The 112,082-nt window shown below is 60.9% G+C and carries 117 protein-coding genes and 1 tRNA gene (1 of these 118 running past the window's edge); 70 read left to right on the top strand and 48 right to left on the bottom strand.

Features of this window, described 5'->3' with window-relative positions; genetic code table 11:
* From AC13F2_RS06765 to AC13F2_RS06745, 5 genes are all read right to left on the bottom strand, one after another.
* Positions 1 to 1,484 carry the 5' portion of a sensor domain-containing diguanylate cyclase gene (locus AC13F2_RS06765; RefSeq protein WP_482964714.1) on the bottom strand. Its footprint begins 250 nt before the window's first position, so only the first 1,484 of its 1,734 coding nucleotides appear in the window; it begins with the start codon at positions 1,482 to 1,484; its stop codon lies beyond the left edge, outside the window.
* Between the two features lie 84 nt (positions 1,485 to 1,568).
* Positions 1,569 to 2,684 carry an alanine dehydrogenase gene (gene ald / locus AC13F2_RS06760; RefSeq protein WP_103024006.1) on the bottom strand — a complete coding sequence of 372 codons (1,116 nt, stop codon included), beginning with the start codon at positions 2,682 to 2,684 and terminating at the stop codon, positions 1,569 to 1,571.
* Between the two features lie 71 nt (positions 2,685 to 2,755).
* Entirely contained in the window at positions 2,756 to 4,333 is a 1,578-nt protein-coding gene (locus tag AC13F2_RS06755; RefSeq protein ID WP_482964713.1) for a DUF389 domain-containing protein, read from the bottom strand.
* Between the two features lie 63 nt (positions 4,334 to 4,396).
* Entirely contained in the window at positions 4,397 to 6,730 is a 2,334-nt protein-coding gene (locus AC13F2_RS06750; protein ID WP_103024008.1) for an FtsK/SpoIIIE family DNA translocase, read from the bottom strand.
* A 56-nt stretch (positions 6,731 to 6,786) separates the two neighbouring features.
* Positions 6,787 to 7,338, bottom strand: a complete 552-nt coding sequence (locus tag AC13F2_RS06745) for a thiamine phosphate synthase (protein WP_482964712.1) — start codon at positions 7,336 to 7,338, stop codon at positions 6,787 to 6,789.
* A 22-nt stretch (positions 7,339 to 7,360) separates the two neighbouring features.
* Between AC13F2_RS06745 and AC13F2_RS06740 the strand changes: the two genes are divergently transcribed.
* Positions 7,361 to 8,032 carry a YggS family pyridoxal phosphate-dependent enzyme gene (locus tag AC13F2_RS06740; RefSeq protein ID WP_482964711.1) on the top strand — a complete coding sequence of 224 codons (672 nt, stop codon included), beginning with the start codon at positions 7,361 to 7,363 and terminating at the stop codon, positions 8,030 to 8,032.
* Between the two features lie 19 nt (positions 8,033 to 8,051).
* On the opposite strand, the gene AC13F2_RS06735 is transcribed toward AC13F2_RS06740, so the two are convergent.
* Together AC13F2_RS06735 and AC13F2_RS06730 are read right to left on the bottom strand one after the other, a co-directional pair.
* Positions 8,052 to 10,811 (bottom strand): [protein-PII] uridylyltransferase, encoded by a 2,760-nt coding sequence (locus tag AC13F2_RS06735; RefSeq protein ID WP_482964710.1) that lies wholly within the window; start codon positions 10,809 to 10,811, stop codon positions 8,052 to 8,054.
* The gene (locus AC13F2_RS06730) at positions 10,808 to 12,502 is read right to left on the bottom strand and encodes a class I adenylate-forming enzyme family protein (RefSeq protein WP_482964709.1); all 1,695 of its coding nucleotides are present in this window, start codon (positions 12,500 to 12,502) and stop codon (positions 10,808 to 10,810) included. The genes AC13F2_RS06735 and AC13F2_RS06730 overlap by 4 nt, the downstream gene beginning before the upstream one ends.
* A 163-nt stretch (positions 12,503 to 12,665) precedes the next feature.
* Between AC13F2_RS06730 and lgt the strand changes: the two genes are divergently transcribed.
* Together lgt and AC13F2_RS06720 are read left to right on the top strand one after the other, a co-directional pair.
* Positions 12,666 to 13,532, top strand: coding sequence for a prolipoprotein diacylglyceryl transferase (lgt, locus tag AC13F2_RS06725; protein WP_221596503.1), 867 nt, complete (start codon positions 12,666 to 12,668; stop codon positions 13,530 to 13,532).
* Positions 13,533 to 13,537: 5 nt separating this feature from the next.
* Positions 13,538 to 14,623 (top strand): class I SAM-dependent methyltransferase, encoded by a 1,086-nt coding sequence (locus tag AC13F2_RS06720; protein WP_482964708.1) that lies wholly within the window; start codon positions 13,538 to 13,540, stop codon positions 14,621 to 14,623.
* Here the strand turns inward: AC13F2_RS06720 and AC13F2_RS06715 are convergent.
* The 4 genes from AC13F2_RS06715 to AC13F2_RS06700 all read right to left on the bottom strand — a co-directional run bounded on the left by AC13F2_RS06715 (position 14,620) and on the right by AC13F2_RS06700 (position 18,979).
* The gene (locus AC13F2_RS06715; RefSeq protein WP_482964707.1) at positions 14,620 to 16,164 is read right to left on the bottom strand and encodes an ABC transporter permease/substrate-binding protein; all 1,545 of its coding nucleotides are present in this window, start codon (positions 16,162 to 16,164) and stop codon (positions 14,620 to 14,622) included. The two genes, AC13F2_RS06720 and AC13F2_RS06715, sit on opposite strands and share 4 nt — an antisense overlap.
* Positions 16,161 to 16,928, bottom strand: a complete 768-nt coding sequence (locus AC13F2_RS06710; RefSeq protein ID WP_482964706.1) for an ATP-binding cassette domain-containing protein — start codon at positions 16,926 to 16,928, stop codon at positions 16,161 to 16,163. The genes AC13F2_RS06715 and AC13F2_RS06710 overlap by 4 nt, the downstream gene beginning before the upstream one ends.
* A complete protein-coding gene (locus AC13F2_RS06705; RefSeq protein ID WP_482964705.1) occupies positions 16,925 to 17,383 on the bottom strand; it encodes a hypothetical protein in 459 nt (152 codons plus the stop codon). Before AC13F2_RS06705 ends, AC13F2_RS06710 begins: the two co-directional genes overlap by 4 nt.
* 69 nt (positions 17,384 to 17,452) lie before the next feature.
* Positions 17,453 to 18,979 carry a sensor histidine kinase gene (locus AC13F2_RS06700; RefSeq protein WP_221596495.1) on the bottom strand — a complete coding sequence of 509 codons (1,527 nt, stop codon included), beginning with the start codon at positions 18,977 to 18,979 and terminating at the stop codon, positions 17,453 to 17,455.
* A 165-nt stretch (positions 18,980 to 19,144) separates the two neighbouring features.
* On the opposite strand from AC13F2_RS06700, the gene AC13F2_RS06695 reads away from it, so the two are divergent.
* The 8 genes from AC13F2_RS06695 (at position 19,145) to AC13F2_RS06660 (ending at position 25,370) form a co-directional block, all read left to right on the top strand.
* Positions 19,145 to 20,308: an isovaleryl-CoA dehydrogenase gene (locus AC13F2_RS06695; protein ID WP_196847096.1), complete on the top strand. Its 1,164-nt coding sequence runs from the start codon at positions 19,145 to 19,147 to the stop codon at positions 20,306 to 20,308.
* A gap of 3 nt (positions 20,309 to 20,311) precedes the next feature.
* Positions 20,312 to 20,596, top strand: a complete 285-nt coding sequence (locus AC13F2_RS06690) for a hypothetical protein (RefSeq protein ID WP_103024018.1) — start codon at positions 20,312 to 20,314, stop codon at positions 20,594 to 20,596.
* Positions 20,597 to 20,669: 73 nt separating this feature from the next.
* Complete coding sequence (locus AC13F2_RS06685; RefSeq protein ID WP_482964704.1) at positions 20,670 to 20,837, top strand: hypothetical protein; 168 nt, start codon at positions 20,670 to 20,672, stop codon at positions 20,835 to 20,837.
* The gene (locus tag AC13F2_RS06680; protein WP_482964703.1) at positions 20,834 to 22,444 is read left to right on the top strand and encodes a carboxyl transferase domain-containing protein; all 1,611 of its coding nucleotides are present in this window, start codon (positions 20,834 to 20,836) and stop codon (positions 22,442 to 22,444) included. Before AC13F2_RS06685 ends, AC13F2_RS06680 begins: the two co-directional genes overlap by 4 nt.
* Positions 22,445 to 22,523: 79 nt before the next feature.
* Complete coding sequence (locus tag AC13F2_RS06675) at positions 22,524 to 23,162, top strand: hypothetical protein (RefSeq protein WP_196847092.1); 639 nt, start codon at positions 22,524 to 22,526, stop codon at positions 23,160 to 23,162.
* Between the two features lie 88 nt (positions 23,163 to 23,250).
* Complete coding sequence (locus tag AC13F2_RS06670; protein WP_375245168.1) at positions 23,251 to 23,877, top strand: lysophospholipid acyltransferase family protein; 627 nt, start codon at positions 23,251 to 23,253, stop codon at positions 23,875 to 23,877.
* Entirely contained in the window at positions 23,867 to 24,688 is an 822-nt protein-coding gene (locus tag AC13F2_RS06665) for a DUF1295 domain-containing protein (protein WP_345725333.1), read from the top strand. Before AC13F2_RS06670 ends, AC13F2_RS06665 begins: the two co-directional genes overlap by 11 nt.
* Positions 24,689 to 24,743: 55 nt before the next feature.
* A complete protein-coding gene (locus AC13F2_RS06660) occupies positions 24,744 to 25,370 on the top strand; it encodes a hypothetical protein (RefSeq protein WP_482964702.1) in 627 nt (208 codons plus the stop codon).
* Here the strand turns inward: AC13F2_RS06660 and AC13F2_RS06655 are convergent.
* The 3 genes from AC13F2_RS06655 to AC13F2_RS06645 all read right to left on the bottom strand — a co-directional run bounded on the left by AC13F2_RS06655 (position 25,349) and on the right by AC13F2_RS06645 (position 28,200).
* Entirely contained in the window at positions 25,349 to 26,503 is a 1,155-nt protein-coding gene (locus tag AC13F2_RS06655) for an AI-2E family transporter (protein WP_482964701.1), read from the bottom strand. The two genes, AC13F2_RS06660 and AC13F2_RS06655, sit on opposite strands and share 22 nt — an antisense overlap.
* 133 nt (positions 26,504 to 26,636) lie before the next feature.
* Entirely contained in the window at positions 26,637 to 27,215 is a 579-nt protein-coding gene (locus tag AC13F2_RS06650; protein ID WP_482964700.1) for a PilZ domain-containing protein, read from the bottom strand.
* A gap of 160 nt (positions 27,216 to 27,375) precedes the next feature.
* The gene (locus tag AC13F2_RS06645) at positions 27,376 to 28,200 is read right to left on the bottom strand and encodes a flagellin N-terminal helical domain-containing protein (RefSeq protein ID WP_482598877.1); all 825 of its coding nucleotides are present in this window, start codon (positions 28,198 to 28,200) and stop codon (positions 27,376 to 27,378) included.
* Positions 28,201 to 28,436: 236 nt separating this feature from the next.
* Between AC13F2_RS06645 and AC13F2_RS06640 the strand changes: the two genes are divergently transcribed.
* From AC13F2_RS06640 to AC13F2_RS06550, 19 genes are all read left to right on the top strand, one after another.
* On the top strand, positions 28,437 to 29,690 hold the full coding sequence (locus AC13F2_RS06640; protein WP_103024024.1) for a sigma-54 interaction domain-containing protein: 1,254 nt from the start codon (positions 28,437 to 28,439) through the stop codon (positions 29,688 to 29,690).
* A complete protein-coding gene (gene fliE, locus AC13F2_RS06635; RefSeq protein WP_103024025.1) occupies positions 29,687 to 30,049 on the top strand; it encodes a flagellar hook-basal body complex protein FliE in 363 nt (120 codons plus the stop codon). Before AC13F2_RS06640 ends, fliE begins: the two co-directional genes overlap by 4 nt.
* Before the next feature lie 3 nt (positions 30,050 to 30,052).
* Positions 30,053 to 31,678, top strand: coding sequence for a flagellar basal-body MS-ring/collar protein FliF (gene fliF / locus AC13F2_RS06630; RefSeq protein ID WP_482964699.1), 1,626 nt, complete (start codon positions 30,053 to 30,055; stop codon positions 31,676 to 31,678).
* Positions 31,675 to 32,694 (top strand): flagellar motor switch protein FliG, encoded by a 1,020-nt coding sequence (fliG, locus tag AC13F2_RS06625; protein WP_397489352.1) that lies wholly within the window; start codon positions 31,675 to 31,677, stop codon positions 32,692 to 32,694. The genes fliF and fliG overlap by 4 nt, the downstream gene beginning before the upstream one ends.
* On the top strand, positions 32,687 to 33,262 hold the full coding sequence (locus AC13F2_RS06620; RefSeq protein WP_103024027.1) for a FliH/SctL family protein: 576 nt from the start codon (positions 32,687 to 32,689) through the stop codon (positions 33,260 to 33,262). The genes fliG and AC13F2_RS06620 overlap by 8 nt, the downstream gene beginning before the upstream one ends.
* Positions 33,250 to 34,581: a FliI/YscN family ATPase gene (locus tag AC13F2_RS06615; RefSeq protein WP_482964698.1), complete on the top strand. Its 1,332-nt coding sequence runs from the start codon at positions 33,250 to 33,252 to the stop codon at positions 34,579 to 34,581. The genes AC13F2_RS06620 and AC13F2_RS06615 overlap by 13 nt, the downstream gene beginning before the upstream one ends.
* A 55-nt stretch (positions 34,582 to 34,636) precedes the next feature.
* A complete protein-coding gene (locus AC13F2_RS06610; RefSeq protein ID WP_146029844.1) occupies positions 34,637 to 34,957 on the top strand; it encodes a hypothetical protein in 321 nt (106 codons plus the stop codon).
* Between the two features lie 60 nt (positions 34,958 to 35,017).
* A complete protein-coding gene (locus tag AC13F2_RS06605; protein WP_482964697.1) occupies positions 35,018 to 36,349 on the top strand; it encodes a hypothetical protein in 1,332 nt (443 codons plus the stop codon).
* Between the two features lie 32 nt (positions 36,350 to 36,381).
* Positions 36,382 to 36,969, top strand: a complete 588-nt coding sequence (locus tag AC13F2_RS06600) for a flagellar basal body-associated FliL family protein (RefSeq protein ID WP_221596468.1) — start codon at positions 36,382 to 36,384, stop codon at positions 36,967 to 36,969.
* Positions 36,966 to 37,862, top strand: coding sequence for a FliM/FliN family flagellar motor C-terminal domain-containing protein (locus tag AC13F2_RS06595; protein WP_103024032.1), 897 nt, complete (start codon positions 36,966 to 36,968; stop codon positions 37,860 to 37,862). The genes AC13F2_RS06600 and AC13F2_RS06595 overlap by 4 nt, the downstream gene beginning before the upstream one ends.
* A gap of 5 nt (positions 37,863 to 37,867) precedes the next feature.
* A complete protein-coding gene (fliN, locus tag AC13F2_RS06590; protein WP_234003182.1) occupies positions 37,868 to 38,191 on the top strand; it encodes a flagellar motor switch protein FliN in 324 nt (107 codons plus the stop codon).
* Complete coding sequence (locus AC13F2_RS06585; RefSeq protein WP_103024033.1) at positions 38,191 to 38,472, top strand: flagellar biosynthetic protein FliO; 282 nt, start codon at positions 38,191 to 38,193, stop codon at positions 38,470 to 38,472. The genes fliN and AC13F2_RS06585 overlap by 1 nt, the downstream gene beginning before the upstream one ends.
* Positions 38,469 to 39,236 carry a flagellar type III secretion system pore protein FliP gene (gene fliP / locus AC13F2_RS06580; protein ID WP_475210145.1) on the top strand — a complete coding sequence of 256 codons (768 nt, stop codon included), beginning with the start codon at positions 38,469 to 38,471 and terminating at the stop codon, positions 39,234 to 39,236. Before AC13F2_RS06585 ends, fliP begins: the two co-directional genes overlap by 4 nt.
* A 4-nt stretch (positions 39,237 to 39,240) precedes the next feature.
* Positions 39,241 to 39,513, top strand: coding sequence for a flagellar biosynthetic protein FliQ (locus AC13F2_RS06575; RefSeq protein ID WP_103024035.1), 273 nt, complete (start codon positions 39,241 to 39,243; stop codon positions 39,511 to 39,513).
* Between the two features lie 10 nt (positions 39,514 to 39,523).
* Positions 39,524 to 40,309 (top strand): flagellar biosynthetic protein FliR, encoded by a 786-nt coding sequence (fliR, locus tag AC13F2_RS06570; protein WP_482964696.1) that lies wholly within the window; start codon positions 39,524 to 39,526, stop codon positions 40,307 to 40,309.
* Complete coding sequence (locus AC13F2_RS06565) at positions 40,306 to 41,463, top strand: EscU/YscU/HrcU family type III secretion system export apparatus switch protein (protein WP_482964695.1); 1,158 nt, start codon at positions 40,306 to 40,308, stop codon at positions 41,461 to 41,463. The genes fliR and AC13F2_RS06565 overlap by 4 nt, the downstream gene beginning before the upstream one ends.
* A 2-nt stretch (positions 41,464 to 41,465) precedes the next feature.
* The gene (gene fliD / locus AC13F2_RS06560) at positions 41,466 to 42,884 is read left to right on the top strand and encodes a flagellar filament capping protein FliD (RefSeq protein WP_482964694.1); all 1,419 of its coding nucleotides are present in this window, start codon (positions 41,466 to 41,468) and stop codon (positions 42,882 to 42,884) included.
* Between the two features lies 1 nt (position 42,885).
* Positions 42,886 to 43,266: a flagellar protein FliS gene (locus tag AC13F2_RS06555; RefSeq protein WP_482964693.1), complete on the top strand. Its 381-nt coding sequence runs from the start codon at positions 42,886 to 42,888 to the stop codon at positions 43,264 to 43,266.
* Positions 43,267 to 43,361: 95 nt separating this feature from the next.
* Complete coding sequence (locus AC13F2_RS06550) at positions 43,362 to 43,958, top strand: LuxR C-terminal-related transcriptional regulator (RefSeq protein WP_196847079.1); 597 nt, start codon at positions 43,362 to 43,364, stop codon at positions 43,956 to 43,958.
* Positions 43,959 to 43,973: 15 nt separating this feature from the next.
* Here the strand turns inward: AC13F2_RS06550 and AC13F2_RS06545 are convergent, their stop codons facing one another.
* The 9 genes from AC13F2_RS06545 to AC13F2_RS06505 all read right to left on the bottom strand — a co-directional run bounded on the left by AC13F2_RS06545 (position 43,974) and on the right by AC13F2_RS06505 (position 50,606).
* Positions 43,974 to 44,408 carry a hypothetical protein gene (locus AC13F2_RS06545; protein ID WP_475210150.1) on the bottom strand — a complete coding sequence of 145 codons (435 nt, stop codon included), beginning with the start codon at positions 44,406 to 44,408 and terminating at the stop codon, positions 43,974 to 43,976.
* Between the two features lie 104 nt (positions 44,409 to 44,512).
* The gene (locus tag AC13F2_RS06540) at positions 44,513 to 45,238 is read right to left on the bottom strand and encodes a sigma-70 family RNA polymerase sigma factor (RefSeq protein WP_482964692.1); all 726 of its coding nucleotides are present in this window, start codon (positions 45,236 to 45,238) and stop codon (positions 44,513 to 44,515) included.
* Positions 45,235 to 47,337: a flagellar biosynthesis protein FlhA gene (locus tag AC13F2_RS06535; RefSeq protein WP_103024043.1), complete on the bottom strand. Its 2,103-nt coding sequence runs from the start codon at positions 47,335 to 47,337 to the stop codon at positions 45,235 to 45,237. The genes AC13F2_RS06540 and AC13F2_RS06535 overlap by 4 nt, the downstream gene beginning before the upstream one ends.
* Positions 47,334 to 48,185, bottom strand: coding sequence for a transglycosylase SLT domain-containing protein (locus AC13F2_RS06530; protein ID WP_482964691.1), 852 nt, complete (start codon positions 48,183 to 48,185; stop codon positions 47,334 to 47,336). Before AC13F2_RS06530 ends, AC13F2_RS06535 begins: the two co-directional genes overlap by 4 nt.
* Positions 48,186 to 48,261: 76 nt before the next feature.
* Complete coding sequence (locus AC13F2_RS06525; RefSeq protein ID WP_482964690.1) at positions 48,262 to 48,597, bottom strand: hypothetical protein; 336 nt, start codon at positions 48,595 to 48,597, stop codon at positions 48,262 to 48,264.
* Positions 48,594 to 48,881, bottom strand: a complete 288-nt coding sequence (locus tag AC13F2_RS06520) for a flagellar biosynthesis anti-sigma factor FlgM (RefSeq protein WP_103024045.1) — start codon at positions 48,879 to 48,881, stop codon at positions 48,594 to 48,596. The genes AC13F2_RS06525 and AC13F2_RS06520 overlap by 4 nt, the downstream gene beginning before the upstream one ends.
* An 80-nt stretch (positions 48,882 to 48,961) precedes the next feature.
* Positions 48,962 to 49,480 (bottom strand): flagella basal body P-ring formation protein FlgA, encoded by a 519-nt coding sequence (locus AC13F2_RS06515; protein WP_482964689.1) that lies wholly within the window; start codon positions 49,478 to 49,480, stop codon positions 48,962 to 48,964.
* A gap of 77 nt (positions 49,481 to 49,557) precedes the next feature.
* Complete coding sequence (locus tag AC13F2_RS06510; RefSeq protein WP_482964688.1) at positions 49,558 to 49,953, bottom strand: hypothetical protein; 396 nt, start codon at positions 49,951 to 49,953, stop codon at positions 49,558 to 49,560.
* Positions 49,950 to 50,606, bottom strand: a complete 657-nt coding sequence (locus AC13F2_RS06505; protein WP_222827086.1) for a MotA/TolQ/ExbB proton channel family protein — start codon at positions 50,604 to 50,606, stop codon at positions 49,950 to 49,952. The genes AC13F2_RS06510 and AC13F2_RS06505 overlap by 4 nt, the downstream gene beginning before the upstream one ends.
* 183 nt (positions 50,607 to 50,789) lie before the next feature.
* Between AC13F2_RS06505 and AC13F2_RS06500 the strand changes: the two genes are divergently transcribed.
* From AC13F2_RS06500 to AC13F2_RS06440, 13 genes are read left to right on the top strand one after another with little or no spacing between them, the layout of a single operon-like run.
* The gene (locus AC13F2_RS06500) at positions 50,790 to 51,137 is read left to right on the top strand and encodes a flagellar basal body rod protein FlgB (RefSeq protein WP_103024049.1); all 348 of its coding nucleotides are present in this window, start codon (positions 50,790 to 50,792) and stop codon (positions 51,135 to 51,137) included.
* A gap of 2 nt (positions 51,138 to 51,139) precedes the next feature.
* On the top strand, positions 51,140 to 51,544 hold the full coding sequence (gene flgC / locus AC13F2_RS06495; protein ID WP_103024050.1) for a flagellar basal body rod protein FlgC: 405 nt from the start codon (positions 51,140 to 51,142) through the stop codon (positions 51,542 to 51,544).
* A complete protein-coding gene (locus tag AC13F2_RS06490; RefSeq protein WP_482964687.1) occupies positions 51,541 to 51,822 on the top strand; it encodes a flagellar hook assembly protein FlgD in 282 nt (93 codons plus the stop codon). Before flgC ends, AC13F2_RS06490 begins: the two co-directional genes overlap by 4 nt.
* A 15-nt stretch (positions 51,823 to 51,837) precedes the next feature.
* Positions 51,838 to 52,650, top strand: a complete 813-nt coding sequence (locus tag AC13F2_RS06485; RefSeq protein ID WP_103024052.1) for a flagellar hook-basal body complex protein — start codon at positions 51,838 to 51,840, stop codon at positions 52,648 to 52,650.
* A gap of 5 nt (positions 52,651 to 52,655) precedes the next feature.
* Positions 52,656 to 53,396: a flagellar basal body rod protein FlgF gene (locus tag AC13F2_RS06480; RefSeq protein WP_103024053.1), complete on the top strand. Its 741-nt coding sequence runs from the start codon at positions 52,656 to 52,658 to the stop codon at positions 53,394 to 53,396.
* Positions 53,397 to 53,418: 22 nt separating this feature from the next.
* Positions 53,419 to 54,207: a flagellar basal-body rod protein FlgG gene (gene flgG, locus AC13F2_RS06475; protein ID WP_482964686.1), complete on the top strand. Its 789-nt coding sequence runs from the start codon at positions 53,419 to 53,421 to the stop codon at positions 54,205 to 54,207.
* An 11-nt stretch (positions 54,208 to 54,218) separates the two neighbouring features.
* A complete protein-coding gene (locus AC13F2_RS06470) occupies positions 54,219 to 54,872 on the top strand; it encodes a flagellar basal body L-ring protein FlgH (protein WP_482964685.1) in 654 nt (217 codons plus the stop codon).
* 11 nt (positions 54,873 to 54,883) lie between these two features.
* On the top strand, positions 54,884 to 55,981 hold the full coding sequence (locus AC13F2_RS06465; protein ID WP_375246386.1) for a flagellar basal body P-ring protein FlgI: 1,098 nt from the start codon (positions 54,884 to 54,886) through the stop codon (positions 55,979 to 55,981).
* The gene (locus tag AC13F2_RS06460; RefSeq protein ID WP_482964684.1) at positions 55,978 to 56,283 is read left to right on the top strand and encodes a rod-binding protein; all 306 of its coding nucleotides are present in this window, start codon (positions 55,978 to 55,980) and stop codon (positions 56,281 to 56,283) included. The genes AC13F2_RS06465 and AC13F2_RS06460 overlap by 4 nt, the downstream gene beginning before the upstream one ends.
* Positions 56,283 to 57,623, top strand: a complete 1,341-nt coding sequence (gene flgK / locus AC13F2_RS06455; RefSeq protein WP_482964683.1) for a flagellar hook-associated protein FlgK — start codon at positions 56,283 to 56,285, stop codon at positions 57,621 to 57,623. The genes AC13F2_RS06460 and flgK overlap by 1 nt, the downstream gene beginning before the upstream one ends.
* Entirely contained in the window at positions 57,620 to 58,531 is a 912-nt protein-coding gene (gene flgL, locus AC13F2_RS06450; protein WP_482964682.1) for a flagellar hook-associated protein FlgL, read from the top strand. The genes flgK and flgL overlap by 4 nt, the downstream gene beginning before the upstream one ends.
* Positions 58,532 to 58,559: 28 nt before the next feature.
* A complete protein-coding gene (gene motA / locus AC13F2_RS06445; protein ID WP_103024058.1) occupies positions 58,560 to 59,423 on the top strand; it encodes a flagellar motor stator protein MotA in 864 nt (287 codons plus the stop codon).
* 1 nt (position 59,424) lies between these two features.
* Positions 59,425 to 60,252: a flagellar motor protein MotB gene (locus AC13F2_RS06440; RefSeq protein WP_103024059.1), complete on the top strand. Its 828-nt coding sequence runs from the start codon at positions 59,425 to 59,427 to the stop codon at positions 60,250 to 60,252.
* 67 nt (positions 60,253 to 60,319) lie between these two features.
* Here the strand turns inward: AC13F2_RS06440 and AC13F2_RS06435 are convergent, their stop codons facing one another.
* The 3 genes from AC13F2_RS06435 to gyrB form a co-directional block, all read right to left on the bottom strand.
* The gene (locus AC13F2_RS06435) at positions 60,320 to 61,975 is read right to left on the bottom strand and encodes an alkaline phosphatase D family protein (RefSeq protein WP_482964681.1); all 1,656 of its coding nucleotides are present in this window, start codon (positions 61,973 to 61,975) and stop codon (positions 60,320 to 60,322) included.
* On the bottom strand, positions 61,972 to 64,338 hold the full coding sequence (locus tag AC13F2_RS06430) for a TonB-dependent receptor (RefSeq protein WP_482964680.1): 2,367 nt from the start codon (positions 64,336 to 64,338) through the stop codon (positions 61,972 to 61,974). The genes AC13F2_RS06435 and AC13F2_RS06430 overlap by 4 nt, the downstream gene beginning before the upstream one ends.
* A 241-nt stretch (positions 64,339 to 64,579) precedes the next feature.
* Entirely contained in the window at positions 64,580 to 67,111 is a 2,532-nt protein-coding gene (gene gyrB, locus AC13F2_RS06425) for a DNA topoisomerase (ATP-hydrolyzing) subunit B (protein ID WP_482964679.1), read from the bottom strand.
* Between the two features lie 120 nt (positions 67,112 to 67,231).
* On the opposite strand from gyrB, the gene AC13F2_RS06420 reads away from it, so the two are divergent.
* The 6 genes from AC13F2_RS06420 (at position 67,232) to AC13F2_RS06395 (ending at position 75,042) form a co-directional block, all read left to right on the top strand.
* Positions 67,232 to 68,617 carry an L-serine ammonia-lyase gene (locus AC13F2_RS06420; RefSeq protein ID WP_482964678.1) on the top strand — a complete coding sequence of 462 codons (1,386 nt, stop codon included), beginning with the start codon at positions 67,232 to 67,234 and terminating at the stop codon, positions 68,615 to 68,617.
* Positions 68,611 to 69,315: a ZIP family metal transporter gene (locus AC13F2_RS06415; protein ID WP_482964677.1), complete on the top strand. Its 705-nt coding sequence runs from the start codon at positions 68,611 to 68,613 to the stop codon at positions 69,313 to 69,315. The genes AC13F2_RS06420 and AC13F2_RS06415 overlap by 7 nt, the downstream gene beginning before the upstream one ends.
* A gap of 32 nt (positions 69,316 to 69,347) precedes the next feature.
* Positions 69,348 to 70,904: a class I adenylate-forming enzyme family protein gene (locus tag AC13F2_RS06410; RefSeq protein WP_482964676.1), complete on the top strand. Its 1,557-nt coding sequence runs from the start codon at positions 69,348 to 69,350 to the stop codon at positions 70,902 to 70,904.
* A 509-nt stretch (positions 70,905 to 71,413) separates the two neighbouring features.
* Complete coding sequence (gene guaA, locus AC13F2_RS06405; protein WP_482964796.1) at positions 71,414 to 72,988, top strand: glutamine-hydrolyzing GMP synthase; 1,575 nt, start codon at positions 71,414 to 71,416, stop codon at positions 72,986 to 72,988.
* A gap of 1 nt (position 72,989) precedes the next feature.
* Entirely contained in the window at positions 72,990 to 73,694 is a 705-nt protein-coding gene (locus tag AC13F2_RS06400; protein WP_375246380.1) for an endonuclease III domain-containing protein, read from the top strand.
* A 37-nt stretch (positions 73,695 to 73,731) separates the two neighbouring features.
* Complete coding sequence (locus AC13F2_RS06395) at positions 73,732 to 75,042, top strand: NRAMP family divalent metal transporter (RefSeq protein WP_482964675.1); 1,311 nt, start codon at positions 73,732 to 73,734, stop codon at positions 75,040 to 75,042.
* Positions 75,043 to 75,050: 8 nt separating this feature from the next.
* On the opposite strand, the gene AC13F2_RS06390 is transcribed toward AC13F2_RS06395, so the two are convergent.
* From AC13F2_RS06390 to AC13F2_RS06380, 3 genes are all read right to left on the bottom strand, one after another.
* Positions 75,051 to 75,461, bottom strand: a complete 411-nt coding sequence (locus tag AC13F2_RS06390; protein ID WP_103024067.1) for a hypothetical protein — start codon at positions 75,459 to 75,461, stop codon at positions 75,051 to 75,053.
* A gap of 75 nt (positions 75,462 to 75,536) precedes the next feature.
* Complete coding sequence (tldD, locus tag AC13F2_RS06385; protein WP_482964674.1) at positions 75,537 to 76,958, bottom strand: metalloprotease TldD; 1,422 nt, start codon at positions 76,956 to 76,958, stop codon at positions 75,537 to 75,539.
* 52 nt (positions 76,959 to 77,010) lie between these two features.
* Positions 77,011 to 77,271: a zinc-finger domain-containing protein gene (locus tag AC13F2_RS06380; protein ID WP_103024069.1), complete on the bottom strand. Its 261-nt coding sequence runs from the start codon at positions 77,269 to 77,271 to the stop codon at positions 77,011 to 77,013.
* Between the two features lie 83 nt (positions 77,272 to 77,354).
* On the opposite strand from AC13F2_RS06380, the gene AC13F2_RS06375 reads away from it, so the two are divergent.
* Together AC13F2_RS06375 and nadB are read left to right on the top strand one after the other, a co-directional pair.
* Positions 77,355 to 78,293 (top strand): ABC transporter ATP-binding protein, encoded by a 939-nt coding sequence (locus AC13F2_RS06375; RefSeq protein ID WP_196847048.1) that lies wholly within the window; start codon positions 77,355 to 77,357, stop codon positions 78,291 to 78,293.
* Between the two features lie 401 nt (positions 78,294 to 78,694).
* A complete protein-coding gene (gene nadB / locus AC13F2_RS06370) occupies positions 78,695 to 80,281 on the top strand; it encodes an L-aspartate oxidase (protein ID WP_482964673.1) in 1,587 nt (528 codons plus the stop codon).
* Between the two features lie 9 nt (positions 80,282 to 80,290).
* Here nadB and AC13F2_RS06365 read toward each other — a convergent pair whose 3' ends face one another.
* Positions 80,291 to 80,656 (bottom strand): PilZ domain-containing protein, encoded by a 366-nt coding sequence (locus AC13F2_RS06365; protein ID WP_482964672.1) that lies wholly within the window; start codon positions 80,654 to 80,656, stop codon positions 80,291 to 80,293.
* A gap of 228 nt (positions 80,657 to 80,884) precedes the next feature.
* On the opposite strand from AC13F2_RS06365, the gene AC13F2_RS06360 reads away from it, so the two are divergent.
* The 4 genes from AC13F2_RS06360 (at position 80,885) to ligD (ending at position 87,788) form a co-directional block, all read left to right on the top strand.
* A complete protein-coding gene (locus AC13F2_RS06360; RefSeq protein WP_482964671.1) occupies positions 80,885 to 81,775 on the top strand; it encodes an alpha/beta fold hydrolase in 891 nt (296 codons plus the stop codon).
* Positions 81,776 to 82,299: 524 nt separating this feature from the next.
* The gene (locus AC13F2_RS06355) at positions 82,300 to 84,321 is read left to right on the top strand and encodes a ribonucleoside-diphosphate reductase subunit alpha (protein ID WP_103024073.1); all 2,022 of its coding nucleotides are present in this window, start codon (positions 82,300 to 82,302) and stop codon (positions 84,319 to 84,321) included.
* A gap of 116 nt (positions 84,322 to 84,437) precedes the next feature.
* Complete coding sequence (ku, locus tag AC13F2_RS06350) at positions 84,438 to 85,268, top strand: non-homologous end joining protein Ku (RefSeq protein ID WP_196847041.1); 831 nt, start codon at positions 84,438 to 84,440, stop codon at positions 85,266 to 85,268.
* 3 nt (positions 85,269 to 85,271) lie between these two features.
* A complete protein-coding gene (gene ligD / locus AC13F2_RS06345) occupies positions 85,272 to 87,788 on the top strand; it encodes a DNA ligase D (RefSeq protein ID WP_482964670.1) in 2,517 nt (838 codons plus the stop codon).
* Positions 87,789 to 87,803: 15 nt separating this feature from the next.
* Here ligD and AC13F2_RS06340 read toward each other — a convergent pair whose 3' ends face one another.
* Positions 87,804 to 89,000, bottom strand: a complete 1,197-nt coding sequence (locus AC13F2_RS06340) for a GGDEF domain-containing protein (RefSeq protein WP_221596407.1) — start codon at positions 88,998 to 89,000, stop codon at positions 87,804 to 87,806.
* A 142-nt stretch (positions 89,001 to 89,142) separates the two neighbouring features.
* Positions 89,143 to 89,385, bottom strand: a complete 243-nt coding sequence (locus AC13F2_RS06335; protein WP_196847038.1) for a DUF2171 domain-containing protein — start codon at positions 89,383 to 89,385, stop codon at positions 89,143 to 89,145.
* Positions 89,386 to 89,562: 177 nt separating this feature from the next.
* Between AC13F2_RS06335 and AC13F2_RS06330 the strand changes: the two genes are divergently transcribed.
* From AC13F2_RS06330 to AC13F2_RS06320, 3 genes are all read left to right on the top strand, one after another.
* Positions 89,563 to 89,934 (top strand): DUF4440 domain-containing protein, encoded by a 372-nt coding sequence (locus tag AC13F2_RS06330; RefSeq protein WP_482964669.1) that lies wholly within the window; start codon positions 89,563 to 89,565, stop codon positions 89,932 to 89,934.
* A 337-nt stretch (positions 89,935 to 90,271) separates the two neighbouring features.
* Positions 90,272 to 91,330: a ribonucleotide-diphosphate reductase subunit beta gene (locus AC13F2_RS06325; RefSeq protein ID WP_482964668.1), complete on the top strand. Its 1,059-nt coding sequence runs from the start codon at positions 90,272 to 90,274 to the stop codon at positions 91,328 to 91,330.
* Positions 91,331 to 91,641: 311 nt separating this feature from the next.
* Positions 91,642 to 92,055 carry a DUF4145 domain-containing protein gene (locus AC13F2_RS06320; protein ID WP_482964667.1) on the top strand — a complete coding sequence of 138 codons (414 nt, stop codon included), beginning with the start codon at positions 91,642 to 91,644 and terminating at the stop codon, positions 92,053 to 92,055.
* Between the two features lie 258 nt (positions 92,056 to 92,313).
* Here AC13F2_RS06320 and AC13F2_RS06315 read toward each other — a convergent pair whose 3' ends face one another.
* Positions 92,314 to 92,898: a thermonuclease family protein gene (locus tag AC13F2_RS06315; RefSeq protein WP_482964666.1), complete on the bottom strand. Its 585-nt coding sequence runs from the start codon at positions 92,896 to 92,898 to the stop codon at positions 92,314 to 92,316.
* Between the two features lie 200 nt (positions 92,899 to 93,098).
* Between AC13F2_RS06315 and AC13F2_RS06310 the strand changes: the two genes are divergently transcribed.
* Positions 93,099 to 93,245, top strand: a complete 147-nt coding sequence (locus tag AC13F2_RS06310; RefSeq protein ID WP_158246638.1) for a hypothetical protein — start codon at positions 93,099 to 93,101, stop codon at positions 93,243 to 93,245.
* A 239-nt stretch (positions 93,246 to 93,484) separates the two neighbouring features.
* Here AC13F2_RS06310 and AC13F2_RS06305 read toward each other — a convergent pair whose 3' ends face one another.
* Positions 93,485 to 93,838, bottom strand: coding sequence for an endonuclease domain-containing protein (locus tag AC13F2_RS06305; protein ID WP_301643156.1), 354 nt, complete (start codon positions 93,836 to 93,838; stop codon positions 93,485 to 93,487).
* Between the two features lie 217 nt (positions 93,839 to 94,055).
* On the opposite strand from AC13F2_RS06305, the gene AC13F2_RS06300 reads away from it, so the two are divergent.
* Positions 94,056 to 94,514, top strand: a complete 459-nt coding sequence (locus AC13F2_RS06300; RefSeq protein WP_482964664.1) for a hypothetical protein — start codon at positions 94,056 to 94,058, stop codon at positions 94,512 to 94,514.
* Positions 94,515 to 94,597: 83 nt separating this feature from the next.
* Here AC13F2_RS06300 and AC13F2_RS06295 read toward each other — a convergent pair whose 3' ends face one another.
* Positions 94,598 to 95,245 (bottom strand): hypothetical protein, encoded by a 648-nt coding sequence (locus AC13F2_RS06295; protein ID WP_482964663.1) that lies wholly within the window; start codon positions 95,243 to 95,245, stop codon positions 94,598 to 94,600.
* Between the two features lie 126 nt (positions 95,246 to 95,371).
* Positions 95,372 to 95,761, bottom strand: a complete 390-nt coding sequence (locus AC13F2_RS06290; RefSeq protein WP_482964662.1) for a hypothetical protein — start codon at positions 95,759 to 95,761, stop codon at positions 95,372 to 95,374.
* A 201-nt stretch (positions 95,762 to 95,962) separates the two neighbouring features.
* On the opposite strand from AC13F2_RS06290, the gene argB reads away from it, so the two are divergent.
* The 5 genes from argB (at position 95,963) to AC13F2_RS06265 (ending at position 99,445) form a co-directional block, all read left to right on the top strand.
* Positions 95,963 to 96,859, top strand: a complete 897-nt coding sequence (argB, locus tag AC13F2_RS06285; RefSeq protein WP_103024089.1) for an acetylglutamate kinase — start codon at positions 95,963 to 95,965, stop codon at positions 96,857 to 96,859.
* Between the two features lie 82 nt (positions 96,860 to 96,941).
* Positions 96,942 to 97,232 (top strand): YggT family protein, encoded by a 291-nt coding sequence (locus tag AC13F2_RS06280; protein ID WP_103024090.1) that lies wholly within the window; start codon positions 96,942 to 96,944, stop codon positions 97,230 to 97,232.
* Complete coding sequence (gene folD, locus AC13F2_RS06275; protein WP_482964661.1) at positions 97,232 to 98,128, top strand: bifunctional methylenetetrahydrofolate dehydrogenase/methenyltetrahydrofolate cyclohydrolase FolD; 897 nt, start codon at positions 97,232 to 97,234, stop codon at positions 98,126 to 98,128. The genes AC13F2_RS06280 and folD overlap by 1 nt, the downstream gene beginning before the upstream one ends.
* Entirely contained in the window at positions 98,125 to 98,820 is a 696-nt protein-coding gene (locus AC13F2_RS06270; protein WP_482964660.1) for a Cif family virulence factor, read from the top strand. Before folD ends, AC13F2_RS06270 begins: the two co-directional genes overlap by 4 nt.
* A 1-nt stretch (position 98,821) precedes the next feature.
* Positions 98,822 to 99,445, top strand: a complete 624-nt coding sequence (locus AC13F2_RS06265; RefSeq protein WP_103024092.1) for a MarC family protein — start codon at positions 98,822 to 98,824, stop codon at positions 99,443 to 99,445.
* A gap of 4 nt (positions 99,446 to 99,449) precedes the next feature.
* On the opposite strand, the gene AC13F2_RS06260 is transcribed toward AC13F2_RS06265, so the two are convergent.
* Positions 99,450 to 100,058, bottom strand: coding sequence for an LON peptidase substrate-binding domain-containing protein (locus tag AC13F2_RS06260; RefSeq protein WP_173830050.1), 609 nt, complete (start codon positions 100,056 to 100,058; stop codon positions 99,450 to 99,452).
* Positions 100,059 to 100,065: 7 nt separating this feature from the next.
* Positions 100,066 to 100,977 (bottom strand): tetratricopeptide repeat protein, encoded by a 912-nt coding sequence (locus AC13F2_RS06255; RefSeq protein WP_196847954.1) that lies wholly within the window; start codon positions 100,975 to 100,977, stop codon positions 100,066 to 100,068.
* A 193-nt stretch (positions 100,978 to 101,170) separates the two neighbouring features.
* Between AC13F2_RS06255 and AC13F2_RS06250 the strand changes: the two genes are divergently transcribed.
* From AC13F2_RS06250 to AC13F2_RS06240, 3 genes are all read left to right on the top strand, one after another.
* Positions 101,171 to 101,245, top strand: a tRNA-Gly gene (locus AC13F2_RS06250).
* A gap of 458 nt (positions 101,246 to 101,703) precedes the next feature.
* Positions 101,704 to 101,973 (top strand): hypothetical protein, encoded by a 270-nt coding sequence (locus AC13F2_RS06245; protein ID WP_119512645.1) that lies wholly within the window; start codon positions 101,704 to 101,706, stop codon positions 101,971 to 101,973.
* 293 nt (positions 101,974 to 102,266) lie between these two features.
* Entirely contained in the window at positions 102,267 to 102,758 is a 492-nt protein-coding gene (locus tag AC13F2_RS06240; protein WP_482964659.1) for a GNAT family N-acetyltransferase, read from the top strand.
* 22 nt (positions 102,759 to 102,780) lie between these two features.
* Here the strand turns inward: AC13F2_RS06240 and AC13F2_RS06235 are convergent, their stop codons facing one another.
* The 9 genes from AC13F2_RS06235 to AC13F2_RS06195 all read right to left on the bottom strand — a co-directional run bounded on the left by AC13F2_RS06235 (position 102,781) and on the right by AC13F2_RS06195 (position 109,345).
* Positions 102,781 to 103,197: a holo-ACP synthase gene (locus AC13F2_RS06235; protein ID WP_482964658.1), complete on the bottom strand. Its 417-nt coding sequence runs from the start codon at positions 103,195 to 103,197 to the stop codon at positions 102,781 to 102,783.
* Between the two features lie 407 nt (positions 103,198 to 103,604).
* Positions 103,605 to 104,609, bottom strand: a complete 1,005-nt coding sequence (locus AC13F2_RS06230; RefSeq protein WP_482964657.1) for a nucleotide kinase domain-containing protein — start codon at positions 104,607 to 104,609, stop codon at positions 103,605 to 103,607.
* Between the two features lie 126 nt (positions 104,610 to 104,735).
* Positions 104,736 to 105,542 (bottom strand): dCTP deaminase domain-containing protein, encoded by an 807-nt coding sequence (locus AC13F2_RS06225; protein WP_482964656.1) that lies wholly within the window; start codon positions 105,540 to 105,542, stop codon positions 104,736 to 104,738.
* Positions 105,542 to 106,132 carry a hypothetical protein gene (locus AC13F2_RS06220; RefSeq protein ID WP_482964655.1) on the bottom strand — a complete coding sequence of 197 codons (591 nt, stop codon included), beginning with the start codon at positions 106,130 to 106,132 and terminating at the stop codon, positions 105,542 to 105,544. The genes AC13F2_RS06225 and AC13F2_RS06220 overlap by 1 nt, the downstream gene beginning before the upstream one ends.
* Before the next feature lie 11 nt (positions 106,133 to 106,143).
* A complete protein-coding gene (locus tag AC13F2_RS06215) occupies positions 106,144 to 106,953 on the bottom strand; it encodes a hypothetical protein (RefSeq protein ID WP_482964654.1) in 810 nt (269 codons plus the stop codon).
* Between the two features lie 9 nt (positions 106,954 to 106,962).
* On the bottom strand, positions 106,963 to 107,598 hold the full coding sequence (locus AC13F2_RS06210; RefSeq protein ID WP_482964653.1) for a C1 family peptidase: 636 nt from the start codon (positions 107,596 to 107,598) through the stop codon (positions 106,963 to 106,965).
* The gene (locus AC13F2_RS06205; RefSeq protein ID WP_482964652.1) at positions 107,595 to 108,527 is read right to left on the bottom strand and encodes an ImmA/IrrE family metallo-endopeptidase; all 933 of its coding nucleotides are present in this window, start codon (positions 108,525 to 108,527) and stop codon (positions 107,595 to 107,597) included. The genes AC13F2_RS06210 and AC13F2_RS06205 overlap by 4 nt, the downstream gene beginning before the upstream one ends.
* A gap of 79 nt (positions 108,528 to 108,606) precedes the next feature.
* Positions 108,607 to 108,963, bottom strand: a complete 357-nt coding sequence (locus AC13F2_RS06200) for a helix-turn-helix domain-containing protein (protein WP_482964651.1) — start codon at positions 108,961 to 108,963, stop codon at positions 108,607 to 108,609.
* Between the two features lie 10 nt (positions 108,964 to 108,973).
* Entirely contained in the window at positions 108,974 to 109,345 is a 372-nt protein-coding gene (locus AC13F2_RS06195; RefSeq protein ID WP_482964650.1) for a hypothetical protein, read from the bottom strand.
* A 451-nt stretch (positions 109,346 to 109,796) separates the two neighbouring features.
* On the opposite strand from AC13F2_RS06195, the gene AC13F2_RS06190 reads away from it, so the two are divergent.
* Both AC13F2_RS06190 and AC13F2_RS06185 read left to right on the top strand, forming a co-directional pair.
* A protein-coding gene (locus AC13F2_RS06190; protein WP_482964649.1) for an IS630 family transposase occupies positions 109,797 to 110,857 on the top strand; the annotation gives its coding sequence in 2 pieces (ribosomal slippage) (positions 109,797 to 110,289 and positions 110,289 to 110,857; 1,062 coding nt in all).
* An 80-nt stretch (positions 110,858 to 110,937) separates the two neighbouring features.
* Complete coding sequence (locus AC13F2_RS06185) at positions 110,938 to 111,426, top strand: hypothetical protein (protein WP_482964648.1); 489 nt, start codon at positions 110,938 to 110,940, stop codon at positions 111,424 to 111,426.
* 445 nt (positions 111,427 to 111,871) lie between these two features.
* Here the strand turns inward: AC13F2_RS06185 and AC13F2_RS06180 are convergent.
* Positions 111,872 to 112,082: helix-turn-helix domain-containing protein (locus tag AC13F2_RS06180; protein WP_482964647.1), on the bottom strand; the 211-nt coding region annotated here is incomplete at its 5' end.

Genomic DNA, 112,082 nt, shown 5'->3' with positions numbered 1-112,082 from the left:
GCCTCGGCCCGCTCCGCCGCGTCCCTGCCTCGCAGCATCAGGAGAAATTCCTCACCGCCGATGCGAAAGGCGATCAGATCCTTGTCGTCGCTCGCCCGCAGCGCCGCAGCCACGCACACCAGCACGCTATCCCCATACGGATGCCCGAATATGTCGTTAATGGGCTTGAAGTGGTCGATGTCGATGACGGCAATCGTGTGAAAGCCCGCCGCAACGAGCGAATCAAAGCGCGTGTCGAGCGAACGCCGGTTTCGCAGCCCGGTCAGCTCATCCCGTTCACTCAGCTTCTCGAGCGAGCGCGCCTCGTCTCGCGCCTGGTCACGCTCATGCTTGATCGAAATGAAGCGGTCGGCCACGCCGAGCGCAGTGGCGACGACTTCGAACAACAGTGCGAAATTCTGTGGCCAGGTTTCGTCGAATGTCCCGATCTGCGGCAGCAGCGTGACCGAGGCGAACTGGATGACGACTATCGCACTGAACGGCGCAAAACCGAGAATGAGATAGGACGCCATACGGCTTCCGCTTTCCCTGGCGCGCCAGAGGACGGCAAAATAAGTAGCTAGTATCGCCAGATAGGCGCCGAAATAGAAATGATCGATCCACGCGCCGAACCATTCGGGATAAAATGTAGTCGTCAGGCCGCTTGCAAGCGCCAGGGATGCAAGGGAGAGCAGAATCGCTCGGGCCCGCCGGGAAACGAAGTCGGTCTCGATAAAATTGCTCGCAAAGAGCAAGGTAGCAGCGACCATTACGTCGAGACTGAGATAGGTGATGTCGAGTTCGCTGGCGAAGTTGATTGCAGTCACCAGGGGAATGAGGCCCGAAACCGCGGCCGTCTGCACAGCGGCCATGGCACAGAAGAGTGCATGCCACAGCGGAAACGGTTCGCGTAGCGCCCGGAAATAGCCGAAGTCGAATATGATCGGGGCCAATAGCAAACCGCAGATCAGGGCGGCCAGCAAATGTGCGAGGCCGGCGACCGGCGGGACCGATGGTTTAGCCAGCAGATCCGCTTCGGCCAGCGCTTCCGGCCACTGGCTGCCGTCCAAGGTGAATATCACCGCAATGGGCTGACCGTCGAATTCAGGCAGATCGATCATCGAGCGCAGGCTGGAAGCCCCAAGCCAGGTATCGCCGAAACCGTAAGTGCGACTGCGGCTTTCGCCGTTCTCGTCGATCAGCGTGGCGGTGAGCTTCTCAAATTCGTGTCGATCGAATTCGGCATGGCGTATCGTCGCAGGATCGGCGGCACGGCCGCGTAGATCGATACGAATGAGTTGCCGCGCAGCGTCCCAATCCCTGATCGACCCATCGCAGGTCCACGCATCTGCGCGCTGCGCCACATCGTTCAGCCGAAGGGTGTCGTCGCCAGAAATCCAGCAGATGGATTGCTGTGCGAAATTCGGGGCCGCAACGGCGGAAGCGGGCACAGCGAACTGGCCCGCAAAGATTGCGAGCAGAACCAGCCGCACGAAAAGCAGCACATCAAATGATGAAGCCCGTCCCACGCGCCCGCGGTAGGGCGAAGGGTTTAAAGGACGATTAAGGAATTAGCCGCGTAGCGCGTTTTAACGAAGCAGGTCCGCCACCGGTCGATAATCATAGCCGAGTTCGCTTGCGACGGCCTCGTACGTGACTTCGCCCTTGTGGACGTTGAGACCTTCGGCAAGATGCGGGTCGGCGGCGAGCGCGTCTTTCCATCCCATCCGGGCGATGCGTAGCGCATGCGGCAGGGTGACATTGTTCAGCGCATAGGTGCTGGTGCGGGCAACGGCCCCGGGCATATTCGCGACGCAGTAATGAACCACGTCGTCCACGACATATGTCGGATCGGCATGAGTGGTTGCACGGCTGGTTTCGAAACAGCCCCCTTGGTCGATCGCGACATCGACCAGCACGGCGCCTTTCTGCATGTCTTTCAGCGTTTCGCGCGTAACCAGCTTGGGCGCTGCCGCACCGGGGATGAGGACTGCCCCGATCACGAGATCGGCAGTGGTGACCGCGTCATAGAGGTTGGCGGCGTTGGAAAAACGCGTGCTGGCGCGCGCTTCGAAATGGGTGCCCACCTTTTCCAGAACTTCGGGATCGCGGTCGAGAATGGTGACATCAGCACCGAGGCCCACTGCCATTTGCGCTGCATTGAAGCCAACCACGCCGCCACCGATGACCACGACCTTGCCAGGCATGACGCCAGGTACGCCGCCGAGCAGCACACCGCGACCCCCATGAGCCTTCTCCAGTGCAGTTGCACCGGCCTGCACACTCATGCGGCCTGCCACCTGGCTCATTGGCTTGAGGAGCGGCAACTGACCGCGCGGGCCGGTGACCGTTTCATAGGCGATGGCAGTGACGCCGCTGTCCAGCAGATCCTTCGTCTGATCCGGGTCTGGTGCCAGATGGAGGTAGGTATAAAGGATCTGTCCTTCGCGCAGCTTCTTGCGCTCGACCGCCTGCGGTTCCTTGACCTTCACCACCATCTCGCACTCAGCGAAAATAGGATCGGGGCCGTCGACGATCTTCGCGCCCGCCGCCACATATTGCTCGTCGGTTGCGTCTATGCCGCAGCCGGCCTCGGTTTCGATCCACACCTCGTGACCCTGCATGACGAGCTCTTTCACGCTCTCCGGCGTCAGGCCGACGCGATATTCGTGGTTCTTGATTTCCTTGGGGCTGCCGATGAGCATTGGGGGGAACTCCTTATCTGCGGCAGCCCGTTACAACTGCAACCATGTGGGGGCAAGCCCGAGAGCCTATCTCAAGATGCGGGCGCCGTGGACCAAACCGCGGTCACCGAGTTTCCTTCTCCCGAAACCTGCGTGTCGAAATAACGCGCGGAATCGCCAAGTGCCTGGGTGACAGCCGTCAGAGCGTTTTCGCTACCGGTCAGGGCTATGCGAACGCCCGTGCGCCGGGCCGCCCATCCGAGCAACGCCACGCGTCCGGCATTGTTCGTGTCGAGTCCGTCTTCGCCAACATTAACGGTGGGTAGCGGCACCAGTGGGGGACGAAGTTCGACCGTCCAGCCCGGCGTAGTCTGTTCGAGCCGCCGTTCAAGTTCGCGATATCCCGAAAGGTCGAGCCCTTCGAGCGGCTGAGCAATTGCCTGTGCCCGTTGGTTCTCGCGATCCAGCAATACGTCCTTGCGCTCCACCCCGGCAATCAGAGCGAGGCTTTGGGCCAGTACGGCAATCTGCCTTTCGCTCGCTTCTGCAGCCTCGCGCGCTCTTGCCTGAGCAAGGGCTGCCTGTTCGGCAGCGCCCGGGTCGGTGCCGACCTGAAACTGGTCGATATTTACCACGACGGATCGGCCAAGACGTTCTTCCAGTCGCTTGGCCACTTCCGTATCTGCGTTGGAATTGAAGTCCGGGGTAAAGACGCTGGCCGACACGGTCAAAGGTTCGGAATCCCAGTTCACGATCGGCTGTTCGACCCTTGCCCTGTCGGTAAAGGCAGATGCGACCTCCTGATTGACAATGCGCTGGCCGTTGGCCTCCCAAGCGATGGTCCGTAGAGAGAAAGCGAGAGGGATCGCCAGCACTACGAAGACCATGGCGATCCCGAGCGACTGGAGACGGGACTGGCGATGGCTCAGGTCGGACTGGAAGCCGTAGAGGCGAGCCATGACGGCGGCGGTCAGTCCGATGGTCACGAGGTTGGTTACGAACAGACCCAGCGCACCTGCAAATACGGGCCAGTTGAAGGTTGCCAGACCGAAGCCCACCACTGCGATCGGCGGCATCAGGGCCGTAGCGATGGCGACCCCGACGATCGTGCCTTCGCGCCCGCGGATCACGGCATAGGAACCTGCGAGGGCGGAAAATAGCGCAACCAGCAGGTCGAACAGGTTTGGCCTGGTGCGGGCCGCGATTTCTTCCGTCACCGTTTGCAGCGGCGAAAGAAACACGATCACCGCGCAAAACAGTATGGCAAACAGGGATCCTGCAATCAGGGCCTTACCGCAGCGGCGCAACCAGTCCGCATCGCCGGTTGCAAGAGAAAACCCCGTTCCGATAATCGGGCTCATCAAAGGCGACAGCAGCATGGCCCCGATGACGACGGCCGGCGAAGAAAGCAGGAGGCCGAGGATCGCGATCCCCGCGCTCATCGCGATCATGAAGATATAGCGGCTGGTCAGGAGCGATTCGCCCCGCACCCTCTCGATCGTCGCGACATGATCCAGGTCGGCGATAACCCCTTCATTCCACCACAGGCGCATTTCCGCGATGGCGCGCAGAATGGTGAGACGACTGATCGGCCGTCGCTTGGCATAGTCTGGACCCGGCTTTTCGTCGTCGGACCAGTCGTCGGCGGGGTTTTCTTTCGTAGGTGCCATTGGATCGGGACTTAGCGAGCCATCCAGCGCAAGTCCCGCCCAAATTTCGAAACTTTTCAGCTTCTAAAGCGGATTTCCGTCCTGATCGCGGAAGATCTCGCGACGCCCCACATGATTGGCCGGCCCTACCAGCCCTTCGCCTTCCATGCGCTCGATCCATTTGGCAGCGGTGTTGTAACCGACCCCCATCTGGCGCTGAAGCCAGCTGCCAGACGCTTTCTGGTTCTCGATAACAATCTGACAGGCCTGGCGATATTTCCGTTCTTCCGGATTATCCGAAGCGGTGAATTCGTCTTCGAAATTGAAGCCGCCATCTTCCGGTTCTTCGGTAACCGCGTCGACATAGTCGGGCTTGCCCTGTCCACGCCAGTGATCGGCCACACGTTCAACTTCCTCGTCGGACACGAAGGGGCCATGCACGCGGATCATCGCGCCGGTATTGGGTTTATACAGCATGTCGCCCTTGCCGAGCAGCTGTTCGGCCCCCTGTTCCCCAAGGATGGTGCGGCTGTCGATACGGCTTGTCACCTTGAAGCTGATGCGGGTCGGGAGGTTGGCCTTGATGACGCCGGTGATGACATCGACCGAAGGGCGCTGTGTCGCCATGATCAGATGGATGCCGGCGGCGCGCGATTTCTGGCTGAGACGCTGGATCAGGACTTCGATTTCCTTGCCAACAGTGACCATGAGGTCGGCCAGTTCGTCGACAATAAGTACGATGAGGGGCAACGGCTCGTAATTGAGCTGCTCTTCCTCGTACAATTCTTCGCCCGTTTCGGGATCGAAGCCCGTCTGCACGCGGCGACCCAGTGGCGAACCCTTCTCGATCGCCTTCTTCACCTTTTCGTTGAAGCCCGCGATGTTGCGTGAATTCACGCTGCTCATCATGCGGTAGCGCTTCTCCATTTCCTCGACCGCCCATTTCAGCGCCCGGACCGATTTGTGGGGCTCGGTAACCACAGGGCTCAGGAGATGCGGAATGTCGTCGTAGGTCTTGAGCTCCAGCACCTTGGGATCGATGAGAATCAGTCGGCACTCATCCGGCGTGAAGCGATAGAGCAGCGAAAGCAGGATCGCGTTGAGGCCGACCGACTTACCCGAACCGGTGGTGCCAGCCACCAACAGGTGAGGCATGGCAGCAAGGTCTACGACGATCGGTTCGCCTGCAATGTCCTTACCCAGAATCATCGGCAGGCTGCCGTGATGGTCGATGAAGGCGGCCGAATTGGCGAGCTGCTTGTAACTGACCATCTGCCGGTCGGCGTTGGGCAGTTCGATCCCGATCACCGTCTTGCCCGGAATGGGAGAGACGCGCGCGGAAATTGCCGACATGTTGCGGGCAATATCTTCCGCAAGGCCGACCACGCGGCTGGCCTTGATACCCGGTGCCGGCTCCAGTTCGTACATGGTGACCACGGGTCCGGCGCGCACCGCGGTGATCTCACCCTTCACGTTGAAATCGTCGAGCACGTTTTCCAGCAGGCGCGCATTGCGTTCCAGCGCCATCTTGTCGAGCTTTGGCGCAGCATTTTCGGGCGCATCATCGAGCAGATCGTGGCTTGGCAATTCGTAATTGGCGAACATGTCGCGCTGCTTGGGCTTGGCGGCAACGGGCTGAGCAGGCATCGGCGCGGGATCGGCGATTTCGGGCGCGCGGCGCGGTTCGCGCAATGGCAGATCCTCGTCATCCTCAAGGCTTTCCATCGGCTTGGCACGGGTCTGCTTCTTGGGTGTCAACGGCAGGTCGAATTCGGGCAAGTGTGCCTTGCGTTTGACGAAATCGGGCAAGGTGAGGAATTGCGCCCAGTCGATCGCGAAGACCCGGGTGACGAGCGCCACCCCGCCGCCGAGCGTGACAAGAGCGAGCAGCAGCACGATCCAGCCTGAAAAGTCGCCACCGAAACGGTCTGCGACAGCTTCGATCCCCAGGCCACCCAACTGACCGAACAAACCGCCAAGCCCGGCCGGTAGGCTGCCGGTCGCCGGCTCGAACGCCAGCGCCAGCACCGTGCCCAGCAAGGCGATGGCGGCAAGCAGCATGGCGAAGGGACCCCACCAGCGGCCGGGGGTACTATCCTCGTCGTCCCGTTCCACCCCGGTCCACAGCCGGCGGGCTGAAATATAGAGCAGCGGCAAAAGCAGCGCCGCCGGAAGCCCCAGGTAGTTAAGCGCGCGTTCGCTGGCCCAGGCGCCGGTTGCCCCCATCCAGTTGCGGATGTCGTCGCCGCCCGCTGCAGTCGAGGGACTCGGATCGGTCTGCGTATAGCTGGCGAGCGCCAAGGTCAGGAAAACAAGGATCGCGAACAGCAAGCCCGCGCCTGCCATATGTGTGGCGCGGCGAAAGGAGCGGCGGAAAGCCGCGCGCCAATCGGGTGCTGCGCCTGCGCGCGTAGCCATTTCGTATCCCCTGATCCGTCGAGAGAGTGCAGTATGAGTCCTCCCGGACGGGGAGGTCAAGCGACGTTCGTCGAACCGAGTCCGTCGATGGCGCCCCAGCGGGACCACCCCAACTCGCGCGCGCGCTCATGGGTCATTCCGCCAAGAGCGATCACCGGCACGGGCGATTGCCGGGCCAGCGCGTGAAATGCATCGATCCCAAGTGTCTTGGCAGCTGGGTGCGAAGCTGTGGCAAACACCGGCGAGAGGAAGATGCCCTCCGCTCCCGCTGCGACCGCCGCTGCCAGTTCGTCCGCGTTATGGGCAGTAGCAAGAAAGAGGCCATCTCTTGGCCTGGTTGCAGACCCGTAGTGGCCGTCTGCGCCCCAATCCTCATCACCGGACAGGATGACCATGTGTCCACATTGGCGAGCGATCGCTGCAAGCTCGTCGAACCGCGCACGCCGCGTGTCGGGATCGAGGTGATAGTGGCGAAAGACGAAGCCCGAACCAGTTGGCAGGCTTCGAAGCGCCGTCTCAATTCCAGTGTCGTTTCGCCGATCGCTCAGCAACCACAACAACGGGAGGATGGGCCGATCGGCTCCGGGATGATGCTGGCGTCGTGTCACACACACGCTATAGCGCGACGCGATGGAAAAGGCAGACACCCCGCTACAGCAAGTACAGGCGAATATTGCCAAGGCTTGCACAATCGCCCGCCGCGAACCCGGCGATGTTACGCTTGTTACGGTCAGCAAGACCCATCCGGCCGAGGCGATCGAACTATTGCTTGTGCAAGGGCAGCGCCATTTCGGAGAGAACCGCGTTCAGGAAGCGCAGGACAAGTGGCCCGCACTGCGCGAAGTCTACCCTGCAGCCCAGTTGCACCTCATCGGCCAGCTTCAGTCGAACAAGGCCGATGACGCGGTGGCTTTGTTCGATGTCATTCACTCGCTCGATCGGCCAAGCTTGGTAAAGGCGCTTGCGAAGGCCATGGATAAGCTGGATCGGCGCATTCCGTGCTTCGTGCAGGTCGATGTGGGCGTTGAGGAGCAGAAGGGCGGGTGCCCGGTGGCCGATCTGCCCGGACTGCTCGAGCAGGCTCGCGCGGCCGATATTCCGGTGGCGGGGCTCATGTGCATTCCGCCTTTCGAGATCGAGCCTGCGCCATTCTTCGCATTCCTTGATCGGCTAGCCAGCGATCACGGACTCGACGGGCGTAGCATGGGCATGAGCGGGGATTACGAAACAGCAGTAAAGCTCGGCGCTACGCATGTGCGCGTGGGTACTGCGCTATTTGGCGAACGCGCGTCGCCCCGCTAACGATCTGCTGCCCGCGCGCTCAGGCGTTCTCCAGCCGATCTTGCGTTGCGTCACTTGCGGCCTCCATGAGCCGCGCCTCGATGCGGTTCATGCGGTCGCCGCGCTCCAGTTTGCCGCCGGTAAGGTCGGTGACGTAAAACGTATCGGCAGCCCGCTCCCCGTAATTGGTAATATGGGCGGAATGGACCACCAGTCGGCTTTCGAACAATGCACGGGCCAAACGGTTGAGCAATGCTGGCCGGTCGCGGGCGTTGACCTCGACCACGGTGAACTTGTTCGATGCCTTGTTGTCGAACAGAACCCGTGGCGCGACATCGAAAGCACGCGCACGGCTGTGCGCCAACGGACGCTGTGCCAGTCGGGGCGCCAGATCGACCTTGTTCGCTAGCGCATCGGCGATGCTGCTTTTCAGCCGTTCAAGCTGGCCTTCTTCGGCAAAGGGTTCACCGTGGGGATCCTGCACCAAGAAATTGTCGAGCGCCCAGCCCATCCGCGTGGTGTGGATGCGGGCATCAATGATGTTTCCGCCTGCGAGATGGATGCCGCCGGCAATTCTATAGAACATGCCCGGATGGTCGGCCGCGATTACCGTGACCAGCGTTGCACCGCGCGCTTCGTAATATTCGCAGTGAATGGAAAGCTGATGCTCCCGTTCGCGCGCGGCAGCGTAATGCACCAGGTTCAGCGCGATGATATCGATCGGTTCGGCGATCCAGTATGCGTCGCCCATGGTCTGGGCCAGATCTGCGACGAGATGGCCCTTTTCCCCGAGAACGTCCGCCACCTCCGCCTGCTTGTGCGCGATTGTCTGTTCGCGACCATGCCGCATGTGCCCCAGCCGCAAGCGCTCGCTCGATATGTCGTAGAGTTCGCCCAGCAGTTGGCCCTTCCAACTGTTCCAAGTCCCTGGGCCGACCGCGCGTATATCGACCGCGGTGAGTATTGCGAGATGGCGTAGCCTTTCCTGGCTTTGCACCTGGCCGACGAAATCTTCTATCGTTTTGGGGTCGGTAAGATCGCGCTTCTGCGCCGTGTGGCTCATCAGCAGGTGATTGAGAACCAGCCAGGCCACCATCTCTGTTTCGCTCTCGCTCAGGCCGAAACGCGGGCACAGATCTCGCGCAACTTCCGCCCCGAGCACGGAATGGTCGCCCCCGCGGCCCTTGGCGATATCGTGTAGCAACGCGGCGACATAGGCGACGCGGCGCGAATTCACCTTGTGGATCAAACGTGCGGCGCGTGGATGATCATCCGTTAGTTCGCCCTTTTCGATACGGTTCAACAGTCCGATCGCACGGATCGTATGTTCGTCCACCGTATAGTGGTGGTACATATCGAACTGCATCTGCGCGTTGACCTTGCCGAAATCCGGCACGAATTTCCCGAAAACGCCAGCTTCGTTCATCCAGCGAAGCACCATTTCGGGATCGTTGCGCCCGCACAATAGGTCGAGAAACAGCGCGTTGGCCCGTTCGTCGTTGCGGATCGCATGGTCGATGAGGCCCGTTTCACGGTTTGCCTGGCGCATGGTGTCGGGGTGGATTTCCAGTTCTTCGGATTCGGCCAGCTGGAATATCTCGATCAGTCGTACGGGGTCCTTGCGAAACCAGTCCTCCGACGGTGCGGCGATCTTGCCCCCGTAAACGCGGTAACCCTTCAGTTGCCGTGCCTTCTGTTTCCACCCAGCGAAGAAGCCGCGGCGCGCCGTTCTGGCCTCGAACTGCTCGTCGATATGGGCCAGGAAGATTCCGGTCAGGGAGCCGACCCGTTTGGCCTGCAGGAAGTAGAGTTGCATGAACCGCTCTACCGCGCTCTTGCCCGGGCGTTCGGCGAATTTCATCCTTTCCGCGATACGCCGCTGCAGGTCGAAGGTCAGGCGGTCTTCTGCACGGCCCGTCAGCACATGCATGTGGCTGCGTACGGCGAGGAGGAAGTTCTCCGCGCGCCGGAAACTGCGATATTCGGCCGGGGTGAACAGGCCGATCTCGACCAGTTCCGACGCCGTGCGCACGCGATGGATGAACTTGCCGATCCAGTACAGCGCATGCAGATCGCGCAGCCCGCCTTTGCCATCCTTCACATTGGGTTCGACGACGTATCTGCTGTCACCCATGCGTTTGTGACGCGCGTTGCGTTCGGCCAGCTTCTCGGTCACGAAGGTGCGTTCATTGCCCCGCACCACCTCGGCTGTATAGCGGCGCGAACCCTCGTCGTAGAGCTCCTGATCGCCCCAGACATACCGCCCTTCGAGGAGGGCTGTGCGAATGGTGAGGTCGCTCTTCGACAGCCGGATCGCTTCGTCCAGCGTGCGGGTCGAATGGCCTACTTTGAGACCCAGATCCCACAGCATATAGAGCATCGCTTCGACGACCTGCTCGCACCATGCCGTTTTCTTGCCGCCAACGAGGAACGCGATGTCGACGTCGGAATGCGGCGACATTTCCGACCGACCGTATCCGCCAACAGCCATGATCGCCAACCGCTCCGCCTTGGAACGATTGGCGCTGGGATAGAGATGGGCGGTCGCGTGATCGTGGATCACGCGGATCAGTTGGTCGATCATGAATGCGAAACCGCCCGCATTCTCATGCCCGGCGGACGGTTTCTCTTCCAGGCGGCGCTCGAGCTCGGCCCGGCCTTTGTCGAGCGCAGCCTTGAGCAGTTTCACGACATGCGGACGGGCTTTGTTGCCGTGCTCCCCCACCAGCGCGTCGATTTCGGAAGCAAGGGCGCGCCGGTCGATTATCGCACGCTGTCGGGGGACACGCAGGGCATTCAAGCGGCGAGGTGCTCCTTTGCAAAATTCGCCTTCACGCTACGCTTGTCGACCTTCTGGGTGCCGAGGCGAGGCAATTGCTCATCGCTCTTCCAGATGACCGAAGGCACCTTGAACGCAGCAATATGCTCGCGCAGGAATTCCTGCAGATCTTCGACCGAGAGATCCTTGCCGTCGTGGGTGTAGTAGACGGCAGCGGGAATCTCGCCGAAGCGTTCGTCGGGAAGGCCAAAGACCGAACATTCGGCGACTGCCGGATGCGCATAGATCGCTTCTTCCACTTCAATGCAGCTGATATTTTCGCCGCCACGAATGATGATGTCTTTCTTGCGGTCGACGATGAACAGGTAATCGTCCTCGTCGAGATAGCCGAGGTCGCCCGTGCGGAAATACCCGTCGGCGGAAAAAGCCGCCTTGGTCGCTTCCTCGTTCTTCCAGTAGCCGAGGAAGTTGCACACCGAGCGGATCGAAACCTCGCCAACCTTTCCGCGCTCCATGGGTTTGCCGTCGTCGTCGAGAATGGCCATGTCGACCAATGGCCGCGAAGGCATGCCGGTGCTGTTGGGTTTGGCGAGATAATTTTCGTTCAGATTACCTGCGCCCACGCCATTGGTTTCGGTCAGGCCGTAACCCAGAGCGGGAAAGCCGTCTTTGAACGCGTCCTTGATCTTCTTCACATGTTCGATCGGGCGCGCTGCGCCGCCGCCAGCGAAGGTCTTGCATTGCGACAGATCGTATTTTTCACGATCCGGATGCACGGCGATCTCGTAACTCATCAGGGGAACGCCAACGAAATAGGTGATCTGTTCGTCTGCCAACAGGCGCAGGGCCTCGGTTGCATCCCATTTTGGCATCAGCACCAGCTTGCGCCCCATCGCGAAGCTCTGGAGGAACAGCGGCACTTCGCCAGTGACGTGGAAGAGCGGCACGGCGACCAGTGCGGAAGGCTGGACGGTTGGGGCATCACCCTTTTCCGTGAGAAGCTGCAGGATCATCGCGGTCTGGCAGACATAGTTCATGGTGCCGGAAACGACGCCGAGATGATCCGAATACGCCCCCTTCGGGCGCCCGGTCGAACCGGATGTATAGAGGATGGTGGCAAGGTCATCCGGGCCGATCTGGCCGAGTATGGCCATGGCCGTGCCGCCTGCCGCCCATACCGGGGCCAGACCTTCCGAAGGCTTGCCGTGATCGAAGACCACAAGCTTCGAGGCATGCTTTACGCCATCGAGCCGGGCCGCACGCGGGGGATCGGCGAGGACGAGCTTGCATTCGCAAAGGTCGATTCCGTAAGCGAGTTCTTCCCCGGTCCACCAGCCATTGAGCAGTGTCGCACAGCCACCGGCCATGAGAATGCCCATGTAGGCGACGATCCAGTTCGTCGAATTGCGGGCCGCAAGACCAACGCGGTCACCCTTTTCAATTCCATGCAGCGTGGCAAGACCGTGGGCGACATGGCTGGCAGCATGCCATATCTCGCCGAAGGTCATACGGATGTCGCCATCGACGATGAACGTATCGTCTTTCTTTTCGTTACAGAAATGCGCGAAGTAATGGACGACGCTGGGAGGTGCGTTCTTGAACGCGGGCATCTGCACGCCGCGGCGTGTCACTTCTGTCAGTTCGAACATCTGGCCGGGCGCGGTGACGGCATCGGTGATGCGATGGATGTCCTTGTCGAGTTCTGTCGGCATCGGTCGTAAAATATCCTCTCCAAACGGCGCAGAACCTCCGGTTCGAGGCACGCGCAATAACTGCGGCTCGACGCAGGCTTCCCCCCAAACCCCTGCTATGCCAAAAGCCGCCCCGATGGGTCGCCGGTCGCGGCCTTGGATTCACCTCTAAGGGGATAAGCACTTGCTGTCACTACTGGCTGCATCGGGCGCGGCAGAACCGATCTACTGGGAAAATCTGGGCTTGCGGCCCTATCTGTTCGAGATCGGCGGTTTCCAATTGCGATTCTACTCGCTCGCCTACCTCTTCGGCATATTGCTGGCCTACTGGCATCTGTCGAAAATGATCAAGGCACCGGGATCGCCCATGGCCCAGCGCCACGCGGACGACCTCTTTTTCTATTGTACACTTGGGGTCATCCTCGGCGGCCGGCTCGGTTATGCCGCTTTCTACAAGCCGGAACTGTTCGGCGGTGTGGAACTGTTCAAGCTGTGGGAAGGGGGAATGAGCTTCCATGGCGGGGTTATCGGGGTGCTCATTGCAATCAGCTGGGTCGCATGGCGCAACGGACTGAACTGGCTGCGCATCTGCGATTACATCTCGGTGAATGTGCCCTTCGCCTACATGCTTGGCCGGCTGGCGAACTTCATCAACGGCGAATTGTATGGCCGCCCGGTAGAAAGCGATTTTCCTTTCGCCATGGTTTTCCCAACCGATCCGGATCAGCTCGCCCGCCATCCAAGCCAGCTATATCAGGCCGGATTCGAAGGGCTTTTGCTAGGTGTGCTGCTTTTTGCGCTCTTCTGGAAAACGCGTGCCCGCTATCGGGCCGGACTGCTGGTTGGCGTGTTCACCATCGGCATGGGTCTCGGCCGGTTCCTCATGGAATTTTTCCGCGAGCCGGACGCCTACCTCGCTTATGTCGTCGTGGAAACGGGCCTCTCCCGCGGGCAGTGGCTCAGTCTTCCGATGATCGCGGTAGGTATCGTCGTTGTGATCTATGCGATGATGAAGCCGCCCGTTGGCGGCCCGGCCAGGGCTAAACCGTAGTCCACATGAGGGTTCGACCAGAGACGGATCTGGCGCGCACCTTTCGCCGCCTGATCGACCAGCACGGGCCGATGCCCGTGCTGCGCTATATGGGTGAAAGCAACGCGGGTTATTATACGACGCGCGATCCGTTGGGTGCTGCTGGCGATTTCACCACTGCGCCGGAAATCAGCCAGATGTTCGGCGAAATGGCTGGGCTGTGGCTCGCGGACATCTGGGTGCGGGCGGGGCGACCGGAAAATCCGATCTATGCCGAACTTGGCCCGGGCCGTGGGACGTTAGCCAAGGATGCGCTGCGTGCCATGGCCAGTCAGGGGCTGCGCCCGGACGTGCATCTGGTCGAGGGTTCCGAGGCCTTGCGCAAAGTGCAGGGCGGTGTGCTGGCGGGAGCCCAATTTCACGATACGATCGATAGCGTCCCGGATGGTCGCCCCCTTCTTTTGCTGGCGAACGAATTCCTGGACGCCTTGCCCATCCGGCAACTGGTAATGACCGAAAAGGGCTGGCGCGAACGTATGGTCGGCATCGAAGGCGGAGAATTCGCCTTCGTGTCCGGACCCAATTCGATGGACGACGCTGTCCCGGAAGCCCAACGCGCAGCACCCGCGGGGACTGTGATCGAAACCTGCCCCGGAGCAGCAGCCCTGGTCGAAGCCGTCGCTCGCCGGATAGACGTGCAAGGCGGCGCCGCGCTGTTCATCGATTATGGGCACGTCGATGCCCGCAGCGGATCCACCTTGCAGGCGGTAAAATCGCACGAAAAGCTCGACGTGTTCGACGCGCCGGGAGAAATGGATCTCACGGCGCATGTCGATTTCGCGACACTAGATACTATTGCTCGCCGCGAGGGGCTGGCCAGTTCGCTGACGACCCAGGGTGCCTGGCTCGGCGCGATGGGCATCGCATTGCGGGCAAAGGCACTTGCAAAAGCATCCCCCTCTCGCGCCGATGAAATCGAAGTTGCAGTCGAACGGCTGGTGCAGCCGGACGCGATGGGCGAACTGTTCAAATGTCTCGCGATTACGGCGCGCGACTGGCCGCGCGGTGCGGCTTTCCCCGAAGGCGAGCGGCGCAAGCCCGAAGCGACTTAGGAGCCGCCGAGTCCCACACGCCGAGCCAATCTATTGGCTGCTTCGCCGAATGACAGTTTGTCATCGTCGCGATCGACAGACAGGTTCGCTGCCCGCATCGCCTCCACATCTATCGCCCCGACCAAGGGCATGAGCACCTCCAGCAGGCGGGCGTCCCGGCTTGCCTGAGGCGAGACGAGGAGGATGGCGTCGTAGTTCGGCAGTGCGCCTTCGGGATCATCCAGAACGACCAGATCGTCGGCAGCGATGCGTCCGTCCGAGGTGTAAGCACCAATCACGTCGGCTTCCCCTGATCGCAGCGCGTTGTACATGAACGTGGGTGAGAAGGTGCGCTGGTCAGCGAAACGCAGGCCGTACGCATTGCGCACTGAGACCCATTCGGGCCGCTCGAAAAACTCAGGGTCACCGCCAATCGTCAGGCTTTGCGCGCGGACCGCGAGATCTCCGATGGATCGAACTCCGCCTTGTGTAGCCTTTGCGCGTGGCATTGCGAGGCCATAAGCGTTTTCGAAACCAAGCCTTCCTACTACATTCGTACCGCTGGTGCGCTGTTCCCAATCCACGATTTCGGCGAGCATCGCGTCGCGGTCGGGATTGTCGCTGCGTTGCATCTCGTTGGCCCAGATCGTTCCCGTGTAATCCACCATGATGTCGATGGCGCCGGAGGAAACGGCGCGATGCGCGACCGCCGAACCCAGGCCGTCCCGATACGCGACCCGATATCCGTTCGCTTCCAGCCGCTGACCGATAAGACGAGCAAGGACATATTGTTCTGAGAAGCTCTTTGCCCCGATCACGATACGATCGTCGTCGCGGTTGCCGAAGGAAACAAACAGCGCTGCCAGAATGCCCAGAAGAACCGCTGCCAGTCCTCCCAAGCTTAGGACCCGGCGCCGTGTGCGAAGCCCCTTCTCAATGGTCCCGAGAAGCGCATCGGCGACCATCGCCAAGCCGGCGCTGGCGATACAGCCTGCGAGCACCAGCACCCAATTCTGCGTCTGCAATCCGGCAAATATAGGATCGCCGAGGCTGGGTTGGCCGATCGTGGTGGACAGTGTCGCAGCGCCAATGGTCCATACGGCCGCGGTACGGACGCCCGCCATAAAGTAAGGGGACGACAGGGGCGCTTCGACCAGTCGCAAGCGCTGCCAGAAGGTCATTCCTACACCGTCAGCAGCTTCGATTACCCCTGGGTCGAGATTGGCCTGCGCTGTCACCGCGTTGCGGAGGATCGGCAGGAGGGCGTAGAGCGAAAGGGCAAGAAATGCGGGCAGGAAGCCGAGCGTTGGCAATCCTTCGCCGAATATCCCGCGAAGGTTCAGCAGGATCGGGAAAAACAGGGCGAGCAGGGCGAGCGCGGGAATGGTCTGAACCAGGCTGGCGAAGCCAAGCGTGATCCGCGCGATCGGTGGCGAGCGGCTTGCCCAGATCGCCATCGGCAGTGCGACCGCGATACCCAGCATGATCGCCGCGGCCGAAAGCAGGACATGAGCTGCGAGCTTGTCGCCCAGGCCGAGAAGGGCCGTCCAGATATCGCTCATCGAGTAAGCTCAGCCAGCCGGTCCGCTTGCGTGCGCGGCACGGCAACGAGACTTTGTGCAATCTCGCCGCCACCCCCGTGGAGCAGGGACTGCGGGGTTTCATCGGCAACGATGGTTCCCGCTTCCATCACAAGAACCCGATCGGCCAGTAGCAGTGCTTCGGCCATGTCATGGGTGACCATGACCGTGGTCAAATCCAACTCGCGATGCAGGCTTCGCACACGCTCACCCAAGGCGTCGCGCGTGACGGGGTCGAGCGCACCGAACGGCTCGTCCATCAGCAGGAGTTGCGGCTCGTTGGCCAGCGCGCGGGCAACGCCGACCCGTTGGCGCTGCCCGCCGGACAGTTCGTTCGGCATGCGCGTGGCCATGGAGCGTTCGAGATCCACCAGGTCGAGCAGTTCGGCGATCCGTTCGCGCGTCAACTTCTGGCCACTGATGCGCGGGCCGATCGCGATATTCTCGCCCACGCTCATGTGGGGAAACAGCCCGACCGACTGGAAAACGTAGCCGATCCGCCGCCGCAGGGCGGCAAGCGGCAGGCTTCCTACCGGATCGCCATCAATCAATACCGTGCCGGACCTCGGATCGACCAATCGGTTGACCGTCTTGAGCAAGGTGGACTTGCCCGATCCGGATGCCCCGACAAGCGCAACGAATTCGCGCCGGGCGACGGTGACCGAGATGCTCGCTACCGCCTGGGTACGGTCATAGCTTTTACAGACGTCGCGAAATTCGAGCAGCGGTTGCGTCTGCTGGTTCACTCCGCCTGTTCCGATCCTTCGCCGGGCGGCGCGTATTCGACGCGCGTAAGTTCGATCTCGGTGTCGCCGCTTCTTGCGCGCATAGTATCCCCGTTCATCCGCTCGGGCCTCCAGCAGCGCTCCGCTCCGTTCTCGCTATCGGGTGTGAAGCAAAGGAGCTTGTCTCCCTCGTCCTTCGAATACGTCCAGCTGCCGGTCTGCCACGGATCGCCATTGCGCAGATCGCGATAAGTGCCGTCGGGATCGATCTCGGTAACATAGCGTGCCCCGTCTTCCGCGATCGCTCGCCAGGCGGTGGAACTGAATGCTTCGGGGACAGTCCGGGAAGAAGATGGTTCGGTCGTTGTGACAGTTTCGAGCCCGTCGGCCCCTATAGTTCCGCCCGCCGTGTTCCCGGTCGGAGAACAGGCGGCCAGCGCAAGTGCAGCAAACCCCGATGCAAATAGAAATCGCATATGTTCTGCTCCCCTTTGTATCGGCTTGTGGGAAAGCACAGCTATTGGGCTGGTGCAAGGCAGCTGGGGTCAGTTCCCTATCGACTGCCGCGGGAAAGCGATACGCACGCGTAGTCCGCCGTCGGCAAATTCGCGCTCGAACGACCCCTTGAGCTGCCCTTCAACCGCCATCCTCAACAGGCGCGAACCGAACCCTTCGCGTTCCTGCTCGTCCGGAACCTGATAGCTCGGGGCGCTCTCTTCCCAGATCACGCAAATGTCGTCGCTATCGTCGTTATCGCCTTCTACGGTGACAGTCACCTTTCCTTCCTCGCTGGAAAGGGCGCCATATTTGGCAGAGTTCGTAGCGAGCTCGTGGAAAATCAGGGCGAGTGGCGTGGCGGCGCGTTCGCCGACGGCAACGCCGGGGCCGACGATGCTGAAACGTGCGTTTCCAGCGGTATCGTAAGGTGCCAGCAAATCGGACAGAAGCCCGGACAGCGTGCCGCCCTTGTGCCCATGGCCCGGGCGGACATAATCGTGGGCTGCCCCTAGGGCGCGAATGGTTTCACTCAATTCAGATGCAAACTCCGTAACCTCCGGCTTGCCGCGCGAACGGATTGCCACGAGGCCCGAAATAACGGCGAAGATGTTCTTGATACGATGCGAAAGTTCATTCGCCAGCAAGTCGCGGGCTTCGGCCATTCGGCGCTGGCGGTCGACGTCGATGACTGTTCCGAACCAGCGCGGTTTTCCCGTTCCCGCAGACGTTCGAACGGCTCTCGAGAGCATCCAGCGATAATCGCCGTCTGCAAGTTTCAGGCGCCATTCGTATTCGAAGGGTTCCCCGCTCTTCAGCGATGTCCGGAAGGCATCGATCGCAGTTTCCCAATCTTCGGGGTGAATGGCAGTCTGCCAGTCATCCAAACTTTGCGGCTGGGAAAGACCAGTCAGTTCATCCCACTGCACATTGACGTAGTCGAAATTACCCGATGCATCAGCCGACCAAGCAATCCCGGGAACGCTGTCGATCATCCGTTTGAGATCGCTTTCCCGCTCGTTGACAGCTTCCTTTGCCGCATCGCCCAGGCGCTGCTGGGATATGCGCCGCATCGTAGCCTTCGCCAGAACCGACAGCGTGTTTTGCTGAAGCTGTGACAGCCCGTCTTCGTGAGGCTCGCTATCGATGAGGCAAAGGGCGCCCAGGGCCGCGCCTTCGGCAGAGATCAACGGCTGGCCGGCGTAAAAGCGGATATGCGGCTCACCCGTGACGAGCGGATTGTCCGCAAAGCGAGTGTCTTCCTTCGCGTCGCGAATGACCATAGGCTCCGTGCCCAGCATGGCATGCGCGCAGAAACTGGTCGAGCGCGGCGTTTCGCGCGCGTCTATTCCCGTTCGAGCGAGGAACATCTGACGGCCCTCTTCGACCATGGTGACCATAACCATGGGTACATCGCAAACCTTCGCTGCAAGATCGACGATCTCCTGCAGTTCGGGATCGTCGATCATGGCGTCCGTACCGTGCGCAGCAAGGATCGCGAGGCGCCGTTCCTCGTCGCAATAGGCTTCCGAAGGGGGTTTGCCTTCGGGCCAAAGGATGTTTTCCTTACGGTACATGCTCTCGTCCAGAGGCGCTTTAGACTCAAATTTAAACGAATACCTAACGCAAAAAGCAAGTTCGCAGCTTCAGTCTGCCGTGCAGTCCAATCGGTTTGCTCCGCAGCCTTGGCTCGGCTATCGGCCCTGACGATAGTTACTTTCGCGAGCCCTTGAGGAGAGACGATGCGCGCGACCCCCCAGTTCGATTTCCAGCTCGGCGAAAGTGTCGAGATGATCCGCGAGGCTACGGCCCGCTTCGCAGACGAGCAGATTGCCCCGCTCGCCGAAAAAATCGATCGCGAGGACTGGTTTCCGCGCGACGAGCTCTGGAAACAGATGGGCGAACTCGGTTTGCATGGCATTACCGTATCTCAGGAGGACGGCGGCCTGGGGCTCGGTTATCTGGAGCATGTCGTCGCCGTGGAAGAAGTGAGCCGCGCCAGTGCCTCGCTCGGCCTTTCCTACGGCGCCCATTCCAATCTGTGCGTCAACCAGATCCGGCGGTGGGGTAACGAAGAGCAGAAGGCCAAATATCTCCCGGGCCTGATCAGCGGCGAACATGTCGGCTCGCTCGCCATGTCCGAAGCCAGCGCCGGGTCCGACGTCGTTTCGATGAAACTGAAAGCGGAGGCGGTCGATGGCGGCTATGTGCTCAACGGCACCAAGTTCTGGATTACCAACGCGCCTTTCGCCGATACACTGGTGGTCTATGCCAAGACAGATGGCAGCGCGGGCAGCCGCGGTATCACCGCCTTCCTGATAGAAAAGGACGACCCGGGCTTTTCGATCGGGCAGAAGATCGAAAAGGTCGGCATGCGTGGCTCCCCCACATCGGAACTGGTTTTCGACGACTGCCGCATTTCCGAAGATCGGGTGATGGGGCCGGTTAACGGCGGTGTCGGGGTTCTGATGAGCGGGCTCGATTATGAACGCGTGGTGCTTGCCGGATTGCAGCTCGGTATCATGCAGGCATGCCTCGATACGGTCATTCCCTATCTGCGTGAAAGAACGCAATTTGGCAAACCCATCGGCAGCTTCCAGCTTATGCAGGCCAAGGTGGCCGACATGTATGTCGCGCTGCAGTCGGCCCGAGCCTACACCTATGCGGTGGCCAAGGCCTGCGACAGTGAACAGACGACCCGTTTCGATGCGGCAGGGGCCATCCTTCTTGCATCGGAGAACGCGTTCCGCGTTGCGGCAGAATCTGTTCAGGCGCTGGGCGGGGCTGGATATACGCTCGATTGGCCGGTGGAACGGTATATGCGGGATGCGAAACTGCTCGATATCGGAGCCGGAACGAATGAAATCCGTCGGATGTTGATCGGCCGTGAACTGATCGGGGCATGACTTATGAGCGACACCGTCCTTACGGCTCTACAATATTACGGTGCGGGGGCGGCGCTGGTGGCGGCTTTCGTCGTGTCTTTGAACATCAGTACACGCGTGACTGGCTGGGCGTTCGTCTTATTCGTCACCAGTTCGATCGCCTTGGTTGCATGGGGATTCCTGAAACAGGATGCAGAAGGAATCGGCTGGCAGAATATCGGTCTGCTCATCATCAACATCGTCGGCGTCTATCGCTATCTGATTGCAGCGGGCGGTAACGATGATGGATCCCAAGCAAGCCGCGGTTGATGTGCCGGACCTGCTGGGCGAATGCCCGTGCGGCAACCCAGCCCGCGCATTCTGCGGGCGTTGCGGATCACCCGTGTATTCTCGCCGTAACAGCGTCCCGGGAAAATTGCAGCCGCGCACCGAACTGATCCTCGATATCCCGCAACCCGAAGAACTGACTCGGCAATATGGCGAATTTGCCCTGCCGTGGATCGGCCCGCTAGCCCGCATGGCCGAAACGCCCCAGAAGGAAACCGCATGACCGCCCCCGTTCTTTTATCGACCCTCGATCGCGAAGCTCCCGAGGCCAAGGCGCGTTTTACACACAATGCGTCGCTCGCGGCCGACTTGCGGGCCAGCGTTGCCGCCGCTGCGCTGGGCGGTTCGGAAGGTAGCCGGGAACGGCATGTCGGGCGGGGCAAGCTTCTCCCGCGCGAGCGCGTGGAGCGCCTGCTCGATCCCGGCAGTTCCTTCCTCGAAATCGGCCAGCTTGCCGCCAATGGCATGTATGGCAAGGACGAGATCAATGGTGCGGGCCTGATTGCCGGGATCGGGCGTGTCTCCGGCCGCCAGGTCATGATCGTGTGCAACGATGCCACCGTTAAGGGCGGTACCTATTACCCGATGACGGTGAAGAAGCATTTGCGTGCGCAGGAGATCGCGCAGGAAAACCGTCTGCCCTGTATCTATCTGGTCGACAGCGGCGGGGCGAACCTTCCCCACCAGGCCGAGGTCTTTCCCGACCGCGACCATTTCGGTCGCATCTTCTTCAATCAGGCGAACATGTCGGCGCTCGGCATTCCGCAGATTGCCTGCGTCATGGGATCGTGCACTGCCGGTGGAGCCTATGTGCCCGCCATGTCCGACGAGACGGTAATCGTGCGCAATCAGGGCACGATCTTCCTCGCCGGGCCACCGCTGGTGAAGGCGGCCACGGGCGAGGAAATCAGCGCCGAGGATCTCGGCGGCGGCGACCTGCACGCGAAGAAATCCGGCGTGGTCGATCATCTGGCGGAGAATGACGAACACGCGCTCACGATCGTGCGCGATATCGTGAGCCACCTCGGCGACAACTACGCTCATGCAAAGGATGTCGAGCTGAAAGAGCCCCGCGCACCGAAATTCGACGCCGAGGATCTTTATGCGCTGGTCCCGGAAGATGTGCGCGCGCCTTACGACGTTCACGAAGTCATTGCGCGGCTGGTCGACGGCAGCGAATTCCACGAATTCAAGCAGCACTATGGCAGCACACTGGTCTGCGGCTTCGCCCACATCTGGGGCATGCCGGTAGCCATCCTGGCGAACAACGGCGTGCTATTCTCCGAAAGCGCGCAGAAGGGCGCGCATTTCATCGAACTTGCCTGCCAGCGACGCATCCCGCTCCTGTTCCTGCAGAACATCTCCGGTTTCATGGTTGGCGGCAAATACGAGGCCGAAGGCATCGCCAAGCATGGCGCGAAGCTGGTAACTGCAGTCGCAACCGCAACTGTGCCAAAGGTGACCGTGGTCATTGGCGGCAGCTTCGGCGCCGGCAACTATGGCATGTGCGGGCGCGCCTACTCCCCGCGCTTCCTCTTTACCTGGCCCAACGCGCGGATCAGCGTGATGGGGGGCGAACAGGCGGCATCGGTTCTGGCCACGGTGCACCGCGATGCCGACAGCTGGACGGCGGAACAGGCGGAAGAATTCAAGGCCCCGATCCGGCAAAAGTACGAAGACGAAGGCAATCCCTATTATGCCACCGCACGGCTCTGGGATGACGGCGTCATCGATCCGGTGCAGACGCGCGACGTGCTTGGCCTCGCTTTTGCCGCAGCACTCGAAGCGCCAATCCCCGAACGCCCGCAATTCGGGGTCTTCCGAATGTAGCGCCGCGGAACCGCATGGCCCTCACGCGCATTGCGGTTAGTACTCACGGGGATTGGGCGGGTATCTAGGAGAGATATCCATGTCGGGCCAGGAAATTACCCTTGCCGTCGTTATTGCTGCAGCAGTTGTCATCCTGTTGCTCGTCTGGCTCTTCATGCGTCAGCGTCGCACGCAGGCGCTGCGTGATGCCTTCGGCGAGGAATATGATCGTACGGTAGAGGCGCGAGGAAAGCGGAGCGCTGCCGAAGACGATCTGATCGAACGCAGGGAACGGGTAGCGAAACTCCAGATACGCCCGCTCACTGCTTCCGAGCGTGACGGCTATGCGAACGACTGGAATGAAACCAAGGCGTTGTTCGTCGACAGTCCCGTCGAGGCGGTAAGCCGCGCTGATCGATTGCTGACCGATGTTATGAACGCCCGCGGTTACCCGATGGGCGATTTCGAAAACCGGCACGCCGATCTGACCGTCGATCATGGTGAGGTCGCCAAACACTACTTCGCCGGCCACGAAATCGCTGCCCGTTCGAGCGACGCAACGACTGAAGAACTCCGCAGGGCCATCAACCACTACGAAGCGCTTTTCGCGGATATGACCAGCGAAATCGCCGACGAGACCGGCGCTTCTGGCGAGAGCGAAATCGATGCGGCCGACCGCCGGGAGGCTCCCACGAAGCCGGCGGCTTTCAGCACCACGACGCGCCGCCCCGGCGACTGAACTCCCGTTTCGACCTGTTCTGGATTCCTGACAGCTCGGCACTCGCTTTCGCCGCGTCTTGGTCTATGGGCGGGTTCAGGGAGAGAACATGCCTACTGATCCAAACCGTCGGCCAGCGCTGTCGAGCCGAATGGTACAGCGCATCCTGCTGGGCCTTTACCGCTGGAAGGGATGGAAAATCGAAGGCCGCAGGCCCGATTGCGACAAGTTCATAATTCTAGGCGCGCCCCATACTTCGAATTGGGACTTCGTTTTCTTTCTTGGCGCGGCAAACCAACTCGGCATCAAGCCAAGCTTCATGGGCAAGACCAGTCTGTTCAAATGGCCGATGACCAACTTCATGCTCGACATGGGCGGTGTGCCGGTCGACCGGACGAAGCGCGGAAAATATGTCGACCAGGTTGCGGCCGCCTTCGAGGCTTCCGATGAATTGGCGCTTGTGATCGCGCCGGAAGGCTCCCGCACCTTCAAGGGTGGCTGGCGAACGGGCTTCTACCATATCGCCGTGGCGGCGGGTGTACCCATCGTCCCTGCATGGGTTAACAATAAGACGATGCGCGGAGGTATGGGAGAAGCCATGATGCCAACCGGCGACTATCGGGCCGATCTTGCGCATCTTGCTGCATTCTACCGCGAGAAACGTCCCGATTGTGACCGCTTCGTCGCTCTTGAAAAGAGTGCGCAGACGCTGGAGGAGATGAAGGGTGATAGCTGAAGCGCTGCTGGCCAATGCGGCCATATTGCTCGGACTGGCCATGATCCTATGGGTGGTCGCGGTACAGATCGACGATGTCAGCTTCGTCGATGCTTATTGGGGTGGTGGGATGGCTGTGATGGCTGCGGTCAGCTGGTTACGGCTGTTCGACCCGGGCCCTCTCGCCAGCTTGCTGATGGCGATGACGGTAATCTGGGGAATGCGGCTATGCATCCATCTGCTTATCCGCTGGCGGCGTGAAGGCGAGGATAAACGCTATGCGCGCATACTCAGGAAAGATCGGGAGAAGGGCCGCTTCGCCTCAGCCGCGCTGACAAAGATATTCCTGAGCCAGTCGGTCCTGCTGTTTCTTGTTTCGAGCCCCGCGCAATATGGGATCCTGGAAGCCAGCAGCTTGACGCCGATCAGTGGCCTCGCGCTTTTCGGACTTGGCCTGTGGGCGATCGGCATAGCGTTCGAATGGCTTGGCGATTGGCAACTCGCGCGCTTCAAGGCTGACCCCGAGAACAAGGGCAAGGTCATGGATCGCGGGCTTTGGCGATACACCCGCCATCCCAATTATTTTGGTGATGCCTGTGTCTGGTGGGGCATCTGGATTGCAGCTGCCAGTGCAGGGTGGTGGGTGGCCGCTGTCACCGTGGTCGGCCCCCTGTTCCTTACATTCACGCTGACGAAATGGTCCGGCGCTCCACTCCTCGAACGCGGCATGAAAGCCTCGCGCCCGGGTTATGACGAATACAAGGCCCGTACGTCGGCGTTCTTCCCGCTCCCTCCGAGAAAAAGATCGTCGCGTTCGCGGGAAGGGGTTTAACCGCCGCGCCTCCCATCCTAATTGAACTGGCAGGACGAGACGGGAGCGCCTTGCCGTGAGTGACGACGACATCCAGGAACTGCGGAGCCGCTTTGCGCGCGAGGCCATGCGTCTGATGGAGCGCCGCGGCGAGGAAGTAACCCGTACCAAGCTGGCCGCCGAACTGGGTGTCGCACGCGCCCGGCTCGATGCCGTATTTCCCGAAGAAGGCGATCTGCTGGAAGCGGTGACCGGCGAATGGTTCGCCCCCAAACTTGCCGTCATGGACGAAGTCATGGCTTCGGGTCTGCCGCCGCGGCGCAAGATGTATGAATTTATCGCGCGCCGATTCCTCCTGCTGCGACAGAATTATCGCGACGATCCGGCGACCTTCAATCTCTATGTCGAAATGGGTGAACGATATTTCGAATATGCGCGCAGCTATATCGATCTCGCCGATCACTATCTGTGCGAGCTGATTGCGGAGGCACAGGCCGAAGGGTATTTGCAGGGTCTCGAGGTCGACTCCGCCTTGTCGCTCATCAACCAGATGGTGAACTGCTATCTTCAGCCCTACATGATCGCGATGATCGACGAACGGCTGAGCGAGGAAAAGCTGGCGCTGATCGTCGGTGCGATCTTCGATGGATTAAACGCGAAGGATGGCGGCGCTGGCGGTACTCAGGATATCCGCGCGGCCTGATCCGGCTGGTTCGTGGCCGCGGGCGAATTACCGCCTTCACGCTGCTCTGCGAAAATGCCCCAAGCGGCGAGGAACAATCCGCACACCAGCGGGCCAACGACGATGCCCGACAAGCCCATCGATGCGATCCCGCCAAGCGTAGTCACCAGCACCAGCCAGTCGGGGATACCCGTGTCGCGGCCCACCAGTATCGGACGCAATACGTTGTCGGCCATGCCGATGATCGCCACGCCTGAGATGATAACTACCACGCCCTGCCATACCGCTCCCGTCGCCAGCAGATAGATCGCTGCCGGCGCCCAGACGATGGCCGGTCCGACGGCCGGCAGCAGCGAAGCGATCGCCATGATCACTCCCAGCAGCAGGACCGATGGAATGCCCACTATCCAGAAGGTAATGGCCCCAAGCGCACCCTGCACCAGTCCGACGACTACCGACCCCTTGATGGTGGCGCGAACGATCGTCAGGAAACGCAGCGCCAATCTGTCGGCAATGATCCTGTCCATCGGCAGCGAGGCAAGGATTGCCTCCCCGATCGTGCGCCCGTCGCGTAACAGGAAGAAACCGACGTAAAGGGCAATTCCGAAGCTCAACACAAAGCCGACGACACTACCGCCTATCGCCAACGCTTGTGCGGCGATAATACCCAGAGAGGCCTGGATGAAGGTCTGCGCGCGTTCCTGTATATCGCCCAGATCGCCGAACCCTGCGCTATCGAGCGAAGATTGAATGTTGGCAGGCAAGGCCGCAAACACGCGCTCGAAATACATCGCTACATCGATCTGGCCATCCTGGAAGGCAAGGAACAGCCCCGCTGCCTCGTCGATCACCGCGCTGCCGATCCACAGCGCCGGCATCACCACTGCAAATAGAATGACGAGCATGCTGGCGAGCGCCGCCTGCGTCGTTTTCAGCGGGCGCTTTGCCAGAAACCAGCGGTAAAGCGGCTGGAAGAGGATCGCGGCGAGCGCTGCCCACAACATCGGCTGGAGAAAAGGCAGCACGATCGCCAGCAGCGCCAGCGATACGAGAGCGAGGAACAGCAGAAATCCGCCCTGTTCGACCTGCCTTGTTTTCGGATGATCGTGCAAGGTGTTCAGCGCCCTGCCATTGGGGCGGTCGTAAACGGCCACAAAGCCGCTCGGGTTAGGTTGGGGCTGGTCCTGAACATGTCGCGTGGTCCGGCTTCGCCGAACTCGATCCTCCCGGTAGTTGCGCTTTAGATAAGCGCGGCGAAGGATCGGCGCAAACCTGAAATTCGCTGTATTAGCTCGCAGTTGAACGCTCGAGCATGGCTGCCAGTTTCCGCAGCGTCTGGACCGAAATATCGAACGCCTGAAGCTTCGCCATGTAACCCGCCACTACCGCCGGGTCGTCGGCCAGTTCATCGCCCAGTATTTCGAGGGTGTCCGCGACCTTTGCGACATCGGCTGCGGTCAGCGCGGTCGAGATGAGGGGCGTGGCTGATCTGGCAATCGGGGCGTGGGTCAGTTCGGCTTTGGTCTGCGCCACGGCGCGGTCTACGTCGGTCTGGGTGTTCTGGCCGGAGGGCAGCCAATCGGCGACTTTTGCCCGGCCGTGGAACTGCAGTCCAACCCTGCTGGCCTGCAGCCAGACGATCTGCGCTTCGAGCGAGATATCTCCACGGATGAGCCGGCATGGCGTTCCTGGAGGGGGCAGGGCCGCGCCTTCCACCAGGGCGCCGCCGGATGAGATATTGCGAACCTTCACCGTGCATACGCTGCCGCCCGCCGCCAACTTGGCCATGACGAACAGATTGGTCCGCGCTTCGGCACGCATGCAGTTCATATGCGGCGAAAGCGTTTCGTATGCTGCCGAGATCATAGTTAACTCCCTCACTCCCTATTGACTTGGCGGAGCGAATTTTCGCTTTCCGGCGGGATCAGCGTTAACGCGTAGTCATTCTCTGGCCCGGCGGAAAAGCGTAAGGCCCGCCGCTCTTGCGAGCGACGGGCCTTGCTTCTCGTTGCTTGGGTTCAGGAGGTTAGCGGAGCAACGAGAGGACGTTCTGCTGGCTCTGGTTGGCCTGTGCGAGCATGGCGCTCGAAGCCTGGCTCAGGATCTGCGACTTGGCGAGCGCGGTCGTTTCAGCCGAATAATCGGTGTCTTCGATGCGCGAACGAGCGTCGGAGAGGTTGGTCGAGCCAGCTACCATGGTGTTGATCGCGGATTCGAGCTGGTTCTGGGACGCACCCAAACCCGCCCGTGCGGTGTTTATCGCATCGAGCTGCGTGTCGACAGTACCCATGGTAGTGGTTGCGGCCGTACCGTCAGCGCCTGCTACGCTATAAGTCGCACCCGAAACGGCGCTCAAGTCAGAAAAGGTCAGAGTGACCGTATCAGTGCTGTTGGCACCGGTCTGGATCTTTACTGCTCCAGCGGTGCCGGCCGAACCGTCAAACAGCTTAACGCCGTTAAATTCGGAATTGGTCAAGACGTTCGTCATCTGCGTCTGGAGAGCGTCAATTTCGCTTTGGAGATTGTCCCGGTCATCCGACGAATAGGTTTCCGAAGCAGCCTGAACCGCCAGCTCACGGACGCGTTGAAGCATGTTGCTTACTTCACCCAGAGCACCTTCGGCAGTTTGCGCCATCGAAATGCCATCGTTTGCGTTGCGGATACCTTGGTTCATGCCGCGCACTTGCGAGGTCATCGATGTGGCAATGGCGAGCCCGGCCGCGTCGTCTTTGGCGGAGTTGATGCGCTTCCCGGTCGAAAGGCGTTCCATCGCGGTGCCCAGAGCTTTGCCGGCAGCGTTCGCGGAGTTTGCGGCTTTCATCGCGCCGATATTGGTGTTGATCACGTTCATGGCTAAATTCCCTTTGGTCTACGATCACTTTGTCTACGATCACTGCCCCCCATCAGGATGCGGCAGCCGAGAACCAGACCGGCAGGAATTCAACCGGCTTAAGGGTCAAATTTTTCAAGGTCTTAACGAACGTTAACCATAATACGTGTTTTCACTAGGCCTAAAATTATCCAAAAGTTGGACGTCCAGGCCGCAAATCCCCCTTCGTCGCTAAGACTTGCCAAGTGGGGGCACTGATGGACGGGATTACGAAAACCCAAAATTTTTCGAAAATACATGGGACGATCGATGCACGGATGGCGGGAATTGCCTCGTCCTTGTTCATGGATCGACCTGTGACGTTGGCCGATCAGGGCGATCGTTCGTCGGACTGCGGTGGACGGACCATCCGTTTGGCGCGTGGGGACGCATCGGGGTTCGAACTGTCGGGCGCCGGTGGTACGATCACCTACAGCGATCCCATCGCCGAAAGTAGCATCGCCGCTCTGGTGGCAATGACATATGCCGGTGAAGGTCCTGTTGCTGCGGATCCCGCATCGCTTTCCATCATCGCACTGGCGGATCGTCTCGCACGCACGAACATCCCGGTGCTGATCAACGGGCCCACGGGTACGGGCAAGGAAGTGCTGTCGAATTTCATCCATCGCCGTAGCACGCGCGCCGCCAAGCCCTTCATCGCTGTCAACTGCGCCGCCATTCCCGAAACCATGCTGGAAGCGATGCTGTTCGGCCATGAAAAGGGCTCGTTCACAGGCGCCAATGCCGCGGGCGAAGGCTTTTTCCGCGCTGCCGACGGCGGCACCCTGCTGCTCGATGAAATCGCCGAAATGCCGTTGTCGCTTCAGGCGAAGCTGCTGCGTGCCCTTCAGGAAGGCGAAGTCGTCCCGATCGGTGCGACCCGGCCGATCAAGGTTGATGTGCGCATCATTGCCTGCGCCAACCGCGACCTCCCGCATGAAGTTCAGGAAGGCCGTTTTCGTGCCGACCTTTATTATCGCCTCAACGTGTTTCCCATCGAAATGCTGGCGCTTCGCGAACGTCGTGCTGATATCGCTCCGCTGGCATTTGCCATGCTGCTGCGCCATGTCGGCAAGGGCGAACGCATGCCCTGGATCAGCAATGCAGCGCTTGCCGCGCTGGCCAATTATCCATGGCCAGGCAATGTCCGCGAACTCGAAAACGTCATGCGCCGGGCACTCTTGCTGTCGCAGGGCCATGCGGAAATCGGTATCGAGCATATCGTCTTCGACATGACTGCCCGCGCCGTCGAAAAGCCGGTCGAAGCACCGGTTGCCGCTGAACCTGAAGCATCGGCAAAACTGTCGAAGATTGTCCAGATCTCCGAAGCGCGCGCCATCATGGAAGCGCTGGAATCGGTCGGCGGTCACCGCGCCAATGCCGCCCGCGCTCTGGGCATAAGCGAACGCACGCTGCGCTATCGCCTCGCGTCCTTCCGTGATGCCGGTATTGCCGTGGGAGCAGGTCGATGAACCCCGTAGGAGGCATTGGCGGTGGCGGATCGCTGGAGCAGATTATTGCACTGCGTCAGCAGATCATCGATCGCTCCAAAGTCCTGCAGGACGTTCATCAGCCCAAGTCTGCCGGACCGGCCGAAGCGACGGGCGGGGCGCCCAGTTTTGGCGATTCACTCCGCACAGCGCTGGATAACGTCAATTCTGTCCAGGCAGAATCCGGCCGCATGACCGCCGCATATGAACGCGGCGAGGAAACCGATATCGCCAAGGTGATGCTGGCCCGGCAGGAAGCCGGGGTCGCCTTCGAAGCAACTCTCCAGGTCCGCAACAAGCTGCTTGCCGCGTACCAGGAAACCATGCGGATGGGAATCTAATCCATGAACGGTCTGGTACCTGCCGAGAGCCAAGGCTCCGGCATGCTGACTCCGCTCACAGCCGGGGGTGGCTCGTTTGGCGACCGCCTTCGCGCCTTCACCGCGCAGCCTGCCGTGAAGCGGGCGCTGCCCTGGTTCGGCGGGATGGCCGGTCTGGGTCTGCTGGCACTGACGTGGGCGACATTGTCGCCCGCGCCGCAGCGCGTCTTGTATTCCTCCCTTGCCGATTCCGAACGCGCCAGCGTGGTAGAGACGCTCGACAAGGCCGGGATCGATTATACGATCGACAATGGCACCGGTGCGCTGACGGTCGGCGAAGACGACGTCTATCGCGCGCGGATGCTGGTGGCGTCCGACGGATCGCTCGCATCCCCACAAAGCGGTACCGACCTTATCGAAAGCCTCCCGATGGGGGCCAGTCGTACGCTGGAAGGCGATCGTCTGCGCGCGGCGCAGGAACGCGAACTGACCATGACCATCGCGGAAATCGACGGCGTCGAAGCGGTCCGCGTCCATATCGCCAAGGCCGAACGTTCGGTGTTTGTGCGCGAAGATGTCGCACCTTCCGCATCGGTGATGGTCCGTCTGGCGCGCGGTCGCCAGCTCACCGATGGGCAGGTCACGGCTATCACCAATCTCGTGGCAGCATCCGTACCCGGCCTCGGGATCGATGCGGTCAAGGTCGTGGACCAGCACGGCAAATTGCTGACTCAGGCTCGCGATCCGAACAGCGGCCGGCTCGATCTGCAGGCGCAGATGGAAGCAAAGCTTAATGCGCAGGTGGATCACCTGCTTGCACCGATGTTCGGCAGCGATGCCTTTACCTCGCAGGTTCAGGTAGAGCTGGACATGAACGAGGTCACCTCCGCGCGCGAAAGCTACGACAAGGATGGTACCGTCCGTCGCGAAACCACGCAGCAGTCGCAGAGCGGCAACGCACCTGCCGGCGGAATTCCCGGTGTGCTGGCGAATACGCCTCCTGCTGAAGGGGAAGCACGGCAAGGCGCGCCCCAAGATACACAGGGCGCCCAGGCTGCTGGCGGCGTGGGCGAAAGCAGTGCGACCCGGGTCTATGAAATGGGCCGCGAGGTCTCGGTTTCCAATCTCTCGCCCGGTTCGATCAAATATCTCTCGGTCGCCGTCGCAATCGATCAGGCTGCCTTAGCCAAGGCTAGCGCGGCGGACATCAACAAGGTCAAGGAACTGGTGACGGCAGCCGTCGGCGCACGTCAGGATCGCGGCGATCAGGTCACCGTGGTGATGCGGCCTTTCGAAAAGGTGGAAGGGGATGAACTGCCCTTCTACGAAACGAGCTGGTTCGGCATGGCCGTGCGCAACGGCGTCGCCATTCTCGCCGTGCTGCTCGTCCTGCTTTTGGCCGTGCGGCCTGCGATCAATGCGCTGCGCAGCAACGCCAAGGATGGCGGCACGCTCGGCCCGCAGGGCGCCGGTGGCGAGGTTGCCGCTCTGGGCGGTCCCGGCATGGGCGTCGTTACGCCCTACGACCGGGAAGCTCTCGACGAGCAGATCGAACTCGCCCAGCGCATCGCGCGCGAGAATCCCGATGATGCCGTTCTGGCACTACGTCGCCTGCTCGCCGAAGATATACGCCAGGGAGCATCGGCATGACGGCTCCTGCACAGCATTTGCTCGGCGGCACCGACAAGGCGGCGATCATGGTGATGCTGCTGGCCGAAGAAGACGCGTCGCGAATTCTCAGTCAGCTGACCCCTGACGAACTGCGTCAGCTTGCGGGCACGATGTGCGGCATAGGCGAAGTCGAGCCGCAGGCGATCTCCGACGCCATCGCCGGCTTTTCGCGCTCGACCGAGCATAGCGGCATTTCCGGACATGGCCGGGTGGACAATGTCCGCCGGTTGCTGAACGGCGCCGTCGGCGAAGTGAAGACCGACAATCTCATGCGCCAGGTGGCTCCGGAAGCGGAAGAGGAAGGCTTGCCTGCCCTCGGCCTCCTGCGCTGGCTTGATCCCAAGATCATCGGTGAAATCCTCGCCGACGAACACCCGCAGGCGATTGCCGTCTTGCTGCTGCAGCTCGATACCGACGTGGCCGCTGCCGCCCTGGCTGCGCTGCCCGAAGATCTGCACACGCCGGTGCTGCACCGCGTCGCGCGTCTCGGCCCGGTGTCGCGCCAGGCGATCGAAATTCTCGAACACACGCTCAATGCCAAGATCGAAAAGCTGCATGGTACGATCCCGCTTAGCATGGGCGGTATTCGTCACGCGGCGGACATCATCAACCGTTCGCATCGCAGCATCGAGAAGAACGTCATGCCGAAGATCGGCAAGATCGACAAGCAGCTCGCCAAGGAACTCGAGAACGAAATGTTCAAGTTCGAGCACCTGTTCGTGCTCGATACGAAGATGACCGGCGTGCTGCTGCGCGAAATCGAAAGCGATACGCTTATTCTCGCACTCAAGGGTCTGGAAGAGGAACAGCGCGAACAGTTCTTCGGCGCCATGTCCTCGCGTGCGGCAGACGGTTTGCGCGACGAAATCGAAGCGCGTGGCCGGGTCAAGAAAACCGAGGTCGAAGCCGCGCAGAAGGACATCGTCACCATCGCCAAGCGCCTGATCGCCGACGGCGAACTCATCATGGGCGAAGGCGACGAAGACTATGTCTAGGATCGCCTACGCCGCCCTCGGCCGGCCGGGCAGTTTCGCCCGCGACGGACGCTATGCGAAGCCGCAGGTTCCCGAAGAACCGGTCGAGACCGAAGACGTGGCCGAAAAGGCCTATCGCGCTGGCTATGAAGATGGCCAGCTGTCCGCCCGGGCCGATTTCGATGCCCAGCTGACCGCCGAACGGGCGGCGCGATCGGCCATCGAACTCGCCTTCGCCCGCTTCGATGCGGAAAGCGAGCGTCAGCTACGCGACCGTATGCTCGCGACTGTCCACGCGCTGTGCGAGGAAGCGGTCCTGCCGCTCGCCCTCGACAGCGAAGGGCTGGCCCGCCGGGTCGAAGCGGCTGCCGCCATGCTTCAGCGCAAGCACGACCAGCGGATCGTCCATATCCATCCCGAAGATCTCGAACTCGTCAAAGCCAGTGTCCCGGCGAGCCTGGAACTGGTTGCCGACGGCAGCGTCGAGCGGGGCGGATTGCGCGTCGAGACCGACGATGGCGGGGTCGAGGACGGGCCGCAGCAATGGCGCCGCGCGCTCGCCGAAATCTTCGATTCATGCACGCGCTGATCGATCGCACATTCTCGGCCGTCGCCTCGGCCTCGCTCGATCTGGCCCCGCGCCGGTTCGGGCGGGTGGTCGCCTGCGATGGCGGCCTGATCGAGGTCTCCGGCCTTGGCGTACCCATCGGTACGATCTGCGCGATCGCGCAGGGTGAATCTTCCGAACATCGCGCGGAAACCATCGGCTTTCGCAACGGGCACACCATGATGATGATGCTCGGCGATACGGTTCTGCTGCGTCCCGGTGCGATCGTACGTCCCGAAGGGCGACCGGGCATGCTCAGCGTCGGGCAGGAATTTCTCGGCCGTGCGGTCGACGGATCGGGCGAACCGATCGATGGCGGCGGCCCGGTCATGGCCACCACCAGCTGGCCGGCGGGCGGTTACCGTGTCGGTGCGCTCGACCGGTCGCGCGTGACCCAGGTGTTCGACAGCGGCATCCGCTCTTTGAACGCGCTGACCACCTTCGGCGTGGGCCAGCGCATCGGTATCATGGCCGGATCCGGCGTCGGCAAATCGGTACTGATGGACATGATCGTCGACAATGCGCAGGCCGATGCCGTCGTCGTCGGGCTGATCGGCGAACGGGCGCGCGAAGTCTCCGATTTCGTGACCCGGCACATGGCCGGCGAACGCGCGGCGAAAACCGCTATCGTCGCGGTTCCAGCGGATCACGCGGCCAATTTGCGACTGCGCGGCGCCATGCTCGCGACATCCATCGCCGAACATCTGCGCTCGCAAGGCAAGCGCGTTCTCCTGATCCTCGACAGTCTGACCCGTGTTGCGCATGCGGCGCGCGAGATCGGTATCCTGCTGGGCGAGCCGGGCGCGGCGCGCGGGTATCCGCCCTCGGCCCTGTCCGCCATTACCAAACTCATCGAACGCGCCGGCAATTCGGAAGAATCCGGCGGGGCCATCACCGGCATCTACACCGTGCTCGCCGATGGCGACGACCAGAACGATCCGGTCGTTGATACCGCCCGTGCGATCCTCGATGGTCACATCGTGCTTTCGCGGGAAATCGCCCAGCGCGGCCAGTATCCGGCAGTCGATGTCGGCGCCTCGCTCAGCCGCGTGATGAACGATATCGTTGCGCCCGAACATGCCGTGAATGCGCGGCGGTTCCGCGCGCTCAGTGCGACGTATGAGGCCAATCGCGATCTCGTGATGATGGGGGCATATCGGCAAGGGTCCGATCCCCTGCTCGACGAAGCCATCGCCCTTCATCCACACATGAGCCGGTTCCTGTCTCAGGGCCATGGCGAATGCGTGGATATCGCCGCCGCATCCGAACAATTGACGCAGCTCGTCAGCCGTGACGCCTGAACGCCGGAAGCTGAGGCGCGCCGAGCTCATCCAGCGCATCCGGTCGGTGGAGCGCATGCAGTCTGTCGCGGCCGCCAGCGAAGCGGAGGCCACCCGCGCGCGCCTGTTCGGCGTGGCAGAACGCACCCGCAGTCTCGCCGCGCACTATGCCCAGCGCGAAGGCGACATCGTCGGCGCCGATCTGCGCAGCGGCAAGGCCATGGGCGACCAGTTGCAGCGCCTTACCGAACTGAGTGAAAAACAGGCGGAAGAAGCCGAACTTCAGTCGCAGGCCAAGCGCGAAGTGCTCGCCCAGTCCGACATGCGTCTGCGCAAGGCCAAGGAAAGCAGGCGGGATCTGGTGCGCCAGATCGTTGCCAGCCTGGAAAAGGGGTAGTGGAGCGAGAGTTTGGCACGCTTCTTGATAGACTGTCCGTGAACCTAACACGGACTTGCCATGAACATCTCGTTTGCCCTTTCGAAAACGCCCGACACCCAATCCGTCGCCGCCGGTCTGGATGGCGAAAGCGGGCGTAAAAACGGTGCTTCGCAGGGCGTGGACGGCTTCGCCGACCTGCTGAACCAGCTCGCATCGGTCTTGCCGGTCCTGCCGGCCGGACTCGGTACGGCAGAGAGCGGCACCGACGAGCGGCAGGACGGTGAATTGCCGACCGGCAATATCTTGCCGCTTTTGCCGGTCGATCCGGTTGCCGATGCCGATGTCGAACTGGCCCTGGTGGCTTCGCCCCTCATGTCTCTCGTGCCTCCGCCGGCCCAGGCTCCGGTTGTCGCAGGCTCGTCCGACGCGTCGCTCGCGGCAGGCAAACCGATCAATAACACTTCGGGCATCGCGCCCCAGGCCATCGCTGCCGAACTCGTCGCTACCGGTGCCGAGGCACCGCCTTCCGAAAGTTCCGAGCCAACATCCTTCGTCGTGCGTATCGCCGCGGCCGACAAGCCTGTAGATGCCAAGGCGGCCGATCTGTTCGTCACGGCGCCCGAGGGCAAGGCGCAGTCCGCTTCGCCTGCTCCTGCCACGAACGACCGCCTTTCCCAGGCCGTCGCGGCTGGCACGGCACAGGCCACGCCGGTCGATGCGAAAGCCGCAACGGCTTCTGCCATGACCAGCCAGCCCGCCGTCCAGCCTACCCTCGATCCCGCCAGCGGCGACCAAAAGCAGGATGGTGACCGTCCCGCCAGCGACAGGCAGGCTCCCGCCAGCCAAACCAGCACGGCCGATCTCGCCAAGGTATCGCCGCAGCTCGTCTCGGCCCGTTTCGAAGATACGATGGTTGCCGCCCGGGCTGGCACTGTAACGCCGCGTACGGTGACCACCGACCAGTTCGCTCAGGTCGAACGCGTCGTCGAACATCTCACCGCAGCCCGGCAGATGGATCTGTCCAAACCTGCTGCCATCGCCGTGGCCCATAAGGAATTCGGCGCTCTGACCGTGACCTTCGATCAGTCCGCCGGCAAGATGAACGTCGAGATCGCAGCCGAAAATCAGGAAAGCCAGCGCGCGCTGGCGGCGGCGATGGCCAGCGATCGCGGAATGCCCCGCCAGCAGGATATGGGCGGTCATTCCCAATCCGCGCAGAACCAGAACAATCACGCTGCTGCCGACCGTCATGGCGGCAACGGCAATTCCAGCGCGGCATCCGGTCAGGGCAATGCGGGGGACAATGGCCGTTCGCAGCAATTCGACCAGCGTGGCCGCCACGATGAACGTGCACGGCCGGGCACCCAGACGCCTGCCAGAAACTCCGGCGACGACGCTCTCTACGCCTGATCTGTCAGCATTCCATTCAACAGGATTACCCAATGTCGAACGATAAAACTTCCGAAGAAACCGTGAAAAAGAAAAAGGGCGGCAAGCTCAAGCTGGTGCTTTTCTCGCTGGTTCTGCTGGGTGCAGGCGGCGGCGGTACCTATGCCGCATTCGCCAGCGGCATGCTCGGTGCGCACGGGGCGAAGGAAGAAGATCGCAATCCCAAGCTGGTGCTCAAGGGCGAAGAAGATCCCTATCCCTTCGTCGCAGAAGGCGGCGAGAAGGAAGCGGCGCCCGCCATCCACGGCGGCGGCGGGGGTAAATATCGCACGGCCTATTACAATTTTTCCGACGAGTTCACGTCCAACTTGGCGAATGGAACTGCGCTGATCCAGGTCAGCCTCGCTGCATCGACCCATTACGATGGGCGCGTGATGATGTGGCTGAACGAGCATGAAACCGCTCTGCGGTCGCGCATTCTGGCCGAGCTTGCCGCAACCAGCGAAGAAGATCTCGCCAGCATCCGCGGCAAGGAAGAACTGCAGAAGCGTCTGACCAAGGCGATCAACGAAACGCTTGAAGAACGCGAAGGCTTCGGCGGCGTCGACAGCGTCTATTTCCGGTCTTTCATCGTCCAATGATCACAACCGGTATCCCCGAGGCTGTGGCCCGGGCAGCATGTCACTGCGACGAGCTGCTCAGCCGCGCGGCAACTCCGCCCGAACTCGATATCGAGTTCGCGCGGTTTGCGCGCGGCATCGCCCAGCAGTCGCAGCATCAGCTGTCCCAACTGTGCGATGATCGCGGGCTTGCCGTGGACATTGCGGACGCCGAACTGCTGCCGGTGGGCGAATGGTTTGCAAAGGTCGGGGCGGCTCATCGCCACAGCTTCTATTCGATCGGGCAGGAAAGCCGCGGAATCCTGATTTCGGTCCGGATCGGCGAACTGGTTGGCCAGTTCGAACGGATCCTCGGCGGCACGGGCGAAGTGGACGAAAAATGCACCGTCCTGCCCGCCTCTGCCAACCGTTTCGCACAGCAGTTCGAAGACCGCATGGCCGAAGTCATTCAGGCAGCCAGCGATCGGCGCGGCATCGCGGCAAGCGCGAATGGCGAAGAAGTCGAACAGGTTGCACCCTATGCATCGGGCGATCGCGTCTGGACGGTAACGCTCACCATCACGTCTGCCAAAAGCGCGCGACCGTGGAAGGTCCGGCTTGCGGCGTGCAATTCGACGATCGCCGAAATCGTCGGCACGCGCGCCGTCTCGCCGGCTACCGGCCGGACGATCGGTGCACGCGGTCTAAACGGGTCGGCCATTGCCGAAGTCGATCTTCCGCTGCGCGCCGTACTGGTCGACGTTCCGATGTCGATCGCGCGGCTCGCCAGCCTTGAACCCGGCTCGGTCATCCCGGTCGCGGTCAACCGCAACGTCCCGCTGATGACCGGGAATCTCACCATCGCGCATGGCTGTGTCGGCGAACTCGACGACCGTGTCGCCCTCGAACTTACCCAAACATTCCTCTCGGAGTAGAACCCATGGTTTCGCACGCAGACGGCTTCGGCCTCATTCAGGACATCGACGTCCGCCTCACCGTTGAACTCGGCCGCAAATCCATGCGCCTGCGCGACGTGCTGGCTCTGGGCGAATCCAGCGTCATCGAACTAGACCGCCTGACCGACGAACCGCTCGACATGTTCGTCAACGGCAAGCTGATTGCGCGCGGCGAAGTCGTCGCCCAGGGGAGTCGCTTTGCCATCCGTGTCCTCGAAATCGTCGGTGCCAGTTCCAGCGAACCCGCGATCGACCGCCGCACTCCGCCGCTGACGGTCACGCCGACCGGCGCAGGCGAGCACGCCTGATGTTCTGGTACGTCCTCAAGCTCCTGATCCTGCTGCCGCTGATTGGCGCAATGATCTGGGGCAGCCTCAAGCTTGCCAAGAAGATGCAGGGCCAGTTCGGTGCCCCCGCTGGCGGCAGCAAGGCGGTTCGCATCGTGGAAACCACCATGCTTTCGCCCACCCTTCGTCTGGCCGTGATCGAATTCCATGGTCGCGAGATCCTCGTGTCCACGTCGCGCAACGGCCTCACCCGCCTGGCCGAAGCGCCGGCGCGCCCGCAGGCAGAGGAAACCGTTCAGTGATCGCCCGTTTCGCCAGGCTGACAGCCTTTCTGACTGCTCTCGCCTATCCGGCGTTGGTGCATGCGCAGACCTCGGACACCGCGGTTTCGGGCGCACTCGACCGCGCCTTCGGCCAGATGGCAGGTGCTGGCGGCGAACCGCTGAGCCTGTCGCTCCAGCTGCTGCTGGTGATGGGCCTGTTGACCATCCTGCCTGCGCTTCTTTTGATGATGACGAGTTTCACGCGCATCATCGTGGTGCTGGCGATCCTGCGTCAGGCACTTGGTCTGCAGCAGTCGCCGCCCAATCAGGTGTTGATCGGTATCAGCCTGTTCCTGTCCATGTTCATCATGGCGCCGACTCTGGAAAACGTGAACCAGAACGCCATCGCCCCCTATTCGGCGGGTGAAATCGGCGCAGAGGTCGCGATCGAGCGGGCAGGCGACCAGTTTCACGCCTTCATGATCCGCCAGACGCGCGAATACGATCTGCAGATGTTTGCCGATATCGCCGATGCCGGCCAGTTCGCCAGCCCGCAGGACGTGCCCTTCTCGATCCTGCTGCCTGCCTTCGTGACCAGCGAACTCAAGACCGCATTCCAGATCGGGTTCATGCTGTTCCTGCCGTTTCTCGTCATCGACCTCGTCGTCTCCAGCGTGCTGATGAGCCTTGGTATGATGATGATGAGCCCGATGATCGTTTCGCTACCCTTCAAGCTGCTGCTGTTCGTCCTCGTCGACGGGTGGGCACTGCTGATGGGTTCGCTCGCCTCAAGTTTCGGATAATATCATGGACGAAAGCGCCATCCTTCTTTCCATGGCCGACCGGATGCTGTGGATCGCCGCCCTCGTTGCGGCGCCGATCCTGATCGCCAGTCTCGCCATCGGTCTCGTCATCGGCCTCGTGCAGGCAGCGACCTCGGTCAACGAACAGACGCTGACCTTCGTGCCGAAACTCGGCGCGGTGGCCTTCGTGCTCGTAATTCTGGGGGCGTCGATGATGTCGGTCGTGGCCGATTTCACACAGGACATCTTCACCGAAATCGCGCGGATCGGCGACTGAGACTGACGCGGTGAACGGGCTCGATCTCGGCATTGGTGCGCTGGAGCAGGACATGTGGCGGGTCGTCTTTCTGATGACCCGGCTCGGTGCGGCCCTGCTTGCAGCCCCGTTCTTCGGGGCGACATCGGTACCCATGGCGGTGCGCATATCGATCACCGGCGCGCTTGCCATATTCGTGTCGATATGGATGCCCGCCATCGCCACGCCGCCGGCACTGCTCTCGCTCGACGGCGTTCTCACCATCGCCGGCGAGGTCATCGTCGGCCTGGCTCTGGGCTTCGTGTTGCAGCTCGCCTTCGCCGCGCCGACCGTTGCCGCCGAACTGATCGGTGGCGGGATGGGAATGAGCATGGCGGTGTCACAGGATGCGATGGGTGGGGGGACGACCACGTCCTTCGGTCAGTATTTCATGATCGTCCTGACGCTGATCTTCCTCGCGACCGGCGCGCATCTTCACTGGATCGCGCTGGTGACGGAAAGCTACAATGCGTTCCCACCCGGACAGACCTGGCTCGGCGCCGAACGGTTCGGCGCCATCGCCGGTTTCGCCAGTTTCATGTTCGAAACCGCCTTGCGGATTGCGCTGCCGGTAACGCTCATCCTGCTGCTGGTGCAGGTGCTCACAGGTATTCTCAGCCGTTCGGCTCCTTCGCTCAACCTCTTCGCGTTGGGATTGCCTGCAGGCGTCCTTGCCGGAATGGCCGCGCTGATCATTTCCGCCCCGCTCATCTACGACCAGTTCACCGGCCTTGTCGGCGACGCGCTGGACCAGACCGAAAGCGTGATAGCGCAATGAGCGAGGAAACCGCCGGCGAAAAAACTTACGCGCCTACTGAAAAGCGGCTCGTCGACGCCGCCAAGAAGGGGGACGTGCTGCGCTCCAAGGACGCCGGCACGGCCGCCGTCATGCTGCTCGGCGGCGCCTGGCTGGCCATCGCGGGCCCATGGCTCCTGGAAGGCCTCTCGCAGCTCGCCCGCGAAGCCTTCATGTTCGATATGCGCGATGTTAATGATTTCAGCGTCGACTCGCTCCTGCACCAGAGCCTGCTCCTTGCTCTCCCCGCTATTCTCACACTGGCCGTACCGGTCATCCTCGTGACCCTCCTGTCCCAGCTCGCATTCGGGCGGGGACGCTGGGTGGTCGACAATCTCAAGGCGAAGGGACAGCGTATCAATCCCCTGTCCGGCCTGAAACGCATGTTCGGCCCGCAAGGTCTCATCGAAATGGGCAAGGGTCTGCTCAAGATCGCTCTTCTTGGGAGCATCGCCGCCTGGTGGTGGTGGACCAGCATGGAGACGGTCGTCGGTCTGGGCAGAGGCAACCTATCCGCGCAATTGTCCGCGGCCTGGCATGCCATCATCTCGCTGATTTTCGCGCTGGCTGCCGGGCTCGTGGTAATCGCGTTCGTCGATCTTCCGATCCAGTGGATGCGCCAGCAAAAGCGCCTCAAGATGAGCCATCAGGAAATGCGGGACGAAAACAAGGAGTCCGAAGGCTCGCCCGAAATGAAGGCCGCCCGGCGCCAGCGTCAGCGTGACATCGCGACCGGTTCCGTAGCTGGCGCGATGCGCGAAGCGCAGTTCGTCATCACCAACCCGACCCATTTCGCCGTCGCCATGACATACGATCCGCTCAAGGCATCCGCACCGATCGTTCTGGCCAAGGGGCGCGGCGACAAGGCGATGGCCATGAAAGAACTGGCGCGCGAGCTCGATCTCCCGACACTCGAGATCCCGCAGCTTGCGCGTTCGGTCTATTATACGACCCGCGAACGGCAGATCATTTGCGAAGACCTGTACGGAGCGGTCGCATCGGTCCTTGCATATGTGTTCTCGTTGAAACGCGGCGAAACGCCGCCGCTGCCTGCCGTCGACGTGCCTGCAGCCTTGTGTTTCGATGCGGATGGTCGTTTGACGGTTAATCCGCAAGCCGAAGCGTCGTTATCATAGCGATGAGTATCTCAGCTTCCTCTATCGCCTCCTCTCTCGGGATCGGCAGCGGCGTCGACATGACCGGCCTGGCGGTGCAGTTGGCTGAAGCGCAGTTCGCAGGTCGCAACCAGCGGCTGACGACCCAGTCCGAGACGCTCGAACGGCGCATCTCGCTTGCCGGTTCCATCCGCAGCAGTTTCTCGACCTTCGCTACGGCATTGGGGGAGCGTTTGCGCACTGGCGACCTTGCACCTTTGCCGACCATCTCGAACCCCGCTGTTGCAGCAGTGTCGAGCCCGCTGGGCTCGATCGGGAAGGGTAGCTATTCGCTGGAAGTCACGAAACTTGCCAGTGGGCAGGTTCTGACCGGAGGCTCGTACGCGAGCGCGCAGGATACTGTCGGTGCCGGTACGCTGACGATCCGTTTCGGCGAAACGAACTCCGCCTCGTTCGCCGAGAATGCCGGCAAAGCTCCGCTGACGCTGGACATCGCTGCCGGTGCGACGTTGGCCGATGTCGCGCAAGCCATAAACGGCAAGAATGCCGGTCTCAGCGCCTATGTCGCCCAGACAGCTACGGGTGCGCAACTTGTCATAAAGGGTGCTGACGGGGCGAAGAACGGTTTCGTAATCGAAGCGACGGAGGATCCTACCAGCCCCGGCTTGTCGGCAATGGCATGGCAGCCTGGGAGCGATCCTGCACGATTGGTAAAGACTTCGGCCGACGCCGAGTTCACACTCGATGGGATCGCGCGCACGAGCTCGTCCAATAAGATAGACGGTATCGCGCCCGGTTTGTCGCTGGCGCTGACAGGTACCAATGTTGGTGCGCCAGCGGTCATCAACTTCAACAACCCCTCCAGCGCGCTGTCGTCTGTGATGCAAGACATCACCGGTGCTCTCAACGAAATTTCCGGTGAACTTCGCAGCGCCACCGATCCGAAGACGGGCGAACTTGCGCGGGACACCGGCGCGCGAGCGCTGAGGACCCAGCTGGCCGCGCTCGGGTCCACGGTGATCATGCCCAACGCCCCCGAAGGATCGCCACGGACCTTGGCCGAGCTCGGCCTTGCAATTCAGCGAGACGGTAGTTTCACATTCGACAGTTCCAAACTGACTGCTGCCATGGCCCGCGACCCCGCAGGCGTGGCCGCGATGTTCACCACTGGCCTAAATGGCGTTTATTCGACCATCGATCGGATGGCCCGGTCAAACAGCGTTTCCAGCAACCCGGGGACACTGGCGGGATCCGTCGCGCGCTATCAATCGCAGTCGCAACAGATCAACCGTGATCTGGAAAAGCTCGCCGACCAGCAGGAAGCCTTACGAGCCAACATGGTCGCGCGCTTCGCAAAGGCGGACAGCCGCATCGCTGCATCAAATTCGACGCTTACCTTCCTTCAGTCGCAAATCGACGTATGGAACTCTCAGCGGGATTGAGATGCTTAGCCGGTCCAAACCCAATGAAGCCTATCGTCAGGCGAGTTTTGAGGCCCGTCTTCTTGGCAGCTCGAAAGAGGATCTCGTCATCTTCTGCCTCGAAGATTTCATCGAGAACCTAGGGCGGCTCGAAATGGCGGATAGCCGCTTCGATGCAGCCGGGCGAAGCCAGGCCATTACCCGCTGTGTCACTGCTTTGACCGCTCTGGAACTCGGCATCGACCGAACGGCCGAATTGGGAGCCAGCCTCGCGCATCTTTACGGATCTGCCAAAGGCGTCTTGCTCAATTCGATCCGGCAGACCGATGTCCCTGCCATCACGGCCATCAAGGACGATTTCAACGAAATCGCTGCTGCGTTTCGCGGCGCAATGCACAGATAGACTGACGTGGGCATAGGTATTTTCACCTATGCGCCTGGCAATCGGGTATGAACCATAATCCAGCAAAAGTACCCCTACACCAATCGGGGGCTGTTATGGATATCGCTGACTTTACCTTTTACGTCATCGACCAAAACCTGCAGAGGCGAAATGCTCTGGCGCGCCTGCTGAGCAAATATGCGCGCGCTGTTCCACTGGACAATGTCTCGGAAGTTGGTTCTGTGAGCGCCGGTAAACCCTGCTTTCTCGTTTATGACGAAGAAAGGCAGCTGCAGGCGTGTCTGGGCGAAAAGAACGTCCAGGAGGCACTGGCTGCGGTTCTGGCCTATTCCGAAAAGCCCGAGCTCGAGAGAGTATTCGAAATACTTGATCAGGGCGCGGGCGGATATTTCGATTACGATGGCGGGGAGGCAGATCCCACCCAATCGATCATGCGTCTGCTGCGTCGGAACGCAAAGTTCGAAGGTATGCGACGGCGCCGCCAGGCCGCAGCTCAGAGGCTGCAGGCCCTGAGCCAACGTGAACAGGAAGTGCTTCGTGCCGTTTCCGAAGGGCAGTCGAACAAGGCTATCGCACGGCACCTGTCGGTCAGCCCCAGAACGATCGAAGTTCACCGGCGCAATATGATTGCCAAGCTCGACGTACCATGTTCGATTTCGGCGGTCCGGCTCGCTCTCGAAGCCGAACTCTGACCTAATCCGGCCTCGTCATTCAGGCCGGATCTTCTCGATCGACGCGCCTCCCAGAAGGAGAAGTGCGCGCGCACAAGCTGCGACGAGCGCGATTGCCGGATCGTCTCCGAAGAAGTTGCCTTCTTCTATTTCTCCGGAAAAAGAAACCAACGCCGAAGATGGGCCACTGGCCGCACGGGTAACAAGAATTCCGCAATATGGTCCCACGAGTTCCATCGCCGCGCAAACAAACGCGCGCGCATTGCACAGTTCTGCCAGACGTTCTTCAGTGACGGGTTGATCGAATAGCGCCGCGTATTTCGCCGGCGCTATTAAACGCAATTCAGCGAAAGCTTTAAGCGCAGCATGGGGATCATGCAAACGGCCTTCAACGCAATCATCGACAAATTGCTGAACACTAATTTCCCACGGCGACATTCGCCCATAGCTCCACTTTGTCTGGGGGATCATTGAAAATTTCAATAGATCAAATTGAGTGCGCCAACATACGTCAATGCACTTAAGTTCCCCGAGCTTTGGAGCCGGTGTCTACTTATGGCACGGAAATAAAGCTCCTAAACGGATTCGCGTGCCGTCAAACCGATGCGCAGTTTTTCAAGCGCATTTGCCTTGAGTTGGTGGACCCGCGGAACACTCACATCGAGGATTGCTGCGATCTCGGTTAGATTGAGTTCTTCGAGGAAGTGCAATTGAATAACCAATTGCAGACGCTCGGGAAGAGCCGCAATCGCGTGGGCCAAAGCGGCCTTGTCGGCAGCTTCCAACAGCACCGCTTCGGCGGTGGGTTCTTCACTGGTGAAGGCAGGATTGCTATCGGAATAACTGCTCTCCAGATCGACTACGCGAGTGGCAATCTGGTTTCGGGCCTTGTGGTACTCCTCGAGTGAAATTCCCATGGCATGGGCCATTTCATCGGCGCTCGGATCGCGGCCAAGCGTACGCCGCAATTCGTCGGCGGTGCCGTCCATTTTGCGCCTGGTGGCCGCCGCGCCGCGTACGTGATGGGACTGCGATCGCAGGAGATCGATCATGGCGCCGCGAACCCGCATTTTAGCGTAGGCCGCAAATCCGTCCTCGCTCGGCCGTTCGTGTCGCTGCGCGCATTCGGTCAGCGCGATCATCCCGGCCTGCAGCAGGTCGTCCACGTCCAGCGACCCGCCGCAGCTGCCTTCGTAGAACCATGCCAGTCTGTGAACCATCGGCAGGAATTTCTCGATCCGTTCGTTTATCTCGCTCGCATAGGCGCGCTGCGCATTGAAATTGGCGTGGTCGTATTTCATGCTGCGAGGGCCTCCATTTCATGGCCAAGTTGTGCAGGTTGGGCCGGTGCTTCATCGCCAATTACGGCGATCACTTCGATCGGCTGCGCGGCGGGGAGTTCGTTGATAGATAGAACGATGCATTGCGGCGCGCGCAGCCGTAGTAGGGCCGAAAGCGCACGGCGCGCACGAGGTTGGACGATCAGTGCGGGACGCGTAGCCGCAGGATCGCGTTGCGAAAGGATCGCCGCAATCCGTTCGCCGATCGACCGGGCAAGATCCGGTTCGATCACGATTTCGCCCGATGCCGGATCCTGCAGTCCGCTTACCACCATATCCTCAAGCGCTGCTGCCAGCGTGAGCACCGGCAGCTTTGCGTCGGGTGGACAGACTTCGGCTACGATCATGGCGCCCAGATCTGCGCGAACGATGTCGATCAAGCGATCATGATCGGCTGTCTGCTGGGCAGCGAGGGAGATGCTGGAAAAAACACGTAGGCCGTGGCGCAGCGAGATGCCGTCTGCCAGCAGCGCTTTCAGCAGGCGCGTCACGGCGGCGAGTGACAGTGGCTGCGGCGTGATGGTCTCGATCAGTTGTCCATGCCGCGCGCGCAGATGATCGATAAGGTCGCGTACCTGATCCGGCCCGAGAAGATCCTGCGCGCGTGCGGCAAGCAATTGGTGGATCTGCGTCGCGATCACGCTTTCCGGATCGACCGCGAGGTATCCTTCGGCAACAGCCAGGTCCCGCGCACCAGGGTCGATCCACAGGGCAGGGCAACCGAAGCTCGGATCGATTGTCGATTCACCCGGAACGGCCTGCGAATGCATGACTTCTCCCGTGTCGATAGCCAGCATGTGGCCGGGCTTGATTTTGCCACCGCCGATGGTCGCGCCGCCCAGAGTGATGCGGTAGCTGTCGGGCTCGACCTCGAAGCTGTCCTCGATCCGGAACTGGGGAACGATGAAACCGAAATTCTGGCACATCTGCTTGCGCAGGCCTGTGAGCCGCGCAACCAGCGTGGCGCCACGCTTCTGATCCGTCATGCTGATAAGTCCGTAACCCAGCTGGATGGTGACCAGCGTCTGGTCGGTCACGTCCTCGATCCCGATATGTCCCGGATCGGGCGTGACGACCGGTTCCGGAATGTTCTGTGCGGCATGCTGGCGCTTGCGCAGAGTATGCCATAAGCCGAACGTGCCAGCAGAAAGTGGCAGTATGATCGATTGCGGCATGGCCGGAATACAGCCGATTGCGAGCAGAATGCAGGCAACCGGTAGCCATATTCTTGGGTCAGCCAACTGGCCGCCGATCTGTCCGGTCAAATCGCGAGCATCTGAAACGCGCGTGACGATAACTGCCGCCGCGATGGAAAGCAGGAGCGCGGGCACCGAAGCTACCAGAGCGTCGCCAACGGCCAGCGTGACATAGAACTCGGCCGCTTCACCAGCCGAGAGCCCATGCGTCGAAATACCCAGCACGAGACCGGCGATGACGTTGATCAGCAGGATCAGCAATGCAGCAACCGCATCGCCCTTCACGAATTTGCTGGCACCGTCCATCGACCCGTAGAAATCGGCCTCGGTAGCGATTTCGCGGCGGCGAGCTTTGGCTTCGTCGGCGGTGAGCAGACCTGCAGCCAGATCGGCGTCGATCGCCATCTGTTTGCCGGGTAGCGCATCGAGGGTGAAGCGTGCCGAAACTTCCGATACGCGGCCCGCGCCCTTGGTTACGACCATCAGGTTGATGATCATCAGGATCAGGAACACGAAGATGCCGACGGCGAAGTTGCCGCCGATAAGGAACGCCCCAAAAGCTTCGATCACCTTGCCCGCTGCTGCGCCACCTTCGTGGCCATTCAGCAGCACGATACGGGTAGACGCCACGTTAAGTGCCAGCCGTAGAAGCGTGGCAAACAGCAGGACCGAAGGGAAAGACGAGAAGTCGAGCGGCTTTTGCGCGTTCATCGCCGCCATGAGGACCGAAACCGAGAGCGCGATGTTCATGACGAAGAACACGTCGAGGAGCATCGCCGGGATCGGCATGACCATCAGCAGAATGATCGTGAGGATCCCGACGGGCAGAGCCAGGCCGGGATTAAGGAACTGACGCGCGCTCACAGGCCGAATGCCCTGAATTTGCTATATGCGGCTGCTACCTGCTCGGTAGCCCGTCCGCCTCCCGAACTCGCATCACCGAATGTCGCGCGGAGGGTATCGGCCATCGATGCTCGCCGCCCGCCGTCGGGAAGGGAGGGGACGGCAAAACCGCTTCGCGATGCACCAGGCTGGCGCATCGGTGACTGGGCGGCAAACCGTGCAAAATCGTAACCGGCCGGCTCTCCGTTGCGAGGAATGGATGTATCGCCGTAGGCTCCGGCAACCTTTCCCTGCATGACCGCCATGACCTCTCCTACCGAGCGGGGTGTACCGCCGGAAAAGAAGATCGATTTATTGGCGTGCGCAGCCTGTGGCAGCAGAGCAACCGCCGATTGAGAAGGGTTGCTTCCTAGGGCACCGAGGAACTGTTGCGCGCCGCCAAGGCCCAGAAAGTGAGCAAGATAGAGTTCGGCCGGTTGAGGTTCGCGCCCCAGCGTGGTGCGTAAACCTTCTGCATTTTCGCGCGTGAGCTCGGCCGCCATGAGCGAGGAAGTGTCGGCATCGTAGCGAAGCGAGAGGAGATGATTGCGAGTTGCCGCATCGGTTACACGTCCGCCCGGTCCGATGGCCGCATCCGCCCAGTCCATTCCGTGTTTGGCACCGTGCCGGTCAAGCGTCCGCAGCCAGGTTGAATCGATGAACTGGTACAGACCGGTCGCGCTCGAAGTCTGTGCCTTGGCGCTAGGGTCCAGCCCAGATTCAAGCCTCGCCTGCGCCAGGAGGTAATCGAAATCGACCCCCGTACGCGTCGCAGCGCGGGCGATAGCGCCCTGCACTTCGGCGGTCTGAACTGGATTAATGGTAGGCACGCTTCCTCCGGGAACTGGTTCCCCGGAAGTTCAGCAAGATGCGTGCCAAAAAGTCCCGCGTCTGGCTAATGCCCTATCAGGCGAGCGCCATGCTCGTCCCCTTGCGCGGCAGGGCCGCATAGGGAGCATTGTTGCCGGTCAACGCGCCCAGACGGTTCTGCACATTGCTGGCGATGAGGTTACGCAAGCGCCGATTGATCTCGTTCAGGCGCCGAACTGCGTCAAGTACGCCGAGGCATTCTTCGTCCAGGCTGGCCTTCTCGATGGCTTCCAATTTTACGCACAGGTCCATCTTGCCGCTTGTGCATGTAACAATGCGATCGAGGTCGAGAGCGGCAAGAGCCTGCCGCTCACCCTGCAAAAGTGCGAGCATCTGTTGCAGGGTTGCGAGCGTTTCCTGTTTGGCGGTCATTTGCCAATCTTTCCGTACATGCCCGCGGCGATGATTGCGTCGGCGATCTTGGTGGGGATCAGTGGGTAGGTGCCAGTTTCGAGTGCTTTGCGAATCTCTGAAACGCGATCGCTATCGATCGGAGCTTCACCACTTGTGGAGAGGCGCGATGTGGCAACGGCTGCTTCTGCTTCGCGCGAAGAGCCAGCCGCTTTCTGCACGGCGGAGACCTTCGCGGTTGGCTCCACGGCCTTGCTTGGCCGCACCAACGCTCCTGAGAATTCCGGCAATCCGACAATACGCATCGTTTCGCTCCATAAGCTGGTTACCCAACAGAACGGCTCTTGATGCGATGGTTTAACTCCCCGGCAATGAATTTTGCCGATTACGGCAAATCAATGCCGACCTGGCCCGGGCGAAGGACGAGGGCGCGCAGCGTTTCCGTCCGTTGGTCGGAAGCGCGGACCTTGATCCACTCGCCTTCGGCACCGTCCTCTACGGCGGCACCCTGGCGAGTCAGCGTAAAGCCTTTTCCGCGGACCAGAATGCTCACGTTTTCACCGCGTTTGATGATCGCTTCGCCAAATTGCTGCGGCATCCGGTTGGCATTGGAAAAGCCCGCATCCACGGCAACATAGATACGCCATCCCGCACCCGGACACACGACCTGAACAGATCGCTGATCGCGTCCGAACCACTGCATATCAAGGGGGGACTCGCAGTTCGCCAACCTGAGGCGCCGGTCCACTGGCAATTTGGCACCGCCCGGTTGACCGACTTCGGCGCCGGTAAAGTCCGCGACGGCACGATCGATGATCGTCAGGTCCATCGGCGAAGCTGCTGCTGCGCCTGTCGCCAAAAGCGCGGTCAAGGCGGCAGCGAATAAGGGTTTACGCATGGTCATTACTCACTCCGGTTCACGGGGCCGCACGGTTATCGGGCCGTATCACCCTTGGGCGGAGCAAGGTTCGTGCCATTCCTTCATTGTTGTCGGAGATAATCGACTGTAATCACGACATCGTCTGTCGCGTTCGGCGTGGCTATCAAACGTGCAGGAACGCCCGCGCTGTCGGCCTCGGCCAGCAGCCGTTCCGCCTCGGACAAGGCTTCGGCCCGTTTTTCCTGAGTATATCCCACAGAGATCGTCGCCATCTGCCTCTGGTCCGTGGTCGAAGCGATGAGCCATTCTCGAACGGACTCGCCCTGTTCCGGCCGATGCACTGCCAATGCAGACGAGGATGCAGGAGGCTGCCTTTCTTCCTCCGCCTGGCTTTGCGTTGCGGGTTTCTTGCCAACGGCCTGCGCGGTAATCAGAAAGAGGATTAGCGCGAGGTCTGCTATGACGGTTTGCCAACCGGATGCGGCGCGCACAATCATGCCACTGCCTTGGCATGCTCGGCAAAAGTCACTGCCACCCCGCTTTTACGAATGCCGTGCTCCAGCCACTCCAGAACTTCGTCGCGGTCCAGTTCTTCACGTCGCGATTTGCGTGCAATGGCGTTGCCCAGTGGCGAGAAAAGGAAATTGGCCGCTATCAGCCCATACAGCGTGGTCACCACGGCCATTGAAATTGCGCCGACGATACCGGTCTGTTCTGATGCGGATCCCTGTGCATGGCCTAAAGCGATCAATGTGCCGGCGAGTCCAAGAATAGGGGCCAGTTCCGCCGCGTTGTCGAAGACGCGTATTGCAGTCTGAGCGGTGGCCACCCGTATTTCCTTGAATTTGTGATGTTCGCCATGCAGCGACTGGATCGATCGCTGGCTGATTATAAGATCCGACAGGCTGTCGAATTCATTGTCTCCGAAATGCTGCGGCTCGGCGCGCAGAAAGCCATCGTCGGCAATTTCGCGTATCTGGACGGAGAGCGCTGCCTTGGCCTGAGTTACGTTGAACGGCGTTTCGAACAATCCGCGCAGAGCGCTGATAGCTACACGGCTATCCGCCACCCCGCACCGAAGCAGGGTCGCAATGATCGTACCGACGAGAACTATGGCGATAGAGGCCGGGTCGAGCCAGGTTTCCAGCATGGGGTAGCTACTCCTTGCAGACAAGAACGGCCTCATTTCGCGCAGATTTACGGGGAGGATGAACTTTGCCGCTCCCCGGCAAAAGCTTGCCGCAATCTGCCGATATGGCCCTGTGCTGCCTCAATTTTGGATTTTGGCACGCCCCTTGCTGAACACTTCCCGTAATCTTTTGCGGAGGCTCGTATGAGCGAAGGACTGTTTGGCATTCATGGGGCGGCGCTGGAAATCCGGTCGCAGCGCATGGGTGTGCTCGGCTCGAATATCGCGAACGCAGCGACGCCCGGCTACAAAGCGCGCGACGTCGATTTCGCTTCTGCGCTTCAGGCGCGCCTCGGCGGTGCCGAAGCTGAGCAGGCGACGGGTCGCTCGATCCAGTATCGCGTCCCGACCATGGCAACGCTCGACGGTAACACGGTCGAAATGGCCACCGAACAGGCCGCGTTTGCTGAAAACGCCGTTGCTTACTCGGCAACCCTCAACTTTCTGCGTGGGCGGGTAGAAACCGTAACCCGCGCGATCAGAGGCGAATAACGATGGCCGGACCGACATCCTTCTTCGAGGTGGGCCACCGCGCCATGTCGGCGCAGCTCGTGCGCATGAACACAGCTGCTTCCAACCTTGCCAATGCCGGCTCGGTCGCAGGTAGCGAAGCGGAAGCGTACCGCCCGATGCGTACCGTGTTCGAACAGGAACTCGACCGCGCAAGCGGCCTGTCCTCTGTCCGTGTGGGCGGTGTGGTCCGCGAAGATGTCGCACCTATTCGTCGTCACGACCCGGGTCACCCGCTGGCCGACGAGAATGGCGATGTCTGGGAAACTCCGGTCGATGAAAACGCCGAAATGGTCGAGATGCTCGAAGCGTCCCGTCAGTACCGCAACATGGTCGAAGCTCTGTCGACCGCCAAGCAGCTCATGCTGGAAACGATGAGGATGAAATGATCAATTCCGTCACCAACATCACGCCCGGGACAAGTTCCGTCGGCCAGGTTCAGGGCCGCGGCATGGACTCACTCGGGCAGGGGGATTTCCTCAAGCTGCTGACAGTCCAGATGCAGCAGCAGGATCCGTTCGATCCGGTCGATAACAAGGAAATGCTGGCACAGATGGCGCAGTTCTCTTCGCTTGCCGGTGTCGCTGAAACCAATGCCTCTCTCGAGCGGATCGCGGACAAGCTCGACCTGCTCATCAAGTCCAACCAGTCGCCGTCCGACGACTGATCCAGGAGATAATCCATGTCCTTCTACACTTCGCTCAACGGCATGAAAAATGCGCAGACCTCGCTCGGGGTCATCGCGCACAATATTTCGAACTCGGAAACCTATGGTTTCAAACGTAGCCGTACGGAATTCTCCGAAATCGTTGCTGGTTCGGCGCTGACCAATCCGCGCATGATCCAGGGTATCGGCGCGTCGGTGAAATCGATCACGCAGAACTTCGCGCTTGGTCCGGTGGAACAGACCGGCTCGGCTCTCGATCTCGCGATCACGGGCGACGGCTTCTTCACGACCCGTTCGGCTACCGACGGATCGACGCTGTACACGCGAGCCGGATCGTTCACGCTCAATGGCAACGGCAACATCGTGAGCAACAGCGGCAACCGCCTCCAGCTGTTCCCGGTCGATGCCAACGGCCAGGTCACTGGCAATACGCTGGCCGATGCCAATCTCCCCCCACAGAACGCCGCCGGTTCGGAATTCGTCGGGGTTACGATCGACGATGTCGGCGTGGTGTCGGCATCTTATGCTGACGGTTCGGTCGAACCAGTCGGTGCCGTCGCGCTTGCCACCTTTATCGCTCCTACCGGACTGAAAAAGGTCGGTGACGCAAATTGGGAAGGCACTGGCCTTTCCGGTCAGGCTGCCTACGGGTCGCCGGGAACCGGAGCGTATGGCTCACTCTTGTCGGGCGCTCTTGAACGCTCGAACGTCGATATCGCGGAAGAACTTGTCGGGCTGATTACTGCCCAGCGCAATTTCCAGGCGAACGCCAAGGCAATCGATACTGCCACCCAGATCTCGCAGACCGTCATCAACCTGCGGACCTGATCGCCATGGACCGCCTTATCCACACCGCGCTTTCGGGCATGCGGGCATCGATGGACAGCCAGCGCGTCATCGCGAGCAACATGGCCAATGCCAATACGCTCGGTTTCCGTGCGGAACTGCTCGATCAGCGCGCCGTCACGATCGAAGGCCAGCCTCTCGAAGCCCGCGCGATGCAAGTCGCACGGGTGCGCGGTGCGGATATGGTCGCCGGCGAAATCATCGAAACTGGCCGCGATCTCGATATTGCGATGGCGACCGATGCCCTCATGGCAGTGCAGGCTGAGGATGGCACCGAAGCCTACACCCGCCGCGGTGACATGTCGATTTCGGCCACCGGCCTACTGGTCAATGGCGAAGGCCGTCCGGTGCTTGGCGATAACGGGCCGATCACCATTCCGCCGGTCGGAATTCCGGGCATTGCGCCGGATGGAACGGTAACCATCGCGGATCCGGCAACGCCCGATCAGCCGCCGGCCGAAGTCGGCCGGATCAAGCTGGCAGCGTGGCAAGGCTCGCCGATCAGCAAGGGGCTCGACGGGCTTTTTCGTGTCGAAGGCGGCGGAATACTGCCGACCGACGAAGCGGCGACCGTTCAGGTCGGGGCGCTCGAACAATCCAACGTTAAAACCACCGAAGTGCTGGTGGAAATGATCGATGCGCAACGGCTTTTCGCCATGCGCAGCAAGGTCATCGCGACGGCACGTGAAATCGACGAAAGCGGCGCGCAGCTCATGCGCCTCGGCTAACCAGACAAGAGGATAGTCAATCATGCCCACTTCAGCTCTGCAGGTCGCCCGCACCGGGCTCGAGGCTCAGGATGCGCGCATGCGCGTCATTTCGAACAACCTCGCCAACGTCGGGACCACCGGCTTCAAGCGCGACCGTGCCAACTTTGCGACTCTCGCCTATCAGGACGCCCGCGTTGCCGGCCAGCGTTCGTCGGGCGAAACGGCTTATGCAACCGGTCTTAACCTCGGTACCGGCGTGGCGGTCCAGTCCACCAGCCAGATCATGACGCAGGGCGCCCTTAATACGACAGGCAATGCTTTCGACCTTGCTCTCGATGGCGATGGCTATTTCCAGATCGAAATGCCGGGCGGCCGCATCAGCTACACCCGAGCCGGGAATTTCACGCTTTCCGCCGAAGGGCAGCTGGTGACCCAGCAGGGGTATGCGGTGCAGCCAGCCATTACGGTGCCAGAGGGCGCTACTGCGATCGCAGTTTCACCTGACGGTATCGTCTCCGCGACGTTGCCGGGAGAAGCCGATCCGGCCGAACTGGGCCAGATCCAGGTTGCCCGCTTTACGAATCCTTCGGGCCTTCAGGCCATCGGCGACAACTTCCTGGTCGAAACTGCAGCCAGCGGTGCCGCCGAACTGGCGCCGGGCGGTGAGAACGGCCGTGGCAACGTCCGGCAGGGCATGCTGGAATCTTCGAATGTCAACATCGTCGAGGAACTCGTCGAGATGATCGAATGTCAGCGTGCCTACGAGATCAGCTCGAAAATGGTGTCCGCCGTGGACGAAATGCTCCGCAACGCCAACCAGACCCTTTGAGTATCTTCACCATGAAATCCGCACTCTGTCTCGTTCCACTCGCTCTCGCCCTTGCTGGTTGCGGTGGTGGTTCTGCCAGGCCCGAAGGCTTTGCAGTCGCACTGCCGCCAGCGCCGGAGGTCGAACCTGATCGCCACCGGGATGGCTCAATTTATCAGGCCAGTCATGGCTATGCGCCTCTGTACTACGGCAATCGCGCGGCGCGGGTGGGCGACATCGTCACCATCGCACTGGTCGAACGGACGCAGACGTCGAAATCCACCAGCGGGTCGACCAAGCGCGACGGCAGCCTCGGACTTTCGCTCCCCAGCTGGACCGGAATCGATAGCAGCGACCTTAATGCTTCGGGTGGCGGGTCGTTCAAAGGGGCAGGCGATGCTTCTCAGGCGAGTTCGATCCGGGCCGATCTTACCGTTTCGATCGTGGAAGTACGCCCGAACGGGACGGCACTGGTACGTGGGGAAAAGGTCATGCAACTCAGCCAGGGCGAAGAGTGGGTCCAGCTTTCGGGCATCATCCGGCTGGCCGATATCGATCAGGACAACCGCATTCCATCGATCCGCGTGGCAGATGCCCGCATTTCCTATTCGGGTGCCGGATCCGTGCAGCGCGCTAGCCGCGAAGGCTGGCTGTCGCGCTTCTTCGGCGTGATCTCGCCCTTCTGAGGATGTCGAACATGATCCGCCCCCTTATCCTTCTGTTCGCGGCTCTGGTTTCCGCGCTCCCGGTTCCGGCTATGGCCGAACGCGTGCGCGACCTTGGGCAATTCCAGTCGGTGCGCTCCAACCAACTGACCGGCTACGGTATAGTTGTTGGCCTGGACGGCTCAGGCGATGACAATTTCGCCTACGCGACGCAGGCCATGCGCGGCGTGTCGGGTCGTCTCGGGCTGCAATTGCCGCCCGGCGTCAATCCAGCTCTCAAAAATGCGGCCGCCGTCATCATAACCGCTGATCTGCCTGCGTTTGCAAAACCTGGTCAGCGCATCGACGTCACCGTTTCGACCATGGGTAGGGCCAAGTCTCTGCGCGGTGGTGCGCTGGTGATGACGCCGCTTTATGGTGCGGATGGCCAGATATATGCCATGGCACAGGGCAATCTTGCCGTTGGCGGCCTGGGCGTTTCCGGCAAGGACGGCTCGAAGCTGACCGTCAATGTACCGACTGTTGGCCGCATTGCCGACGGCGCGACTGTCGAACAGGCAGTAGCCAGCAACTTCGACTTTTCCGAAGTGCTGCGCTGGAACCTCTACAACGCCGACTTCCTGACCATCTCGCGCGTCCGCGATGCGATCAATGGTGCTTACCCCGGCATGGCGCAGGTCGAAGACGGCGTGACGCTGGCCCTGATGCTGCCGCCGGGCGCAAATACCCGTGCGGAAATCATGGCGCAGATCGAAATGCTCGATGTGGATCCGGCCGAACGCGCTGCGAAGGTCGTGATCAACAGTCGCACTGGCACGATCGTCATCTCCAGCGCCGTACGGTTGGCCCCGGCCGCGATCAGCCACGGAAGCCTGGTGGTCCGGATCGACGAGGATCCTGTGGTGGTCCAGCCCGCACCGTTCTCGCGCGGTCAGACCGCCGTTGAACCCAGCAGCACCATCACGGCGAGCCAGAAAGAGAGCGTCGTCTCGCGCGTCGGCCCGGGTGCTTCACTGGCCGAGGTTGTGGATGCGCTCAATGCATTGGGTGCGAGCCCTGCTGATCTGGTCGCGATCCTGGAAGGTCTCAAACAGGCGGGTTCGCTTACAGCGGAACTGGTGATCATATGACGAGCTTTCAGATAAATGTGGCCGGCGCCAGGCCGCTTTCCGAGCGCGAGGCGGCCCCGCTGAACAAGGAGTTGCGGGAAGCTGCACAGCAGTTCGAGGCAATCCTGCTCCGCCAGATGCTTTCGAGCGCGCGCAGCACCGATTTCGGGGGCAACGATCTGTTCGGCGGCGAGGGCGAAGGCACATTCCGCGAAATGCGCGATGCGCGCTTTGCCGAGCTGACCGCCCAGACCGGCCAGCTTGGTTTTGCCAGTGCCATCGAGAAGCAGCTTGCCCGCTTTCTTCCAAAGGGTGAAAACTGATGGCTTCTGACCTTCTTTCGATCGCCGTCAGCGGTGCCCGTGCAGCGCGCGGCGCACTCGACGTCACTGCGCAGAACATCGCCAATGCTTCGAGCGATGGCTATGTTCGCCGCAGTTTGCGGATTGAGGAGGTCTCTGCATCCGGTGGAGCAGGCCGGATTGGCGACATTTCGCTGTCAGGTTCGCGCATTGCGGAAATTCGCCGCAATGCGGATTCCTTTTTGCAGGGCGAAGTTCGCCGCACATCCGGTGATCTGGAACGCGCGAACACCGAACTGAAGGGTTTGCGCAATATGGAAAGCGCGCTCGAACAGTCGGGCGTCTTTTCCTCCATCGTCGAATTCGAAGCAGCGTTGCAGCAGCTTGCAGGCGATCCTGTCGACCCATCGCGGCGGGCTGCGGTCATCGGCGAAGCGACGACGCTCGCAAGCAAGTTCAACATCACGGCGTCCAGTTTCGACGCAGTGGGCGAGGGCCTGCGGTTCGAAGCCGACGCGCAGGTATCCGAAGCCAACGTCATCGGCGGCGAACTGGCTCGCGTGAACCTGCGCCTGACGCGCGCGGGTGCGGGCAGCAGCGATCGGGCAGCCTTGCTCGACCAGCGCGATCAGTTGCTGGAACGGCTGTCGGGCTTCACTTCCATTACCACGAATTTCGAAAGCGACGGGACCGTTGCCGTCGCGCTCGGAGCCAATCCGACGCAAAGCTTTGTGCAAGGAGGTACATCGCAGACCCTGTCCTCTGCAGTGGCTGCCGATGGAACGCTCAGCTTCGCTGTCAACGGCCAGGCCGTCACCCCCGGGTCGGGAAGTCTTGCTGGTGCCTCGCTCGCGCTGACCGAACTGGCATCGGTCCGCGGCCGTCTCGACACGATCGCGGCCAGCCTCGCGGATACGGTGAACAATGCCCAGGCGGCTGGTGTGGCGCTCGACGGTACCCAAGGTCAGCCGATCTTCTCCGGCATGACGGCAGGCACGCTGACGGTCGTCATGACGCAAGGTCAGGGCCTCGCGACCGCGCCGACCGGTGCTGGCGCGGGAAGCCGCGACGACTCTAACCTCAACGCTCTGCGCCAATCGCTTGCAAGCCTGAACCCGGCACAGCAACTCAACGGGCTTCTTTTCGACGTGTCCAGCAAGGTGGCTGGTCGCACGGTCACGCAGGGCGCGCTGGATACCATCGCGTCCTCCGCGCGCATCTCGCTCGAGCAGCAATCAGGCGTGGACCTCGATACCGAGGCCGCCAATCTGATCCGTTTCCAGCAGGCCTTCCAGGCTTCGGGACGCGCGATGCAGGCGGCGAGCGACATATTCGACACTCTACTGGGGATCGGCCGATGATCAATCTCAGCACCGGCGCGTTTTACGAACGTAGTAGTCGCCAGATCGGCGGCTTGCGGGCTCGCGCGGAGACGCTTCAGCAGCAGATCGGTACGGGGGAGCGGCTCGAACGCTCGTCGGACGATCCCGTGGCTGCAGCGCGGCTGCGCATGCTGAGCCGTACGGAGCGCATCGCCAATGTCGATACGCGCAACTCGCAGCTCGCCGAAGCGGACCTCTCGCTTGCGGATCAAACGCTTGATTCGGTCGTCGATATAGTTGTTCGGGTCCGCGAACTGGCCGTTCGGGCCAATTCCAGCACGCTGAACGACGAGCAGCGCTCGGCGATCTCCACCGAAGTTGCCAGTCTGCGCGAAAATCTCGTCGTGCTCGCCAATAGTCGGAATATTTCCGGCCATGCCCTCTTCGGCGGCCAGACTGCCGGTAACGCCTATGCCGATAACGGCACCGGCGTCCAGTTTGTCGGTACGCCCGACATTACCCCGCTCGAGATCGGCGAGGGGCAGTCGGTCGAACCCGGCCTTGCCGGGCCTGAAATATTCGAGTTCACGACGGCGAATGGCCCGACCGATCTGTTTGCGGTGCTGGGCAATCTGGCCGCGGCTCTCGCGACCGGCGGACAGACGGCAATGGATGCCAGCTCTGCGGCGCTGGAAGAATTGGACATCGGGCTTGAAAAGGTAACGACCGCGCAGACCGTCGTCGGTTCTCGCCTCAACTGGATCGACCTGATGTCGGATCGGCGTGAAAACAACGCGGAGCGTATTGCCGAAGAACGCGCCGACGTGGGCGGCGCGGATATCGCGGTAACCATGACGCGGCTCCAGGAAACCCTGACCATTCTGGAAGCGAGTCAGGCGAGTTTCGTTCGCCTCGCCAACCTATCCCTATTCTCGATGCTGCGCTGATCGCGGCCCTATCTGACAGGAATTCAAAGTGTTTGCGGCAATCGGCATAGTCATCCTGCTGGTCATGGTCTTCGGCGGCTTCGCGCTGACGGGCGGTGCGCTGGGTCCCGTCATGGAGGCCGTGCCTCACGAAATGCTGATCATCGGCGGCGCCGCGATCGGCGCGCTGGTCGCCGGCAATTCCATGGACGGGCTGAAGGCCATCGGCAGGTCCATGAAGGTCATCTTCAAGGGCCCGCAGCATACCAAGCAGGACCATATCGATGCCATCGCGCTGACCGCGCAGTGCATGAAGCTGCTCAAGAACGAAGGCCCCGTGGCGCTGGAAAGCCATGTCGAAAACCCGCAGGATTCGACGATCTTCAGCGCCTATCCGAACCTGCTCAAGAACGAGCCGCTGATCGGATTGATCTGCGACACGCTCACCCTGCTGGTTGTTTCGTCCGGCACGCTGGAAACCCATGCGGTGGAAGAAGTCATGGACAATGCCATGAAGACGCATTTCCACGAGCTTCACGAACCCCAGCACACGCTGCAGTCGCTGGCCGACGCACTGCCTGCACTCGGGATCGTGGCCGCCGTCCTGGGTGTGGTGAAAACCATGGGTTCGATCGACAAGCCACCGGAAATCCTGGGCGGCATGATCGGATCGGCCCTTGTGGGTACGTTCCTCGGGGTTCTCTTGGCCTACGGCATCGTGGGTCCGCTCGCGGGACGCCTGAAGCAGGTGCTGGAGCAGGACGAACAGATTTTCCACGCGGTGAAGCAGGTGATCATCGCCTCGCTCTATGGCCATCCGCAGCCGCTGGTGGTGGAAAGCGCCCGCTCGGGCCTGGGCCATACGGTCCGGCCGGGGCTGACCGAACTGCTCGACGCGCTGCGGGGCCGGTAAGATGGCCAGCACCCCGGCGGGTCGCAACGACCCGGTCCCCATTATCGTCAAGAAGGTAACCGTGGTCGCCGCTGGCCATCACGGCGGCGCCTGGAAAGTCGCCTATGCCGACTTCGTTACCGCGATGATGGCCTTCTTCCTGCTGCTTTGGCTGTTGGGTGCAACGACAGAGGATCAGCGCAAGGGACTGGCGGATTATTTCACGCCAACTCTCGTCAAGACCAAGGAACAGAGCGCAGGCGCCGACGGCGTGCTGGGCGGGTCGTCCCTGGTCGATGTCGACAACTACCCGCATGCTGCGGGCCAGACCGGCACCAAGACGCTCACCGTCCCGCGCGACGCGACGGGCGGCCCGAAAGAAGGCGCTGCCACGATCAAGCGCATACGCGAACGGGTTTCGGAAGCGATCGCCGAGGAAGAGCGGCTGAAAAGACTGATGCGGCAGGTACGCATGATCGATACCACCACCGGGATCAGGATCGATCTGGTCGACGACGCCAATTTCTCGATGTTCTCGCTCGGCACGACTGTCCTGACCTCAGATGCGCGCGCTTTGCTGGATGTGGTGGCCGAGGCAATCTCGCCCGAAGGTGGCAAGATAACCGTGCGCGGCCATACCGATGCACTGCGCTATCGCGACCCGAGCCGGGTGAACAATTGGTCGCTGTCCGCCGGCCGGGCCGAAGCCACGCGGCAGACGCTGATCCGCGAAGGAATAGCGTTCAACAGGTTCCGCCGGATCGAAGGCGTCGCCGATACCGAACCGCTGATCGCAGACGACCCCGCGGATCCAAGAAATCGCCGGATCTCGATCTCTCTCGAGAGGTGAGATCCGGCAGAGGGACTGGCTTTATCGGCAATCGGCGGGTTGTCGCAAACCTTGCCCCCCGTCCCGTTCAGACTTCCGACCAGTCCGGTGTTTCATCCTCGCGCTTCCATTCGAAAGACGCGTCGATCCCCGCCTCGAAGGTCTTGTCCGTGACAGTGGAGACCGTTCGATAATCCACTCGCGCCGAACCCGGACGCAGGGTGAGCAAGGTATATCCCTTTGCATCCTGATTGCAGTAGATCGTGTCCGGATTAGCCTGTTCGATATACCGCCCGATGCCCGGCAAGATGGATCCGTAAGAGGGACTGGTGATCGCGGTGCAGCCGGTTTCCAGGCCAACTATCTCACCGTCAGCGCCGCGCAGGCGGTTCGCCCAACCCGCGTGGCTGTCGCCTGCGAGGACAATCGGCCTGGAGCCTGCATCCCGAAACGTCGCATAGAGACGCTCGCGTGCGGCAGGGTAGCCATCCCAACTGTCGAGATTGAACGGTACGCCCTTGCGATAGCCCACCTGCGCCGCCGCGATGCGATCGTTAAGTCCGCTCGGCAGGCTGGCAATCAGGTCGGCATACTGATCGGGGCCCATTCCTGCCTGCAGATCGGGACCAGCGACGCGGCCCATCACCACCTGGTTTCCGACCACCTGCCATGGCTTGCCTGCCGCGACCGAAGTGGACAGAGTAGTCCTTAGCCAGTCGCGCTGCTCGTTCCCGATCAGTTGACGCGTCTCGTCCGCCAGCGTCTCGGCGAAGGCGGCATAAGCGTTTGCATCATCCGGATCGCCTGCGAATTCGAGTTGCTCGCTGCGGACCAGCAGGCGTGTTTCCAGCATGGCGAGCGTTGCCAGATCGCCGAATTCGAAGCTGCGATAGATCGCTTCCTTTGCTCGCGCCGCCGAAGGATCGCGGATCGGCATCCATTCGAAATAGGCCTGCATCGCTACCGCCTTGCGGCCCGCCCAGTCGCCTTCGGTTTCAGGCTGGTGGTTCTGCGCACCGTGCAGCCAGCCATCATTGGTGATTTCGTGATCGTCCCACACACAAATGAAAGCCGCACGCGCGTGCGCGGCCTGCATGTCCGGGTCGGATTTCGCCTGCGCATGGCGCAAGCGATAGTCTGCCAGCGTCACGATTTCATGCGGCGGATCGGGAAGCCGATTTACGCGTCGGCCAATATCGGCGCCGTAACCGGCATCGCCATATTCGTAGATATAGTCGCCAAGATGAATGACCGCGTCGAGCCGCTCGGCTCGTGCCATGTCGGCAAAGGCGTTGAAATAGCCGCCGGGGTACAACTGGCAGGAAGCGACCGCAAAGACGAGTTGGTCCACCGCACCCACAGGCAGGGTGCGGAAGCGACCGGAGGGTGACTGCGCGCCGTCGGCGGCATGGAAGGCATACCAGTATTCCCGGCCCGGTTCGAGACCGTCGACCTCCACCTTGGCCGTACGATCGGCAACCACGCGTGCAATCGTCTCGCCTTCGCGGACGACCGGCCCGCCTTCGGTTTCACGGACTTTCCAGCGCAAGGGAACATCGCCTGCGCCATCGACACTGGCGCGGGTCCAGATCACTGCCCCGTCCGCGGCGGGGTCGCCGCTGGCGACCCCGTGATCGAAACGAACAGGCCCGGTTGCCTGAGCCGATGCGCCGACGGGTAGCGCGGCGGCTCCCGACGCGCCGAGCAGACCGAGAACCGTGCGCCGGTCGAGCCCCCCGCTCACCGCCCGATCCGCGCGGTCAGCTGGACACCGTAGAAGCGCGGCTCGGCAGGAATGAAGGTCGGCCGTCCGAAGGCCCCGCCGGTATTGCCGGCATCGAGCAGATAGCGCTCGTTCGTGGCATTACGGATGAAGCCAGCGACTTCGAACCTATCATCGGCAAAGGAGACACCGGCGCGCGCATTCAGGAGAGTGACGGCTTCCTGCGAGATACGGAGGCTGTTCGGCACTTCGAAGAAAATGCGGCTACGGTGCGTGACCGACGGCGTTGCGAAGATCCGTACACCGGGAGCGACGGGGTAATCGATGGTGAAACCGCCGGCAGCCTGCCATTCGGGCTGAAGACGGAAACGATCGCCCGCGACCGTGCCGTTGATCGGATCGTCGTCGATCCCGCCATCGATGTAGCCGACATTGGCGAAGACGCTCAGCCAGCTGGTGGGCCGTATGTTGATCTCCGCCTCGACACCAAGGTTGCTGGCTGAGCCGACGCTTTCCGTAACCGTGGTGCCGAGCGGCAGGCCAGAAGGATCGTTCGGGTCCGAGATCGTGCGCGTGGTCTGGAAGTTGCTGTAATCCTGATAATAAACGCCCAGCGAGCCGGAGACGGTGCGCGAACCGAACTTGATCCCACCTTCGTAGTTCCACACCACTTCCTGCGGGATGACATTGATGTTGGGCAGGACCTCGGTCCCGGCACGGCGTGCGCCAAGCGATACGACCGGAGAGCGGCGGCCCTTCGAAACCGTTGCGAAGACATTGAGGTCGGGCGTTATCCGATAGAGCGCATTGAACCGCGGCAGCACGGCGGAGAAGCTGTTTTCGGCTTCGAACGTGCGGCCACCGGTATCGATCTGGCCAGGGATGAGCGGCGCGCCCGTCAGTACCGAATTGGGCACGGACGTAACGAAGCCCGATCGGCGCTGCTCGATCAGCAGACGGGCGCCTGCGGTCAGTTCGAGCGAGGTGGTGGGAATGAAGGTCGCATCGGCGAAGAGTGAATAGCTCTGATTGTTGCCCTGGTTTTCGAACACGGAACTGTAGGGGATTGCGGTGGCGGCACCGCCGGTCGCGAGCTGGGTAACCTGTGCCGCGGGCACACTGCCGTCGGCGGCGACGCAGGGGATACCCGGAATGACCGGAGCCAGTCCCAGCGACGTGGTAAGGCACTGCAGGAAAGTGCCCTCCTCGGTCGAGAATGGCACGCGCTGGAGATTGTCCTCGGTGAAGAAATTCCAGCCGAAGGCTGCGCGCCATCGCGGATCGACATAGGTGAAGCGGCCTTCATGGCTGACCTGATGCCCCTTTGCGATCTCCGCAAATTCCAGGAACGGTGCCGGGCCGCCATCGGCGTCGAACACCTCATGGCTGTCGAATTCGCGATAGCCGTTGACGGTGGTGAAGGTCAGGCTGTCACCGATGAGGTATTCCGCCGTCAGATTCGCATCGTAGACTTCACGGTCGAGGCCGAGCTGGCTGTCACCCAGGGCGGCTTCCGAATAGGGGGACCCGCCCAGGAAGGCCCGACCGAACGGATCTGCGGGCCCGTCGGGAGTGGCAAAAGTATCCGAGATAAACGGCGTGCCGCCGTGCCTTTGCCGGTCGAATGTGCCGATGAGGTCGACCGTCAAACGGTCGTTCGGCGTGAAGCGGAGCGAACCGCGCGCGCCAAACTGGTCTTGCGCGTAAAGATCCTCTTCCTGCGAGGGGGCCAGGTTTTCGACATAGCCATCGCGGGTGCGCCATTCGAAGGCGATGCGGCCCGCGACGACATCGGACCCGGCATTTACGAAGCCCGAAACCAGCGTCTGGTCGAAATTGCCGTATCCGCCGGTCAGTTCGGCCGAGTAGCCGGGGCGAGGCCGTGCAGAGACGAGGCTGATCGCGCCGACGGCGGATGCGGTGCCGAACAGCGTCGCCTGCGGGCCCTTGATCACTTCGACACGATCGAGATCGTAGATCGCCTGATAGGAACCACGCGAGCGCGAGATATCGACCCCGTTGTAATATAGCGTGACGCGGGGTCCCTGCTGTGCGGATCCGCTGTCCGATGTGATCCCGCGGATCACGATGCCCGGATTATTGGCGCTCTGTTCCTGAATGTTGAGCCCGGGAATATAGTTCGACAGTTCGTCGAGATCAGTGACACCGAGTTCCGCAATAGAATCGCCGGTGAGCGCGGAAATGGTAATCGGCACGTCGAGTGCGCGCTGTTCGATAAGCTGTGCCGTGACGATGATCTGGTTATCGGCAGGCGCGACATCCTCGTCGTCCGGTTGCGCCGGTGCCTGGGCCTGAAGGGCCTGAAAGGGAATGGCCGATGCTGCGCAAAACAGTGCGGCGTGGGAAAGCGATCTGATGTTCATGTAGCCCCTCGTTTTCGATGTGAGGGGCCTTTCCCAGAGCTAGGTGAAAAGCTCGCGACGGTTTTCTTTCAAACCGGAGACTGCGACGCGATTGGGGTGAAATACCTGTTTTTTGTGAAAGGTGTCTGCGGGTGGGAATTTCCGCATAAAAAGGGCCGGGATAGGCAATGACGCTTTTCCCGGCCCTTTCTAAGGCGACTTCAATGCTGCCGCATGCCCTGGCTGTGTTAAGCTCAGGTCATCAAACGTCCAGATTTGCCACATTGAGGGCATTGTTCTGGATGAATTCGCGGCGCGGTTCGACGACGTCGCCCATCAGGCGGGTGAAGATTTCATCTGTCACGTCGGCATCCTCGACCTTCACCTGCAGTAGCGCGCGGTTGTCGGGGTCGAGGGTGGTTTCCCACAATTGCTCGGCATTCATCTCGCCAAGACCCTTGTAGCGCTGGATCTTCTGCCCCTTGCGCCCAGCGACCATCACCGCGTCGAGCAGCTGGGTCGGCAGGGTGATCGCGTCGTCGGTCAGGATCGGCGCATCGTCATCCGCTTCGTTCGCTTCGCCATCGTCGGGCTCTGTTTCCGCACTGCTGCGCACGAGGCGCAAGGGCGATGCGTATACATCGGCGAAATCCTGCGCGATCTTGTGCAGTTTGCGTGCCTCGGCACTTTCGAGAAATGCCGGGTCGATTTCGTGTACGTCCGTAACACCGCGCCAGACGCGGCTTAGGCGGACCTTTCCGTCTTCGCCAGTCTCGGCCTTCCAGCGAGCATCGGGATCGCCCATCTGGAGGTGGGCGGCAGCACGATCGAGAGCAGCAGAACGATCTCCGGCAGGGTTGAGCGCGCCGGCCAGAGCCATCGCCTCGATCAGCTCCGAATTGTATTTGCGAGGCACGAAACCGAGCATGTTGCGCATGCGCAGACCGTGGTCGACCAACGCCTGCAGTTCCCCACCGCCGCGTACCGGCCCGCCCTGCGCTTCGAGCACCCGGCCGTCGAGTCCCTGTGCGATCAGGTAACGGTCGTAGGCCGGCTGATCCTTCAGATAGACTTCGCTCTTGCCTCGCGACACCTTGTACAGCGGAGGCTGCGCGATGAAGAGGTGCCCAGCCTTGACGATCTCGGGCATCTGACGATGGAAGAAGGTCAGCAGGAGCGTGCGGATATGGGCGCCGTCGACGTCGGCGTCGGTCATGATGACGATCTTGTGATAGCGCAGCTTTTCGAGATTGAATTCGTCGCGCAGGCCGGTGCCCATCGCCTGGATCAGCGTGCCGACTTCCTTGGACGAGATGATCCGGTCGAAGCGGGCACGTTCCACATTAAGGATCTTGCCCTTGAGCGGAAGGATGGCCTGTGTCTTGCGATCGCGACCCTGCTTGGCCGACCCGCCTGCCGAATCGCCCTCGACCAGAAAGAGTTCGCAGTTTTCGGGATTGCGGTCCTGACAATCGGCGAGTTTGCCGGGCAGCGACGCGATACTCATGGCGCCCTTGCGGCTCATCTCGCGTGCCCTGCGGGCAGCTTCACGCGCGGCGGCCGCGTCGATGACCTTCTGGATGATCTGCTTGGCATCGTTCGGGTTCTCTTCGAGCCACTCCGTCATCTTTTCGCCCATGAGCGATTCGAGTGGCTGGCGAACTTCCGAAGACACCAGCTTGTCCTTGGTCTGGGACCCGAACTTGGGGTCCGGCAGCTTGACCGATACGATTGCGGTCAGCCCTTCGCGCATGTCTTCGCCGGACAGGCTGACCTTTTCCTTCTTCATCAACCCGCTGGCGGTGGCGTAATTGTTGAGCGTGCGCGTCAGCGCGGTGCGGAAGGCCGCAAGGTGGGTCCCGCCGTCACGTTGCGGAATGTTATTGGTGAAGCACAGGACGTTTTCGTAATAGCTGTCGTTCCATTCCAGCGCGACGTCGATGCCGATACCGTCTTTTTCAGCGCTTACCGAAATGGGTTCGGCGACCAGCGCCTGCTTGTTGCGGTCGAGATATTTGACGAATGCCGCAATGCCGCCTTCGTAGAACAGATTGTGTTCGAGCGCCTCTTCGTGCCGCTTGTCGCGAAGGAGAATTCGCACGCCCGAATTGAGGAAGGCGAGCTCGCGATAGCGGTGCTCCAGCTTTTCGAAATCGAATTCGATGACGTTCTTGAAGGTGTCTTCCGATGCCTTGAAGGTTACGCGGGTGCCCTTCTTGAAGCCTTCTTCGTCGGGATTCTGTTCGACCTTGGGAGCATCGCCCACGACACGCAGGCTTTCGACCGCGTCACCATGTTCGAAACGCATCCAGTGTTCCTTGCCGTCGCGCCAGATGGTGAGTTCGAGCCATTCGGACAGCGCATTGACAACCGACACGCCAACACCGTGAAGCCCGCCCGAAACCTTGTAGGCGTTGTCGTCACTGGTGTTTTCGAACTTTCCGCCGGCATGCAGTTGGGTCATGATGACCTCTGCCGCGGACACGCCTTCTTCCTTGTGCATGTCCACCGGAATGCCGCGACCGTTATCTTCGACCGACACGCTGCCATCGGCGTTGAGTTCGATCAGGACGAGGTCGCAATGCCCGGCAAGCGCCTCGTCGATCGCATTGTCCGACACTTCGAACACCATGTGGTGGAGGCCCGAGCCATCGTCGGTATCGCCGATGTACATGCCAGGCCGTTTGCGCACTGCATCGAGGCCTTTGAGGACCTTGATCGAATCTGCGCCGTAACCGTTTTTCTTCGGCGCTTCGGCGCCCGTGTATTCAGGGGTATCGTCCATATCGATCATATAGGCTTTCGAGGCCGAAATTCCAAAGTTTCAGCGCCGATTTTACCCACAGATTGCCGTCTGTCCGGCAGGAGCGGCAACTGGTTGATTTCAGGCGGTCGAAGGCGCATCTCGCCAGCCATGCTTTCAGTGCTCGATATCTTCCGAATTGGGATTGGTCCTTCGTCCTCGCATACGGTGGGTCCGATGCGGATCGCCCGCACCTTCGCGAGGGCGCTGGCAAAATCGGACAAGCTCCAGCGAACGGCCCGCATCGCGATCGAACTGCAGGGTTCTCTGGCGCTTACGGGCGTTGGGCACGGGACGGTCGATGCCAGCATTCTGGGTCTGATGGGGTTCGCACCCGACAAGACATGTCCTGACGAAGCGGCTGCGGCGCTCGAAAAGGTTCGCGCCAGCAAACGGCTCGGTCTTGGCGGGGGGCGTGAAATTGCCTTCGACCCTGCGGTGGATATCGATCTGGCCGGGCACATCATTCCCGACCTGCACCCCAACGGAATGAAGCTTACCGCCTTCGACGCCGATGGCGGCAAACTGTCCGAGCGGACATATTACTCGACCGGCGGCGGTTTCGTCGCATCCGAAGCTCAGCTCAAGCGCAAGCCCAAGGGCGACCGCATCAATACGGGCACACAGGTTCCGCACGATTTCGGTTCGGCAGCAGAGCTTCTGGCGGCGTGCAACACGACGGACGTTTCGATCGCGGATCTGATCCTCACCAACGAAGACGCTTTCCGACCGCGTGATAAAACGCTCGAGGGTATCGACCGGATTGCAAAGGCCATGGATCAGTGCATCGACCGTGGCCTCACCCAGCGCGGGATATTGCCGGGTGGCCTGAAGGTCGAACGGCGTGCGCCGGACCTGTGGGACAAGCTTTCCGCGAACCCCCAGTCGAACGAGCGTGAACAACTGTTCGACTGGCTCAACTGCTATGCTATGGCCGTAAACGAGGAAAACGCCGCGGGCGGGCGCGTGGTCACCGCGCCGACCAATGGCGCGGCGGGCATCATTCCTGCTGTGATCCGGTTCTATTGCGTGGCAAACGACGAACAGCCGTGCACGGATAGTCGGCGCACATTCCTCCTTACGGCAGGGGCAATCGGCCTGCTTTACAAACAGCGCGCGAGTATTTCCGGTGCCGAGATGGGCTGTCAGGGCGAAGTTGGCGTCGCCTGTTCCATGGCGGCGGGCGGACTCGCGGCCCTGTGGGGCGCATCGCCGGTGCAGGTGGCCTCGGCGGCGGAGATCGGCATGGAGCATAACCTCGGCCTGACCTGCGACCCGGTCGGCGGGCTGGTGCAGGTGCCGTGTATCGAGCGTAATGCCATTGGCGCAGTGAAGGCGGTCAACGCCGCGCGACTGGCCCTTCATCGAACGGGGGCGGAAAGCCTCGTGTCGCTGGACCAGGTAATCGAAACCATGCGGCAGACCGGGCTCGACATGAGTAATAAATACAAGGAGACGAGCCAGGGCGGGCTTGCGGTCAATGTGATCGAATGCTGATGCTTTTTGCCGTGGTGCTGGTGGTGTCGGGCGCTCTTGTCGTCGGCGCTGCATGGGGCATCTACGGCAAGCTGCCCGAACGCCTCGAAGGCTTTCTCGTCGCGCTGGCCGGGGGCGCGCTGCTGCTTTCGGTCACGACCGAGCTCATCCAGCCCTCGATCGAAAAGTCCAGCGTATTTCACGCCATGCTCGGCGTTGGCGCCGGCGCAATCGTCTTCGCGATCTGCGATTATCTGATTGACGAAAAATGGGGTTCCAACGGAGGCGGAGGGTTGCTGGCGGCCATTACCCTCGACGGTATTCCGGAAAACCTTGCCCTGGGCGTCGCGCTCATCGGTGCGGGGGGACTGGAGATTGCCGCCCTGGCCGGATCGATCCTGCTGTCGAACTTGCCCGAGGCGGCAGGCGGCGCACGCTCGATGGCGCAGGACGGGCGGTCGAAGGGCAAGATCATGGTGCTGTGGGCAGGCACTGCCGTCCTGCTGTCTCTTGCCGCGATAGTCGGCAATCTGGCGCTGACCGGCGTGGGAGAGGGTACACTGGCGCTTATACGCTGCTTTGCTGCCGGTGCAGTGGTCGCCAGCCTCGCCACCGAAGTTTTCCCGCAGGCCTTTCGGGAGGACCGGCACTGGGCCGGCATCGCGACTGCACTGGGGGTGATCCTGGCATTTTCGCTCGGCAGTCTATCGGGCGGCTAGACAGACGCGCGGTCAGCGATAAGGGTGCGGGTATGGGAGAGACACAGATCGCCGCCAAGCTTGCCGAACCATTTGGCAGCTATTCGCAAATCATCGCCGACAATGCCGCTGAGCTGGGCGAAAAAATCGCCATTCGGGACGATGATGCCGAGATCACCTGGGCGCAGTTCGGCGAGAAGGTAGAACGGATCGCTGCTCGGCTGTTGGAAGAAGGGCTGGAGCGCGGGCAATCGGTAGCGATCCTTGGGTATTCGTCCATACCCTACGCGCTCGTATTTCTTGCGGCTGTGCGGGCTGGCGGAGTAGCGGCTCCACTGACTACCAGCGCCAGTCCCGATCAGCTGGCCGGAATGGCGAAGGATTCCGGCGCTACCCATATCTTCATGGATCGCGCGAAGTTGAACGAGTTGGGCGACGGCTGCTTTGCGGACATGACGCGTATCGTGCTGGACGAGGACCTCGACACGTGGATGGCGCCCCAAGGCGCCAAGGCCGCTTCCTTCGATCCTGAACCTGCCGACGCCTTCAACATTATCTATTCAAGCGGCACCACCGGCGTTCCCAAGGGTATCGTCCATTCTCACCAGATGCGGTGGCGCCAATTCGCTTCAACGGCATCGAGCTGGCTGGAGAACGGGATGCGGGTGTGCACCTTCGCATCCACGCCGCTCTATTCGAACACTACGATGGTTGCGTTCCTGCCACCCCTGCTCGCTGGCGGCACCGTACGGGTAACGCGCAAATTCGACGCGCTGCGATGGCTTCAGTTCGCAGAGCAAGACGGCACGACTGCCACCATGCTGGTGCCGGTACAGTACCGCCGCCTGATGCAGGAGCCACGCTTCGACGAATTCGACCTCTCTTCGCTACAGCTCAAATACTGCACCTCTGCGCCGTTCCCGGCCGAACTGAAGCGTGAAGTGCTTGATCGCATGCCTGGCGCGTTGGTGGAAATCTATTCCATGACCGAAGGCGGCGTCGTGTGTCTTCTGGAAGCGCACAAATTTCCCGACAAGCTTCATACTGTCGGTCGCCCCGCTCCGGGCAGCGAACTCAAGGTGCTCGACGATGAAGATAAGCCCGTAGCACCCGGTGAGGCGGGAAATCTCATCGGCAGAAGCCAGACGATGATGACGGGATACAAAAACCAGCCCGCGAAAACACAGGAAGGATACTGGACCGACCCTGAGACAGGTGACCTGTGGCAGCGGATGGGCGATATCGGGCGGATAGATGCCGAAGGTTTTGTCGAATTGGTGGGCCGCGCAAAGGACATGATCATTTCCGGCGGGTTCAATATCTTTCCCGTCGACCTGGAGGATGAACTGGCCAAGGAAGCCGATGTCGTCGAAGCGGCCGTCATCGGCGTACCCAGCGAACGCTGGGGCGAAACGCCGGTTGGCTTCATCACGTTGAAGGAAAGCGCCCGCGACTGCGATACGATTCGCGACGCGGTCAATTCCCGGTTGGGAAAGACGCAGCGGCTGGCTCAGCTACACGTTATCGATGAAATGCCGCGCAGCCACATCGGAAAGCTTCTCAAGACGGAACTTCGCGAGGAAGCGGTACGGCGCGGTTTGCCCGCGTGACGCTCGCGGTGGCTGCGGCTTTCGAGACGCGGCGCCAACTTCTTGGGGGGAGGGAGAGGAATGTCGGCGGCCGCGTCTCTACTCGCTGCCATATCGCCTCGCAGACCCGGTAGGCATGTTGCCGACCGCTCTTGGCGAGGAAGGCCAGAAACGCGGCTGCTTGGACTGCCGTCGTATCTGTAATTCGTCCGAAACGGCTCCTCATGGGTCGCCGTCTGGCTGTGAGGGTTGTAATAATCTTTCACGTCCTTGAACTAAAGTGTGAAAACTTGGATGGGTGTTGCGTTTTGCGCAACCCATTTCGGGCACGTCCCTTGGTTATTTCTGTGGTCGCCGAAGACGTGAGAATCCAATAGGTTGCATGGAAGTGCACATTTTGCCGCGGATCGCCGCAGCAGGGTGATCAATGGCGCCTGTGCCCGACCAGCCTCTTGTTGGCCATGGGGACAATTTCCCGAGCGTAAGAGCCAATGCTGGACAGCGGGCGCGCGCTGCCTTTAACGGACCGCATGCAGCCAGAGCACCTCCCCGATTCCATACTCATTGTCGACTTCGGCAGCCAGGTCACCCAGCTTATCGCACGCCGCGTGCGCGAAGCGGGGGTCTATTCCGAGATCGCGCCGTTCACGCAGGCCGAGGAAGCCTTTCATCGCCTGCAACCCAAGGGGATCATCCTTTCCGGTTCGCCTGCGAGCGTTTGCGACGAGGACAGCCCGCGCGCACCGCAGATCCTGTTCGATAGCGGACTGCCGATCCTTGGCATCTGCTACGGCCAGCAGGTGATGAGTCAGCAACTTGGCGGCGAAGTGCGTCCCGGCCACGAAACCGGCGATGGCGGAGAGTTCGGCCGAGCCTATCTGACCGTGACCGAGGAGTGCGCGCTTTTCGACGGCCTATGGAAGAACGGCGAACGTCATCAGGTCTGGATGAGCCATGGTGACAAGGTCACGCGCTTTGCGCCCGGTTTCAAGATCGTCGCGACAAGCGATGGGGCACCGTTTGCGGTCATCGCCGACGAAGAGCGCAAATATTACGGCACGCAGTTCCACCCCGAGGTGGTGCATACCCCTGACGGCGGGAAACTATTGGCCAATTTCGTGCGCCATGTCTGCGGCCTCGCCGGCGACTGGACGATGGCCGAATTCCGCAAGACCAAGATCGAAGAAATTCGCGCGCAGGTTGGTGATGGCAAGGTTATCTGCGGCCTGTCTGGCGGCGTCGATTCCGCGGTTGCCGCAGTGCTCATTCATGAGGCGATTGGCGATCAACTGACCTGCGTCTTCGTCGACCACGGGCTGATGCGCATGAACGAGGCCGAGCAGGTCGTGACCCTGTTCCGAGACCATTACAATATCCCGCTCGTTCATGTGAATGCCGAAGAGATGTTCCTAGGTGGGCTGGAGGGCCAGACCGACCCGGAAAAGAAGCGCAAGTTCATCGGCGGGGCCTTCATCGATCTGTTCGAAGCCGAAGCGAAGAAGATCGGCGGAGCGGATTTCCTTGCGCAGGGAACGCTCTATCCAGACGTGATCGAAAGCGTCAGCTTCACCGGCGGGCCGAGCGTCACGATCAAAAGCCATCACAATGTCGGCGGCTTGCCCGAACGCATGAACATGAAGCTGGTCGAACCCTTGCGCGAACTGTTCAAGGACGAAGTGCGGGAACTGGGCCGCGAGCTGGGGCTGCCGGAGATTTTCGTCGGTCGCCATCCGTTCCCCGGGCCCGGCCTCGCCATCCGCATTCCCGGTGAAGTCACCAAGGAACGCTGCGACATCCTGCGCAAGGCGGATGCGATCTACCTCGAAGAGATCCGCAACGCCGGGCTTTACGACGCGATCTGGCAGGCCTTTGCGGTGCTGCTGCCCGTCAAGACCGTCGGTGTAATGGGTGACGGCCGCACCTATGACAGTGTGTGCGGCTTACGCGCCGTAACCAGCACCGACGGGATGACGGCCGACATCTTTCCCTTCGATGCCAGCTTCCTCAGCCGCGTTGCAACGCGCATCATCAACGAGGTGCAGGGCATCAACCGAGTGGTCTACGACTATACCAGCAAGCCGCCGGGTACGATCGAATGGGAGTGAATTGGAACTCCCGCTAGGGTCCGATCCCCGCACGGACGTCATACGGCGGCTTCAGGCGCTGCTTGTCCAACGGTTCGGACGTATCGAACGCGCGGCCGCCGCGTGGCGGCAACCGGAATGGGTACTGGTCCAGGGTGTGATCGGTGCGCAGACGAAATCGGAGATTTCGAACGCTGCCACTGATCGCCTGTTAAAGCGGTTCAAGAGCTGGGAAAAGGTTGCGACCGCTGCGCTGGACGAGTTGCAAGCCGAACTCACGACGCAGACTTATCCCGGCGTCGCAGCCGAACGGCTGAAGGCCAGCCTGTCGGCGATTGTAGCCTCGCGCGGCAAGGTCGATCTTTCGCATCTTGGTGAAATGAAAACTCACGAAGCCATGAACTGGCTGGAGCAGCTACCCGGTGTGGGGCGCAAGATCGCTGCCGGGGTCATGAATGCATCCACACTTGACCGGCGCGCCATCGTTCTCGACGGTCATCACAAGCGTATCCTTCAGCGAATGGGCCTTGTCCCGCCGAAAGCAAACACGGAACGCGCCTTCGACGCGATCATGCCTGTAATGCCGGAAGAATGGTCCGGCGCTGACTATGATGAACACCACTTGCTGATGAAGAAGCTGGGCCAGACATGGTGCCGCCCGTCGATGCCGGATTGCGCCACCTGTCCGGCCCTGGCCCTCTGCAAGACCGGCCTGGCAAACACATGATTGCTGCATCGTCCCGCTTGCTGCAGAAAGGCAGTCGATGAAGCGCCTGGCCTCGATCCTGTTATGGTCCGCGATTGCGGCAGCGTTCATCGGGCCGGGCACGGTCACGGCTGCCGCCAGCGCCGGTGCCGCTGCCGGTACGGCGCTGCTATGGGCAGTGGTGTTCTCCGGTATTGCCACATTTACTCTTCAGGAATTCGCTGGCCGGCTGAGCGTAGCTACGGGCGATGATCTGGCGACTATCCTGCGGCGTCGGTACCCCACCGGTTTTGCACGCATCGCCACCCTTATCCTGATTGGTGGTGCAATCCTGCTGGGGTGCGCTGCCTATGAAGCTGGCAATATACTGGGCGGGGCAGCGGGCGCGATGCTGGCGTTACCTTGGTCCAAGGAAGCTGTTACGCTCATCCTGGCCGCGATCGCTGCGGCCCTCCTGCTTTCGGGATCGCCGCAAGGTGTGGCCCGGACGATGGCGATTTTCGTCGCGCTCATGGGCGCGGGATTTCTCGCCGTGGCGATCTCGCTGGCTCCCCCGCTTGCGTCGCTCTTTGTCGGACTTGTGCCCACACCGGGCTTCGGCGACGACAGTGTCGCATTGCTTGGGGTACTTGCCTTGGTCGGCACCACGGTGGTGCCGTACAATCTCTTTCTCGGCGCTGCTTTGGCCCGGGGGCAGGGGTTGAACGAAATGCGCTTCGGACTGGGCGTGGCCGTCGGCCTCGGCCTGCTGATTACCGCTGGCATTCTCGTGGTAGGGACTTCGCTCACCGGCGAATTTTCTTTCGATGCACTGGGCGACGTTCTGGCAGTTGAACTTGGCGGTTGGGTGCGGACCGGTTTCGGGATCGGCCTGCTCGCTGCTGGCGTCTCGTCGGCAGTGACTGCACCGCTGGCCGCCGCGCTGACGGCGCGGGGCCTGTTCGGCGCGCCAGACGACGCCCGGTGGCAGGCATCCGGATGGCGTTTTCGTTCAGTGTGGCTGGTCATCCTGATCATCGGCGTGGGGTTCGGGCTGGCCGACATCCGGCCGACACCCGCAATCCTTGCCGCGCAGGCGTTCAACGGCGTGTTGCTACCGCTGGTCGCTCTATTCCTGCTTGCAGCGATGAACGATGGGGCTTTGTTAGGCGAGAACGCCAACGGACCTGTGGCCAATGCGTTCGGCCTGCTTGTCGTCGGGGTTGCCACCATGCTGGGACTGACCGCGCTTGTGCGCGCAGCCGGTACCGCCTTCGGCTTCGAATTGCCCGAGCCGGGCCTGATGCTCCCGGCCTTTGCTGTGGTCGGCGTATTCGTAGCGAGGGCGGTTATCCGGGCGGCGGGCCAAAAAGCGTTACGCGAGGCCTGACCGGGCGATCAACCTTCGGTGTCGACCTTTTTGTAAGGGACGAACTCGTCGAGCAGCAGGATTCCTGACAGAAAGCCATTGACCCGATCGACCAGCTTCACCTGATCGGTACGGCACAGGCTCGATCCGCTGAACCGGTCGATGACCATGATGTCGCGATCATCGATACTGTCGGGATTGCGCGTATAATTGACCCATACGGTGTCGCCATCGCGATAGGTCAGGGCCGTGCCGTCGATCTGGCTGAGATTGCGACTGCCCAAGGTGCGGATACAGCTTTGCGGCTCGCCTGCAACGCGACCGTCAAGCAGCTTGGCCAGCTTCTCTTCGCCGCGTGTCATCTGGGCGTTTTCATCCGCCAGAACGGGCGAGGAGAGCATTCCGAAAGCGGCAGTGGCTAAGGCGATGTGCTTGAACATGTCGAATCTCCTGAAGGATGTTCGGATACTAGACCCTCGTGACTGAACCTTCGATGAGTCGAACGCTTGGCGGGGTCAGGCCGTTCCGCCCACGGTAATGCCATCGATAAGCAGGGTGGGTTGCCCAACGCCGGCGGGCACGCTCTGGCCTCCCTTGCCGCAGACGCCGATGCCTTCATCGAGAGCCATATCGTTGCCGATACCGCGCACCTTGGTCAGCACAGTCGGCCCGTCACCGATCAGGGTGGCACCCTTTATCGGGGCAATCACTTTGCCCTTTTCGACCTTATAGGCTTCCGTACAGGCGAAGACGAACTTGCCGGATACAATATCGACCTGTCCGCCGCCGAAGCTGGTTGCGTAAATTCCGTCGTCCATACGGCTCAGAAGTTCTTCTGGATTGTCCGTTCCGCTTTGCATGAAGGTATTGGTCATACGCGGCATGGGCGCGTGTTCGTAGGACTGGCGGCGCCCATTACCGGTCGCCTCCACGCCCATCAGCCGTGCGTTGAGCCGGTCCTGCATGTAGCCTTTGAGAATGCCATCCTCGATCAGGACGGTTTCGCGCGTGGGGGTTCCTTCATCATCGATGCTGAGTGAACCCCGGCGGTTTGCGATGCTGCCATCGTCGATGACGGTGACGCCGGGCGCCGCCACGCGTTCGCCGATGCGGCCGGAAAAGGCGCTCGTGCCCTTGCGGTTGAAATCTCCCTCGAGCCCATGTCCTACAGCTTCATGCAGCAGCACACCCGGCCAGCCGGGCCCGAGCAATACAGTCTTCTCGCCCGCAGGGGCCTCGATGCTCTCCAGATTTACCAGTGCTTGGCGCACAGCTTCATCGACCGCGTTCATCCACCGGCCTTCATCGAACAGCGTGTCGTAGAGATAACGTCCGCCGAAGCCGAAACTACCGGTTTCGCGGCGCCCGTTCGCTTCGGCAACGATGCTGACGTTTAGTCGCACGAGGGGGCGAATATCGCGCGCCGTGAAGCCATCGGCGCGGATGATGTCGATCGCGCTCCAACTGGCCGACATGCCCGCAGTAACTTGCGCTACGCGCGGATCCTTCGCCCGTGCAACAGCGTCGATCTTCTCGAGCAAGGCCACCTTCTCGGCGAAGGGCACCAGATCCAGTGGGCTGGCATCGGTGTAAAGATGGCGATTGGTTCGTTCCGGCGGGGCGGAATGCGGAGATTTGGTCGCGTCCAGCAATTGCAGCGTCTCGCCTGCGCGGGCGATCGCTGCGGCACTGATTTCGTTCGCATGGGCAAAGCCGGTTGTCTCGCCGGAAACGCCGCGCAGGCCGAACCCCGAATCTCGACTGTAATCAGCAGTCTTCAGGCGACCATCGTCAAAGGCGAAGCTCTCGGTCGCCATGAACTGGAGATAAAGCTCGCCATCGTCGCAAGGTGCCAGCAGCCGTGCTGTCAGTGCCTTGGCTTCCTCGGGGTCGAGCTGGTTGTAAATAAGGGCGTGGGGATCGTTCGCTGGCGTCATACCATCCTATGTAGGGATGGCTGCAGCCAAAGGCGAGGGGCCACTGCCAGCCTTACGGGTGCCCGGGATCGGCGCCTTCGGATATGTCCATCAACTGCGACTGATCGACGCCATCTGCTGGTCCGCCGATCAGCACGAAGCGCCGGTCGCAATAGCCGCAATCGACATAACCATGCTCGTCGATCTCGAGATAGACTTTCGGGTGACCGAGTGCGGCGGGCTTGTAATTCACGCCGGTACGGATGTCGGTTGCGCCATCGCACCACACGCGCCGCGTGGTGACCTTGGACAATTCGGGAGGAGGCAGGCTCATGAACAATGCCGATAATATGTGCATCGCGCCTACGCAAGCATTCGCCGCTTGTCGCATTGGCGCGCTGCACCTAGGTCGGCTGCATGACTACTCCCCCAGCGATACGCATCGACGACCTCGTCAAGGAATATGCACCTGCCGGCCCGGGCGAAAAGCCCAAACTTGCGCTGAAGGGGGTAAGCTTCGACGTCCCGCAAGGTGGCATTTTCGGATTGCTGGGTCCTAATGGCGCAGGCAAATCCACCCTTATCAATATTCTCGCAGGTTTGGTCAGGAAGACCCGCGGCAGCGCCGAAATCTGGGGCTTCGATATCGGCGATAACCCGCGCAATGCGAAGCGATCCATCGGGATCGTTCCGCAGGAAATCGTGTTCGACCCATTTTTCACGCCTTTCGAAGTGCTGGAAAACCAGGGCGGCTTTTACGGCATCCCCAAATCGGAGCGGCGCAGCGAGGAACTGCTGAAAGCGGTGCATCTTTGGGACAAGCGCGATGCCTATGCACGCACGCTATCTGGCGGGATGAAGCGCAGGCTTCTGATCGCAAAGGCGATGGTTCATTCGCCTCCGATCCTCGTGCTCGACGAACCGACTGCGGGAGTCGACGTCGAATTGCGCCGCCAGCTCTGGGAATTGGTGACCGATCTCAACCGGCAAGGTGTGACGGTCGTTCTGACTACGCACTATCTCGAAGAAGCTGAGCAGCTTTGCGATCGCATCGCGATCATCAACCATGGTGAACTGATCGCCGAAAAACCGACGAGAGAATTGGTGGGAATGGCGCGGGAAAAAGTCGTGTCAATCACGGTGGACAAGGATCTGGGCGGTCCGATCATGGAAGAGGCTTTTACAAAAGCCGAAGTAATCGAACCGCGCAGGCTGGAAATCACTTACGATCGCGACAAGGCGAGCGCTGGGCAGGTGCTGGCTCTGGTCCAGTCGCATGGCTACGCCATCGAAGATGTCACCACGCGCGAGGCAGATCTGGAAGACGTCTTCGTCCAGTTGACCGGCGCGGGGTGATAACAACCGCTACATGAAGGCGCGGGGCCCCAGGCCTGCATCCTTTACCCGCTGAAGTTCCCAGTGATGTGGCTCGATCTCTTCCATCGGTGCCTTGCAATTACGGCAGCGCCCTACCTGCTGGCCTGCTGCGCGCTTTACATTCGTGCGATCTACGCTGTGCTTTCCGACAGCGCAGGCAATACGTCCCAGTCCCATTTACGACCCTCTGCGTCCCTTGTGATATTCCCCTATCGATTCGTGCCTTAAGGCGGCCGTGACGCTGCGTTAACCGTGCTGCGCCGAATCGTGGCTGGTATGCTGCGAGTTTGAAATATGCGCGGCGAATCGAGCAGTTTCACTGTATTTCGCCGAAGTCTGTTTTTCTTGCCGCCCGCATTCTGGCCAGTCATGACGTTGTGATGACAGTGATTCCTCATGACGTCCTAGTGATCGGTTCAGGCGCCGCCGGCCTGACCGCGGCACTGGCCCTGGCCGAAACGAAAAAGGTGCTCGTTCTGGCGAAGGGGCGGCTCGACAGCGGTTCGACTGCTTGGGCGCAAGGAGGCATCGCCGCCGTTCTCGATGCGGGCGATACGTTCGAAAACCACGTTCGCGATACGATGATCGCGGGGGCGGGCCTCAATAATCGTGAAACGGTGGAATTTGTGATCGAGCGGGCACCCGCCTCGATCGACCGGTTGAGCGAACTGGGTGTTCCTTTCAACCGCGAAGCGGGCGATCTTCATCTTACTCGGGAAGGCGGGCACTCGCATCGCCGCATCGTCCACGTAAACGACGCGACGGGGTGGGCCGTGCAGGCAGCATTGCTCAAGGCGGCGGAGGAGAATCCGAACATTACGCTACTGCCCGGCCAAAGCTGCGTGGACCTGATTACAGGACGCAATCAGGTCGACTATTCCGGATCGGGTAGGGTGTGGGGGGCCTATGCGCTCGACGAGGAATCCGGCGAGGTCGTGTCACATGTCGCCCGCGCAACGGTGCTGGCGGCAGGCGGCGCGGGGCGTGTCTATCTGTTCAGTACGGCTCCACGGGGCGCGACTGGCGATGGTATCGCCATGGCCTGGCGGGTGGGCGCGCGCGTTTCCAACATGGAGATGATGCAGTTCCACCCGACGTGCCTCTACAATCTCGACGTCAAGAATTTCCTGATTACCGAAGCCGTGCGCGGTGAAGGCGGGCGTTTGCTGAACCCGATCACGGGCGAGCGGTACATGAAGAAATATGACCCTGAGCGGATGGAGCTTGCCCCGCGCGATATCGTGGCGCGGGCCAACGACGATCAGATCAAACGTCACGGCCTCGATTACGTCCATCTCGACATCAGCCACGAGCCGCCCGAGTTCGTGATGGAGCATTTCCCCACCATCCACGAAAAGCTGCTCGGGCTGGGGATCGACATGACCAAGGGACCGATCCCCGTCGTCCCGGCTCAGCATTATACCTGCGGCGGCGTTAAGATCGGGCTCGATGCCAAGACCGATCTGCCGGGCCTGTGGGCGGCTGGCGAATGCACGGAAAGCGGGCTGCACGGCGCCAATCGTCTTGCGTCGAATTCGCTGCTCGAATGTTTCGTGTTCGGCGAGGCGGCGGCCAAGGACATCCTCGAATGCTGGGACAAGTTAGACGACCCGCCGGAAATCCTCTCTTGGGATGAAAGCCGGGTGACCGATTCCGACGAGGAAGTGGTGATCAAGCAGAACTGGACGGAGATTCGCCGGTTCATGTGGAACTACGTCGGTATCGTACGCACCACCAAGCGGCTCGAACGTGCGGCGCACCGCATCCGCCTCCTGCGCGACGAGGTCGAAGATTATTACGGCCATTTCCGTGTGACGACCGATCTCATCGAACTGAGAAATCTGCTCGAATGCGCGGACCTCATCGTGAGCAGCGCATTGAAGCGGCACGAAAGCCGCGGGCTTCACTTTATTCTCGATTATCCCGAAACCAACCCGATCGGGCGCGACACGGTACTGGTCCCATAGGGCGATGCCCTAGTCGGCAAGGCCCCGGTCGGGGCGCATGGGAGGAAACCCCCGGCCGAACTGGTCGACGGGTATCTCGTCCCGCGCATGCTGCAACGTGCCGAGCATGAAGTATTTCACCGTGGCCTCGCCGATCGGGCGGGCAAACCTGATCCCGATTTCTTCGCCTTCCGCCCACATGACTTCGCCTTCAACCGCCACCCCTTCGAGCAGGGTAACCGTCACGGCTTCGCCGACCTCCGCATTGACGCGGGTTCCGGTGATCTTGCAGCCTTCGCGTGAGAGGTTGAGCATTCTGCCGCGCGCAGCAACGCCGTTGATGGAAACCATCACGTCGTCGTCGGTCTTGGAGCGATTGCCCCTACGCTTTTCCATCCCGGTGCCCCCGCGGATTGAGATCCCGCAATAGCAGAGCCAGACAGTTCGCGCCTTGTATTGTAGGAAGGCGACATAAGCGAAATAAAAGTGTCATTCTACCGTGACCCAAGCGCCGTATCATGCGGCTTATGGCACGCGCTCATTATTCTTATGTCGCACACTTCCCATGGACAACGCGTTGCTTTTCGGTTGAACCTGCGATTCTGTGAACCACGGGAGAGGCGCGTGCCGAAGGCGACAGCGAACGGGATCGAAATCCACTACGAGGAAACCGGCAATCCGGCCGATCCAGCGATGCTGCTGATCATGGGGTTCGGCGCGCAGCTCACCCTGTGGCCCGACGAACTGGTGGAAAGACTCGCCAGTCACGGCTTCCGGGTAATTCGATATGACAATCGCGACATCGGCCTCAGCCAGAAATTCGATGGGGTAAAGGCACCCGGCCTGATCAAGCTGACCTTGATGTCCAAGATCGGCCTCACGCCCAAGGTTCCCTATACTTTGGCCGACATGGCCGACGATGGCGCCGGTCTGCTGGACGCGCTCGGAATCGACAAGGCGCATATCGTCGGCGCGAGCATGGGCGGAATGATCGCGCAGCATCTTGTGCATCGCCATGCGGATAGGTGCCTTTCGCTGACATCCGTTTTTTCGACCAGCGGCAATCCCAAACTGCCGCCCGCCAGGCCGGAGGCGATGAAGGCGTTGGTGACCCGTCCCGACAGCACGGATGAAGACGTGCTCGTCGATCACGGGGTGATGCTGGCGCGAACCATCGGATCGCCCGGCTACCCGACGGCGGAAGACCGCCTGCGCGATCGCACGCGCGCCAGCATTCGCCGCAGCTTCTACCCTGAAGGGCCCACGCGCCATCTCTCGGCTATCGTGGCGGATGGGGACCGGCGGCCTATGCTGAGGGATATCGCCGTGCCCACCCTCGTGCTGCATGGCGAAGACGATCCGCTTGTGCCGTGCGAAGGCGGCAGGGACACCGCCGCCTGCATTCCGGGCTCGAAGCTGAAGACCATTCGCGGATGGGGTCATGACCTGCCTCTGGAACTGGTCGATGAGGTGGCCGATGCCATCGCCGGCCACGCCAAATCTGCGACAGGCTGACCCACTTCCTCACAAGCTGGCGCAGGTAATGGTCCTAAGGAACCTCGCAGCGAGCGGGACAGCGTTGGGTTGCAAAATTGCGCGCCGGGATTCGAATGATTCTCAACCCGGCACGATGATTTTTGCCCGCAAAATTTTTTTCCCGGATTCATTTTCGGGCTTGCGTGTTCGCCAAGTCCAGCTTGATCCACGCGTCGCGGCGTTGCACCTGGATAAAGCACTTCGCCAACAGGCTGCCGACCTTCTTAAAAGTTCATTTACGGTCTTGCACACGAGTCCCGTCTGATTCAGTATCTAGTAGTCGGGATACCGGGGGTACCCACAAGACCTAGCTATCGGCGGTTTGTTCCCTTATAGGGAGAAGCCGCTTTCACGCCGGGGCTGTGGGGAAAAGCGGGATAAGTTTTTACCCTCGAACCGCACAAAATTGCTAGGTGGGAAGACAGTCCCGCCGACTCGAACACAAGCGGAACATGCGCAGCCCGGTCATGGGCGGGCGGTACACTCAAACGGCGGGGCAGACGATGGATTTCAAGAGCGGGAACGACACGGCGATGGCACTGGATCTGGATACGCACGACACTGTCGACGAGCCCACCACCAAGAAGAAGGCGGTCGCCATGGACAAGTCCGACAACGGTAGCGAACAGCTGGTTCAGGAAGCCGCGGGCGAAGCTCTTGCCGGCGCGGTTGCGGCCGTTGCTGCGCAGGCGACCAAGGAAGACAGCAAGAAGGTTCTCGATCGCCGTTTCGACGTGCAGATCGATGAAAGCCGCGATGCGCTGCTGACCGAATTCGGCAAGGAAACCCTGACCGACCGCTATCTGCTTCCGGGTGAGAAATATCAGGATCTGTTCGCCCGTGTCGCGGACTATTTCGCCGACGATGGCGATCATGCGCAGCGGCTCTACAACTACATTTCGAACCTGTGGTTCATGCCCGCAACGCCCGTGCTGTCGAATGGCGGCACCACGCGCGGCCTGCCGATCAGCTGCTACCTCAATTCGGTGTCAGACAGCCTCGACGGTATCGTCAACACATGGAACGAAAACGTCTGGCTCGCCTCTAAAGGCGGCGGCATCGGCACGTACTGGGGGAATGTTCGCGGTATCGGCGAACCTGTCGGCCTCAACGGCAAGACCAGCGGCATCATTCCCTTCGTGCGTGTAATGGATTCGCTGACTCTCGCGATCAGCCAGGGTAGCCTGCGCCGCGGTTCGGCCGCTTGCTACATCGATGTCACTCACCCCGAGATCGAGGAATTCCTCGAAATCCGCAAACCCAGCGGGGACTTCAACCGCAAGGCGCTGAACCTGCATCACGGTGTGCTCGTAACCGATGCCTTCATGGAAGCGGTGCGCAATGGCGAGGAATTCGACCTCGTATCTCCGCGCGACGGATCGGTCCGCAAGACCGTGGATGCCCGCAGCCTGTTCCAGAAGCTGGTCGAAACCCGTCTCGCCACGGGCGAACCCTATATCGTCTTCTCCGACACGGTGAACCGGATGATGCCCAAGCATCACCGCGAACTGGGCCTCAAGGTTTCGACGTCGAACCTGTGCGCCGAAATCACCCTGCCGACCGGCATCGACCATCTCGGCAACGATCGTACTGCGGTGTGCTGCCTGTCCTCGCTCAACCTCGAAAAGTGGGACGAGTGGAACGGTGACAAGCAGTTCATCGAAGACGTCATGCGCTTCCTCGACAACGTCCTGCAGGACTATATCGATCGCGCGCCGGACGAGATGGCCCGCGCCAAATATTCCGCCATGCGCGAACGCAGCGTCGGCATGGGCGTAATGGGCTTCCACTCTTTCCTGCAGAGCAAGGGCATCGGTTTCGAAAGCCCGATGGCGAAGGTCTGGAACCTCAAGATGTTCAAACACATCAGCGCCAAGGCGGAAGAAGCCTCGCTGGTGCTCGCCCAGGAACGCGGTCCGTGCCCGGACGCGGCCGAAACCGGTGCGATGGAACGCTTCAGCTGCAAGATGGCGATTGCGCCGACCGCGTCGATTTCCATCATTTGCGGCGGCACCAGCGCCTGCATCGAACCGATCCCGGCCAACATCTACACGCACAAGACGCTGTCCGGCTCTTTCATCGTCAAGAATCCCTATCTGGAAAAGATTCTCGACAAGAAGAGCAAGAACTCGACCAATATCTGGAACTCGATCCTGGAACGTGGCGGCAGCGTCCAGCACCTCGATTTCCTGACGGCGGAGGAAAAGGCCGCGTTCAAGACCAGCTTTGAAATCGATCAGCGCTGGCTGCTCGAATTCGCGGCCGATCGCGCACCCTATATCGATCAGGCGCAATCGCTGAACCTGTTCATCCCGGCCGATGTCGACAAGTGGGACCTGATGATGCTGCACTTCCAGGCATGGGAAAAGGGCATCAAATCGCTCTATTACCTGCGGTCGAAGAGCGTGCAGCGCGCCGGATTTGCTGGCGGCGTGGAAGCCGACAATACGGCCGATGCCGCCAAGTACGAACTGGCTGCCGGCGGCGAACAGACCGATTACGAGGAATGCCTCGCCTGTCAGTAAGGTGATGGACTGACCAGATCTGCGGCCCCGCGAGTGTTCGGCACTTGCGGGGCCGTTTCTTCTTCGGAACCTATTCGCGCGCTCAAGCGCTCCTTTCAGGGTTCGAGGAGATTTCGATGGCAGCGCGCGCATATTGGCAGGGACAGATCAGGCTCGCGCTGGTTTCGATACCGGTCGAAATCTATTCCGCCACCAAATCGGGTGCGCGCATCAGCTTCAATCAGATCCACGAGCCCAGCGGCAAACGTATTTCCTATGAAAAGGTCGTCCCTGGCATCGGCCCGGTCGATCGCGACGAAATCATCAAGGGCTATGAAGTTTCCAAGGGTAATTACGTCCTCTTGGACGATGAAGAGATCGAAGCGGTCAAGATAGAAAGCAAGCGCACGCTGGAACTCGTCCAGTTCGTCGACGCGTGCGAGATCGACCCGCTCTATTTCGAGAAACCTTATTATGTCGTCCCGAATGATGAACTCGCCGAAGAAGCCTTCATCGTCCTACGCGAAGCGTTGCGAAAATCGAAGAAGGTGGCGCTGGGTCAGCTATCCGTGCGCGGCAGCGAAAAACTGGTCGCCATCAAGCCATGCGGCAAGGGTCTGCTTCTCGAAACGCTCCGCTATGCCAATGAAGTCCGGCAGGGACAGTCCTTCTTCGATGACATCGGCGATGCAAAGCCGAAGAAGGAACTGCTCGACCTCGCCAATACGCTGATCGAACAGAAAAGCGCGCCTTTCGATGCAGGCGAATTCGAAGATCACTATGTCGAGGCGCTCCGCAAGCTGATCGACAAGAAGGCGAAATCGAAAAGCAAAAAGGCCATCATAGAAGATGTCGACGAGCCCGAAGCCGCCGATGGCTCCAATGTGATCGACCTGATGGCGGCCCTCAAGAAGTCTGTCGGGAAGGAACAGCCCAAGAAGACGACGCGCCGCAAGAAGTCGGCCTGATCGATGGCCGCGCGCACGGATCCGCTGGCGGAATATAATGCCAGGCGCGATTTCAAGGCGACGCCCGAACCGGCCGGCCAGCGCAAGGGCGGAAAAGGGGGCAACCTCTTCATCGTTCAAAAGCACGACGCGACACGGCTTCACTGGGATCTTCGGCTCGAAGTCGATGGCGTCCTGAAAAGCTGGGCGGTGACCAAGGGGCCATCGCCAGACCCCGATGTCAAACGGCTGGCCGTCAGGACCGAAGATCATCCCCTGTCCTACGCCGAGTTTGAAGGTGTGATCCCCAAAGGCGAATATGGCGGCGGAACCGTCATGCTGTGGGACCGGGGGCAATGGCAGCCTGTAGAGGGCAAAACTGCCAAGGATCTCGATAAAGGGCACCTTCACTTCACCCTCGACGGCGAGCGTATGAAGGGCGAATGGCTGTTGATCCGGCTGAAGAAAAAGCCCGGCGAGAAGCGCGAGAACTGGTTATTGCGCAAATTGCAGGACGATCACGCCGAAGATGGTGACGCGCTCGTCCAGCGCGAACTGACCAGCGTTCTGACCGGGCGTGCAATGGCGGAAATTGCGGCGGACAAGAACGGCGAATATCCGCTGGCGGGCAAGAAGGACGATGCCTTCCTGGCGCAGATGGAAAAGGCGTCTGCGCATAATGCACGAAAGGCCAAGCCGAAGAAGCGCAAGTCGGCGCCGATACCAAAATATCGCAAGCCACAGCTTGCAACGCTCGTCGACGATGTCCCGGCCGGAAATGGCTGGATGCACGAAATCAAGTTCGACGGCTATCGCGCGTTGATTGCCGCAAAGGGCAAGACTGTTCGCGTTTACACGCGCAACGGAAAGGACTGGACCGACAAGTTCGGCCCCCTCGTTGACACTATCGCCGCACTCGATTTGCCGGCCTGCCTTATCGACGGCGAAATCGTCGCCCATAATGCCAAGGGCAATCCCGATTTTTCCAGCCTGCAGAAAGTGCTGAAGCGCGGCAAGGGAGCGCAGACCGCAGCGGACAGTCTCGCTCTCTATGCCTTCGACCTGCCCTCTCTGGACGGCGAGGATCTGACCGGCCTGCCCAACATAGAGCGCAAAGAACGGCTCGAAGCGCTGCTCGATACCGCGGAACCCCCGATCCACGTTGCGCAGCATGTGCTGGGGGCAGGTGAAAAGCTCTACCGGACCATGTGCAATGCCGGGCAGGAAGGCATCATCTCCAAGACCGTCGACGGCTCCTATTCCGGGCGTCGCAGCAAATCCTGGGTCAAGGTGAAATGCACGCGGCGGCAGGAATTCGTCGTGGTCGGGTGGAAGAAGTCTTCGGCCAAGGGCCGGCCCTTCGCCTCGCTGCTGCTCGCTCAGAACGAGGGTGGTGAACTCGTCTACAAGGGGAATGTCGGTACGGGCTTTTCCGCAGACGATCTCGATGATCTGGCCGCGAAACTGAAACGGATCGAACGCAAGACCAGCCCCGTCGAAACAGACAAGGCGAGCGCGCGCGGGGTTACCTGGGTTACGCCCAAGCTGGTCGCCGAGATCGCCTTTGCCGAATTCACTGCGGACGGGAATGTCCGGCACGGCAGCTTTCTTGGCCTGCGCAGCGACAAGGATGCCGCCAGCGTCGAACCCGAACAGGCGAAAGCCTCTCCCGCGCCTGCCGCGAAGGTGGAAATTTCCAGCCGCGATCGGGTCGTCTTTCCGGATAGCGGCCAGACCAAGGGGCAATTGGCCGATTACTATGCGGCAGTTGCATCGATCATGCTGCCCTTCGCTGCCAATCGGCCCATCAGCCTCGTGCGATGCCCGCAGGGCCGCGCGAAGAAATGCTTCTTCCAGAAACACGATAGCGGCAGTTTCGGTGATGGGGTGCATCACGTCGCCATCCGCGAAAAAGACGGCGGCCACGAAGACTATCTCTACATCGACGATCCCCAGGGGCTGCTCCAGTGCGTGCAGATGGGGACAATCGAATTCCACGGCTGGGCTGCGCGGTCGGGCGATGTGGAGGGTCCCGACCGGATGATCTTCGACCTCGATCCGGACGAGGGTCTCGGTTTTGACGAGGTCAAGCAGGCCGCACGCGACATTCGCGACCGGCTGGCCGATCTGGGGCTGACCAGTTTCGCCATGCTGTCGGGTGGGAAAGGCGTGCATGTCGTGGTTCCGTTGACCACCGGGCACGACTGGGACCAGCACAAGGATTTCGCACGCCGCTTTGCCGAAGCGCTCAGCCTTGCAGAGCCCGATCGCTTCATCGCCACGATGAGCAAGGCGAAGCGCAAGGGGAAGATCTTCATCGACTGGCTGCGCAACCAGCGCGGATCGACAGCGATCCTGCCCTATTCCGCCCGCGCCCGGTCCGGTGCGCCGGTGGCCATCCCGCTCGCCTGGAACGAGCTCAAGGGGATGAAGGACGCTCACCCCTATTCCATCGACGATGCGAAAAAACTGCTCGATCGCGCGCAGTCGAAATCGCTGCATGGCTGGGGCTTTGCCGACCAGCGCCTGCCGGATGTCTGACCCTGCGGCGAATGCCTATGTTTCGACCATCGTGCGGTTCCGCCCGTCCGCCTTGGCGCGGTAAAGGGCGGCATCCGCCGCGGACAGCATGCGGGCCAGATTGGGCGCCTCGGGCCCCTGATGCAGCGCGATCCCGATGCTGGAAGTGCAGGTGGCGGTCGACGTTGCGCCATGGTCTTCGATCTCGATCCGTTCGATCGCGACGCGCAGTTCCTCTGCAATGGCCTGGGCCCGGCCCGCATCGTCGGCGCGCAGCAGGAAGATGAATTCCTCCCCGCCGAAGCGCGCGGCGAGCCCGCCGTGGCGGCTGGCGGCGTGGCGCAGGACTTCTGCCACCGCCCGCAGGCAGGCATCGCCGGCCTGATGGCCCCACCGGTCGTTGAACGCCTTGAAATGATCGAGGTCGAGCATGAACAGCGCCGGGCCCGCCTGTCCCGCCGTGGCGGGCATGGAGTAATGTTCGGCAAAGGCCTGCTCCGCCCGGCGGCGATTGGCGAGGCCGGTCAGCGGGTCTTCCATCGACAGTTCGGTCAGCCGGGCATTGCTCCCTTCCAACGTCGCCGCGCGGCTGCCCGCCTCCAGCGTCAGCAGCAGATTGCGCCGCTCGAGCCAGTGGACGCGGTGAGCGATGATCGTCGCGGTTGCGGCGGTGACGATGGTGATCGCCGCGAAGGCGCTCGTCTTCACGATATCGTGCTGGCTCATGTAGAGAAAACCGCCCACCGCCAGCACGTAAAGCAGGATGAAAGCGACCAGCGCCGGCCCGCGGAACGGCAGCACCGGCAGCGCCAGCGCGAGCAGGGTCACCACACCCAGCGCCAGCAGCGCATCGCCGGGCGAGGGGACGAACAGGCTGGCGAACGCCATGCTCAGCCCGAATGCGATCAGCGCCAGCGCGATCATCACCTTCTGCAGCCCCACCAGCCGCCGCGGCAGCAGCAGGGCGATCCCGCTCAATGGAAGGACCAGGCCGAGCCGCACGGCCGCCACCTGTCCCAGGTTCTGCGGCGCCACCAGCAGGTCCGTCGCCAGCGACAGCACGGCCACCACCATGATCACCACCAGCAGGAACCGCCCTTCGCGGTAATGCGTGTCGGCCAGGGCGTCTTTCAACGCGGCGCGCAGGCGATCGTCCCACGCAGATGGTGGGTTGTCGCCGGCAAGCGCGGCATGCGCTGCCTTGCCAAGGTTGAAATCGTGCGCCCGGTTCATTGTTGATTACGTACTTACCCGAATACCGCCTGCGCGCAATGATTTGGCTCGATTTTGGACCCGTCCCACAAGAAAGCCCCGCTCCGACTAAAACCGGGCGGGGCTTCATCCGATCCGCTGATGGGATCGCCATGTCGCGGGATCAGGCGCGTTCTGCGGCCTTTGTCCCCAGACCTGCGGGAATGCGTGCGCTTTCCTTCAGGTATATGCGGTTGTCGTCGATCTTCTCGACATCGTCCATCGACAGGAAGTGGTGGATGTCATCGCTGCTGTCCGATTTGGTCAGCTTGATGGCATCGCCTTCGACTTCATCGACCGTGCCGACATGAATGCCCTTGCAATCGGCGACTTCCATGTGTTCCTTGATGCGTAGCTTCTCAAACATTGAAAACCCTTTTATTTTGTGTGACTTACACTGAACCAACGGGTGGCAGCGCATAAAAGGTCCACGGTCCGTCCGGCGTGAGGCACGCCCTGTTGGATCGCCCCTCCAGACCGCCTGTTTTCTGAACGATCGGCGCCGCGATGCATTGGGAAGGGGAAGCATCAAGGAGACATTTCGATGAATGACGACCGGCTATGGGAATTCGAACGCACGCTGTGGACCGGCGGGGCCGAGGCTTATGAAACGCAGGTGGCAGAGGATGTGGTGATGTCCCTCCCGGCAGCGCCCTTCCTCTACGATCGCGGCGCCGCGGTGGAGGCGGTAAAGAACACGCCCCGCTGGGACGAGGTCGAATTTGCCGACACCCGGGTGGAACGCCATCAGGAAGGGCTGATCGTGATCGCCTATCGCGCCCGGGCGAAGGGCGGCGAACGCACCTACGATGCGCTGTGCACCAGCACGTTGCTGCGCCTCGATCATGAAGAATGGGTGGTCATCCAGCACCAGCAGACCCCGCTGGGTGTCGAAGTGGCCGATCCCAACGGCTGAGCCCGCACCGCGCCGTCCGCAGTCCCTGAAACATCCCAAAAAATTGGCGCCCCACCCCTCGCAGGAAGGGCAGGGCGCCGGGGGCTGCGGACATCGCCCGCAAAAGGGGAAAACCGAACGATGTCGCTATCCCCGTGATTGTCCTGCCGACCGGTGGCTCCGGAGACAGGACCGTCTGATTATCTAACCGGCCTCAAGCCCGCAGGTTCCTGCGATTCGTCACACCTGCAAGAGAATTCATGGCCAGCTTATCCCCGCCGAATCGACAAGGCTTGCCTTCGAATCCGCTCTCTGATTCACTATATGAGTCGTTCACGCGAATACGGAGACCCACAAGATGTCGTTGCTCGAAGCCCGCAAGACCTACAAGCCCTTCGAGTACCCCTGGGCCTACGAGTTCTGGAAACGCCAGCAGCAGGTGCACTGGCTGCCCGAAGAAGTGCCCCTGGGCGAGGATTGCCGCGACTGGGCGCAGAAGCTTTCCGATCACGAACGCAACCTGCTCACGCAGATCTTCCGCTTCTTCACGCAGGCCGATGTCGAAGTGCAGGATTGCTATCACGACAAATACGGCCGCGTGTTCAAGCCCACCGAAATCAAGATGATGCTGACCGCGTTTTCCAACATGGAAACGGTCCACATCGCCGCCTATTCGCACCTGCTCGACACCATCGGCATGCCTGAAAGCGAATATGGCATGTTCCTCGAATACGAGGAAATGAAGGACAAGCACGACTACCTTCAGGAATTCGGCGTCGATACGGATGAAGATATCGCCCGCACGCTCGCCATGTTCGGCGGCTTTACCGAAGGGCTGCAGCTCTTCGCCAGCTTCGCCATGCTGATGAACTTTCCGCGCTTCAACAAGATGAAGGGCATGGGCCAGATCGTCAGCTGGTCGGTCCGCGATGAAAGCCTGCACTGCGAAGGCATCACCCGCCTGTTCCACGAATTCGTGCGCGAGCGGGACTGCCTGACCAAGGCGGTCAAGGAAGACATCATGGACATGTGCCAGAAAACGGTGCGCCTGGAAGACAACTTCATCGATCTCGCCTTCGAAGACGGCCCCGTGCCCGGCATGACGGCAAAGGAAATCAAGCGCTACATCCGCTACATCGCGGACTGGCGCCTCAGCCAGCTCAACCTCCAGCCGATCTACATGATCGAAGATCACCCGCTGCCCTGGCTCGCCCCGCTGCTGAACGGCGTGGAGCACGCCAACTTCTTCGAAACCCGCGCGACGGAATATTCGAAGGGCGCGACCAAGGGCGATTGGAACACGGTGTGGTCCAGCTTCGACAAGCGCAAGAAAGCCAAGGCTGCGAACGAACAGGAAGCCGAAGCCGACGACGGCCCGGGCCTGTTCGGCGATGCCGGAGTGCAGGCGGCGGAGTGATTTGATTGGCCACCAAATCTGAAAAGCCAATGTTTATTGCCGACTGCCCCAGATGCGGTCACAGCAAGACCACGTTTGACATACTAGCGGACTCATACCGCCGAGAATACGATTATCGCGTTGAATACGAGTGTTATATGCGCTGCAGAAGTTGCGCAAAGCCCTCAAACGCTTTGCTGCGGGCGCAAGATCAGAGAGCGGCTGCTCCGACAACACACGGCGGTCTGTACGTAAATCTCATTTATACACTCAAGCACTGGGTATTTGAGATTCCTAACAGTCGGAAAGTTCCGGACTATGTAGAGCCAGACGTGGCTCGAATTTTCTCTGAAGGTGCAGATTGCCTCGCCATTGGTGCGTTTGATGCGAGCGGTGCGATGTTTCGCAAGGTGCTGGACGCCGCGACTAGGCAAAAGACTCCGAGGCCGGATTCAGAAGTCGCCGTCAAGCCAAGCAGTTGGAAAATCTACAAGGACCTGCGCTTGCGGCTAGACTGGCTTTTTGAAAGTGGTCTTCTGGATCGCTCTCTTGAGGATCTCTCGAGTTGCATACACCAAGACGGAAACGATGCGGCACATGACCTTTGCGGAATTGGGAAAGATGAGGCTGAGGACCTAGCGGATTTTGCGGATCAAGTGCTGAGAATAATCTACACTCTGCCGGGCCAAATCGCGATGAACAAGGAGAGGCGCGATCAACGCCGAGATCTAGCTTCGAACCACTAAGTTACGAAGTTAGATGATGAATTTTCGAGATTTGCTGCTAGTGCACTACTGCATAGCTACCGCCCCGCCGCTTCAGCTATTCGTGCCATTGCACATTAATCGCCGAGGGCCGGGAAGAAGTGGAATGGGTCGTAGTGGAGGTTCGCGTCGATCCAATAGCGTGTATTTTCGACACTAGTCCCATGACGACCTACCGAGGCCTACCCTGGGCCCCTCCCACAAGCGGGAGGGAGCTACCGAGCCAGTTTACATTCTCCCTCAACACCACCCATCCCTGAACCCGCCCCAATAACCACGCGCACCGCCCTCGCGTTGCATATAGTCCGCCAGCCGGTCCTCGCTGCCGTCAGGGCCTAGGCGCACTACGCTGCGTAGGGCGCGGCCATAGCGGTCGGTGGGTTCGTCCAGCCGGGCGGTCATGCGAAAAGGTCCGCGGTTGAGCCAGCCTTGCAGCGCACTGGTCGATGCTTCGGCCTGCACCGCCTCTGCCGGGCATTCCGCATCCCGCTCCGCCGTGTCCACGCCCACCACGCGGACGCTGGTATCGCCCAGCTTGAACGTGTCGCCATCCACCACGCAATAATATCCGCGGCCCGGTCCGCAGCGGGTGAAGCGTCCCTCGATCACCTGTGGTTCGCTCGACAGGAAGGCAGGGGCGGGCATCACGCCGGGCAGGGCGACAATATAGGCCATGCTCGCCAGCACGATCAGCAGGATTGCCGGGCGCATGGAAACCCACGCCGCGCGCCAGCTCGTGCGCCGCTTCGCAAACCGCGCCGGGCGGACCCTGCGCCCGCGCGCGGGTCTGCGCCGTTTCGGATTGAAGCGAATAATCCTGCCCATCCGCGCCCTCATAGCGCCGCGCGGTGCCCTCGCGCTAGCAGGCAGACTCGCCCGCGCATGTCCGCATTTTTCCTAGCAAAACGGTAACTTGGCTCATTCCGGCCCCCTACTGTCGCAAGCGCGGAAACCGAATGACGGCGCATCGCTTGGTCAGGTGCAGCTCGGATTTTCCGCAACTGCAGTTTCCAAAGGAATTTTCCATGGACAACAACGAAAAGAAACCCGGTCAGCCCCAGCAGGGCGGCAAGGGTTCGAACGACGACAGCAAGCAGCCGCAGCAGCAGGGCGACAAGTCCAGGCAGGCCGGCGGCGACAAGTCGGACGACAAGTCGCGCCAGAACAAATAGGCGCACTCACAGCGCTACTGACCCGGCGCAATGCAGCGGCCGCTCCTCACGGGGCGGCCGCTGTCGTTTGGGGTAGGCACAACCAGTCCCCCTCCCGCTCGCGGGAGGGGTTAGGGGTGGGCGAGGCAAAGCACATCTGGGCGAGGCCAGGATATACCATCGCACCGGCAACCCACCCAGCTGCGACTAGGCTCGCTACGCTCGCCAAGTCTCGCATCCCTCCCGCTTGCGGGTGGGAGCTACCGGCGCAAACCCTCAATTGTCATCCGGATCGCGCGCGCAACCGCTTCGGCATCCTCCATCACATCCTCATTGGTGAAATGCAGTACGATATAACCCCTGCCGCGCAGATCGGCATCGCGCCGCGCGTCGCGTCCGGGCTGCACATCGTGACTGTACCCGTCGAGTTCCACCACCAGCCTGAGCTCGCGGCAGAGGAAATCGGCATACCACGGCCCCACTGGCATCTGCCGGCTGAACTTCGCGCCCAGTTGTGCCTTGGCAAGATATTCCCACAACCGCCGCTCCGCCGGCGTCGCCGCATTGCGCAACGCGCGTGCTCGGGCGGTATTGCGGGGCGTCCATTCTGGCATGGCATTCCTGTTGCCCACCCCTGACCCCTCCCGCAAGCGGGAGGGGAGAAATAGGACAACACAATCCCCTTCCCACAAGCGGGAGGGGGGAAAGTGACTCCAATCTCGATGCTTTTCCGTCCCCCTCCCGCCTGCGGGAGGGGTTAGGGGTGGGCGAGGAGCCACAACACCACACATCCATTTTCCTACACGCGCGAAATCTGCTCCATCATGCCGGATGAAAACATATCCTCCCAAGCAGCCCCGCGCCCTTCCGCCCCGGCGGCGGCGCATTCCCGCCTTTCACCCAGTGCCGCTCAGCCCGCGCAGCGATGGCTGGACGCATGAACGCCAGGCGCATTTCATCGGCGTCCTTGCCGAAACCCGCTCCGTTCTGGCCGCCTGCCGCCGTATCTCCATGGGCCGCGAAAGCGCCTATCGCCTGCGAAAGCGGCCCGGTGCGGCGGGCTTCGCCGCGGCGTGGGATGCGGCGTTGGGCAAGCCGCACGAGCCCGTGGATCTCTCGTCTGCCAAGTCCACAGGGCTCGATGCGGGAACGCGTTTTCAGTCGGGCCGCCTGCAGGTGGTCATGGACGCCGGCAAATTCGTCGGAATCCGCCGGAAACCGGACCATTCGGCCCATCTCCAGCATCTCGCCCGGCTCGACCGCGCCTGTGCCCACATCGACTGGAAGTGAGGAAAGTCACACTTTCTAAAACCCGAATGGGCGGTCCACGAAAGGCCACACTCGCGCGGCCCGCCGCCGCCTTTCCCGGCTGTCTACCAGCCCCAGGCAGGCGGGGGCGGGCTCACCGGATCGCTGGCGTCGAATTCGACGCGGAACAGGCGGGTCGGGTCGTTGGCGCGGGTCAGCTGATAGGCGAAAGCCGCATCGCTCGCGCTCGCCGGGTCTACCTCGACGCGCCAGACATTGGTCAGCGACACGTCCAGCCCCTCGCGGGTGAACAGCGCGATGCTTTCCTCGTCCACGGGGAAGTCCTGCGCCCCCGTGCTGCCAGCCCCGTCGGTGGCGCCGCCATAGAACGTCACCGCGTCCGCCTCGCCATCGGCATGGCGGTGATCGTGCTTGAGGGTGAAGCGCGTGTCGGCGCCCGAGCCTGTGCGGGTGAGGATCCAGGTGCGGCTGCGGTTCCATCCGCCGTGGGCGTCCTCGTCCGCCACGTGGAAGGCGATGGCGATCCTCTCGTCGCTGCAGTCGGCCCAATGCGCGATCATGGGTTTGCCAGCCCACTCGGCATCGCGCGCATCCTGCGTGGCGAGGCTGCCCGCATAGGCATTGCCGCAATGGCTCGACAGCGCGTTCCAATAGGCCTTCTGCGGGCTGGCGGGCGCATCGGGCACGCTCGCACAGGCGGCGAGCAGGGAAGGAAGGGCGAGCGCGGCTATCGCGGGCAAGGGGATCTGCATGGCCGCGACCCTAGCCGCGGATGGCGCGCATGCAAAAGGGGCGGCGGGATAATCCCACCGCCCCCGTGCGGCCGGCTCTCGGAACTAGGAGGGGTTTGTCCGATGCGGCCTGAAGGGTTGCGAAGCTTACGCTTCCGGTTCGTCCACCTCGGCATCGGCCGCAACGTCGGCTTCGGTGTCGGTCACCGGCGCATCGGCTTCGACGCTGGCGTCGGCATCGACATCGGCTTCGGTATCGACCGTGTCATCGACCGTGTCGGTTGTCGTGTCGACGGTATCGGTGGTCGTTTCCATGGTGTGGTCCATCGTATGGTCCATCGTATCCGTGGTCGAATCGACCGTGCTGTCCATGCTGTCGATGGCTTCTTCGGTGGTCTGGACCGGCGGCGTCGTCTGGACGGTGGCGCTGGTGGTCGCATCGACATCGCCCGTTGCGGGCGAAACGATCTGGGCGCTGGCGGCGGTGGCGCCGGTCGTGGCGAGAAGGGCGGCTGCAAGAACTGTAAGCTTGGTCATAAATCTGGTCCCGTGGATTAGGATAGGGACCTCAATTACGGTTGCCGCGGACCCCGGCTCCCGCGGTTGCGCCGAAATGTGGCGGAATCTTGGCAGGGCGAGCCGGTTCATCTGCGGTTTAGCCCGCGTTCCCCTTTCGCCCCCGTTTTTGGGGCCGCTATTCCTTTGCCTCCGCCGCCTCGCGCCGCTAATCGCCACGCGATGACCCAGACACCCGACATCCACGCCAAGGCCGAAACCCTGATCGAGGCGCTGCCCTATTTCCAGCGCTATGCGGGCCGCAGCTTCGTCGTGAAATATGGCGGCAATGCCATGGGCGACGAACGCGCCGCGCGCGAATTCGCCGAAGACGTGGTGCTGCTCAAGGCAGTCGGTATCAATCCCGTCGTCGTCCACGGCGGCGGACCGCAGATCGGTGCCATGCTGGAAAAGCTGGGCGTGGAAACCCGCTTCGTGGATGGCCTGCGCGTCACCGACAAGCAGACCGCGGATGTTGCCGAAATGGTTCTGTCCGGCGCGATCAACAAGGCGATCGTGGGCTCCATCGCCCGCGCCGGCGGCAAGGCGATCGGCATTTCGGGCAAGGATGGCGGTCTCGTCACTGCCACCAAGCTGCAACGGACACACCGCGATCCTGACAGCAATATCGAAAAAGTGCTCGACCTCGGCTTCGTCGGCGAACCGTCGCGGGTCGATACCACGATCATCGAAACCGCAAACGGGGCGGGCATGATCCCGGTCGTCGCGCCGATCGGCGTCGGCGAAGATGGGCATACCTACAACATCAATGCCGATACCATGGCAGGCGCACTGGCTGCTGCCCTCGGCGCGGCAAGGCTGCTGTTGCTGACCGATGTTTCCGGGGTTCTCGACAAGCAGGGCAATCTGCTCACCGATCTTACCCCCGCCGACATCGCGGATCTGCGCGCCGACGGGACCATATCGGGCGGCATGATCCCGAAGCTGGAAACCTGCGTCCAGGCCGTCGAATCCGGCTGCGAGGCGGCAGTCGTGCTCGATGGCCGCGTGCCGCACGCCATGCTGCTAGAATTCTTCACCGCCCGCGGCGCCGGTACGCTGGTCGCGAAAGGTCGGTAACCCGCTTGTCGGGGGTGGCGCGCTCCGTATTGCTCTTGTAGGACGCGCAACACGGCACAATTCCACGGGAACGCTCGACGAAATGCAGGCACTCAGCACCGTTTACCAGATCATCGCGATGCTCACCAACATCCTGGTGATGCTGATCATCATCCAGTTCATCATCGGGCTCCTGTTCGCCTTCAACGTGGTGAACCGGTCGAACGATTTCCTCGCCAGCTTCTACATGGCGATCAACCGGTTCCTCGAACCGGTCTTGCGGCCGATCCGGAACATTCTTCCCAATACCGGCGCGATCGACTTCTCGCCGCTCGTCCTGATCATCCTGCTGAACGTCGTCCTGATCGTTCTCGGAAATGTGATCCACGGCTGATGACTGCCGAGGTTATCGACGGGAAAGCCTTCGCCGCGCAATTGCGCGAACGTGTCGGCGTGCAGGCTGCTAAGTTCGAAGAGCAGACGGGCCGTAAGGCGGGGCTCGCCGTCGTGCTGGTCGGGGAAGACCCTGCAAGCCAGGTCTATGTGCGCAGCAAGCACAAGGCGACCGTTGCGGCCAACATGGAAAGCTTCGAACATCGTCTGCCCGCGGACACATCCGACGCCGACCTGCTCGCACTGGTGGAGCGGCTGAATAACGATACAGCGGTCGACGGGATACTCGTCCAACTGCCCTTGCCCGGCCACCTCGATGAACAGGCAGTCATTGCCGCTATCAGCCCGGACAAGGACGTCGACGGGTTTCATGTCATCAATGCCGGCCGGCTGGCCGTTGGGCAGACCGGGTTCGTGCCCTGCACACCACTGGGCTGCATGATGCTGCTTGCCGATCGGCTGGGCGACCTGTCCGGCCGCGAAGCAGTGGTGATCGGACGCTCGAACATCGTCGGCAAGCCCATGGCCCAATTGCTGCTCGATGCGAATGCTACCGTGACCATCGCCCATAGCCGGACCAAGGATCTGCCCGGCGTGGTTCGCCGCGCGGACATCGTTGTCGCCGCCGTCGGTAGACCCGAGATGGTCAAGGGCGACTGGCTCAAGGGCGGGGCGACAATTATCGATGTCGGCATCAATCGACTTCCGCCAGAGCCCGGATCTGACAAAGGCCGGCTGGTGGGCGATGTCGATTATGCGGCGGCACAGAATGTCGCATCCGCAATTACCCCCGTCCCGGGAGGAGTGGGGCCGATGACCATTGCAGTGCTGCTGCGCAACACGCTGGTTGCCGCTCATCGCAATGAAGGGCTGGACCTCCCGGAAGGCGCATTGTGAGAATTGCGGCGGTCCTGCTTGCTCTGGGTCTTGCCGGCTGCGCCGGTGGTTCCGGAGATTACTATTCGCGGCTGCTGAAGCCGGTCGCCAATCCCTCAAGGGTTGTCGCCGCCGAACTCGCCTTTGCAAGAGCGGCGCAGGACAAAGGGCAGTGGACCGCGTTTCGCGATTTTGCACATGACGAAGCCGTTATGTTCGTGCCGGAACCCGTGATTGCGCGTGACTGGCTGAAGGGGCGCGAGAACCCTGCGCAGGCGGTGAAGTGGCAGCCTCACCACGTATGGTCGAGTTGCGATGGATCGCTGGCAGTGACACGCGGTGCGTGGCAACGCGCCGATGGTACCAACGGCTATTTCACGACGGTCTGGCAACGCCGTGCCGATGGTGAATATCGCTGGAAACTGGATCAGGGCGATACGCTCGAAACGCCGCTGGAAGCGCCTGAATTCGTGCGTACGGATATCGCCGATTGTCCCGACAGGGGCATGGCAGCGGAACTGCGCAATCAGGCCGAGCAGTCACGCCCGGCAGGAGGCGGCACCTATTTCGATCAGGTAAGTGGCGACAGCAGCCTGTTTCTTACCTTCGTCGTATCGCCCGATCTGTCACGGCACTGGAAGCTGATGTTGTACAAGGACGGTTCGATGATCGATGCCATGGCCGGTAGCGTCAGCGCGCCGCGGGACGAATGACATGACAGCATTGTTCTTCTCTGCCTTCATCACGCTCTTCGTCGTGATCGATCCTCCGGGCTGCGCCCCGATCTATGCCGGACTGACCAAGGGCGCGACCGCTGCCGAGCGCCGGAATATGGCCATTCGCGCCAGCGGCATCGCCTTGGTGATCCTGCTGGTCTTTGCGCTTTTCGGCGAAGATCTCCTGGGGGCTCTGCATATCGAGCTCGACAGCTTTCGTATTGCAGGCGGACTGATGCTCTTCTGGATCGCCTTCGAGATGGTCTTTGAAAAGCGCACGCAGCGGCGCGAGGATCGGGCTCAGAAGGTTGCCGCGACGCCCGAAGTAGAAGACGTTTCGGTCTTTCCCATGGCGATACCCATGCTGGCCGGACCGGGCGCCATTGCCGCCATCATGCTGTTGATGAACGAAGCGCGCGGGTTGCAGCAGGATCTGGTCGTGCTGGCTGCGCTTGCCGCAGTTCTGGCCATTACCATGATCGCGCTGATGGCCGCCGGACCGATTATGCGATTGTTCGGCGACAAGGTGGAGGCGGCGATTACCCGCGTGCTGGGCGTGCTGCTATCGGCCCTGGCGGCGCAATATGTCATTGACGGCTTGCGCAACAGCTTCAGTATCTGAAGCCCTATTGCAAGGTGACGATTTCGTCTCCGTCATCGCGCAGGGCGAAGAACTGCATGAGCTGGATCATCAACTCGCAGCGCTGGGCGAGGTTGGGAGCTTCGAGAAGCGCCTGCTTGCTGGCCGCGTCGAACGGTGCGATCTGGGCCACGCCGTTGATCAGTGTTTCGTCGTCGAGCCGCTCGACCGAATCCCAGTCCACCGAATAACCCTGCATGTCCGCAAAACGCCGAGCCTCGAATTCGAAACCGGCCCGTTCGACGCTGGACAGGACCTCGTCCTCGGCATCGTCGATTATTTCCGCCTCGATTTGCCGGAAACTGGTCCGAACATCCAGTTCGCGCACAAGGCGAAACCGCGTCTCACCATCGAGAACGATGTTATAACGGCCGTCCTCCAGCGCTTCGACATCGCCGATCCGCCCCAGGCAGCCGATATCGTAAAGCGGGGCGCCATCTTTCGACTGCTGTGGCTGGATCATCCCGATCAGGCGATCTTTAGCAAGCGCACTCCCGACAAGATCGCGATAGCGCGGCTCGAAGATGTGAAGCGGCAATTGCAGGCCGGGAAACAGGATAGCGCCTGGCAGCGGGAAAATGGGGATGCGGATGATCGACCCCCTATCCAAAAAGGATCTTGGAAAGGCGGCGCCGGGTGGCGACTACCCAGGGATCCTCCAGCCCGACCGCTTCGAAAATCTGCAGCAGCTTTGTTCTGGAAGCGCCATCGTTCCATTCCCGGTCGGTTTCGAACATGGCAAGCAGTTCATCGGCCGCCGCATCGCGATGACCTGCTGCAAAGGCTGCTTCTGCGTAATCAAAGCGGGCCTGCATGTCCCCGTCTGCAGCGGCTTCCTTCAGGGCTGTGAGTTCACCTTCGTCAACTCTGTTGCCCGCCAGTTCCAGTGCGCTTCTGGCCTGCTCGATCTGCGGATCGGTAGCGATCGCAGGATTGGTCTCGGCCGCCGATAAAGCCGCCTGAGCCTGTTCCACATGTCCTGCCTGGACCAGCGAACGAACGAGGCCCGCATGGGCTGCCGCATTGTCGGGAGCCATCTGCAGAACCTGGTCGAAAATACCGGCTGCCCGCTCGGCATCTCCATCGGCCAGGATCTGTTCGGCCATCGTGACGAATTGGGAAACGTCCTGCTCCGGCTTGGCGTCCTGCGCGGCACCCGCTTCTATCGGCAATTGCGACAGGATCTGATCCAGTGTCTGCTTCATCTGCGTTTCGCTACGTGCGTTGGTCAGGTCGGCGACCGGCTGCCCCTGAAACAGCGCGTACACGGTCGGTATGGACTGCACCTGGAACTGGGCGGCGATGAACTTTTCTTCATCGACATCGATTTTCTTCAGCACCACGCCCTTGTCGGCATACTCACCGGCAACCTTTTCGAGCATCGGAGCCAGAGCCTTGCACGGCCCACACCATTCAGCGTGGAAATCGAGGATCACGAGCTTGGTCATCGACGGTTCGACGACTTCGGTCTTGAAGCGTTCGACCGCCTTCTGCTCATCCATGCTCAGGCCCATGCTCGCCACGTAAGTCCACCTTTCAACTGAAAACCTATCCGCCCCATGTGGGCATTGCGGAGCAAATGTGAAGAAGGAGATGCCACCCTGCAAGCTGCGCAAAAAATCTGCAAATTTCGGCTTGCGGGACTCGTGGACCGCTGCTAGTTGGCCGCCTCCCCACCGGGCCATACGGTTTCGGTAGCGCCAGTGAGCGGGCGTAGCTCAGGGGTAGAGCACAACCTTGCCAAGGTTGGGGTCGGGCGTTCGAATCGCCTCGCCCGCTCCATTTTTCTTTAGAAAATTGAACCGCTTAAGCGGATCGCAAGTTGGCGAATTCTGCTTCCCCGCTCTGTCGGTTGCTCCGGGGAAGCGCGGGGGAAGCACAAATCGGAGTTTCGTGGCGCACTCTGGCGTTTGCATTGCGACACACTGAACCTCCCGATTCCAAGGTGCAAGGATTGGTTTGGCGTGTGTCCAGCTTGGAGTGCGATCAGTGAAGGTGTCCAATCTGATTGCCCAATTCGCTTGTAATTTGAAGCGGCGGAATTTGGGCCGTTTCCGGAATGTCGGCTGTGAAGCTCCGGACAGGGCAAAGCTGACGGTCCGTTGGGTTTCTGCCTCGGCCAGTAGCCTCTCTTATTTTACACCAGACATGCCCCGCCACATTGCCGGCAAAATTCGCCGGTCATTTGTGCGGCGTCGATGCGATTTACACGGATGCCCTTCTGCAATATCCAGCAGTATATGAGCAAACGCGACCCTAACCTTGTCACTTCCGGCCTATCGGGTAGCCAATCGAAAGATGGGGTTTCTGTCGAGGTGAACATTTTTCGTCTGGAGGACGAAGGTCAATGGACCCTCGAAGTCGTCAATGAGAAGGGTACCTCGATCGTTTGGGATGACCAGTTCGCAGATGATGACGCGGCATTCAGGGCGTTCGAGCAGGTAGTCGCTGATGAAGGTATGGCGACCTTTCTTGATAGCGCCAATGTCATCCCATTTCCCGGCCAGTGAAAGTGACCAGAATTCCCGTGAACCAATCCGACGTATGAATCGTCTGACCGGCTTGGTTTCGGGCGCCGGTAGTTTAGCTGCCATATCGTGGCGAGTTCTGGGCCGATTTCGGCCTGTCTGGTTGAGGACACCGGAAATGGGAAAGCCGACATTCGGGCGAAACAATGGGTAGGCCGCAACCCCCGACAATGAGGAAACGCGGCACCCCTTGCGAGCCTCCAATTCCTGCCAACCATTCACATTGTGGCGGAAGTCATTACACTTCGTCCTGCAAGTGCAGCTTGGAGTGGTCGATGGAGATAGAACTGGTTTCCGACGCGCCGGGCTCATTCTCACAAGATGAACAGCATCGCTTCCGAGTGCTGGTTGAAGCTGGAGGCGAGGTAGATACCGTCGTTCTCCGTCGGAATGTGCAGAGCGCGAAGTCACTCGTGTTTGCTCGGAGCGGAGGACGGCTGCTTGGCGTTGCAGCACTCAAGGTTCCGCAGCCATCTTATCGGAAGAAAATCGCGCAAAGTTCCGGCTTCAGCTTGCAGTCCGACCTCTACCCATTCGAACTCGGCTACATCTTTGTGCATGAAGCAGCGCGCGGCAAAGGGTTGGCACATAGACTGGTGGCGGGGGCGGTGGATCAAGTCCGTGGAACGAAGGTCTTCGCAACTGTCCGAGCAGATAATCTCGCTATGCTGAGGACGCTGCACCGCGCTGCATTTTTGCACGTCGGCGAAGAATACCCTGGTCGAAACAAAGGTACTACAATTCGGCTGCTTGTTCGGAACAGCTAACGCGTAACATCTACCAATCCAATCAAGCGCAGCATGCATGACGATAAGGCTTTATGACGGCCTCAGATATCGTGCTCCAAATGATCGTCTGATCGAGGTCGGAGCTTCGATCCGTCAGAAGCGCGACCGCTACCGCCCTTCCGTAGTCCGGACTAAGCCAAGTCTGGCATTCGATAAGTATTTTGGCAGGCAGATGCACGCGGGCATGATCACGAGCGCCGCCGTGAAGGCGCACCTGCCTGGCGGTTTCCGCTGGTCCAGTTTCGAAATCCAACCAATGCACCCCATCTCCAAACCCGGTGCTTAACGCTTTTGAACTGGCTTCCTTTGCTGCGAACCCTCGAGCAGCCGACACCGCCAAGTCCGTTGATCTCACTAACTCGGCCTGCTCGGCTTCGGTGAAGATTTCGTCTAGCCAAGGATTCCCGAGCCGGCTCACGGATCGCCGAATTGGTGCGATCCTGCAAATGTCTAGGCCAATACCAAGGAGCAACCGGCGCTACCAAAGCGCTCGGATGGCGATCGTTAGAACAGCGAAGATGATAATCCAGCACACGATTGTCGCGGCCGCGCCCCTCACGCGCAATCCAAGAAAGTCGAGATGTGCCTGTGGGTCGAGAGCGCGAGCGCAGCAAGCCAACGCCAATGCTGTCGTGATAGCAAACGGCAAGCCAAATAGCGCTGGCGCATGATCAACTAGCGCTTGCGGGCTTTGCGAATCGCCTAACACGCAGAGGGCCTTCCAGCCCAATGCGATGGACCCGATGAGGCTTGCAACTGCCAAGCAGGTGTACACGATCTTCGAGGTACGTAACCTGTTCGCCATCGTCCGTTGCGGGCCTTCGCTCATCCCAAAAGCCCCATCAAATCCCCAATCGGCCGTTGCTCGACTTGAACAGCGAGGGTCGGCACCTCGAGATTCCATTTGGGCGGGAAGGTTGGCTGCGGCATTGGCCCCAGGGTCTTGCGATAGACCTGCTTGATGCGCGTACGACCCGAGAGACCTTTAACATCGGGATGCACGATACGTGCGTACTTGGATATTTCGCAAAAGAGGTTCTGGCAGTCAATTGGCTGCAGCTTCCTCCCGAATAAACTCTGAAACTTAATGTCGGCCTTATCGAACGCTCGATCCTGCTGCTCGCAGACCCAGAAGATTACCTCCTCCGCTGACTTCTGTTTCGTGTCTATAAAGCATTTGGCGATCCCATCGAGCGCCCCCGGCCCCGCAATAACGAAATCACCTTCATCATGGTCGAGCATCTCAGAATAGTTGAGGTCGATGGCATATTGAAACGCAAGAAATGGGCCCAGCCCTGGGTAAGCGAGCAAAAGCTCATAGATTGCTCGAAGGTTCGGCGCCTGACGCACTCGCTCCGGTAATCTATCCTCGATCATCTTCTCCAGCAGCGCGAGATGGTTGGCGTGCTTGCGTGCATGTCCAAGCTTTGGTGCAGGCATGATATAGGCTGGTGAGTAAAGTTTGAGCCCAGCAGCCATCGCGCGATCGAGCGTATGCTCAATCTCGTTCAGATCGCTCCCTTCCCATGTCAGAGGCCCTAGGACGCCTTCTATTAGATCCCAGGTCTCTATCCGGTTAAACAGCTTGAAGAGGAGAGTTCGGAAGAAGATTTCCCGCGGCGTGCGCGGGCGATCCTCACGATATTGGACTTCCCGAATCAGGTACTGGCTGACCCGGTCGCTCGCGCGGTATGCATTCGTGAACCGATGTGTCGCGAGAACCGGATCGTCGGTCCAAGGACCTATCGGATCGACAAGGCGCCGAAAGTAAATTGCCTGCCTCTCAGCAGCGAAGCGCCAGTAGGTGTCAAAAACGAGTGTTGTTTCCATGTCAATCCGTGCGCGACTGCGGCTTAGCCCGGCGCATGAATGGCAAGCCGTCCGGCCGCCAACACCGATAGTGAGTCCTCCGACTGCCTAGAACAAATCGGAGCACCCGGAAACGGAGTTTTGCGATTATGGGGCCGGAGGAGCGGCAGATGGATTTGTTGGTGTCGGGTTCGGCGCCGGGGTTGCGGCGGGAGCTTGAGTGAAGGCTGGCGATGGCGATGGAGCAGCGCTCGATACCGCCGCATTCGGGGCAGTCGCTGGCCGTGAGAGAGAACACTCCTTCAAGCCGAAGGTGATCATCGCGCCGATAACGAGCGCGCTTGCCCACTTCATGACCGCTTGATCGCGCTCGACGGTTGCGACCCGCTCGCTAAGCTTCTTATCGTTTTCGTCGATCTTGGATTTAAGCCCGGCGAACGATTCGACCCCGGTGGCTATAGGACCGAGGAGATCGGACGGAATCTCCTTGAAGCCCATCTTTTTCTGAAGGACGCTGGGCCGATCGAGACTGGCGTACCAGATCAGGAAACATTCCTCGCCGCGTGAGAGGTGGACCGCTCCCGGGCCAGCATTGAACACCGAGAAGAGCAGTTTGCCCTCATAGTTGGGATCAACATGGAATCCTGACACGTTCACCAGCCCGCGAAATTTGTAGCTCGCGCGGATCGATATGAAAGCGATCGCATGTAGCGGCACGCGGATGATCTCTTCAGTCAGAATGAAACCGAATTGGCCTGCCGGGATCGTGAAACTCTCGCCTACTCCCAGCGGTCTCTTCGGCTTGTTGCGAGGGTCGTTTGGTTCACCCGTCGGCGACACGTAAACGTCGCCACCGACACGAAGCCGGTATGCAGCGCGATCGATGCGCTTCACATCATAGCCGTCGATCAGGCCGCAGAGTTCATCCTTCAGCCGCTCGCCGCCCCAGAACACTAGGCTTCCCCTCCCGCGCCTTCGCGCGTGAAGTTGTCGAAAATTGAACGCGCTTCCACAGCTCGGATTCGTTCACGATAGGCGGTAGCGAGGTCTATGTCGCGCGCCGCTGCCTCCGCCAGAACTGCGGAAAAGAGGCTGAGATTGCACTGATGCATGCCGCTACGAAACTGCAAATCCTCAAGATGATCCCACGCTTCGCACAGCTTCGCGAGTTGCCCGCTATGTTTGCAATACTGCCGCATCATCCAGAGTGGATCGTCGTCGCGACCAAGCTTTCCCGCCAGTGCGTTTCCTAGCTCAAGCAGCGAGCGGTCTGGGTTCGAAGCCGTAAGCTCACGCCCCAAATCCTGGTTGAGCGTGTTAGCGACAGCAAGGCAGATGATGAAGGCGTCCGTAAGTGTTCGCTGGAAACGCGCCTCATCGCCATCATCGACAGCCGATAGAAAATACGCGGTGTATTTCGCGCCATGCAGCGCCATGTGTTTCATGCGTTGCGCCAAGGGAAGGATCACAATGTCCTTGTGATAGGCTTCGTCGTGCTTGAGCTGAGCCCACTGAAGGGTCAGCAAGTGATCGGATACGCTCATCATAGTCCTCGTTAGGCCGCCAAGGCCGATTTGTCGTAGATCGCACGGCAGCGGCCGATCAAAGCTTTCGCTTCTGCTTTCGTCCAATTGCCACCAGACCCTTCACCAGACCCGGTATCGAGGCGAGCGAAGGTCGAATTGACGGTCAGCGGGCCGACCTTCAAGCCGGCCTCATGTGCGAGGAAGAACTGCAGCCGCCCTAGTCCGACAAGATTCCCAAGAAGCCGACGCACATAATAATGTGATCGATAGGTGGCGTTGAACCGAATCTGCCCATCGTGAACCTTGATGCTGAGATGGCTGAGGCATGGCCCCCCGTAGAGGCGGCCACGATCAGTTGCCGGATCGTAGATCTGGATCTCGTCTTCCATGGGGCTACCCGGCCCCAGCTCAAAAGACGCGCGGTACTTTCCGTGCTTTTTGATCTTGATCAACATGTCTTCGAGCGGATTGAAAATGTTTCCGTTCACATCGCGCTGGCGCAGAATCCGATAGGCATAGGAACCCCAGTTGCCGTCGCTTCGGGCCTTCTGGATTGCTTTAAGCTTTTCCGGGAAAGGCCCAAATAAGCCAGCCTTTCCTGCTCTCTGATACTCGTCAAAGGGGAAGATAGTCTCGGCGACGGTGTGAATTCCGAAAGCACCGTGCGACTTAAGGAACGCGTCTACCTCATCATGCACCCGGCGATCCTCTATCGAAAGCACTGTCGGTTGCGCGATATGAAGGATCACGTCGAAATCTTCTGACTTCTTCAGGCCGTTCAAGTGCTCTGCAGCGGCGAGCCAGACTGCAGGAGAAGTTTCACCTTTGATCAGTTCCATGAGGCTTTCCTAGATCAAGCTAGCGGTTTCGTGGAGTTGGCGGTCAAGGTAGGACTGGGAAAGCCATGCATAGCCATCAAGCCCCCAGCCGGGGCCCCAACTGTTGCGAACAAGGACGGCTTCCTGACCAGCCTGATCGTGACCATGGCCGACGGCCAAGACCGCATGCCCGCCGCGCTCGGTGTCGGGCGTTATATCGGGAACGATCCCCAACGCGTCGGGCCGAAAGAATGCGTCAGTTATCACCAGCCCGAGGATCACCGGCACCTTCTTGTCGAGCGTCGCTGCCAAATCGGTAGAAGCCGGTTTGCCAGGCACCATCGTCGTCTTGAACAGCGGGTTGGAGAAACTTGGCGGCGCCCAAGGAACAGCCTGGATCGGCGAGTAAGGCCAAGCTGGCTCGATCGGTTGCCCTTCCTGAGCAAGCGCCTGGGCCGTTGCTGCCATAGTTGTGCCAGCATTAGGGTTCTGACCCGGAGTCCGTGCTACCGCATGGAAAAACAGATACTCGACCGACAGGTGCTCGCCGGTGTTCGCGCCATGCTCATGAGCAGCTGAGCTTGCAAATGCAAGACACGACTGCCGCCGCCCTTGCTCACGAACGGGCAACAACAAAGAACGCAAGTCGGCAGACGCGGTGATCAAGATTGCCCCCCGAACCGGCGGCGGGCAGCGCGCGACATTCCGCCTGCCTCTGGACCTTCGAGCGCGAGCTCAATCGAAAAGGTGGTGTCGTCCGGTAAAGCCCCGGCCCAAGGCTGGGCCTCGTGCATCGTGACGTCGCCAATCCCGCTCTCAGGTGGCCTGACGATCAAGGTTCTGCGCGATGACGCACCATAATGAAGTGGTTCACGGGAGAAGCCTGATTGATCGGAGAGAACAGAGTACCCTGCCTCGCGAAGGGCTTCGATCTGCCACTGGTGTCCACTGCCTGCAGCCTCATCGAGCTCGATCCGTAACAGGTCATCGGGGTTACCAATCAGTCGCGCGCCGTTGTCCCGTTCCGTCAGCCGCCAGACATCGGACCAGCTGCTTCCCGGCCGATGCTCCTCGCCGAGGCGATGTTTAATCTTGGCCACTGGGGCATTCCGCAGACGGGTGACGTCCGCATAGTTCAGGATCTGGTGGCTCAAAAGCCCCCAGCAAGCGGCTTCATAGCTTGTGCCCATCCGTAGAGCGAGTTGATAGACGACATCCGGATCATGGAGGTGCGAAGCAACCGTCCAACCTTGTGCGCGAATGTGGTGCCGATAAAGCCACCTCGGCAGCATCATCTCAGCGGCAAACGCGTCCGCCGCCACCTCTTGAAGATCGCGGTCATCGTCATCGGGCTGCGGCCCTCGTTCCAGAATCTCTCGATCAACGCTGCCGGCATGCTCCAAAACGACGTGGCCCAACTCATGGGCAGCAGTGAAACGCTGAATATGCAATCCGCGGCGGGTCGTTACCATGATGCCGCGCAAGGGGGCAGGCAGACATAGCCCCAAAGCGGAATTCAGCGGCTTGAATACCAACGGGATGCCGAGATCTCCGATCACTTCGAAGATATCGATAAGACCGCCGGCCTCGGTCACGCGCTCCTTGAGATCGAGTTCGCGATGAACTCGCTTGGCCGCCGCGACAGCATCGAGACGGACCGCCGCTGCGGCCGACCTAGCCACGATCTTCGCCTCGAGGCCCGCGCATCTGGAGAAATTCCGCGAAGCGAAGAAGTTCAGCGCGATCGTCCGAAGATAACTCGGTCGCTGCGCGTGCCAACGCCTGAACACTCTCCGGAAGCGGCGGTCTCTCGGCAGAGCCGGTTAGGGCTTCGATAGATTGACCGTAAACTTCAGAAAACCGCCCCAGCTCGACTGCGTCAACTTTTCGGCGGCCATTCTCAATCAACGACAGTGCCGTCCGAGAAATACCAATCGCGTCAGCAGCTTCCTCCTGCTTCAGCTCCAGATATTCGCGGGCTTGTCGCAACCGCTCTCCGATCGCACGCCATTTGTCGACTTCTTCACTCATTGTTGACCTTTCATGCCGGCTTTAATGCTTTGGACGGCTTCGCTTTTTTTACCTTGATGTCGCCGGTAAAGACCCGTTCGAGTTTGGGTAGGAGATCAGCCATCATCTCATCGCAACTTGCATAGCCCCCAGGCTTGATGATTTCAGGCGGCAGTTCAATGTCGAGCACCTTCTTGGTGATAACAGTGGCGTCCACGACCCGCTTGGAATCGATGGCGGGGCAGGTCCCCATGATGGAACCTCCGCTACCAGAGGGCGCTGCCGCTGCAATCGAGCCATCGATCGACTCCGTTTCTTCCTCGAACCATGCTTCCAGCTCGGATACGAGCTCCTTCGCTTTTGAGGCGAAAATCGCTTTTAGCTCTTCTTTGGTAGCCGCCATGATACCCTCATGTTCGAATTTCGAACACAATATGAATTGTCTGTGCGAAATGTCAACATAGAGAAAAGGCGACGATGTTCCATAGGCGACGATGTTCCATAGGAGACGATGTTCCATAGGAGATGCGAAGCAGAATCGACGCTTATCGCATCCCGCAGAGAAGCGCGGCGTGCATCCAATGCGCAGTGTCATCGAGAAATAAACGAAAGTCCGGTCTAAAGAACAAGCTAAGCTGCAGGTTGCGACCGGTCTTAGGGCGCATTCGTACCGATTGCTTTTCTATAGAACGGACCAGCGGCTCCTGGCTGACACGTTGTGGCACGCAGATATATTGTGCCAGCCATTGTTAAACGTGCGAGCTTATACCAATGCGCGGTGAGGCTGACTCACGTCAGGGATTCCCAAAAGGCTGAAATTCTGATTCGAGGTTGCAAGCGGATGGAGGCTTGCGATGGCAGCGGCGATTGGAGTTCGGACTGACTACACCTCGGCAGATTTGCGAGGATTTTCTCGACGATGTGGTGATGCGGAGCAGGTTCGCCGGCTGTTGGCGTTGGCGCTGATCGTAGAAGGCGGGAGCAGGAGCGAGGCGGCGAAGGTTGCTGGGGTGACGCTGCAGATCGTGCGCGACTGGGTCCTGCGGTTTAACGAGGGCGGCCCTGAAGGGCTGGCGACGCGCAAGGCGCCGGGACGCGCCTCGATCTTGAACGACGAGCAGCGAGCCCAGCTTGCGGCGGTTGTCGAGGCGGGACCGATCCCGGCGGCGCATGGCGTGGTGCGCTGGCGGCTTGCCGACCTGGCCCAATGGATATGGGACGAGTTCGGCCTGTCGGTCACCCGCCACACCCTCGGGCGCGAGCTTCGCGCGATGGGCTATCGCAAGCTCTCGGCGCGGCCCCGCCACCGCGGCCAAAAGCCCGACGACATTGACGTTTTTAAAAAGAGTTCGCTTCCCGTCTGGCGCAAATCAAACGCAGGCTCCCGAAAGGAATGCCTGTAGAGTTGTGGTGGCAAGACGAAGCACGGATCGGCCAGCAGACCAAGCTCACCCGGCGCTGGGCGAAGCGCGGAACCCGGCCCTCTGCGCCCAAGGATCAGCGGCGGGCCTCAGCTTGGATCTTCGGTGCGATCTGCCCTGCCGAGGGCAAGGGTGCCGGCATCGTCATGCCCCCTTGCAACAGCGAGGCCATGAGTATGCACCTCGAAGAAATTGCCTTCCACGTCGCGCCGGGAGCGCATGCCGTTCTGTTGCTCGATCAGGCCGGATGGCACGGCTCGGCGGAATTGGTCGTGCCCGACAACATCACCCTCTTGCCGCTTCCGCCCCGATGCCCCGAGCTCAACCCTGTCGAAAACGTCTGGCAGTTCATGCGGGACAACTGGCTCTCGAACCGCGTCTTCTCATCCTACGATGACATTGTCGATCACTGTTGCTTCGCCTGGAACACGCTCGTCGATCAGCCCTGGCGCATCATGTCCATCGGACTGCGTCAATGGGCTCACAGGTTCTGATCAATGCACTCTGGTATTAGGCCTAGCGTCGCGGATAGCTTGGACACCAGAATGGACGTTGGTCCGGAAAATGAGAGATTATGACCGACGACCCGTTTGAATTGCCCTTTGGTGATGAATTTGATCCAGACTCACCAGCCGCAGCAATGGCGCGACTTCGCGACCGGCTTTATTCGATTCACCCTCAAGCATCGGTGATTATCACGGGATATGCAGCTCTTGAGCTAGAGGTAGACCAGATCTTGCGGAGGTTTGTTGTGAGGCCAGGAAAGCTGCCACGCTTAAGCATGGACCACCAGCTGGGCCTTCTACGTGCAATGCTAGACGATCCATGGCTGGACTTGGCACTCGACGCAATCGGCGCTTTTGGCGCCGTCCGAAACAGTGTGGCCCACGGCGACCCTGCCGCCGTGATAGACAAATCTATTCGAAATCTGGGAAAAAAAAGCAAAGAGATCGGACTGCCGCTGGAATCCTATCCAAATCTCGGCGTCTTAGCTATGCATTTGGCATCTTCCGTGCACGTCGGAACAGAGTTCTATGAGTGTGTTGTCAGGGACCGGCAATGAGTCCGTAAGGTCCGTGGCGCGAGCTATTTCGCGAATTCTGGAATGATCTGATGGTTGCCTATGGCGATTCATCGATCTTTTGCCGGAGTTCGAGCGCGCCGCCCATCTGCCGCCGCGACCCTTAGTCACCGGCCCGCCCTCAGCGCAGCTCTGGCGGACGGGTTCGCCGCAGCCCTCGCGTCATTGATCAGCACGATCTGATCGAACGGCGGCTTTCGAGAACAGTTGCGGGTCGGCTGGATGACTGGGATTGGGGCGCGTAGCTGCCATAGCCAGAGAGCCTAGGATCGCTGCGAAAGCGCAATCACCAATCTGGCGGCCAGCGCTTCTTCTGCGTTTGCACGCCGCGCTTTGATCTTCGAGACCAGCTGACGTTTGGAATGATCTGGCATGCTCACGATTGCGGCAAGCACCACAGCTTTCAGCAAGTCAGGATGCGCCGTAATCATATAGCGGTCCCCGGTACCTGATCGGCAGGACGACGTAGCCGCTCAACCAGCGAGCGCAGGCTGGCTGTGAGCACGAGGGTTGCGCTCCCCATCTTGATGATCTCGATCTCGTCTCTGGAAATGAGCACATAGAGTGTGCTGCGTCCGATCCCGAGATAGCGACAGGCTTCGGGTACGCGCATGGCGATCGGTTCGATGGCCTGGGGC

The organism is Qipengyuania sp. L-5Y (assembly GCF_056859455.1).
Note: the sequence above shows the minus strand (reverse complement) of the source record. Positions and strands in the feature narration are given on the sequence as shown.

Bases quoted from the DNA above. Each gene is read 5' to 3' on its own strand.
- AC13F2_RS06615 (WP_482964698.1), top strand. From the start codon at position 33,250: ATGCACGCGCTGATCGATCGCACATTCTCGGCCGTCGCCTCGGCCTCG.
- AC13F2_RS06595 (WP_103024032.1), top strand. From the start codon at position 36,966: ATGATCACAACCGGTATCCCCGAGGCTGTGGCCCGGGCAGCATGTCAC.
- ku (WP_196847041.1), top strand. From the start codon at position 84,438: ATGGCAGCGCGCGCATATTGGCAGGGACAGATCAGGCTCGCGCTGGTT.
- AC13F2_RS06540 (WP_482964692.1), bottom strand. From the start codon at position 45,238: ATGAAATACGACCACGCCAATTTCAATGCGCAGCGCGCCTATGCGAGC.
- AC13F2_RS06670 (WP_375245168.1), top strand. From the start codon at position 23,251: ATGCCTACTGATCCAAACCGTCGGCCAGCGCTGTCGAGCCGAATGGTA.
- AC13F2_RS06470 (WP_482964685.1), top strand. From the start codon at position 54,219: ATGAAATCCGCACTCTGTCTCGTTCCACTCGCTCTCGCCCTTGCTGGT.
- nadB (WP_482964673.1), top strand. From the start codon at position 78,695: ATGACAGTGATTCCTCATGACGTCCTAGTGATCGGTTCAGGCGCCGCC.
- fliN (WP_234003182.1), top strand. From the start codon at position 37,868: ATGGTTTCGCACGCAGACGGCTTCGGCCTCATTCAGGACATCGACGTC.
- AC13F2_RS06430 (WP_482964680.1), bottom strand. From the start codon at position 64,338: ATGAACATCAGATCGCTTTCCCACGCCGCACTGTTTTGCGCAGCATCG.
- ligD (WP_482964670.1), top strand. From the start codon at position 85,272: ATGGCCGCGCGCACGGATCCGCTGGCGGAATATAATGCCAGGCGCGAT.
- AC13F2_RS06690 (WP_103024018.1), top strand. From the start codon at position 20,312: ATGAGCGACACCGTCCTTACGGCTCTACAATATTACGGTGCGGGGGCG.
- AC13F2_RS06525 (WP_482964690.1), bottom strand. From the start codon at position 48,597: ATGACCGCCAAACAGGAAACGCTCGCAACCCTGCAACAGATGCTCGCA.
- AC13F2_RS06680 (WP_482964703.1), top strand. From the start codon at position 20,834: ATGACCGCCCCCGTTCTTTTATCGACCCTCGATCGCGAAGCTCCCGAG.
- folD (WP_482964661.1), top strand. From the start codon at position 97,232: ATGACTGCCGAGGTTATCGACGGGAAAGCCTTCGCCGCGCAATTGCGC.
- AC13F2_RS06715 (WP_482964707.1), bottom strand. From the start codon at position 16,164: ATGAGCGATATCTGGACGGCCCTTCTCGGCCTGGGCGACAAGCTCGCA.
- AC13F2_RS06515 (WP_482964689.1), bottom strand. From the start codon at position 49,480: ATGACCATGCGTAAACCCTTATTCGCTGCCGCCTTGACCGCGCTTTTG.
- AC13F2_RS06700 (WP_221596495.1), bottom strand. From the start codon at position 18,979: ATGTACCGTAAGGAAAACATCCTTTGGCCCGAAGGCAAACCCCCTTCG.
- AC13F2_RS06195 (WP_482964650.1), bottom strand. From the start codon at position 109,345: ATGGCGGCTACCAAAGAAGAGCTAAAAGCGATTTTCGCCTCAAAAGCG.
- AC13F2_RS06395 (WP_482964675.1), top strand. From the start codon at position 73,732: ATGAAGCGCCTGGCCTCGATCCTGTTATGGTCCGCGATTGCGGCAGCG.
- AC13F2_RS06750 (WP_103024008.1), bottom strand. From the start codon at position 6,730: ATGGCTACGCGCGCAGGCGCAGCACCCGATTGGCGCGCGGCTTTCCGC.
- AC13F2_RS06695 (WP_196847096.1), top strand. From the start codon at position 19,145: ATGCGCGCGACCCCCCAGTTCGATTTCCAGCTCGGCGAAAGTGTCGAG.
- AC13F2_RS06410 (WP_482964676.1), top strand. From the start codon at position 69,348: ATGGGAGAGACACAGATCGCCGCCAAGCTTGCCGAACCATTTGGCAGC.
- AC13F2_RS06375 (WP_196847048.1), top strand. From the start codon at position 77,355: ATGACTACTCCCCCAGCGATACGCATCGACGACCTCGTCAAGGAATAT.
- tldD (WP_482964674.1), bottom strand. From the start codon at position 76,958: ATGACGCCAGCGAACGATCCCCACGCCCTTATTTACAACCAGCTCGAC.
- AC13F2_RS06420 (WP_482964678.1), top strand. From the start codon at position 67,232: ATGCTTTCAGTGCTCGATATCTTCCGAATTGGGATTGGTCCTTCGTCC.
- AC13F2_RS06185 (WP_482964648.1), top strand. From the start codon at position 110,938: ATGACCGACGACCCGTTTGAATTGCCCTTTGGTGATGAATTTGATCCA.
- AC13F2_RS06310 (WP_158246638.1), top strand. From the start codon at position 93,099: ATGGACAACAACGAAAAGAAACCCGGTCAGCCCCAGCAGGGCGGCAAG.
- AC13F2_RS06355 (WP_103024073.1), top strand. From the start codon at position 82,300: ATGGATTTCAAGAGCGGGAACGACACGGCGATGGCACTGGATCTGGAT.
- AC13F2_RS06325 (WP_482964668.1), top strand. From the start codon at position 90,272: ATGTCGTTGCTCGAAGCCCGCAAGACCTACAAGCCCTTCGAGTACCCC.
- fliE (WP_103024025.1), top strand. From the start codon at position 29,687: ATGAACCCCGTAGGAGGCATTGGCGGTGGCGGATCGCTGGAGCAGATT.
- AC13F2_RS06265 (WP_103024092.1), top strand. From the start codon at position 98,822: ATGACAGCATTGTTCTTCTCTGCCTTCATCACGCTCTTCGTCGTGATC.
- AC13F2_RS06505 (WP_222827086.1), bottom strand. From the start codon at position 50,606: ATGCTGGAAACCTGGCTCGACCCGGCCTCTATCGCCATAGTTCTCGTC.
- AC13F2_RS06305 (WP_301643156.1), bottom strand. From the start codon at position 93,838: ATGCCAGAATGGACGCCCCGCAATACCGCCCGAGCACGCGCGTTGCGC.
- AC13F2_RS06730 (WP_482964709.1), bottom strand. From the start codon at position 12,502: ATGCCGACAGAACTCGACAAGGACATCCATCGCATCACCGATGCCGTC.
- AC13F2_RS06565 (WP_482964695.1), top strand. From the start codon at position 40,306: ATGAGCGAGGAAACCGCCGGCGAAAAAACTTACGCGCCTACTGAAAAG.
- AC13F2_RS06230 (WP_482964657.1), bottom strand. From the start codon at position 104,609: ATGGAAACAACACTCGTTTTTGACACCTACTGGCGCTTCGCTGCTGAG.
- AC13F2_RS06365 (WP_482964672.1), bottom strand. From the start codon at position 80,656: ATGGAAAAGCGTAGGGGCAATCGCTCCAAGACCGACGACGACGTGATG.
- AC13F2_RS06295 (WP_482964663.1), bottom strand. From the start codon at position 95,245: ATGCAGATCCCCTTGCCCGCGATAGCCGCGCTCGCCCTTCCTTCCCTG.
- AC13F2_RS06550 (WP_196847079.1), top strand. From the start codon at position 43,362: ATGGATATCGCTGACTTTACCTTTTACGTCATCGACCAAAACCTGCAG.
- AC13F2_RS06605 (WP_482964697.1), top strand. From the start codon at position 35,018: ATGAACATCTCGTTTGCCCTTTCGAAAACGCCCGACACCCAATCCGTC.
- AC13F2_RS06720 (WP_482964708.1), top strand. From the start codon at position 13,538: ATGAGGGTTCGACCAGAGACGGATCTGGCGCGCACCTTTCGCCGCCTG.
- AC13F2_RS06500 (WP_103024049.1), top strand. From the start codon at position 50,790: ATGAGCGAAGGACTGTTTGGCATTCATGGGGCGGCGCTGGAAATCCGG.
- AC13F2_RS06240 (WP_482964659.1), top strand. From the start codon at position 102,267: ATGGAGATAGAACTGGTTTCCGACGCGCCGGGCTCATTCTCACAAGAT.
- AC13F2_RS06330 (WP_482964669.1), top strand. From the start codon at position 89,563: ATGAATGACGACCGGCTATGGGAATTCGAACGCACGCTGTGGACCGGC.
- AC13F2_RS06640 (WP_103024024.1), top strand. From the start codon at position 28,437: ATGGACGGGATTACGAAAACCCAAAATTTTTCGAAAATACATGGGACG.
- AC13F2_RS06490 (WP_482964687.1), top strand. From the start codon at position 51,541: ATGATCAATTCCGTCACCAACATCACGCCCGGGACAAGTTCCGTCGGC.
- AC13F2_RS06380 (WP_103024069.1), bottom strand. From the start codon at position 77,271: ATGAGCCTGCCTCCTCCCGAATTGTCCAAGGTCACCACGCGGCGCGTG.
- AC13F2_RS06600 (WP_221596468.1), top strand. From the start codon at position 36,382: ATGTCGAACGATAAAACTTCCGAAGAAACCGTGAAAAAGAAAAAGGGC.
- AC13F2_RS06620 (WP_103024027.1), top strand. From the start codon at position 32,687: ATGTCTAGGATCGCCTACGCCGCCCTCGGCCGGCCGGGCAGTTTCGCC.
- AC13F2_RS06290 (WP_482964662.1), bottom strand. From the start codon at position 95,761: ATGACCAAGCTTACAGTTCTTGCAGCCGCCCTTCTCGCCACGACCGGC.
- AC13F2_RS06335 (WP_196847038.1), bottom strand. From the start codon at position 89,385: ATGTTTGAGAAGCTACGCATCAAGGAACACATGGAAGTCGCCGATTGC.
- AC13F2_RS06300 (WP_482964664.1), top strand. From the start codon at position 94,056: ATGAAAACATATCCTCCCAAGCAGCCCCGCGCCCTTCCGCCCCGGCGG.
- AC13F2_RS06510 (WP_482964688.1), bottom strand. From the start codon at position 49,953: ATGATTGTGCGCGCCGCATCCGGTTGGCAAACCGTCATAGCAGACCTC.
- AC13F2_RS06390 (WP_103024067.1), bottom strand. From the start codon at position 75,461: ATGTTCAAGCACATCGCCTTAGCCACTGCCGCTTTCGGAATGCTCTCC.
- fliD (WP_482964694.1), top strand. From the start codon at position 41,466: ATGAGTATCTCAGCTTCCTCTATCGCCTCCTCTCTCGGGATCGGCAGC.
- AC13F2_RS06460 (WP_482964684.1), top strand. From the start codon at position 55,978: ATGACGAGCTTTCAGATAAATGTGGCCGGCGCCAGGCCGCTTTCCGAG.
- flgK (WP_482964683.1), top strand. From the start codon at position 56,283: ATGGCTTCTGACCTTCTTTCGATCGCCGTCAGCGGTGCCCGTGCAGCG.
- AC13F2_RS06675 (WP_196847092.1), top strand. From the start codon at position 22,524: ATGTCGGGCCAGGAAATTACCCTTGCCGTCGTTATTGCTGCAGCAGTT.
- ald (WP_103024006.1), bottom strand. From the start codon at position 2,684: ATGCTCATCGGCAGCCCCAAGGAAATCAAGAACCACGAATATCGCGTC.
- guaA (WP_482964796.1), top strand. From the start codon at position 71,414: ATGCAGCCAGAGCACCTCCCCGATTCCATACTCATTGTCGACTTCGGC.
- AC13F2_RS06255 (WP_196847954.1), bottom strand. From the start codon at position 100,977: ATGGGCCTGAGCATGGATGAGCAGAAGGCGGTCGAACGCTTCAAGACC.
- AC13F2_RS06585 (WP_103024033.1), top strand. From the start codon at position 38,191: ATGTTCTGGTACGTCCTCAAGCTCCTGATCCTGCTGCCGCTGATTGGC.
- AC13F2_RS06245 (WP_119512645.1), top strand. From the start codon at position 101,704: ATGAGCAAACGCGACCCTAACCTTGTCACTTCCGGCCTATCGGGTAGC.
- AC13F2_RS06575 (WP_103024035.1), top strand. From the start codon at position 39,241: ATGGACGAAAGCGCCATCCTTCTTTCCATGGCCGACCGGATGCTGTGG.
- AC13F2_RS06315 (WP_482964666.1), bottom strand. From the start codon at position 92,898: ATGGGCAGGATTATTCGCTTCAATCCGAAACGGCGCAGACCCGCGCGC.
- AC13F2_RS06520 (WP_103024045.1), bottom strand. From the start codon at position 48,881: ATGCGTATTGTCGGATTGCCGGAATTCTCAGGAGCGTTGGTGCGGCCA.
- AC13F2_RS06755 (WP_482964713.1), bottom strand. From the start codon at position 4,333: ATGGCACCTACGAAAGAAAACCCCGCCGACGACTGGTCCGACGACGAA.
- fliG (WP_397489352.1), top strand. From the start codon at position 31,675: ATGACGGCTCCTGCACAGCATTTGCTCGGCGGCACCGACAAGGCGGCG.
- AC13F2_RS06465 (WP_375246386.1), top strand. From the start codon at position 54,884: ATGATCCGCCCCCTTATCCTTCTGTTCGCGGCTCTGGTTTCCGCGCTC.
- AC13F2_RS06485 (WP_103024052.1), top strand. From the start codon at position 51,838: ATGTCCTTCTACACTTCGCTCAACGGCATGAAAAATGCGCAGACCTCG.
- AC13F2_RS06440 (WP_103024059.1), top strand. From the start codon at position 59,425: ATGGCCAGCACCCCGGCGGGTCGCAACGACCCGGTCCCCATTATCGTC.
- gyrB (WP_482964679.1), bottom strand. From the start codon at position 67,111: ATGATCGATATGGACGATACCCCTGAATACACGGGCGCCGAAGCGCCG.
- AC13F2_RS06610 (WP_146029844.1), top strand. From the start codon at position 34,637: ATGCAGTCTGTCGCGGCCGCCAGCGAAGCGGAGGCCACCCGCGCGCGC.
- AC13F2_RS06340 (WP_221596407.1), bottom strand. From the start codon at position 89,000: ATGAACCGGGCGCACGATTTCAACCTTGGCAAGGCAGCGCATGCCGCG.
- AC13F2_RS06740 (WP_482964711.1), top strand. From the start codon at position 7,361: ATGGAAAAGGCAGACACCCCGCTACAGCAAGTACAGGCGAATATTGCC.
- AC13F2_RS06705 (WP_482964705.1), bottom strand. From the start codon at position 17,383: ATGCGATTTCTATTTGCATCGGGGTTTGCTGCACTTGCGCTGGCCGCC.
- fliF (WP_482964699.1), top strand. From the start codon at position 30,053: ATGAACGGTCTGGTACCTGCCGAGAGCCAAGGCTCCGGCATGCTGACT.
- AC13F2_RS06480 (WP_103024053.1), top strand. From the start codon at position 52,656: ATGGACCGCCTTATCCACACCGCGCTTTCGGGCATGCGGGCATCGATG.
- AC13F2_RS06215 (WP_482964654.1), bottom strand. From the start codon at position 106,953: ATGGAACTGATCAAAGGTGAAACTTCTCCTGCAGTCTGGCTCGCCGCT.
- AC13F2_RS06545 (WP_475210150.1), bottom strand. From the start codon at position 44,408: ATGATCCCCCAGACAAAGTGGAGCTATGGGCGAATGTCGCCGTGGGAA.
- AC13F2_RS06200 (WP_482964651.1), bottom strand. From the start codon at position 108,963: ATGAGTGAAGAAGTCGACAAATGGCGTGCGATCGGAGAGCGGTTGCGA.
- AC13F2_RS06645 (WP_482598877.1), bottom strand. From the start codon at position 28,200: ATGAACGTGATCAACACCAATATCGGCGCGATGAAAGCCGCAAACTCC.
- argB (WP_103024089.1), top strand. From the start codon at position 95,963: ATGACCCAGACACCCGACATCCACGCCAAGGCCGAAACCCTGATCGAG.
- flgG (WP_482964686.1), top strand. From the start codon at position 53,419: ATGCCCACTTCAGCTCTGCAGGTCGCCCGCACCGGGCTCGAGGCTCAG.
- AC13F2_RS06280 (WP_103024090.1), top strand. From the start codon at position 96,942: ATGCAGGCACTCAGCACCGTTTACCAGATCATCGCGATGCTCACCAAC.
- AC13F2_RS06555 (WP_482964693.1), top strand. From the start codon at position 42,886: ATGCTTAGCCGGTCCAAACCCAATGAAGCCTATCGTCAGGCGAGTTTT.
- AC13F2_RS06415 (WP_482964677.1), top strand. From the start codon at position 68,611: ATGCTGATGCTTTTTGCCGTGGTGCTGGTGGTGTCGGGCGCTCTTGTC.
- flgC (WP_103024050.1), top strand. From the start codon at position 51,140: ATGGCCGGACCGACATCCTTCTTCGAGGTGGGCCACCGCGCCATGTCG.
- AC13F2_RS06220 (WP_482964655.1), bottom strand. From the start codon at position 106,132: ATGAGCGTATCCGATCACTTGCTGACCCTTCAGTGGGCTCAGCTCAAG.
- flgL (WP_482964682.1), top strand. From the start codon at position 57,620: ATGATCAATCTCAGCACCGGCGCGTTTTACGAACGTAGTAGTCGCCAG.
- AC13F2_RS06650 (WP_482964700.1), bottom strand. From the start codon at position 27,215: ATGATCTCGGCAGCATACGAAACGCTTTCGCCGCATATGAACTGCATG.